Origin of the sequence: Amycolatopsis sp. CA-161197, from assembly GCF_050942255.1 — a bacterium.
Taxonomy (GTDB): Bacteria; Actinomycetota; Actinomycetes; order Mycobacteriales; family Pseudonocardiaceae; genus Amycolatopsis.
The window spans coordinates 8609395-8720319 of sequence record NZ_CP192059.1 but is presented as its reverse complement, the minus strand read 5'-3'; the positions used below and the strand labels follow the sequence as shown (position 1 = coordinate 8720319).

The window sequence follows — 110925 nt, the reverse complement described above, 5'->3', positions numbered from 1 at the left end:
ATTCCGACGACCGCCAGCGCGGCCAGCATCTCCAGCGCCCCGGCCAGCGCGCGCCCGATTTTGGCCAGGACCCACAGCAGCACGGCCAGGCCGCCGCCGACCACGAACACCATCGTCACGCCGTGTGCGTCCATCAGCGATCACCCCGAGCCGGGGCAGTCGACAGGTCCAGCGGCAACATGCCCTGGCACGAGGCGCACCGGTCTTCACCCGGCAGCAGACGGGCGAACTTCTTACAGGTTGTGCAGCGCATCCGGGTGACCCCGGTTGACTGCCGTTGGTTGTCATCATTTATTGTTCGCATTGTTCACTTACTCCAGTGGACAGGCGCAGAACCGGCGAAAAGGTTGGTAGCCAGGGAACCGGTTCTGCGCTCTACAGGGACAATTTCAGGCACGTGGGGACGCATTTACCAGAACACGCGTCCCCACGTGCTTTTTCTATATTCAATTCACGATCAGAACGGTAAAGATCAGATCCAGCACGTCACCGCCGCGTCGAACTCGCCGGACAGCTCAGCCAAGTCCGGCATAGGCACCGACGCACGGGCTTGCTGCAGAGCAGGGCGCACAAGGACACGCGGGCGACCAGCCAGCGGCGCGGGCAAGCAACCCTGTTCCCGTCGCAACTGGTCCCGCACAGCCGCCATGACCAGACCTCGGCAAGGCATGTCCAGCGCGCCCGCAACGTCGGTCACGACGCGAATCGACGGCGCCGAGGCACCCCGTTCCACCCTCGACAGCTCCGCAGCACTCACCCGCGTGCGCCCCACCAGGAACGCCAGCGTCACACCCCGGAACTTGCGCGCCGCATACATCTCGTCCCCGAACGTGCGAGGCATCGGCCCGATCGACACGGAGTAGGAGGGCCGCACATACGCACCACCCACGGCGGCGCGCACCTCCGCGTCCCGTGCCACTCCCGCCGTGAGCAATGCCAGCAGGAACGGCGAGACCCGCAACGCCGCCGCCATACCAACCACGTCCCGCATCGCGTGCAGCGGCCGGGCATCCCGTTCCAACGCGCTGACCCGCTCCCGCCGCATACCGCACCGGCTCCCCAGTGCCGTCATGGTCAGCCCTCGCTCCAACCGGCAACCCCGAATGAACTCGCCCGCTGAAAGGGAACTCACGCTGGTGACCTCATTCACCACCCTATTTAGCCCCGACACTCCGCATCACCTCCGCCGCCATCTCCTCCAGCTCGCCGATACGCCGCTCTTCAAACGAGGCGAACGCCATCAACTCGTGAAAGTGGCCACGGTCAATATCCGCGACCCGCTCATACATCCGCTTGTTCTCCCGCCGGAACCGAATCTTCTCTGTCAACAACGCGTCGTCGGGAGGGAACCGCGCATGCACCCACTCGTGCACCTCAGCCAAGGTTCGCGGCTCACCCGGCTTCTCCTGCTTACGTCCCACCACAATCACGCCCCTTCACTGGCAGAGCTGGGCAAACTCCGCCTCACCGGTGACGGCACACGCACGGCCGTCGCCGTCACCGGCCGCACATCGTCGAACAGCTCCCGCGCCTGATCCTCGAACTCCAGCGCAGCCAGCTCGACCGCCGCCGTAATCCACCACGGCAGCACCTGCGCACCCACCAACGCCCGCCACGCCTGCGAAACACGCTCGGCCGCATAACCCAGCTGCACCCGCACATCCGGCGTACTCGCCCGATGCTCCAGCGCGTACAGCTTCGAGTAGTCCTGATACGCGGCCGTCCACGCGTCAGCCAGCCACGCCGCCGACGGCCCCTGCTGCGCGTGCGTCATCGTCACGCCGCTTTCGTGTCTTCCGAAGCCGACGACGAAGCCGAACCACGCGACGACTTGCCCGCGCTAGCCGAGCCCGAGCCCGAACCAACAGCCTGGAACCCGGTAGCGCGGAACAGGTACGACTGATACTTGAACTCGCCGTTCCCGGCCACGCGCGGCTCTGCCGTCAACCCTTCCAGCTCGATCGGCCGCATGCCCGGAAGTACCTCACTCGTCGTCGGTACCGGCTGCACATCCGCCAGGAATGTGATCTCGAACGAAGCACGCTTCGCCTTGTCCTCGCCGGGATCCGTCACCATGCACTTCCACTGCCGCTTACCCGTAGCCTCGTCCACGCGCTGGCGGGTAGGCCGCCCCGCAGCCCGATCCTCCCGAGACTGATACTCCGTGTCCGCAGAAACCTCACCCACCATCACCAGACCCTGAGGGAACGCCTCAGCGAACGGAATCGAAAAACGGTAACCACGCTCAATAGCCATTATATTTGAACCCTTCTGTTATTGACTCTTGCTTGACTGATTTTCACTATCTACATCATCGGCTGTATCTATCAACATTCGACCAATTGTTTGCGCTTCATCTGCTGATAAAGTTAAGTCTCGTATTCCGGGAATAGAAAGGATTACATTGGTCCCGTCTCGAAAGGCCCACATGTACCTTTCTGCTCCCTCGTTGCTACCGCCCTTAGTCGCACGAGATCCGGTGCGCCGCCCGCGCTTCGCCATGTAACAGCCCTTTCACTTCCCGGCCTCCCTACGTGCTCGCCTTGTCGAACATCTACTACAATCGGCCAAAGCGGCCTGTTTTGAAACCGAGGACGGGCATATGAATGCGGCGTTGCGCACCGAATATTCCTGCGATGCATACGGCCAGGTCAGAGGCGTATCGCCGTGCTACACTGCATGCATACGGCGTCTTCAGGGGGTGACCAAATGAGCGACGATGTCACAGCAGTTGCGCCGGACCTTCCGGCTGACTTCTGGGAGCAATCGGACATCCGTTCTCCTCTGCTGAGCCAGCACTTCGGACGCTTCCTGCGCGCGTATCGATCCGCTCAGAGTCCGAAGGTCAAGCAGGCAGACCTAGCCGCGTGGCTCGGTATCACTCAAGGGCAGCTCAGCAAGCTCGAACGGTCGCCCGCTGCTATTCATGACCTGGTCAAGCTGCAGAAATGGGCCGAGGCTCTACGCGTACCAGCCGACCTCTTGTGGTTCAGCGGCCCGCAGGAAGGTCCTGCTCGCTTGACGGCTTCCGTTGGTCCTGCCGAGGGTGCCGCCCAAGAGTTAAGTGATGTGCCGCGTCGCGATTTGCTGAAGAGTGCTGGAGCTTTGGCTGTTTCGGCCGCAAGCGCTGGATTACTGGCGAATGCACCGTGGCAGCGCTTAATGGATTCAGTCGAAAAAGATCGACCCGTCGATATGGCTACTGTTCAGCTTATGCAAGACCGGACGGCGGACTTCCATGACAACGAGCACACCGCTCCAGCTCGTCAGCTACTTGAAGGCTTGTTGCGCCATCGCGCGGTTATATCTGCGTTGCTCGCCAATGCTCGGACGGATGCTGCGCGGAATGAACTCGTTCGCACTTTCGGCGAGACTGAGGCGCTCGTTGGATGGCTACATTTCGACCTTGGTAATTCGAGTGAAGCCGTGCAATCTTGGCGAAAGACGCTGAAGATCGCCAAGGACTCAGGTGATGGCCCTTTGGCTGCGTGTGCACTCTCCTATTGGAGTTACCTAGCTTCTTCTCGGAACGACACGATTCCGGCCATTCGTCTATTGCAGCAGGCTGAAAGCTACGTGCCCGGAAATACGGCGCCTGCTACCCGTTCTTGGGTTGCGGCCCGCGAGGCTGAGGAGTTGAGCCGGTTGGGCAATGAGACGGAGGCTATGCGCGCACTCGAACGAGCTTTCACGGCCTTCGATTTCGCGCATCCGCGCACGGAGCGTCATTGGACCACGTTCTTTACGGCAAACAGGCTCGGTAGCCTGACCGTCTCAACGTATATGGGGCTTCGGCATAAAGACGCACCCGCCATCGCTGATTCCTTGCTGGCGTCTCTGCCGCCGACTGTCCGAAAGCAGCGTGCTCTAGCGCTTGCAGACTTGACGACGCTTTGCGTGCGGGCGAACGACTACGAGCGAGCGCGCTCGCTGGTGGACGGTGCGATAGATTCCACCATCCGTACCGAGAGCAGCTTGTCACGCCAACGCCTGCTTACGCTCTCTTCCGAGCTTGCATCGGCAGACGTTGGCAGCCCCGGAAACTATATCCGCGAGAGTATTCGGTCGGGCTTGCGTCGGTAGCGATTAAGCCGGTCGAGTCTCAGTCGTCAGCCAGGCCAAGTATTCTTCACTTCCGGCTTCGATTGGCTGCGCCACGATATCAGGAACATCGTAGTGGTGATTTTCTTTGATATGTGCGAAAAGCAAGTCGAGTCGGTCAGCATCAGTTTTCACTAGACACTGCCACTCTTGCTCGTCGTGGATACTGCCTTCCCAGCGGTAGAAACTCCGAATCGGCCCTGAAACTTGAGCGCACGCGCCAAGACGTGCCTCCACGATGCCACGGGCCAATCGTGCGGCGTCCTCGGCGCTGTCAGTCATCGTCACCACTGTGTAGTAGCTGCGCGACAAGATGTGTCCTCCTTCGATCTGTTCAGCTCTGTCAGCCTACTGCCGAATTTGGCTCTATGGGATCAAGGCGCCGCCTGCGGCGGCGCGCATAGGGTCACCTCGCGTCCGGCGCGCGCCGCCCATGGCGGACCGGCCTCCCGCTCCGCTCCGGCCGGCCGCCGGGCGCGCCCGCCGACGGGTCGACAACTCGCGCGCGCCGCCGCACCTTCCCCGGAGACTGAACGGCAGCCCCAGCCAGCCTCCATCGGAGTTCGTCAGGCCGTGCAGCCGACGCAGTGAGCCCGTTCCCTCGCGCGGGATCGTTTAACACCGGAGCACCGGCATCAAGAGCGCCTGACGGCGTCGCTTCGCGATGAGCTGCGCTCACTCTTGACACCGGCACTCCGGTGCTAATGGCGGCAGGGGCGAGGAAGACGGGGGCGGAGAGCCCACCACGTGAAGTCAGTCCAAGGCGCAGCGCGAGGAGATACGACGATGCCGAGCCGTCAGCTCAGCCCCAACCAGACCGCCCTATTCAGCCTGTACCAGGTTGCGCGCTGGACCGAGCAGGGCCAGGCCGCCAGGCCGTCACCAGGCCGTGGAACGACCGGACCGAGTCGGACCCAACCGGACGCGACCAGCCCAAAACCGCAGGTCAAACGCCGCTCGCGCCGACGGGCCCCAGGTCGGTGCGTCACGGTTTCAGAAGTCGTACTTGAGGTAGTCGACGCCCCAGTCGGCGAAGGTCTGCGCGTCGACGTCCTCGTGGTCGAGCGCACCCGGCATGGTCTTCGCGCAGGTCTGCGTGCCGGCGCTGGTGTAGATGCCGAGCTTGAGGCCCTTGGCGTGCACGTAGTCGGCGAGCGCCTTGATGCCGCTCGGGAAGCGTTCGTGGTTGGGCTCGAACTTGCCCTCGGCGTTGCGGTTCTGCTCGGCCCAGCAGTCGTCGATGTTCACGTACTGGTAGCCGGCGTCGCGCAGGCCGCTGCTGACGATCGCGTCGGCGGTCTCGCGGATGAGCTCTTCGTTGATGTTGCAGCCGAACTTGTTCCAGCTGTTCCAGCCCATCGGCGGCAGCGCGCCGGTTTGCTGCTGGACGGCGTTCGGGGCGGCGGGGGCCGCTTCCGCGCTCGCGGTGGTGAGGGCGGTGGCCAGGCCGGTTGTCAGGCACGCAACCGCCAGCAGGCCCACAAGACGACGCATAAATAACCTCCCAGAGTGCGCAACCCAACTCATCAAAGCGGCACATACTCACCCAAAAATCAACAGGAGTGAACGGTTCACGTCAATGGGCCGTTGGTAGGTAATCCGTTGTCCGGGAGGTAGAAAGGAGGCGTAGGTCCGCGACGACGCCCGAGGAGCCGCCCATGCCCGAGGTCCGCCCGCTCGACGGTCTCAAGGTCGTCGACCTCTCCCGGATCCTGGCGGGGCCGTACTGCACGCAGTACCTCGGCGAGATGGGTGCCGACGTCGTCAAGGTCGAGCCGCCCGGCCACGGCGACGACACGCGCCTGTGGGGTCCGCCGTTCGTCGGCGACGAGGCCGTGTACTTCCTCGCGGCCAACCGCAACAAGCGCGGCATCGTGCTCGACCTCAAGTCCGAACGCGGCCGCGAAGCCGTGCGCCGGCTCGTGGCCGACGCGGACGTGCTCGTCGAGAACTTCCGCCCCGGCACGCTGGAGCGGTGGGGCCTGTCGTACGCCTCGCTGTCCGAGCTGAACCCGCGGCTGATCCACGTGTCGATCACGGGTTTCGGCCAGACCGGGCCGTACCGCGACCGGCCGGGCTACGACCTCGTCGCGCAGGCGCTCGGCGGCGTGATGGGGCTGACCGGCGAGCCCGACGGCGCGCCCGCCAAGGTGGGCCTGCCCGTGGCCGACCTCAACGCGGGCACGTGGGCGATCATCGGCGTGCTGATGGCTCTGCAGGCCCGGCACACAACCGGGCGCGGGCAGTACCTCGACGTCTCCCTGCTCGACGCGCAGCTCGCCTGGCACATCTACGCCGCGGGCGCACACTTCTATGACACCCCGCGCCCGCGCCGGATGGGCTCGGCGCACCCGAGCATCGTTCCGTACCAGGCGTACCACGTGTCCGACGGCTGGCTGATCATCGCGGTCGGCAGCGAGAAGCTGTGGCGCAACTTCTGCGGCGTGCTCGGCCTGGACATCGCGGAGGACCCGCGGTTCTCGACCAACGCCGCGCGGTCGGCCCACCGCGACGAGCTCAACGCGTTGCTGGAGGAAGTGCTGGTCACACGCACGGTCGACGAGTGGACGAAGGCGTTGGACGAGGCGAGCATCCCGGCCGCGCCGATCAACGACATCGACGACGTGTACGCCGACCCGTGGACCGCCGCGCGCGACCAGGTCGTGCGGCTGCCGCACCCGACCATCGGCACCTACCTCGGCACGGGTTTCCCGGTGAAGGCCTCGGACACGCAGCCGCGGCCGACGTCGGCGCCGCCGGTGCTGGGCCAGCACACGGCGGAGGTGCTCGCGGAAATCGGGTACTCGGAGTCGGAGATCGCCGAGTTCCTTTCGTTGTGACACAAGGAGGAGTACATGGAGAACCCGCTGTGGCACCCGTTCGCGGACATGGGCGCCGTCGACGGCGACCGCTTCGTGATCACGCGCGGCTCGGGCTCGTACGTGTGGGACGACGCCGGCCGCCGCTACTTCGACGCCACGGCTTCGCTCTGGTACGCGAACTTCGGCCACGGACGGCCCGAGATCACCCAGGCCGTGACGGCGCAGCTGGAGAAGCTGGATTCGTACAACCTGTTCGGGTACTACGCGAACGAGCCGGCGCTGGAGCTGGCGTCGCGGCTTTCTTCGCTCGCTCCGGTGCCGGGATCGAAGGTGTTCCTCGGCTCCGGCGGCGGTGATGTCGTCGACACGGCCGTGAAGATCGCGCGGGCGCACTTCGTCCACACTGGACGGCCGGAGAAGACCCACATCATCGGGCGGACGCAGGGGTACCACGGGACGCACGGGTTCGGCACGGCCGTGGGCGGGATTCCCGTCAACGCCGAGGGGTTCGGGCCGATGCCTTCGGGGTTTTCGCATGTGGCGTACGACAGCGTTGCGGCTTTGGAGGCCGAGATCCTGCGGGTGGGGGCGGATCGGGTCGCCGCGTTCTTCTGTGAGCCGGTGATCGGTGCGGGCGGGGTGTTGTTGCCGCCGGAGGGGTATCTCGAGGCCGCGGTGGAGGTTTGCCACCGGTACGGCGTGCTTTTCGTGGCGGACTGCGTGATCGCCGCGTTCGGGCGGTTGGGGACGTGGTTCGGGATCGACCGGTGGGCGGTTCGGCCGGACATGGTGACGACGGCCAAGGGCCTCACCGGGGGGACGATCCCGTTGGCCGCGTTGCTGGTTTCGCCGGAGGTGGCAGCGCCGTTCTTCACTGGTTCCGCCGGGGCGCCGGTTTTGCGGCATGGCGCCACTTACGCCGGGCATCCGGTGGTTGTGCCGCCGCGTTGGCGACCTTGGACATTTACGAGAAGGACGGGTTGATCCCGCGCGGGCGAGACCTGGAGAAGCCGCTGGCGGACGCGTTGGCTGAGGCGGCTTCGCATCCGCTGGTGGGCGAGGTTCGGGCTGGGCTCGGGTTCCTGGCCGCGGTGGAGCTGTCGGCGGAGGTGCTGGCGGCGGACCCCGGGGCGCCGGGGAAGCTGCAGCGGCTGGTGCGCGACGAGGGTGTTCTGGTGCGGCCGTTGGGGAAGGGGATCGCCATGTCGCCGCCGCTGGTGGCGGGGGACGAGGAGCTGGACCTGCTGGCGGCGGCGATTCCGGCGGCGCTTTCCCGGCTGCGGGGCTAGGTTTCCGTGCGTAGCGGGGCGTTTGTCGCCTGGTCACGAGTGCCCGCGGTCAGGTACAGGACGGCGCAGCAGGCGAGCCAGTGTTCGACCACGTAGTCGCTGCCGCTGACGTGGTCGAGCTCCGGGTCCGCGTGGGCTTCGGCGGCTCGGGTCAGCAGGGGTTTGCGCGGGTCGGCGGCGGGGAGGCGGTCGGCTACGCGCAGCCAGCACCAGGCGCGGCTGAGGTTGAGGCCGCGGAGGTGGGCGAGCTGGCCGTCGCTGTCGTCGGACACCGTGGCCGGGGTGAGGAGCGCGTCGGGGAGCTCGGGGAGGAACCGGTCGAACCAGGCGGTGAACTCGTCGGCCGGCAGGAGGCTCGCCTGCAGCTCCGCCTCGGTGAGGGCGGCCGACAGGAAATCGGCGCCGGAGGGTTCCCAGGCGGCGGGGTAGTCGGCGTCGGTGCCGAACCAGCGGGTGGCGGCGTCTTGGATGGCGGTGAGGAGGGCGGGGTCGTCGTGGCTCCTGGCATACGGCAGCGCCCGGGAGAGCCCGAAGGCGCTGTTGTTGTGCGCGCCGGTGGGGACGGGGTACGTCTGTTTGGGGAGCCAGCCGAGGAAGGCGTCGGTGACGGCCGCCGACAGGGGTGCGAGGTTCGCCGCCCAGGTCCGGGCGTCGGGGTCGTCCCAGGTGGCGATTTCGTGGTGGAGCATCAGCGCCCAGCCCCAGCCGTAGGGGCGGGCTCTCGATCCGTTGGTGCGGAACGTCTCGGCCTCACCTTGGAGGGCGTCGGCGGTGAGGTGCTCGTTGAGCACGGTCCGGATGTCGTCGGTCGGTGCTGCGCCCGGGGTAGCGCGGAGCAGCCGGACGAGCAACCAGTGCATCTCGACGCACGAATGCCAGTCGAAACAACCGTAGAACGCGGGATACAGCTCGCGCGGCCGATTCGGGAAGTCCCCGGCGAACCGCATCGTGCTGCGAATGTCGTTGGGGAACTCCTTCCTGACGTTGCGCACCGCGGCGGCACTGTACTCGGCGGCGCGGGCCAACAGCTGGTTCTCTCGCCGGGACGTCATGGGTGTGCTGCCTCCTGCCGTAGAACCTGGACCGGCCGCCCCCTGCTGCCGGCTCACGGACACCCCGCATCACCCCACATCGACTCGCCTGACCGCAAGATCCTCAGCCAGCCGATCCACAACTTGCCACACCCGGTGGCAAGACCCACCTCCACTCGGCAAGGCGGTGTGGGTTGGCAAGGCTCCATACGTGTGGCAAGGGTTGAGAGGAGTGGCAAGTTTCGTGCCGCATGCCCGCCATTGCCGCGGCAACGTGCGACATCCAATGGCAAGTTTCCGCGCTGATGGGCAAGACGCCGTGAACGCCGCCATGCATCGGGGTATGGCAAGTGCCGCCGCCACTCCACTGCCCCTGCCATGGCAAAGCGCGGCGCCCGCCGGCATGTCTCGCTCTGAGCGGCAAGGAGCTGGGTTAGGTGGCAAGGCGCCGCGAGGAATGGCAAGACGGGTGGCCGACGGCAACGTCTCGCAGGTGTAGCGCGGGCGCGAGGTGAGCCGTAGGTGCTGCTTGCCACTGCCACTGCCACTGCCGTGGCAAGACTAGGCGTGCGGCGGCGAGGTTCCGCACGGTTTGGCAAGGTGCCGCGTCGAGTGGCAAGAGGTCGTGCGGACGGCATGGTGCCGAGCCGGTGGCAAGAGCAGCGCGCTTGGCATGTGCCATTGCTGTGGCGATGTGCACCGTGAGGTGGCGAGATGCCGCGCTGATTGGCGAGACACCTGACGGTATGGCATGGGCCGCCGTGGAGTGGCAAGTTCCGCGCGGGTTGGCAAGGCGCCGTGCGGGCGGCATCGATCGGGGTGGCGTGGCAAGTTTCGCCAGGCGCGGCAAAGCGCCGTAGGGGGTGGCGTGGGGCGGAGGGACGGAGCGGCAAGTTTCGCCAGGAGTGGCAAGGCGCCGTACGGGATGGCGTGGGTTGCCGCCGAGTGGCAAGTTTCGCGCGGGTTGGCAAGGCGCCGTGCGGGGTGGCATCGACCGGAGTGCAGTGGCAAGTTCCGCCCGGCGTGGCAAGGGTGGTCCGAGTGGCAAGGCCGTGGTCACCACGAAGGCTCGGCTGCCCCCGCGTCAGCCGAGCCCGGTCGTGAGGTGGGTGGGGCCGAGGTGGTCGGAAGCGCGGAAAACGAAGCCCAACCCGTCAACCGATGCAGAATTCGTTGCCCTCCGGGTCCGCCAGGGTGATCCAGCGGTTGGGGCCCTGCGAGCCTCGGTGCAGGAACGTCGCGCCCCGGGCCTGGAGCTTGGCGAATTCCTCCTCCATGTTCTCCGGGCCGCCGACGCGGACGTCGAGGTGGAGGCGGTTCTTCACGGTCTTGCCTTCGGGCACGAGCTGGAACAGGACGCGGCGCGACGTCTCCGGGTGGGAGATCGCCGCGCCTTCGCGCCAGACCAGGGCGCCCCGGTGGATGGTGGTGTCGGAATCCATCGCGTAGCCCTTGGCGATCATCTCGCGGATGAAGGCCTCGTCGCTGGGTTCGACGGTCCAGCCGAGCGTCTCGGCCCACCAGTCGGCCTGGGTGTGCGGTTCCGCGGAGTCCACGGTCACCTGGAAGTCATACGCCATACCGGGACGTTAACGACCGACCCCGACATTTTCGGCAGCTCGGACTCGCCCGGCACGTCGGTGAACGCCCACTTGTCGACGCCGCCGCCCATGATTTCGGCGTAGCGGCGGGCGCCGTCGGCGTTGGCGAAGCGCACCTGCTGGCCGTTGGTGAGGTGGGTGATCTTGACTGCCACGCTGCCTCCAAACGCTGAAAACCGAGAGTGCCGGCCCGCGGAGCTTCCCCCTCCGGGGCCGGCTCGACCAGTAGAACACGTGTTCGAAGGCGCCCGCAAATCGGGTCCCCCTCGTGGGCGACGCATGTCCCCCGGAGGGGTAACACCGCTGGTCAGCGAATCATCGCGAGACGCGGCCAGCGGTCCAGTCCGAGCGCCGCCTCGTGCTCGCGGATGGCGCGCAGCGAAGGTCCCCATGAGGCCGAAGGCAGCTCCCGGAAGCCCAACCGCGCGTAGTACGGAGCGTTCCACGGCACGTCACGAAAGGTCGTCAACGTCAGCGCCGGTAGGCCCAGCGAACCGGCCCACGCCCCAGCCGTCTCGATCAGCTCCCGGCCCAGCCCCCGGCGCGCGAAAGACGGCAGCACCGACACCTGCTCGACGTGCCCGTTGCCGTCCACGACATCCGCCACCAGGTACGCCGCCACCACACCCGACGCATCCACCACCCAGCACCGCCCGCCGGCCTGGTAAGGCAGCAGCTCCGCCACGGAAAACGGTTCGTCATCCGCGACGGCCGCCATCCCCAGCCCGCGGAACGGCTCCCCGGCCGCGCGTTCGAGTTCGCCCAGCAACGGCAGGTCGGAAGCACGAGCGAGCCGGATCATCCCCCATTCCTACCCGCTACATCGAATACGACGAAACTGCTTTCTTGATGCGCTCGGCATACACCTGCAACGCGCTGATCGCCTCGGCCCGCGCGGCGTCACTGATGCGCGCGGCGGGCCCCACGAGCGAGAGCACACTCGGCCGCGTCCGCCCTGTTTCCACCGGCACCGAACACGCCCACACGCCGTCTTCGATCTCGCCCCAGCTTTGCGCGTAGCGGTTCGCCAAGGCGAGCTTCAGCTCCTCGCGCACCTCGATCCCGTGCTCGCGCGCGATCTCCGCGACGCGCTGCTCGCGTTCCCCGTCGGGCAGCAGGGCGAGCAGCATCTTGCCGGTCGCGCCGGCGCCGAGCGGGATCGAGTGCCCTGGCTGGAACGTGAACCGCATGGCACGGTCGCATTCGACTCGATCGGTGCACACGGCGAGGTCGCCGAAATGCTGGAACAGCAGGATCGTCTCGCCGAGCTCGCGCGACGCCTCCTCCATGGTCGGGCGCGCGATCCGGGCGACGTCGTTGGCCAGCCGCGCCGCGCGCGCGAGCGGCATCACCTGGCTGGTCACGTGGTAGCGGCCCGAGCGCGCCTCTTCGAGCAGCTGCAGTTCCTTCAGCAGCTGCACGTAGCGATAAGTCGTGGCCACCGGGCTGCCGATCACCTCGGCCAGCTCCGCGACGCTCGCCTCCCAGCGGTGCTCGGAGAACGCGAGCAGCACCTGGAGAACCTTGCGCGAACTGCTTGTGCCTGCCGTTCGGCGCGGCCGCTCGGGGCTTGCAGAGCTTGCAGCGATTTCTTCGGAAGGCGGCATTCGAAACCTCTTCGTGGTCTGCGACCAGACTCGCGCGCACGACAAGTGAATAAATTACCACATGCGGAGAACAATCGCGTGCAGTGAATTCACCGGAATGATCACGGCCGGTTATTCGGCCCGTTTCCCGGAGACCAGGAACGGCGTGAGCAATCCCGGCACCGTCGCGTCGGCCAGCGCGAGTCCGGCGCTTTCCCCGACGTCCACCACGTGGTAGCGGCCGCGCCCCGCCGCGATCGGCGCGACCACCGTGACGAGGCCGGCGCGCCGCTGGAACCACGAGCGTGCCACGACGATCCCGGTCAGCCCGTCGCGCCGCACCGCGACCGTCGTGCGCGCCAGCGAACCCGAGCGCGTGACGAGGTAGCCGCCGGCCAGCGCGTGGCCCAGCGTGCGGTAACGGTCCCAGCCCACCAGCACCGCGAACGGCACCAGCACCAGCGCGAGCTGCCACGGCCAGTCCGGCAACGCACCGGCCCACGCGAGGAGGAACAGCGCCGCCGCCGGCACCAGCACGCTCGTCAGCGCCCGCGTGATCCGCCGGTTCAACGCCTGCCGCGGGTGCCGCACGAGCGCCGCGCCCGCGACGTCCTCGCCCAGCACCTCACCCGCCACCTCCTGCGCGCGCCCGAGCGGCGCGGGCGGCAGCAGCAGCCCGCCGCCCTTGTCCGCGCCCTTGCCTTCGCGCAGGCCCGCGGCCACCGCCACGCACTTCGCACCGCCGACCATTCGCAGTGGCAACGGTTCTTTCAGCTCGACCCCGCGCAGCCGGTCTTCCTCGATCGACACCGACCGCGTGGTGATGAGGCCCCGCCGGATGTGCAGCGTGCCGCCCGGCTCGCGGGTGAGGCGGAAGTTCCAGAACGACAGCACGTAACCGCCCACCGAAAGCACCGACACGAGCAGCAGCAGGCCGATCGCCGCCGCGGCCACCGTGAGCCACACGGGTTCCTGCGTCACGCGGTCGGCGAGCTCGCGCAGCGGCCCGTAGCGCACCGGGTCGAGGTTCAGCTCGTGCGCGAAGTGGTAGACGGTGCCGAGCATCGCGCCCACCACCGCGATGCCGGAGAGCGTGAACGGCGCGTACCGCAGCCACTTCCGGTCCACGGCCGCCACCAGCTGCTCCGGCGGCGCCACGACGTCGGCCGGCATGGCTTTCCGGTGCAGCAGCAGGGTCCGCAGCCGTTGCGCTTCCTCGCGGGTGACGGCGTCGAGCACCAGCTCGTCCTTGCCCGGCCCCTTCCCGTGCGAGTGCCGTCCGGTGCCGATCCGCACCGCGGCCAGGGAGAACAACCGGTGTTTGGGCTCCGACACCACGTCGACGGTGCGGATCCGGTCTCGCGGGACGGCTCGCTGTTTGCGCAGCAACAGCCCCGTGCGCCATTCCACCTGCGTGTCCGTGATGCGGTAGCGCGAGGTGAGGCAGTGCGAGATACCGGTGGCGATCGTCAGCGCGGTGAAGGCGAGCCCGATCCACTGCCAGCTGTTGCCCGAGCCCAGCAGCAGCGCGCCGACGAGCACGGGTAGCGACCGCACGAGGTCGAGCACCGGCCGGATCAGCAGCATCCGCAGGTCGAGCCGGTGCCACGGGGCTTCCGCCGTGCCCTCGTACGCCTGCGTGGTCGCCGGCAGCGCCGCGCTCACGTGGCGTCCCCGCGCACGGCCTGCGTGGTGCGCGTCAGCTCGTCGGCCAGCGCGACGGCCCGGTCGTGGTCGAGCCCGGAGATCCGCAGCGGACCCGCGGCCGACGCCGTGGTCACCGTGATCCGCGCCAGCCCGAACATCTGCTCCAGCGGGCCGCGCTCGATGTCCACGGTCTGGATCCGCGAGATCGGCGCGATCCGCCACTCCTGCTTGAGCCAGCCCGACTGCGTGTACACAGCCTCCGCCGTGACCTCCCACCGGTGCACGCGGTAGCGCCACTGCGGCATCACGAGCAGGTGCAGCGGCCCGAGCACGCAGCAGAGCACGAGCGTCACCGACAGCCACGACGGCGGGTCGTCGCTGGTGGCCACCACCACCGCCTGCACCCCGATCACGACGAGCCAGCCGATCGCCGCCGACGCCGTCCAGTGGCCGATGGCCTTGCGGCTCACCCGGTGCTCGGGTGGTCGAAGGCTGAGGCTCAACGCGGCGGGTTCTTCTGCGGTCACCTGCTCAGCGTGCCTGAACTGTCGTGATCGTGGCCACGACAAGTGTCACTGTGCCCCGATCCGGGGCCCCGGTGAGTGCGTGGCGTTACTATTTCGGCCGCGGGCGGGATGGATTCGCGGTGGCGCCGCGTTACAACCACTTAAGCCTGTGCACGACAGCGATCAGCAGGAGGATTCCGGTGGGATTCGATCCCGAGGAACTGTACGAGGTGGACTCGGACGTCCCCGACCTGGACGGAGCCGTGCTCCTGCACTTCTTCGACGGTTTCATGGACGCGGGCTCCACCGGCAGGCTCGTCACCGACCACCTGACCAACGAGGTCGAGAACCGCGTGATCGCGCGCTTCGACGTCGACCGCCTCATCGACTACCGCTCCCGGCGCCCGCCGATGACCTACGCGGTGGACCACTGGGAGGACTACGAGGCCCCTGAGCTGGCCGTTCGCCTCCTCCACGACACCGACGGCGTGCCCTTCCTGCTGCTGTCCGGCCCCGAGCCCGACCACGAGTGGGAGCGCTTCGCCACGGCCGTGAAGCACCTGGTGGAGCGCTGGGGTGTGCGCCTGACCGTCGGTTTCCACGGCATCCCGATGGGTGCCCCGCACACGCGTCCGCTCGGCGTCACGGCCCACGCCACGCGTGAGAGCCTCATCGGCGGCGACCACCAGCCGCTGCCGAACCGCATGCAGGTGCCCGGGAGCGTGTCGGCGCTGCTGGAGTACCGCCTGGGCGAATGGGGTCACGACGCGATGGGCTTCGCCGCCCACGTGCCCCACTACCTCGCGCAGTCGGCCTACCCGTCGGCGGCGCTGTTGGTGCTGGAGTCCCTCGAGCGCGCCACCGGCCTGCACCTGCCCGACGGTGAGCTGCGCGTCGCCGCGCAGGTCGCCACCGCGGAGATTGACCGCCAGGTCGCCGAGTCCGACGAGGTCGCCGACGTCGTGCGCGCGCTGGAGCGCCAGTACGACACGTTCGTCGAAGCCTCCGGTCGCGACAGCCTGCTGGCCGAGTCGCAGGAGCACATGCCGACGGCCGAGGAGCTCGGTTCGCAGTTCGAGCGGTTCCTGGCCGAGCAGGGTGGGGACTCACCGGATCGCTGACGCGCCGGCGGGTGGTGTTGTGCTCAGTAGCGGGCCCGTCTGCGCCCGGTGCGATACGCGATCGCCGCCGAGCGGACCGTCTGCCAGGCCCACCACATTCGCTTCGTCATGGTCGCCACCATGCCATGATCGGCCCTGGGGGTTTCCGGCAAGCTGCCCGTAGGGGTGCGGCGGGTGACGTTCGGACCACGGGCAGCCACCCCTGCCACTGATCGGTACACAGTGGACGCTTGCCGTTACCCGCCGGTAAACCGGCCGCCTCGAAATGGTGCCCGGTTGTTGTATATCGTCCCGGAATGACCCAGCCGCACCAAGATCGTTTCACGGCAAGGACTTTGGGCGGGGCTCTGCGGCGGAAAGCCGGCCTGGTGCTGCACCGGGTGGCCACCCGTCTGCATGACCCGTACACCGATCAGCTGAACCGGATCCGCGACGAGCTCCGCGAGGAGATCGTCCGCCAGGGTGACCGGTTGCTCGACCGGGTGGTGGAGTTCGAGATCCGCAGCCGCCGCGACATCGTGTACGCCGGTGATCAGGACGCCGCGCTCGAGAGCAACGTGTTCGCCCGCGAGAACCTCGTCGGTGCCCGCCACTTCGGCAGCCCGCCCGAGACGCTGAGGTTCGCGTTGTCGCTGGCCCCGACCGGTGGCATGGCACTCGAGTTCGGCGTCGCGTCGGGCAACACGCTGCGCACCATCGCCGCCGCGCGCGGCGGGGTCGAGGTCTACGGCTTCGACTCCTTCGAAGGCTTGCCAGAGGCCTGGCTCAACGGCATGCCCGCCGGCGCTTTCGCCCGCGACGACCTGCCCGACGTCCCCGGCGCGGAACTCGTCGTCGGCCTCTTCAACGACAGCCTCCCGGGATTCCTGAAGAAGCACCCGGGCCACGTCGACTTCCTCCACGTGGACGGCGACCTCTACAGCTCCGCGAAAACCGTGCTCGACAACGTCGGCCCGCGCCTGCGCCCGGGCAGCATCGTGCACTTCGACGAGTTCTTCAACTTCCCCGGCTGGAAGCGCCACGAGTACCGCGCGTGGATGGAACACGTCGAGAAGACGGGTATCGAGTTCACGTACGAGGCCTATACGTACAACGACAACCAGGTGACGGTGCGGATCACGCACGTGCCGGGGTACGAGGCTCCCGCGCAGGAGGCGGCGGATTCCGCGAGCAGGAAGATCACGCCCTAACGCGGGTAGCAGCCCTGCTCGTTCAGCGGCCCGATCGACGGGAGGACCAGACCGCACAGGTAGCCGTCGACCCAGTGGCCGTTGCCCGCGAGATTGGTGCCCAGGCGCAGGAGCGGGGCAAGCGCTTTCACGCCGCGGGCAAGGGAATCCTGGTTGCGCTGCAACAAGGACGTGAGCTGGTCGAGGCCGACGAGCGTCGGGGCGAGGGTCTGGTCGTTGTCGGCGACGAGGCCCGACAGCTGGGTGGCGAGGCGCCGCGAGCTGTCGAGCAGGGTAGAGATGGCGGACTCGCGGCGCGCGACCTCGTCGAGCAGGAGGTTGCCGTCGGCGAGCAGGCGCTGCACTTCCGCGTCGCGGTCGACGAGCGTCGAGGACACCGCGCGGGTGTTGGCCAGCAGTGCGGTCAGCTGCGCGTCGCGGGAGGCGATGGTGTCCGACAGGCGGGAGAGGCCACCGAGCGCGGTCCGGACGTCGGCGGGAGTGCCGGCGAACGTCGTGGCGAGCGTGTCGAAGCTGTGCGCGAGCCGCGTGGTGTCGATGTGGTCGACGGTGGCCGAGAGATCGCGGTACGCGTCGAGCACGTCGTAGGGCACGGTGGTGCGCGAGCTCGGGATGGGCACTTCCGGGTCAAGTGAGCCGGCGCCCGCCGGATCGAGCGCGAGGTATTTCTGGCCCAGCACCGTTTTCAGCTTGATGGCGGCCGTGGTGCCGTCGCCGAGCCACGCGTCCTTGACCTTGAACGACACCCGCACGCGAGCACCGTCGAGGGTCACCGCGGACACGCGCCCGACCTCGACGCCGGCGATGCGCACGTCGTTGCCGTCGCGCAGCCCGGCGGCTTCGGTGAACTCGGCGGCGTACGTGGTGCCGTCGCCGATCACGGGCAGATTCCGGGCGTTGAGTGCGGTGACGATGCCGAGGGCGAGCACCGTGAGCCCCACCAGCGCGGTGCGGACGGGGTGGCGGGGACCTCGGGCGGACTGCACAGCGTGAACAGTGCCGCAGCCGCAGTGGTGATGCCAGTCACACAACACCTTCGGTGGACGCCGGTGGGTTCGGCGGAGATCGGCTGCGGGTACTTTTCGTCGAAAGGTTCCCCGGCGGAAGGTGGCGCGGCGTGGCACTCACGCGGGTCTACCGCGACGGCGTGCTGGTCGAAGAGAACTTCCCGGTCGAGCAGGTTTCCGATTACCTGCAGGACCCGGCCACCACCGTCTGGCTCGACTTCTGCGAGCCGACCGAAGACGACCTCGCCTCGATCCGGGAGGAGCTCGGCCTGCACGCGCTGGCCGTCGAGGACGCGGCCGAAGAACACCAGCGGCCCAAGTTCGACCGCTACGACACGCATTCCTTCCTCATCGCGTACTCGGCGCACTTCGACGCCGACACCGGCATGGTCACGAAATCGGAGCTCGCCGCGTTCGTCACGAAGCAGGCGCTCGTGACCGTGCGCAAGGACGACGGGTTCGACATCGACGCCGTGGCGCAGCGGTGGGACGCCTCGGCCGACCTCGCGAAGTCCGGCGTCGCGTTCCTGCTCCACGGCCTGCTCGACTACATCGTCGACGGGCACTTCGACAGCGTGCAGGCGCTCGACGACCAGATCGAGGCGCTGGAGGACCTGGTCTTCGACGAGCGGCCCGACCAGCGTGAGCTGCAACGGCGTTCGTTCCGGCTGCGCAAGAGCCTCACGGCGCTGCGCCGCGTGGTGCTGCCGATGCGCGAGGTCGTGAACACCGTGATGCGGCGCGACCAGCACCTGGTCGACAGCGTGATGATGCCGTACTTCCAGGACGTCTACGACCACGTGCTGCGCGCGTCGGAGTGGACGGAGTCGTTGCGCGACCTGGTGGCGACGGTGCGCGAGACGCAGCTGAACCTGCAGGGCAACCGGCTGAACACGATCATGAAGAAGGTCACCAGCTGGGCCGCGATCATCGCGGTGCCCACGGCGGTGACCGGGTTCTACGGGCAGAACGTGCCGTACCCGGGATTCCAGGCCACGTCCGGGTTCTGGGTGTCCACAGTGGCCATTGTGCTGCTGTCGGTGGGGCTGTACGCGTCGTTCAAGCGCCGCGACTGGCTCTGATCGCGTTTCACCCCGCGCGCACCCGGGTAGGTCCGGAGCGGAAGGGATTTCGCACTTCGGGGAGAACAGGCATGCGTGATTTCAGCGCCGGGCTGCACCCGGCCGCGGACCTGATGACCGAGGAAAACCTGGCGCACCAGGAGGAAGTGCGCCGGAAGGCGGCGCTCGCCGTGGCGGCGAACTCGCGCGGCGCCGACGACTGCGCGCTGCTGCTGGACATGCTGGGGCTGCACACGGCGGACAGCCGGCGCGGGGAAGTGGCCTGAGTTCAGCCGGCGGAAAGCTTTTCGGGCGCCTCCTGGCTCTCCCTCTCCCGGCAGAGCGTGCACACGAGCTTGCGGCCGATGCACTGGCCCTCGGGGGTCACGAGGTGAGCGACGTGCAACGTGGGGTAGCCGCACTTCTCGCACGGAATCGCGGTGCTCTCGTGGCTGATCAGCACACGGATCGACATCGGGCTCTCCTCTGCCGGGAGTCGGGTCGCGTTCGGCTAACCCGTTTCACCGCAGCTCAGACGCGGCCACGGTGAACGTCACCCGTTTGGGGGGTGTGCTTCACCCTGGGTAGAATGACAGCCCCGGCTGCGCACTTCTAGGCGCGGTAGACCTCGGCTCCGTCCACGTACGTACGCACCACCCGCGTCGCGCCGATCTCCTGGCGCGGGCCGTCGAACGGGTCACGGTCGAGAACCACCAGGTCGGCGGCCTTTCCGACGGTGAGTGAGCCGGTGGCGTCGCCGAGGTGGTTCACCGCGGCGCTGCCCGCGGTGTAGGCGCGCAGGGCGGTCGCGAGTGGTAACGCTTGTTCCGGGCCCAGCGGCGGAGCGGTCGCGCCCGGCAGCGCGCGGTTCACGGCGACGTGGATCGCGGCCAGCGGGTCGGGGCTGCTGACCGGCCAGTCGCTGCCCATGGCGAGCGCGGCGCCGGTGCGCAGGAGGTCGCCGAACGGGTATTGCCAGGCGGCGCGCGGAAAACCGAGGAAGGGCAGTGTGAGCTCGTCCATCTGCGGTTCGTGCGCGGCCCACAGTGCCTGCAGGTTGGCGGTGGCACCGAGGCGGTGGAAGCGCGGGACGTCGGCCGGGTGCACCACCTGCAGGTGGGCGAGGTGGTGGCGGCGTTCGGAGGTGCCGTTCTCGGCGATGGCCGCTTCGAGCGCGTCGAGGACGTCGCGGACCGCCCGGTCGCCGATGGCGTGGAAGTGCACCTGGAAGCCGGCGGCGTCGAGGGCGGTGGTGACGTCGCGGAGCAGGCCTGGGTCGAGAAAACCGAGGCCGCGGTCGCCGGTCGGGTGGCCGTGGCGATCGAGGTAGGGCTCGAGCATGGCGGCGGTGAACGTCTCGACCACGCCGTCCTGCATCACCTTCACCGACGGCGTGCGGTAATTGCGGCACTGCGCGGCCGTCGCCGCGCGGATCTCGGCGAGGCGCGCGACCTGGTCCGCGACGCCTTCGGGCGGGCACGACCGGTCCCACCACAACGCACCGGTGACCTTCGCGGTCAGGGTGCCGGCGGCGTCGGCGCGCCGGTAGGACTCGTGGACGTTCGACCCGTGGCCCGGCACGGCCACCCACGCGTCCTGCCAGTTCGTGACGCCGTGCGAGTGCAGGTAGCGCTGCGCTTCGGCGAGCGCGGCGTCGAGGTCTTCCTGTGTGTCGGCCGGGGCGACGCGGGCGACGAGATCCGCGGCGCCTTCGTGGAGGAGCCCGGTGGGTTCGCCGTCGGCGTCACGCTCGATGCGGCCGTCGGCGGGGTCGGGGGTGTTTCGGTCGATCCCGGCTCTGGCCAGGGCGGCGGTGCTGACCCAGCTGGAGTGGTGGTCGCGGTTGGGGAGCAGCACCGGGCGATCCCCGACGACGGCGTCGAGCGCGGCGCGGTGCGGGCGGCCGCCGGGGAACGCCTCCATGGCCCAGCCGCCGCCGAGGAGCCATTCCCGGTCGGGGTGGGCGCGGGCGTATTCGCCGATGATGCGGACGTAGGCATCCGCGGTTTCGGTGCCCGAAAGGTCGCAGCGGATCCGTTCGAGCCCGCCCATCACCGGGTGCACGTGGGCGTCGCCGAACCCGGGCAGCAGGAGCCCGCCGGCGAGGTCGACGACGTCGTCGGCTTCGCGCAGGAAGGGTTCCACCGTGCGGTCGCCGCCGACGGCGACGATCCGGCCGCCGGAGACCGCGACGGCCGAGCAGCTCGTGCCCGCGGCATCGGCGGTGAAAACGTGGCCGCCGCGGAACACCGTGGTCGTCATTACTGCACGGTAGCCGGGCGAGTCCACGGAGGACTCCGGGTCGGACGGGGAATTTTCGTTGCCCCTGCGAACCAACTGTGCGCTCCGAAGAGGACCGATCTTGCAACTGGCCAGCGAAATGACCACATCCGCGGAAGTGAACGTTTCGTCCGGGATCGTGCCCTCGCCCGCGTTGATCTTGCCCGAAGTTACCCCATCCGGTCGGCCGGAGGGGCCAAATCACCGACCCTTGAGCACACTTCGTGACTCCCCAACCTTCTAACGGAGGAAGGCGTTGGGGCATTCGATGTATCTGCCACTCCGCCGTAACATCTTGTGCAGAGGAGCAGTCGGGTGAAAGCTCGGCTGAGGGGAGGGGTTTCGATGATGAATGCCAACAGGGTGGATGTGGCGGACGACTACCTCACGCGCCAGCAGCGTGCGCTGGCCGAGGCGGTGGAGTCCGACGGGGGTTTCGGCGAGGGAGGCCGCAGCTTCCGGATCGCCGAGCACCTCGCGGCCGAAGGTGGTCTGCACCGTTCCGACGTGATGGCCGCGACGGCGCTTTTCCTGGCCTACACGGCTTTCCAGGAGGGCAACTTCGACGCGGCGCAGGGGTTCGCGCGCCGGTTGCGTGGTCTGGACCCGGACAGCGTGGAGCTCGTGTTCCACCTTATGCGGCTCGAGGTCGGGCGTGAGCAGGGCTGGCTGCCCCGCACGCAGTACGACGACCTGCTGGCCTACGCGTGGCGCGAGAACCGCTTCGACCTGGCGCAGCGCGCCGGCGACATCCAGGCGCGCGACGTCGACCCCGGCGCCGCGCCGGTCGGCTCGTGGGCCGAGCTCGAGCGGACCCTCTGCCCGCTGCTGGCGTGACGCGCGCCTAGCGCGGTGGTTCCGGCGCGTTGCGCGCCATGAACGTGCCGGCGTCGCCTTGTGACGGGTCCACGAAGACCACGTCGTCGGGGCGCCGCCTCGGCACGTCGACTGCCAGCACGACGAGCGGGTGCTCGTCGATCCGCGGGAAGCCGTGGACCTTGGTCTTCTCGAAGTGCAGCAGCAGACCCGGACGGGCCTCGAACTCTTCGCCGTCGAGGTGGAACGTGCCGCGGCCGCTGAGCACGTAGAGGTGCTCGTCGCATTCGGTGTGGTAGTGCAGCGGCAGCTCGCGGTAGATGCGGAAGATCCGCGCGCTCGCGGTGGGTTTGTCCACGAAGTACTCGTCGACCAGCATCGTGTCGGCCGTGTCGGGTAACCGGTCGAGGGCGGCGAGGACGTCGAACACGTTGTCGTTCTGCACGGTCAGCTCCAATCGATGCGGTCGAAGAGCTCTTTCAGCTTGGCACCTCGGTGCACGCTCGTCGCGGAGATCCAGGCGATGCGGCCGCGCAGGTGCGCCTGGAAATCGGGGTGGCCGGCGTGGTTCTGCGCTGCGGGACCGGTCGTGGCGCAGTTGTGGAGGGTGGCGCGGAGGTCGTCGTAGTGGGTGCGAGGGGCCGCGGGCTTGGTGTTGACGACGAGGCCGGCCACCTTCTGCCGCTGGTGCTTGGCGGCGATCGACGTCTTTTCCTCGCGCAGCCGGAAACCCTCGTCCGCGACGATGCTTCGGACGCCCGGGATCAGGCGGTGCAGGGGGAGGGTGGCTTCGCCGGAGAAGGCGAGGTCGTCGGCGTAGCGGGTGTAGTTCGCGCCGAGTTTCCTGGCCAGGCCCGAGAGCCTGCGGTCGAGGCGGTGGGTGACGGCGTTCGCGACGGCCGGGGATGAGGGTGCGCCCTGGGGCAGGTGCGGTTTGCCGAGCTGGTCGCGGACTTTCCGGGGCGCGTTCTTGAGCACGTCCGGTGGCGTGGTCGTGGTGACGATTCCGGCCACGGCTTGGGCGACGGCGGGTGGATAGCCGGCGAGTTCGAGCAGCGAGTGGATCCGGCGGGCGGAGACGGTGGGGAAGAAGTGCTCCAGGTCCGTGCGGACGACTTTTTCCTGGCCCGCGTGGGGTTCCGCGCACGTGAGGATGGACCGGCCGGGGTGGAAGCCGTGGGCGGCGTCGTGGACCGGGAGCGCGGCGAGGACGTGCCTTCGGACGCGCCGCTGGAGTTCGGCCAGGCGCGGCTTCGGGCGCTCGATCAGGCGGAGGCCGCCGGCGGCGGTGGGGATCCAGCGGTGGTGGTAGTGGCGGAGCGTGTGGTTGGCGCGGTCGTTCCAGTGGCGGGGGTCGGAGAACCAGGAGAGTTCCCCGGGGGTGAGGTCGAGGGCATGGGCGCAGTCTTCGAAGGTGGGCCATCGCGCGACTTGCCACCGCCAGACGGGCGGTAGGGGTTCGAGGGGTGCGAACTCCGAAGTGGCTGGTTCTTCCTGCGTGGTCATCTCGGCCGGGTTGGTACGTCGGGGTGGGTTGGCTCGGGTGGTGCGGTCGGCTCGGCCAGGTGGGTCTCGTTGCTCTGGTTGCTCTCGTTGAACTGGTTGGTCGGCGGCGCGGGGGTGACTCTTTCTCCGTTCATCCGCGCGGTCTTGTACGCGCAGCGTGCCGCGCTCGCGTGGGGCGCAGTGATTTGGTGATGTGGTGCGTTCCGGGGTTGCCCCGGAAGGGGTGGTTCTCCACCGGGCTCACCTCCCGCGTCGCCGGTGGTCGAGTTTAGGGGTGGCTCGGCGTGCTGCGCACACCATTGCGCCCGAGTGGTGGGTGGTGGGCACCCCGATTTTGATGGTGACGACGGTCTGGATCGGCCGGGGGAGGGGTGGCTGAGGGGGGAGTTGTGTTGCCGGGTGGGGGTTGAGGAGTGGCAAGGGCCGCGCCGGCCGGGTGGACGTGGAGGTGATGAGGCCATGGTCGAAGTTCGGGTCGCGGTGAGTGTCGCCGAGCTTGAGGGGGCCAGGGAGTGTTGGCGTGCGGCCAATGTTGCGCGCGGGAAGGCGCCTGGGGCGGGGCGGGTGGAGCGGGTGCGGGAGAAGCTGGCGGATCCCGAGGCGCTGGTGCTCGTCGCGGTGGAGGGTGGGGGTGTGGTTGGCATGGTGCTGGCCGAGGCGGGGCGGGCCGAGGATGGGCGCGGGCCGGTGGAGCCGGGGTTGTGGCACGTCTCCATGGTGTTCGTGCGGCCCGAGTGCTGGGGTGCCGGCGTGGGGGCGGCGTTGCTGGGGGCGCTGAAGGAACGCGTGGCGGGGCGGGTGCAGGTGTGGACGGGCGTGGGCAATGAGAGGGCGCTCGCGTTGTATCGGAGGGCGGGGTTCGGGGCCAGTGGGCGGCGGCGGGAGATCTTCGGGGTCGGGCAGGTCGTTCACCTGGTGTGGTCCGGTGAGGTGACGCGGGCCACCCGTCGACTGTCTTGACCTCAAGACCTTGCCTATAGCAAGTTTTGCCCTATGCAAGACGATCTCGACCGCCTGGAGCGGCTGACGCGGGTGCTCGTGGCGGTGGCGTGGGACAGTGCGCACGCCGCGCCGCGGGGGGTGACGTTTGCGCAGGTGCGGTTGTTGGTCGTGCTGGCGAGTCTGGGGCGGGTGCCGTGTTCGCGGTTGGCGGCGGCGATGGGCGTGAACGCGTCGTCGGTGACGCGGCTGGCGGACAAGCTCGAGGCGCACGGTTATGTGCGGCGAGGGGAGGACGAGCACCGGCGCACCGTGGTCACCGTCGAGGTCACGAAGGCGGGGCAGGCGGTGGTGGACGACGTCCTGGCGCGGAGGCATGAGGCGCTCGGGGAGCTGCTGGGGCAGCTGGCACCGGCCCAAAGAGAACGGGTGGCGGCGAGCGTCGAGGACTTGCTGGCGGCGGCGGAGAAGGCGCCGCTGGTTCCGTCGGCCGGGCCGGGGCGGCTGTGAGCGCGCCGGGGCGGGCGGCGCACCTGGGGGACTTCAGTGTGCGGCCGCGGATGTTGCTGATCACGGCGTTCGCGCTGTTCGTGGGGGCGGCGAGCGCGGTGGCGGCGTTCGCGTTGCTGAAGCTGATCGGGTTGATCACCAATCTCGTCTTCTACCAGCGCGTCGCGACGGATCTGGTGGCGCCGGGGGCGGTGCACCACCCGTGGTGGCTGGTGGTGCTCGCGCCGGTGGTCGGCGGGCTCGTGATCGGGGTGATGGCGCGGTACGGCTCCGAGAAGATCCGCGGCCACGGCATGCCCGAGGCGATCGAGGCCATCCTCACGGGCGAGAGCCGCGTGGCGCCGCGGGTGGCGGTGCTCAAGCCCGTGTCGGCGGCGGTGAGTATCGGCACCGGGGGACCGTTCGGGGCCGAGGGGCCCATCATCATGACCGGCGGCGCCGTCGGGTCGATCCTGGCGCAGCTGCTGAAACTCAGTGCGGACGAGCGCAAGACGTTGCTCGTCGCGGGGTCCGCGGGTGGCATGGCGGCGACGTTCAACGCGCCGCTCGCCTCGATCCTGCTGGCGGTGGAGCTGCTGCTGTTCGAGTGGCGCCCGCGCAGCTTCGTGCCGGTGACGGCGGCCGTCGCGGTGAGCACCGTGTTGAGGGGCTACCTGCTGGGCACCGGGCCCGTCTTCGGGGTGCAGGCACCGCAAACGGGTCCGCTCGCCGACGGGCTGGCGCTGATCCCCGGCGTCACCGGCGGCCTGCTGGCCATCGGCGCGACGGCGCTCGTCTACTTCGCCGAAGACCTGTTCGCGCGCGTGCCCGTGCACTGGATGTGGTGGCCGGCGATCGGTGGCCTGATCATCGGCGCGGGCGGGCTGATCGAACCGCACGCGCTGGGCGTGGGCTACGACGTGATCGACCAGCTGCTCACCGGCCAGGCCACCACACAGCTGATCGTCGGCATCCTCGTGGTCAAGACGCTGATCTGGGCCCTCTCGCTGGGCTCCGGCACGTCCGGTGGCGTGCTGGCGCCGGTGTTCATGATCGGCGCCGCGCTGGGGGCGGCCGAGGGGGCGGTGCTGCCGCACTTCGCGGCCGGGTTCTGGGCGACGTGCGGGCTGGCCGCCGTGGTCGGGGGCGTGATGCGCTCGCCGCTCACCGGCATCGTCTTCACGCTCGAGCTCACCCACGCGTGGAGCTACCTGCTGCCGCTCGTGGTCGCGTCCGTCTCGGCGTACGCGTTGTCCGTGTTGCTGCTGAAGCGTTCCGTGCTCACGGAGAAGATCGCGCGACGACGCTTGCACCTCACTCGCGAGTACACGACCGACCCGTTGGAGACGTTCTTCGTGCACGAGGTGATGACGCCGGGGCCGGCCGCGCCCGCGCGCGTCACCGCGTTCCCCGACGAGACGTTGCGCGAGGTCGCCAACAAGCTCGCGCTCGGCCACGTCACGCGTGCCCGCGTGGTGGACCGCGAAGAGCCCGAAAAGGTGCTCGGCGTCGTCACGCTCGCGCAGTTGCTGCACGCGCGCAGGCGTGACCTGCACGAGGAGCACCACCGGGAGCGCGTGCTGCCCGTGCGGGTCGTGGTCCCGGATTGACGGCCCCGCGAACGTGCCGATCTTGACAGTGTGAAAATGATCCACGTGGGTTCGCAATCGCGGCGGCGGTGGTCGCCCGGGTGGATCGTGTTCACCGTCGTGCTCGTGCTGATCGCCGTGCCGGCGAGCGTGGTCGGCTACAACACGCTCACGGCGGGCGCGCACGAGGAGGAGCACACCGTCTCGCCCGCTTACTTCGCCGACGTGTCGGCGCTTCCCGTCGCGCCGCCGGCGCCCGCGGTGCAGCCCGGCGGGTCGAGCGGCACCTGGCGCATCGACTGCGGCCGCGACGAGGAAGGCCGCCACAACTCCGACAACGTGGTGATCAGCCCCGGCGTGGCCGGCGGGGCGCACCACCTGCACGACTACGTCGGCAACGACTCCACCACCGCGTTCTCCACCGACACCTCCCTCGCCGCCGCCGGCACCACCTGCCAGGTCGGCGACAAGTCGACCTACTACTGGCCCGTGCTGCGCCTGCCCCGCGGCGACGCGCGCCAGACCGTGTTCGGGCGGATCCTCGTGCCGGACTCGGTGCTGATCGAGTACCAGGGCAGCCCGGTCACCAACGTCGTCCCCATGCCGCGCTTCCTGCGCGCCAACACCGGCAACCCGCACGGGTACACACAAGGCGGCGTCGGCACCGACCACGTGCAGTGGACATGCTCCGGCAGCCGCGACCACGTCGGGCGCCAGTACCCGCGCTGCCCGGCCGGCCAGCAGGTCGTGCGATTGTTCGACTTCCCGAGCTGCTGGAACGGTCGCACCACCGACAGCGCCAACCACAAGTCGCACCTGGTCTTCCCCGCCGCGAACGGCGCGTGCCAGGCCGGCACGTTCGCCGTCCCGCGCCTGCACCTGGAGATCTCCTACACCGTGCCGGCCGGTGCGGAGTACGCGATCGACTCGTTCCCGGAGGAGCTGAGCAACCCCGTCTCCGACCACGCCGACTTCATCGACGTGATGCCGGACGCGCTGATGGCGACCGTCGTCGACTGCGTGAACTCGGGTAAGCACTGCTCAGCGTGACGACTGTGGCTTTGGTCACGGTTCGGTATCCGCTGAACTGAACCCCGCTCGCCATCCGTGTGCCCCTCGTGGAGGTGAGGAGATCCCGCACCTTGCGGGACTCGGGAGGGTGGTAGCGGATGGCCGGGTTGAGGACCCGTCATCGCCAGCAGGTCGCCGACGAGGCTCTCGTGCGCTCGCTGTTCGAGGAGCACGGCAAGGCGATGCTGGCGTACGCCACAAGGCTGCTCGGTGATCGGGCAGCGGCGGAAGACGTCGTGCAGGAGGCATTGGTGCGCGCTTGGCGACACCCCGAAAGCCTGGTCAACGGCAAGGGCTCGGTGCGTGGCTGGCTGCTGACCGTGGTGCGGAACCTGGTCACGGACAAGATCCGGGCGCGGGCCGCGCGGCCCACGGAGGTGGCGGAGTCGCCGACCACCGTGCCGGTGGCGCGCGACCACTCCGACCAGGTCGTGGACTCGATGGTGGTGCTCGCGGCGCTGGACGACCTGAGCGCCGAGCACCGCGAAGTGCTGGAACACGTGTACCTGCACGGGCGGACGGTCGGCGAGACCGCCGAGAAACTGGGCATACCACCGGGCACCGTGAAATCGCGCTCGTACTACGGGTTGCGCGCTTTGCGTGAGCAGTTCCGGTCGCAGCGACTGGGAGTGGGGGCCGCGTGATGAACACTTCGCACAGCGACCGGTTCGACCTCGAGGCCTACGTGGCCGGCGAGGCGGGCACGACCGACCAGCAGGACGTCGAGCAGCACCTGACGACCTGCGCGGAGTGCCGGGAGGAGGTGGAGTCATTGCGTGAGATGCAGGAGTTCCTGGGCGCGTTGCCGCCCGAGGCGCTGCTCGACGGGCCGCCGGACGACGCGGACCTGCTGCTGCAACGCACCTTGCGGCAGATCAGGTCGGAGTCGGCGGGTGCCCGCGGCCGGGGCCGGATCCTGGCCGCGTCGGCGGCGGTCGTCGTCGCCGCGGCGGCGCTGGGCGCGGGCGTGCTCGTCGGAAAGTCGGGCGACAGCGGGGCAGGGACGGCCGTCGCCGCGCCGCCGGTGTCCGCGCCGGCCACGGTGGCACCGGGAACCCGCTTCGTGACGGGGGAATCCGCCTCGGGGGCGCGGCTCAACGTCGCCGTCACCCCGGCAGCCGGCTGGGTGCGGCTCAACGCGTCCGTCACCGGCATCCCGCAGGGGCAGAAGTGCCGGCTCGTGGTGGTCGGCAAGGACGGCAGCCGTGAGATCGCCGGCAACTGGCTGGTGTCGGACAAGGCCGCGAGCGACGGCGTGAACCTCGACGGCTCGGCGCTCGTCGACCCGGCGAACGTCGCGTCGGTGCTCGTGGAGAACACCGACGGGCACCAGTTCGTGTCGGCCTCGCTGTAGGTTCGTCGCAAGGCGCTGCCCGTTCGTCCAGTGTGGACTGGATGAACGGGCAGCGCCTTTTTGCTGTCCTGGCAAGGAGTTCCCGTTTCAGGCAGATGTGACCGCCGTCACGAAACTTCGGTGAACCCTCACGGGGACCACACCCGTGTACCGGTCATCGAAGGCTCGCCATCTCCGGCAGCCGGCTCTGACAGGGAGAAATCCGAAATGTTGCGTACTCGAGTTGCGATGCTCGCCGCCCTGGTGGCGACGGGTGTGGCGGCGCTGACGGCGTGCGGTTCCACCGCCGGCACGCCGAGTGCCGCTCCGGCCGGTGCCGGGGGCGCCGACCTGGCCTCGTCGGTCAACTTCCTGACCGGCACGGCCCAGGAGAACGGTGCACCGCAGAACACCGGCGACTTCGCCGACCCGGCCGACACCAACGCCGCCGAGCAGTGGGTGGAGCTCGACGCCGGTTCCGCGTCCGGCCTGAACCCGGTGGTGCTGAACGGAAAGGGCTTCCTGCTCTACCGCTTCGACAAGGACAGCCCGAAGCCGCCGACGTCCAACTGCAACGGTGACTGCGCCAAGACCTGGCCGCCGGTCACGGTGAAGGCGGGCGGCAAGGTGTTCCTCAACGGCATCGACAAGAACGACGTCGGCTTCGTCAAGCGCCAGGACGGCACGCTGCAGGTCACGATCGGCAACTGGCCGGTGTACAAGTTCAGCGGCGACTCGCAGCCGGGCCAGGCCAAGGGCCAGGGCGTGGGCGGCACGTGGTTCGGCGTCACGCCGGAGGGTGGCAAGGCCCAGACCTCGCAGGAGGGCACCGACCCGACGACCGGTGTCGACTACAAGACCGGTACCGCCAAGGAAAACGGCGCGGACATGACCCAGGGCGACGACTACAAGGGCCCGCGTACCGACGACGCCGCGATGAAGTGGGTCCAGCTGACCCGCGGTTCGGCCGGTGGCCTGAACCCGATCGTCCACGACGGTGCCGGCATGACGCTCTACCGCTTCGACAAGGACAGCCCGAAGCCCCCGACGTCCAACTGCAACGGTGACTGCGCCAAGACCTGGCCGCCAGTGCTCGTGAAGCCGGGTTCGCGCATCTTCGTCAACGGTGTTCCCGCCGCCAAGATCGGCATCCTGACCCGCGCCGACGGTTCCCGCCAGGTCACCATCGGCGGCTGGGCGCTCTACCGCTTCTCCGGCGACAAGAAGCCGGGCGACATCAACGGTGAAGGCGTCGGCGGCACCTGGTTCGCCATCTCGCCGAACGGTGGCAAGGTCCTGCCGAAGGGTGGCGCCCCCGCCTCCAGCGGCCAGGCGGCTCCGCCGGCGTCGTCTTCCTCGACCGCGACCCCGCCGTCCTCGAGCACCACGACTCCTCCCGGTGGCGTGACCCTCGGCAACGGCAGCGCGATCCTCGACAGCGGCATCAACTTCTCCGAGCCCAACGGTTCCTTCGGGGTCTCGGGCCCGGGTTGCGTCGCCAACCCGCAGCCGACGCAGGTCTCCTCGATCCAGCTCAGCGGCGGCCCGGTGAAGCTCTGGAAGGGCCCGAACTGCACCGGCCAGTCGATGGTCATCACGGCCAGCGTGCCCGACCTGAGCAAGATCGGTTTCGACAAGCAGGTCGCCTCGATCCGCTTCGGCGACAAGTGAAGTAACCACTAGCCGAAGAGCCGGGGTGTGCGCCGACGGGGGGTGCACACACCGGCTCTTCCTTTTACGCGATGTGGCGGGAATGGCCGGACCAGAACGGTTCGGCCAGTTTTCGTTTGTCCACTTTGCCCACCGGGGTGAGGGGGAGCTCGGCGGCGAAGTCCACGGTGGACGGTACGAAGTGGTCGCCGCCCAGTGCTTCGCGTACGTGGTGGCGCAGTTCTGCCTCTGTTGCTTTTGCGTGGGTGACGACGACGGCGTGCACCAGCTCCCCCTCGCCGTTCTGCCCGGGCACCGCGAAGACGGCCGCGGCTTTGACGGCGGGGTGCGTGAGCAGGGTGTGCTCTATGGCGGTCGAGGGGACCTTGGTGCCGTGCTCGCCGGTGATGATCACGTCGGCGATGCGGTCGTGGAGGTAGAGGTAACCCTCGTCGTCGAAGTGGCCCAGGTCGCCGGTGGGGAGCCAGCGGTCGGCGATCGGTGGTTCGCCGTGGTAGCCGTCCATCATGGACAGTCCGCGCACGAGGATCTCACCGTTTTCCGTGCGGGCTTCCATGCCCGGGACGATTCGTCCCACGGAGCCGAGTCGGTGGGCTTTCGTGAGTTCTTCCGCGGAGATGCTCGCGATCATCGGCGCTTCGGTCAGGCCGTATCCCTGGCCGACTATCGAGCCGAAGGCGTCGAGCGCCTGGGCGAGCCTGTTGGGCGGAAGCGGGGCGGCGCCGAGTGAGAGGGATTTCAGGCTGGAGACGTCGGTGCGCGCCAGCGCCGGGCTGTCGAGGACCTTGGCCAGCCTGGGCGGCGTGAGGGCGAGGCTGGTGACTCGGTGGGTCTCGATGTCGTTCAGGAGTTCTTCGGCGTCGAAGCTCGTGCGGAGGACCACTTTGTTGCCGCTGAGGAGCGCCCCGAGCGCCGCGGCGTTGCCGGTCATGTGCGTGAGCGGGGCGGTGACGAGGACGGTTTGGGTGCCGTCGGGGGAGAAGATGTGGGCCATGCCGTCGTAGATGCCGGTGTGGCGGATGAGCTTCGGCGCCCCGGTGGTGCCGCCGGTGGGGAAGATCGCGGTGACCCGGTCGGGAAGGGTGTCCGGAGTGGACGGTTCGTTGGTGGCAAGCTCGTCGAGGTCGAGCAGGGTCGCCCCGGTTTTCTCGAGGGCGGCCTGTCGGGCCGGCTTGCTCGCCGACGCCGCGACGAGCAGCACTTCCAGCCCCCGCAACTGCGCGGCGACCTGCGCGACGATCACTTCGGGCCGGTTGGGCGAGTCGATGGCCACGATGCCGGTCTTGGTGCTGAGGCCGGTGTGGATTCGGCGGAGCGTGTCGGCTGCGGCGCGGTAGGTGGTAACGCGCCCTTCGTGGTGGAAGAGCACGGTGTCGCCGCCCTGGTCGAGCATGGTGAGGACGCGGGTCAGGAAGAAGCTCACCTGCGGCACGGTAGCCCTATCCGCTCCGGCCCATGCGGTGCAGCAGCATCGCTTGTGGCGTCGGGCCGGGTGTTCCGTGCGGCGAGGTGAAGAAGCGGTTCTGCTCTCGGCCGAGGTGGGGGTTTCGGCGAGGCCGGCGTAGATGGTGTCGAGGTGAGTGGTGATCCGGGTGACGAGGACTTCGTCGGGCCGAGCTTCCCATGGTGCGGGGGTGGGGGCGACGGCACGTTGGAATCCGCGGGGTGGTCCTCTGAAAACTTCCTGGGTGGCAAGGTTTCTAACGAACGGTCGCCTACTGCCACTCGAACGTGTCCGAGTCGGGCAGGCGATCCGACGGAGTTGTCCACACCGAGGCCGAGTTGTGGATAACTCCGCCTCAGCCGGGCTTCTGAACGATTTTCGTCGGGGGTGGGCGATAGACTGGACGTGGGACGCCCCCCTGGGAGGGCGGGGGATTTCGGTGGGTCGATTCCGCCGATTCAGGGTTGCCGGAATGGTGTAGACGCGTTCACTGGCGGTGGGTTGGGCATTGGGAACTCGGCCAAGTCGCCGAGTCAACCGTGGTCGTGTGCGCGCGTATTCGCAGATTCCGGACATCACGCACCCTTCGGTCGGAAGGTTTTCGCCGGTCACTCCCAGGGGTTACCGTGGGCGCACTGGAGGGAGTGCCATGAAGCGAGTCGTGCAGGTGGTGGCCGCGGTGGCGGTGGCGGTCGTGACGGTGGGGGCCGTGCCCGGGGCCGCGGGGGCTCGGGAGCTGACGTCGAGGCAGTTGGCGGGGCAGCGGGTCATCTACTCGTACGCCGGGTTGACGCCGCCGGACCAACTGCTGCAGCGGATTCGTGCGGGCGAAGCGGGTGGGGTGATCTTCTTCGGCGAGAACATCTCGTCGAGCGGCCAGATCGCGGGCGTGGTGAAGCAGCTTCGCGACGCGGCGGCGCAGAGCCCGGTGCACGAGCCGTTGCTGTTGATGACCGACCAGGAAGGCGGGCAGGTCCGGCGGCTGCCGGGTGAGCCGACGCTGTCGGAGAAGCAGGTGGGGCAGTCGGCGAACCCGGAGGCGGCGGCGAAGGCGGCCGGGACGGGCGCCGGCAAGAACCTCGCGGGCGTGGGGATGAACGTCAACCTCTCGCCGGTGCTCGACGTCTACCGGCAGGCCGGGAATTTCATCGACGAGTACGGCCGCTCGTACTCGAGCGACGCCACCACGGCGGGCAAGCTGGGCCGCGACTTCGTCGCCGCGGAGCAGGCCACGGGCGTCGCGTCGACGGCGAAGCACTTTCCCGGGCTGGGGGCGGCGCCGGCGGGGAGCAACACGGACGTCGCGCCGTTGACGTTGAACGTGCCGCTTCCGGAGCTGCGTACGAAGGACGAAGCGCCGTACGCGGGGACGGCGGCGAAGCTCGTGATGCTGTCGTGGGCCGTGTATCCGGCGCTCGACGCAAGTCACCCGGCGGGCCTCTCGCCGACGGTGGTGCAGAACGAACTGCGCCAGCGCGACGGGTTCCGCGGCGTCACCATCACCGACGCCCTCGAGGCCGGCGCCCTCCAGGCCTACGGTGACACGGGCAACCGCGCGGTGCTGGCGGCGAAGGCGGGCGTCGACCTGATCCTCGCCTCCGGGCGTGACGTCAACCAAGGTGACGCGGCGGCCGACGCCCTGGCCAAGAACCTCGGCGGGATTCCGGACTTCACGGCGTCGGTGGAGCGGATTTCGGCTCTGCGCAAGGGATTGTCCTAGCGTACGGCGAACCGTCGCAGGCCCGGCGTCGTCACGGCGACGGCCGCGACCGCGGCCACGCACAGCAACCCGCCGCTGACGAGTGACGCCAACGCCGACGTCGGCGCCGCCACCAATCCGGCGCGCAGGTTGCCGAGATCCGGCCCCGCCTGTCCGACGATCTGCTCCGCGGCAGCGACGCGGCCGAGCAGCTCGTCGGGCGTGTGCAGCTGAACCACCGTGCTCCGCGAAACCACCGACACCGTGTCCGCCGCACCCGCCAGCGCCAGGAAACCCAGGCCCAGCACGGATTCGTGGTGAGCCCGAACAGCGTCAGCGCGAGCCCCCAAGCGGCCGACCCGGCCAGCATCACCACCCCCGGCCGCGGCAGGCGGGTGAAGACGCCGGAGAACACCGACGCCGCGACGCCGCCGACGGCGATCGCGGTCAGGAACAGACCGAGGGTGCGCGGGTTGCCGCCGAAGCGTTCGGCGTTGACGAGCGGGAAGAGGCTCATCGGCATGGACAGGACCATCGCGGCGAGGTCCGTGAGCAGCGCACCGCGGACGGCGGGCGTGCGGACGAGGAACGCGAGACCGTCGGAGATGCCGCGCAGGCCGGGGCGCGCGGAGTCGCCGGGTTGCATGGCGGGCAGGCCGAAGGCGCCGTAGAACGCGCAGCCGAACGTCACCGCGTCGACCGCGTAGCAGCCGGTCACGCCGGCCCAGCCGATGAGCACGCCGCCGATCGCCGGGCCCAGCAACATGCAGCCCTGGAAGGAGATCCGGTTGAGCGCGAGCCCGGCGGCGACCTGTTCGCGAGGTAGCAGCCGGGGGATGAACGTGCGCGACGCCGGCCCGGCGCCCGCGACGAAACACGACTGCACCGCGAGGATCCCCAGCACCCCGCCGACGGGGAACCCCGGCACGGCGCTCTGCGCGACCAGCAACACCGAGCACGCGGCCTGCGCCACCGTCGTCACCAGGTAGAACCGCCGCCGGTCGACGCGGTCCACGAGCGAGCCCGCGAACAACCCGAACACGACGATCGGGACCGCCCGCGCGAGCCCGACGGCGCCCGTCCACACCGTGCTGCCCGTGCGTTCCCAGACCTGGAACAGCACGGCCACGAGCGTCAGCTGCGCGCCGAGCACCGAGCACGTGCGCCCGATCCACAGGCGCCGGAACTGCGGCGACGTGCGCAACGGCGTCACGTCGAGCAGCTGCGCTCTCATTGCCAGGCCTCGTCGCCTTCGAGCTTCTCGGCGATGCGGTCGTGGAAGCTCTTGCGCGCCAACGCTTTCTCGACGTCCACGACCACCTTGCTCAGCGGGTACGGGATCTCGGCCTCGAGGTCGACCAGTGCCGCCTCGGTCGCGCGCCACTCCGCCGCGAGCCGGTCGACGATCGCCTCGGCCTTGGGGGTGAGCACCACCTTCTTGCTGCGCGCGTCGTCGCCCGTGGTGGTGGTGACCAGGCCGGCCTTGCGCATGGCGGCCACCTTCTGGCTCAACGCCGAGTGTGTCCGCTCGACCGACGCCGCCAGCTCGGTGATCGTCATCGGCCCGCGCGCGTGCAGGCGCAGGAGCTCCATGACGAAGCTCGGTTTGAGGCCCTCGATGCCGCGCTCGGTGTAGAGGCGGCCGATGTCGTCGTCCATGGCGTTCTGGAGCAGGCGCATGGGGCGCCAGAGGCTCTGCTCGGTGGGGTCGGTGAACTCGGGCATGAGGGGAGTGTAACAGAGCTTATATAAGCGCTGTTGCATCTGGGCCGTTCGAAGGAAAGTGTTCCGGTGACTGGGAAGTCGGCTGATCTGATGTGGCACAAGGGAAAACTCGTGCCGCGAGGCCGGTTCGGAAGTCGATCACGCGGGTAATTTCCCTTCGCCGGCAAAGGATTCCCCACCGTGGCCGGCCTGGAGGATGCATGCGTCTTGAGCCGAGGTTCACCCGTCGGGCGGTATTCACAGCGGCGTTCGCGGGGATGGCCGTGAGTGCGTGCGGGGCGGTGTCGCGGCGGGTGCCGGCGGGGGCGCCACCGCAGCCGTCTTCTTCGCCGCCGCCACCTCCGCCACCTCCGCCGAATGCGCTGGCCACGAGCTTGCTCGTCGGCTTCTGCGGCGCGCCGCACGCGAAAGCCCTCGGCGAGATGACCGGTGATCTCGCGGCGGCCGGGCGCGAGCTCGTCGGGCAGGCTGGCGCGTATCGGACGGCGGTGACGCCCGTCGTCGAGCTGATCGCGACGGCCGCCCACCGCACACCCGGGCCCGACGGCAGGTACCGCACCCGCGCGTCCGACAGCACGATCGCCGACTACCTCGCCGAAGCACGGGCGCTCAAGGGTGTGCTGCTGCTCGACATCCAGCCCGGCCGGGCGGATTTCCTGCCCGAGGTGCGGGCGTACGAGCGGTGGCTGGCCGAGCCGGACGTCGGCGTCGCGCTCGACCCGGAGTGGGCCGTCGAGCCGGGTGTGGTGCCGGGCGAGAGGTTCGGGCGGACGACGGGCGCCGAACTCGACGGCGTCGCGACCTACCTCGCGCAGCTCGCGCACGACCGTCGGCTGCCGGACAAGATCATGGCGTACCACCAGGTCGCGGCTTCGATCGTCCGCGACGAGGCGGCGCTGCGCCCGCACCCGGGCGTGTCGGTCGTGAAGGTCGTCGACGGCATCGGCAGCGCGGCCGCGAAGAAGGCGACCTGGCGCACGCTCATGGCGGCCAAACCGGAGCACGTGCTGGCCGGTTTCAAGCTGTTCTACGAGGAGGACACCCGCCACGGCGCCGCGCTGATGACCCCGTCCGAGGTACTCGCGCTCACGCCGAAACCCGCGTACGTCGTGTATGAGTAAGCGCCCCCGATCCGGGTGACACCCACGCGTGTGGTCCTCCGCTCGGCGCCGGGCGGAACGGGCACTCTTGCTGCGGACCCTCCACGACGGGAGCAGCTCGCATGCACGCCTGGTGGCCCCTCGCGACGGTCGCCGCGGTGTTCGCGGCGCTCGCCCTGGTGCACCTCCGCCGCTCGGCCCTGCCGCGCGGCACCGGGCAGCCGGCCGCGGCGCCTTCGCCCCGGCGGCTGCTGTCTCCTGAACCGCCTGTTGTCGCCGCCCAGCGCGGCCGCGCCCGCCACCGCCTGGAACCGGCCACCCGCTCTCGGCTCGAGGCCGACCCCCTGGCGCGCTACCCCGTGGCACGGCAGCGCCCGGTTCCCAACGCCGTCGCCCAGCGCCCCACCGGCCCGGCCTCGACGCCGACGCAACCCTTCGCGCTCCCGCAGCCCCGCACCCGCGAAACCGGCTCACGCAACTGGCCCGCGGCCGCACCCCCGCGCCCCACCCCGCCGACCCGCCGCCGCACCCGCCCCGGCAAGATCATCCCCGACCCGGCCTGGCCGGGGCCCCCGGTCTCCCGGCCCCGCCCGGCGGCTCCCGATCCGCCCGGACGGGACCGGGAACCGCGCACCCGGCCGAATCGCCGGGACCGCAACCGCCCTGCCGATTGACGTCGGTTTCCCGGCTGCGGCGAACCTGGCTTCGGAGCGGGGCCGTCGAGCTGTGTGCAGCTCCGGTGATCCGTGTTGGCGAGGGTGTCGGTGGGATCGTCACCGCTTCGACGATTGACCCGGCCGCGGCGGCCTGGCTTGGGAACGTCGACTGCCGCGAACCTGGCTTCGGAACAGGGCCGGGGAGCTGTCTGCCGTTTCCGTGATTGATGGCGAGTCTCCGGGCCAGCGCACCGAGATCCCGGCGGCGGGAACGGAAGCGCTCGCTGTTCAGCGGCCGGTCGGTGGCGTCGTGTTGACGGTCGACCGAGATCAAAACCGGTGCTCTCGGAGATCGCGGTCACCCGGACGGTTGACGGGAGCCGCGGCCGGGTACGTAAGAGGCAGCCCGCCGCTGTGGTCCCTCCCCCCACCTCTGCGGCGGCGGGCGCGGGCCGGGCCTCGACTGCGAGGCCCGGCCCTGCTCCTGTCCTACGTGGACGGAACTGCCGGCTCGCCCGGGCACGTGCCCGTGGCCGTCCGACCGGTGCTGAAGAACTCCACCGCCTTCGAGCCGCACGCCACGAGGTCGAGGGAGCCGTGCGCGCCGTTGTCGACGGTGAGGAGGGAGCCGCCGATCGTCCGGCGCATGTCCCGAGCCCAGGAGGCCGGGGTGGTCGTCTCGGTGCGGTGGCCCACCAGTTGGAGCGGGCTCGAGCCGCGGGTGAGGTGCCAGGGCTGTTGAGGCAGCGGCCATCCCGCGCACCAGTGCTGGTAGCCGGCCATGCCGTGGAACAGCGGTGACGACGCCTGCCGCTGCTGTTCCTCGCGCCACATCGCGGGTTCGCTCGGGTCGGCGCCCTGGTCGTTGCACAGCACGGAAACCTGCATGAGCAAGCCCGCGAAGTGGCTGTCCTCGAGGCCGAAGCCGGTGAACTCCGGTTCGTTCCCGACGAGCGGCGGGTTCGTGCCGTCGCGCAGGGCGGTGAGGGTGTCGGCCATGGCCGGCCAGTGGGATTGCTGGTACGTCAGCACGGTGCGGAGGTTGCCGCCGCCGAAGGTGAGCGGTTTGCCGTCGGCGGTGACCTGGCGCGGGTGGGCGTCGAGGCCGGCGGCGAGGGCGGTGACGTCCGCGCGGATCTTCGCGGCGTCGGTGCCCAGGTGGTACTGGCCGTCGCGCGCGGCGAGCCAGGCGGCGAATCGGGAGAAGTTGGCTTCGGCGGCGTCGACCTGGCCGTCGTTCATCGTGCGGAGGCTGAAGTCGGGCGGCATGACGGAGTCGAGCAGCATGCGGTCGACGTGCTGGTCGTAGCGGCTGCGGTACACGGCGCCGAGCGCGGTGCCCCACGAAACCCCGTAGAAGCTGATCTTCTGCTCGCCCAAGGCGATCCGGATCTGGTCGAGGTCGCGCGCGACGACGTCGGTGGAGAGGCTCGCGATGAACTCCGGGTCATACGCGGTGCAGCGAGCGTTCTGCTTGGCCGTCTGCTCGTAGCCCTGCCGGTACTGCTCGGCGGGCGGCGCGCTCGGGTCGGGGTTCGGGCCGTCTTCGGGCGCGATGTCGCATTCCTTGCCGTCGCTGAAGCCGACGCCGCGTGGGTCGAAGCCGACGATGTCGTGGTCCACACCCATGCCCGCCACGGTCGTGTGGCTCAGGGTGACCGGCGTGTCGAGTCCGGAGTTGCCCGGCCCGCCGGGGTTCACCACGATCACGCCCTGGCGCTTCTCCGGTGCCGTCGCTTTCAACCGGCTGACCATCAGGTCGAGGCGGCGGCCGTCGGGGTGGGCGTAGTCGAGCGGGACGGAGACCTTCGCGCACTCGGTGCGCGCGTCGGTCTGGTCCCACTCCTTGATCAGGGTGCGGCACGGGGTCCAGGCGAGTGCCGCGGGCGTGGCCGCGACGACCGCCGGCAGCGCGACGACGATCGCCAGCAAGGGGACGAGCTTCTTCATGATGATCATGATCGCGGTGCGCGCGGCGGCCTGCCTCGGGCGATCGGGTCACAAACCCGGCCGATCGGCTGATGTGCGGTCCGGAGGTAGCCTGGCGCGACGGTCGCCGGCGAAAGGATTTCGATGCTGCCCCTGTCCGAAGTCACGGTGGTTTCCCTCGAACAGGCCGTGGCGGCGCCGTTCGCGACGCGGCAGCTGGCCGACCTCGGCGCGCGCGTGATCAAGGTCGAGCGGCCGGGTTCGGGCGATTTCGCGCGGTCGTACGATGCCACCGTGCGCGGGCTGTCGAGCCATTTCGTGTGGCTCAACCGCAACAAGGAGTCGATCGCGCTGGATCTCAAGGAGCCGGGGCAACGGCGGGTCCTCGACGCGTTGCTGGAGCGCGCGGACGTGTTCGTGCAGAACCTCGCGCCGGGCGCGGCTTCGCGGCTCGGGCTCGGGCCGGAGGAGCTGCTGGCGCGGCACCCACGGCTGATCGTCTGCGGCATCTCCGGCTACGGCACCGACGGCCCGTACCGCGACAAGAAGGCCTACGACCTGTTGGTGCAGTGCGAAACCGGCGTCCCCGCGCTCACCGGATCGCCCGACGAACCGGCGAAGACAGGCATCCCGGTCGCGGATCTGGCCGGCGGGATGTACGCGTACAGCGGGATCCTTTCGGCGCTGTACGAGCGCGAACGGACCGGTCGCGGGCAGGCGTTCGAGGTGTCGCTGTTCGACGCGCTCACCGAGTGGGTCGGGTTTCCGCTGTACTACACGGTTTACGGCGGCACCCAACCGGCGCGAACGGGACTTTCGCACGCGGCCATCGCCCCGTATGGGCCGTACGTGTGCGGCGACGGCGAGACGATCTTCCTCGCCGTGCAGAACGACCGCGAGTGGCGGCGGCTGTGCGCCGACGTGCTGGGTCGGGCCGACGTCGCGGATTCCTTCGCCACCAACGACGAACGCTCGGCCCGGCGCGACGAGCTGCGGGTGGTGATCGAGGACGCCTTCGCGCCGCTGGACTCGGCGACGGTGCTCGCCCGCCTGGATGCGGCGTCGATCGCCAACGCACGGCTGCGGACGATCTCGCAGCTGGCCGAGCATCCGCAGCTGGCCGAGCGCGAGCGTTGGGGCACAGTGGATTCGCCGGTGGGGCCGTTGCGGGCATTGGTTCCGCCGGTGACGGTGGCGGGGCGGGAGCCGCGGTTCGACCCGATCCCGGACGTGGGGGAGCACACTTCGGCATTGCTGGCGGAGCTGGGTTTTTCCGGGGGTATGCCGGACTGACGGGTTTTGCCGGCGTTTTTTGTCGGGGGCGGGTGCGATGCTTCCGGCATGATCCCCGTGCTGATCTTGATCGACGTCCAGAACAACATGCTCCTCCCGCCCGAACCGGTGCCTTCCGCGGCCACCGTCGCCCCGGCGATCGAAACAGTGCTTTCCCGCGCGCGTGCCGCCGGCGCGCCGGTGGTGCACGTGCGCAACAACGGCACCGACGACGATCCCGACGTACCCGGAACGCCGGGCTGGGCCCTGGTCCACGACGTGCTCCCGGGCGAACACGTGGTGGACAAGACCACCGCCGACTCCTTCGCCGACACCCCTCTGTCCACGCTCGTGCCCACCGGCGCACCCCTCGTCGTCGCCGGCATGCAAAGCGACTTCTGCGTCCGCGCAACCACCCTGGAAGCCCTCCGGCGCGGCCACCCGGTCACCTTGGTCACCGACGCCCACGCCACCTACGACGGCTCCGTTCCCGCCGCCGAGGCCTCCGCCGCGGTCGCCGCCGAGCTGGCCGCCGCGGGCGCGTCGCTGACCTCGAGCGAGGTGGTCCACTTCGGCTGAAGGGGGATCGCGGCTGCCGGGTTGGGCATCGCGAGGTAGGGTAAGTCATCGGGTGATGACATCAACTGATGACTGAGGTGTGGCGCGATGTCCGACATGGGCGAGATGCGTGGAACACCCAGGCGGCTCGCTTCGTGCGCGCTGCCGGGGTGGGCCGGTGAGGTGATGCCGCGCGGGCTTTTGCCTGGTGGGCGGTGGTTTCCTGGGCGATCCGGATGCGGTCTCGGCGACTTGGCGGACGCGCGGGCAGCCTGTGTGTGCGCTGCGGGTTTGTCGTGAGCGGCCGGCAGAAGCCGCCCGTACGCGGCTCGGGCGAGGTGCCGGAGTGCGGTGTGCCCGCGGCCGATGACGCACCACGGCGCTCCGCGAGCGCCGCCGATTCGCAGGTGCGCGGCCCGGGCGCGGCGCCGGAGTTGGGCAGCTCGGCGCTCGGCCCGGACAGAAGGCGGGCCGAGCGCGAGGTGGCGGAACCTGCCGGGGCTGAGTGGCAAGTGCGCGGCCGGGGATGGGGCGGGCCGGCGTCTGGTGTGTCAGGTGGGCGGGCCCTGGGTGCCGAGGGAGAGGCCGCCGGGCGCAGCAGCGCTGAGGAATCGGCGCGGGGTCCGGAGCCGGCGTCGGAGTGGGGCAGCAGTGTTCGTGAGGTGCCCGGCGCGCGGGCCGGCCGCGCGGCGACCGACGTGGCCGAGAGCGGCGCGGCACAGCGAACCGCGCGGGGGTTGGTGCCCACGCTGGTGTTCCTCGGGCTCGTCGTGGCGGTGATCAGCAGTCTGGGGGCGCCGCTGATTCCGGCGGTGGCTGTGGTGCACCGGGTGTCGTTGGGGGATGCGCAGTGGTCGTTGACGGTGACGTTGGTGGTCGGGGCGATGGTGACGCCCGTGATGGGGCGGCTGGGGGACGGGCCCGCGCGGCGGCGCGTGATGCTGGCCGGGCTGGGGCTCGTGGTGGTGGGGTGTGTGCTGGCGGCGTTGCCCTTCGGGTTCGTGGCGTTGCTGGTGGGGCGGGGGTTGCAGGGAGCGGGGCTGGGGCTGACGCCGCTGACGATCGTGGTGGCGCGGGAAGCGTTGGTGCCCGCGAGGGCGAGGCCGACGATGGCGGTCCTGTCGATCACGACGGTCGCGGGGGTCGGGCTCGGGTATCCGGTGACCGGGCTGATCACGGAGCTGGGTGGGCTGCAGGCGGCGTACTGGTTCGGGGCCGTGGTGGCCGCGGTTGCGTTGGTGGCGGCGATCAGGGTCTTGCCCCACGCCGGGAACGCCCAGGCGAAGCGGCTGGACGTGCCGGGGGCGATTTTGCTGGGCGTGGGGCTTGGCGCGTTGCTGCTGTGGATCAGCAAGGGTGAGGAGTGGGGCTGGGGTTCGGCGGCGTCGATCGGTTCGGTGGTCGTCGCGGTGGGCGGGCTCGTCGCGTGGGTGTGGCATGAGGGACGCAGTGGCCACCCGCTCGTGGAGCTGCGGTTGCTGCGGCTGCCGGGGGTGCTGGCGGCGGACGTCGCGGCATTGCTGTCGGGCACGGGGATGTATCTGCTGACGTCGTTGATGGTGCAGTTCGTCCAGACGCCGCCGGCCGACGGCGGGCTCGGGGGGTCCGTGGTGGTGGCGGGGCTGGTGTTGCTGCCGTTCTCGATCGGGAGCCTGCTCGCCAGCCGGATCGCGGCGCCGGTGATCCGGCGGGGGTGGGGGCGCGTGCTGATTCCCGGAGCTGCGCTGGTCGGGCTCGTGAGCGTCGGCGCGTTCGGCTTCGTGCGGCACGACTACGTGGTGCTCACCGTCGTCATGGCGGCCACGGGGCTCGCCGTCGGCACGGTGTTCGCCGTGCTGCCCGGCATGATCACGCGTGGCGCGCCTCCGCACGAGACGGGCAGTGCGATGAGCTTCAACCAGGTGCTGCGCTACGTCGGCTACTCCACCGGCAGCGCCCTCAGCGCCGCGATCCTCGTCGCGCACACGCCGGACGGGCAGCACTTCCCGAACGCCGTCGGCTACACGGTCGCGGCCTTCGCCGGGGTGGCGGTGTGGGTCCTGGCCGCTGCGTTCGGCATGCTGCTGCCCGGAAAAACGACCGAAGGAGCGCGCCGATGACCGACCGACCCACCCCGCGGCGACGGGATGCCGGGAGAACGCGGGCCGCGCTGCTGGCGGCCGCGGCGGAGTTGTTCGCAGAGCGCGGGTACGCGCAGGCCACGATCCGCGACATCGGCGAGCGCGCGGGCGTCGATCCGGCCATGATCGCGCGGTACTTCGGGGGGAAAGCGCAGCTGTACGTCGCCGTGTTGCAGGAGGAGACCGGCGACGAGGAGCTGGCCGACCTCGGGGACGCCGAGCGGTTGCGCGGGCTGGTCGGGCGCGCAGTGCGGCAGGGGCCGGAGCCGTTGTACCAGGTTGCGCTCCACCCGCACGACGACGTGAAGGCCAACGAGTTCTCCCGGGAAGAGCTGCATCGGCGGATCGTGACACCGCTCGCGCGCCGGCTGGCCGCCGAAGGTGTCGAGCAGGCGCAGGCGCGCGCGGAGTTGCTGACGGCGGCGTTCGCCGGGGTGCTCATCGGGCGGACGTCGGGTGCGCTGCCGGAGCTCGCGGCGCTCGACGAGGAGAGCCTCGCGGCCTTGGTGACGCGGCTCGTGTCCTCTATGGAGTGAACCCACCGGAACCTGTTTCGGGGTCGGCCGTCCTGGGTAGTGAGGAGCCGTCCACGAAGGGGAGTGCACATGCGGGGTAAGACGATCGCCGCGGGGATCGCGGTGGTGTTCACACTGACGGCCTGTTCGAGCGCCACACCACCACCGCCGGCCCACACCGCGCCGGTGAACGCGGACAAACCCGCGGTCCAGCACCAAACCCAGCAGTCCTTCCACGCCGAGCTCACCATCCAGGACCAGGGCCTCGGCCTGCTCGCCCTCGAGAACACCGGCAAGGACCCCGTGACGATCCAGGGCTGGCCGGCGCTGCAGTTCCTCGCCGCCGACGACTCGCCGCTCAAGGTGCCCACGCAGAACGTCGACATCCCCGGTGCGGGCCCGTCCATCACGCTGCGCCCGGGCACCAACGCCTTCGCCGGCGTCAAGTGGGAGACGGGTGACACAGGCAGCCCTGACACGTTCGTCGCGACCACCCTCAAGCTCACCCCGCCCCACGGCACGAGCGCGACGGTCGTCGACGTGATCGGCACGGACGGCAAGAAGGTCGGCTACCCCGAGTTCGACGTCACCTCCGTCAAGGTCGGCACACTGCAGCCCAGCACCCAGGGTGTGCTCGTCTTCTGACCACACCTCACCGGACGCGCAGATCGTCCAAAGCGGACAGATTCCACCGCATCCCGTGACCCGGACGATCCGGCGGGGACACGCGTCCGTTGTGGACGGCCAAGGTCTCCTGCAGTACGTCGTCGATCAGCGGGAAGTGTTCCACGTACGGGCAGTTCGGCACGGCTGCCGCCAGATGGACGTGCAGTTCCGGCAGGAAGTGCGGGCTCAGCGTCGCGCCGAACGCCTCCGCGACGGCCGAGATCCGCAGCCATTCGGTCACGCCACCCGTCAGCGGCACGTCCGGCTGTAGCACCGAAGCGGCGCGCGCATGCAGGTACGCCGCGAACTCGAACCGCCCGTGCAGGTGCTCGCCGACGGCGACGGGCACCGGCACGGCGGCGGCCAGCGTCGCGTGGCCGGTGACGTCGTCGGACGAAAGTGGCTCCTCCAGCCAGTAAACGCCGAGGTCCGCCAGCCGGGCCGCGGTCCACAACGCGGTCGGCAGGTCGAGGCGTTCGTTGGCGTCGATCATGATCCGCGCGTCGTCGCCCACGGCCTCGCGCACCGCGCGCACGCGGGCCACGTCTTCTTCCGCCCGCCGAGCGCCGACACGCAGCTTCACGGCGTGGTAGCCCTCGTCGAGGTACGCGCGCGTGCCGTCCACCAGCTGCTCCACCGACATCGCGTGTGTGGCCCGGCCGCTGCCGTAGATCTCGACGTCGTCGTGGTGCGCGCCGAGGAAGCGGAACAACGGCAGGCCTGCGCGGCGGGCACGCAGGTCCCACACCGCGATGTCCACTGCGGACAGTGCGGGCAGCGCGAGCCCGCGGCCGAGCCGGTGCGTGTCGTCGCGCACGCGTTGCCACACCTGTGGCCAGTGGTCGAGATCGGCGCCGACGACGTGGTCGCGGACCGTGCCGGTGAGCAGTGCGTGCACTCCGTCGGCGCCGCCGGTGAGCGCGTAGGTGAACCCGGTGCCGGTCGCGCCCTCGTCGTCGGTGACGGTGACGAGCAGGAGGTCGACCTTGGTCGCGCCGGAACCGCCGCGGCCGGCGCCGAGCGGAATCCGCGACCACGCCGTGGTGACGTCGGTGATCGAGGGCATGTCAGTCCTTTCCGGACGGACGGGTCCCGGTGGGCGAAACCGTGCCGTCGGAACCGGCCACGGTCACGGTGAGCGTGCCGATGCCCGACAGCGTCACGGAAACCTCGTCGCCGGCGGTCAACGGCCCGACGCCCGAAGGCGTGCCGGTGGCGATCACGTCGCCGACCTCCAGCGTCATCACCGTCGAGATGTAGGAAACCAGCTTCGCGACGCCCCAGATCAGGTGGCGGGTGTTCGAAGACTGCCGGTGCACACCGGCGACCGTGCAGTCGAGGTCGATCGCGTCGGCCGCGTCCGCCTCGTCGGTGGTGACCAGCCACGGGCCGAGCGGGGTGAACGTGTCGAACGACTTGCGCGTCGACCGGTCCTCCCCGCCCCGCATGGTGATGTCCAGCAGGCCGGTGTACGCGACGACGTGGTCGAGCGCCTCGGCTTCGCTCACGTTCCGCGCCCGCTTGCCGATCACCGCCGCCAGTTCGCCTTCCTGGTCCACGCGCCGGTCGGCGTAGGGCAGCCGGACCACACCGCCGTGTGCGATGATCGACGACGGAGCCTTGAGGAACACCGCGAGGTCGCTGATGTCGACCTTCAGCTCCATTTCGGACTTGTGGTCGCGGTAGTTCACCGGCGCCGCGACGATTTTCGACGGGTCGGGCACCGGTGCGTCCAGTGAAACTTCCGCCAGCGCCACGCTGTTCGTCGCAGAGGGCGCGGGCAGTGAGTCACGGACCTCGGCCCACCGGGCGAGCAACCGGCGCATCGCGCCCGGCTCGCCGTACCCGCCGGCCAGATCGCCGAGATCGACCACCCGGTCGTCGGCGAGGTAGCCGACCCGCCCGCCGTCGTAGGTCACCAGTCGCATGCGTGTCCGTCCCGTGGCCGGGGGCGGCCCGAGAAGCCGCCCGCTGAAAATTCCATCTGTACACGGACGGTATGACCCGGCCAGGCAGGAGTCAAGCCATTGACAGGCACGGAAGCCGTCTGCGACATTCGTCAGCATGCTGACGAAAAGTTCCTCGCGACGCGGCGGGCTGCTGGTGCTGGGTGGTGGCATCGGGGGCTTGGCCGCCGCGCTCGCCCTGGCCCGCGACGGCCACGCGGTGCGGGTGCTGGAGCAGGCACCCGAGTTCGCCGAGATCGGCGCCGGCCTGCAGGTCGGCCCCAACGCGTCCCGTGTGCTCGACCGCCTGGGCGTGCTGGAAGCGGTGACGCGCGACGCGTTCTTCCCCCGCAGCCTGGTGCTGCGCGACGCGATGACCGGCGAACGCATCACCTCGCTCGAGACCGAAGCGTCGTTCGAAGGCCGTTTCCGGCACCGGTACTTCGTGACGCACCGCGCGGACCTGCACCGGGCTCTCCTGGACGCCTGCCTGGCCACCGGAAAAGTCGAGCTCCTGGCGGGCAAGCATGTCGTCACCGTGCGACCCGACGCCACCGTGGACTGCGCCGACGGCTCCCGCTACGAAGCCGAAGCGCTCGTCGGCGCCGACGGTCTGCACTCACCGACCCGCGCCCTGCTCATCGGCGACGGCGAACCGGAGGACTGCGGTTACGTCGCCCACCGCGGCACCGTGCCCGTCGAGGAGGTCACCGGCGGCCTCACCGAGCCCGACAGCATGGTGATCTGGGTCGGCCCCGGCCTGCACCTCGTGCAGTACCCCGTGCGCAGCGGCAAGCTGTGCAACCAGGTCGCCACCTTCGACGCCCGCCGATACCCCGCGCAGCACGGTGATCTGAGCCGCCAGCTCGACGACGCTTTCCGCGGCACCTGCCCCGAGGTCGCCCGCGGCATCGCGCTGATCGACCGCTCGCGGCGCTGGGCGATGCTCGACCGGCCACCCGCGACGGGCTGGAGCCAGGGCCGCGTGACGCTCGTCGGCGACGCCGCGCATCCGATGCTGCAGTACCTCGCGCAGGGCGCGTGCCAGGCGATCGAGGACTCCGTCGCGCTCGCCGACAGCCTCGCCGCGCACGACGACGTCGAGACGGCTTTCCTTGCCTACGAGCGCATCCGCGCCCCTCGAACCGCCCGCGTGCAGACCACCGCCCGCACCTGGGGTGACCTTCTGCACCTCGACGGCGTCGGCGCGTTGCTGCGCGCCCATGCGCTCAAACCCCGCGCCGCCGACGACTTCGAGATCGTCGACTGGCTCTACGGATTCGACCCCACCAGCACCCAGCCCGCCCTCGCGGCGGCTCGAAGGAGGACCTCATGACCGTGACCACCGGCGAGGCCTACGAGCAGCTGGCCGCGCAGAGCGTCGGCACGCTCTGGCGCCACCTCGGCGACCTGTTCCCGGCCGAACCGCCCAGGCGCGCGGTGCCGTTCCGCTGGGACTACCGCGGCCTGCGCCCATACATGCTGCACTTCGCCGACGCGCTGTCGATCGAGGAAGCCCAGCGACGCGTGCTGATGCTGATCAACCCGGGGCTGCGGCAGGAATCCGCGACGGTGACCGGTCTCTACGCCGGGATCCAGATCATCCTGCCCGGCGAGCAGGCGCAGGCGCACCGCCACTCCGCCAACGCGTTCCGCTTCATCATCGAGGGTTCCGGCGCTTACACGACCGTGTCCGGCGAACGCGTCCACATGCACCCTGGCGACCTGCTGCTGACGCCCGGCTGGCACTGGCACGACCACTACCACGAGGGCGAGGGCCCGATGATGTGGCTCGACGGCCTCGACTTCCCGCTCGTCAACTCGCTCGACACCCAGTTCTTCGAGCTCCACTCCGAGACCGCGCAGAAGGTTTCCGTGCCCGACGGGCTTTCCTCGGCGCAGTTCATCCACGGCCGCCTGAACCCCGCGTGGATCGCCGAGCGCAGTGCGAACTCGCCGATCGGCAACTACCCGTGGGTCGAGACCTCGCGCGCGTTCGAGGCGATCGCGGACAACGCCGACGGCAGCGACGTCGACGGCGTGGTGCTGGAGTACACGAATCCCTGGACCGGCGGTCCGGTGATGCCGACGGTGTCGTGCCGCATCCAGCGGCTCGTCCCCGGCTTCCGCGGCGAAGCCCGCCGCCACACGGCCGGCACGATCCTGCACGCCGTGCGCGGCGAGGGCACCACGATCGTCGACGGCCACGAGCTCACGTGGGGGGAGAAGGACATCTTCGTGGTGCCGTCGTGGGCGACCTACCAGCACGTGAACTCGTCGAAGTCGCAAGACGCGGTGCTGTTCTCGTACTCCAACGAGCCGGTGGTGCGGGCGCTCGGCCTGTATCGCGAAGAGCTGCTGTGAGCGCTCAGTCCTGGTAGTCCAGCAGGCCGCGGTGGTGTTCCAGCAGCGACTTAAGGCTGTCGACGAGCTGCTTGCGTTCGGTGGTGTCGAGGCCTTCGAGCATCCGGTCGTTGACCTCCACCGCGCGCTCGGTCGCCTCGGCGTACAGGGCGCGCCCGGCGCTCGTCAGCCGCACGACGCGGCGGCGGGCGTCTTCGGGGTCCTTCACCTGGCTGACCAGCCGCCGGGCGACGAGCCGGCGGATCACGTCCGCGGCCGTCGAGCGGTCGAGGCGGGCGCGGGAGCGCAGCGTCGTCTGGGTCAGCGGGCCCTCGTGGGCCAGCGCGTGCAGCACCGCGAACTGCGGCGAGGTGAGGCCGCCGGGGAACACGTCGGACCAGATGGCGACGTGCAGCTGCTGCGTGGTGCGCAGCAGGTGCCCGATCATCCCGTAGAGGTCGAACTCGACCGGATCGGACTTCGCCATCGCCGAACACCTCCGCCCGCGGACCGGTCGTCCGGATACGGACGAACTCGGGGTGAAGGATACAAGCCGCCTGCTCGGCCGGCGGACGCCGCGCTGAGGCCGGCCGTCGCGGATGAAGCCGCGGTGCGGCCGTGGACGCGGCACTTCGATGCGCTGGAGGTGCGGAACTCCGGAGTGTTGCGGGGAATCACGGGCTGGGTCGTCGCGACCGCCGGCCCCCGACGGGGATGCCCCGGCCCCGTGAGGTGCCCCATCGTCCCTTCGCGACGGTGACCTGCGTCGCAAGTCTGATTCGCGTTTCACGGGCCCGGTGAGGCTGGGGCCGTCGAGCGCGAGAGGCGAAGCGGATGAGCCCTTACGAGACGGCGGCGTCGGAGTCGCTGACCCCGGCCGAGGTCGCCGGGCTGTCGAGGCGGCTCACCGGTCCCGTCGTGCTGCCCGGCGACGCGGGGTTCGAGGCCGAGTGCGCGACCTTCAACCTGGCCACGCCGCTGCGGCCCGCCGTGGCCATCGGGGCGGTCACCGTGGCCGATGTGCGGGAGGCGGTGCGGTTCGCGGCCGACCGGGCGCTGCCGATCGCCGTGCTCACCACCGGGCACCAGGTCGTGAGCCGGGCGCGCGGCGCGGTGCTGGTCACACTGTCGCGAATGGACGCCGTGGAGGTAGACCCGGTGGCCGGGATCGCGCGGGTGCAGGGCGGCGCGCGCTGGAGCCAGGTCACCGAACGGGCCGGCGAGAGCGGGCTGGCGGGCGTGAGCGCCGCGTCACCCACGGTGGGGGTCGTCGGCTACCACCTCGGTGGCGGGCACAGCCCGATTCTGGGGCGGACGCACGGATACGCCGCCGACCACGTGCGCGCGTTTCGGCTCGTCACGGCCGACGGTGCCGTGCGCGAGGTGACCGCGGACGCCGAGCCCGAGCTGTTCTGGGGCCTGCGGGGTGGCAAGGGGAACTTCGGCGTGGTCACGTCGATGGAGTTCTCGCTGTTCCCCGTGCGGTCCTTCTACGGCGGCGGCTTGTTCTTCGCCGGAGAGCACGCCTTGACGGTCCTGCACGCCTGGCGGGAGTGGGTGACGGCGCTGCCGCGGGAGGTGTCGTCGTCGATCGCCTTCCGGCGCCGCTCGCCGGCGGCGGAGTTGGTGGTCCACGTGCGCTTCTCGTCCCTGCGCCCACCCGTTGAGGCCCAAGCCGCGCTGGCGCCGCTGCGGGCCGTCGCCCCGGCCGTGCGCGACACCGTCGCCGAGACCGCGTACCGCGACGGTCACCGCCTGCACCTGGACCCGTCGGCGCCCGTCGGGTGGCTGCAGCGCGCGGCGGCCCTGCGGTCGTTCCCGGCCGAGGCGGCCGACGCGCTCCTCGCCGTTGCGGGTCCGGATTCCGGCACCTCGCTGCGTTCCGTGGAGCTGCGGGCGCTGGGCGGGGCGCTGGCCGACGAGCCCGCCGTGCGGAACGCCGTCGCCGGTCGCGGTGCGCCGTGGGCCCTCGTCGGGGCCGGCGCGGCGGAGGTTCAGCTGGACGTCCTGGTCGAGACGCTCGCGCCGTGGACGCAGGACGAGCGGAACGCCAACCTGCTGTCCCAGGCCACAACCCCCGCCGAGGTTCGCGCCGCGTACGGCTCAACGCGCTACGAGCGGCTCGCGCGGCTCAAACGGCGCCACGACCCGCAGAACCTCTTCCGCGTCAACCACAACATCGCGCCGGCGGCCGGCCCGTCCGTGCCCTGGACAGCACGATGGCCCCGGATCGAGTGATCCGGGGCCATCGTGGTGGTGGGCGATACTGGGATCGAACCAGTGACCTCTTCGGTGTGAACGAAGCGCTCTCCCCCTGAGCTAATCGCCCTCCAGGTGAGTCCACATCGGACTACGTGCGCGATACTGGGATTGAACCAGTGACCTCTTCCGTGTCAGGGAAGCGCTCTCCCGCTGAGCTAATCGCGCGCTGCGGGAAACCAGCTTAGCGAACCTCCCACGCAGCCTTCCACCGGGGCCACCCTTCCGGCCGACGGTTACGAACGGAAGCGTGAACATCACTAACCGTGACAAACGAGCTCGTTGAGCTTCTCGGCGTGCCGGCGGGCGAGGTCGTGGGATTCGGCGAGGGACTCCTCGTGCAGGTGCAGCAGTGGGCGCAGTTGGTCGACGGTGGGGGCGAAGGTCAGCTCCGGCGTGATGAAGTGCACGTCGAGTCCGAAGAGGACGGTGTCGCTGAGGATGGTGTGCAGGGCGGGCACCAGGTGGTCCTTGCCGTGCTGGGGAGCGCCCGGGCCGTAGCCCCCGCCGCGGGCGGAGACGACGACCGCGGGGCGCCCGGCCGTGGGGGCGGCGCCCGGGCCGAGGCCGATCGTGCGGCCGGGGACCATGACCTGGTCCAGCCAGGCCTTGAACACCGACGGGATCGAGTAGTTGTACATCGGCACCGCGAACAGGTACGCGCTCGCGTCGAGGAACTCGCCGACGAGCTCGTCCTGCAGCGCCGCGGCGGTGGCCTGCTCGGCCGTGCGGTCGCCGGGCGCGACAGCGCGCGCCGTGATGCCGGCGGCGTCGAGGTGGGCGACCGGGCTGTGGGCGAGATCGCGGGTGACGACCTCACCGGTCCAGGTCTCGGTGAAGGTGTCGGCCACGCGCCGGGAGTACGACGTCTCCGGGGTGGCCGAAGCGTTGACGCGCAAGAGGTACGACATGGGTCTCTCCGGAAGTTGAGGGGTCAGGCGGAAGGGGAGGTGCAGCCGTCGGGTGTGCACACGTCACCCGCGCCGAGCGGGGCGGGCCGGCGGGCGTCCCAAGCCGTCCGCAGGGCCGACACGAGGTCGTCGGTGGAGACGGCGCCGGCGAGAGCGTGGGTGCCGCCGAGGACGAGGAACGGTGTGCCGCGCGCGCCGAGGCGCTGGGCCATGTCCTGGTCGGCCAGTACGCGGGCGCGGTAGCGGTGGCCGTCCAGCGCGTCCGCGGCGGCGTCGACGTCCAGGCCGGCCTCGGCGGCGAAGTCCAGGACTTCCGCGCGGGTCCACAGCTTGCGGGCGTGGCCGAAGTGGGCCTGGAACATCGCGGTCCAGATCTCGTCGCCGCGCCCCTGTTCGGTGGCGAACGCGAGCAGCTCGTGCGCCAGGTCCGTCGGCCCGAGCGTGCGGTCGAGGACGTGGTACGGCGTGAGGCCCTCGGCCTGCGCGAGGAGCTCCAACGGCCGCAGGACGTCGTGCTCGACCTGCGGAACGCCGTGCTCGACGAGCAGCTGCCGCTGGCTGACGCCTTCGCGCGGCAGATCCGGGTGCAGCTGGAACGAACGGTGCACCAGGCGCACCTCGGCGCCGTGCTCGAACCGCTCGAGTGCGAGGTGCAGCCGGTGGTTCATCAGCCCGCAGTACGGGCAGACGACGTCCGACCAGAATTCGGCGTCCACTGTGGTCCCTTCGAGATCCGCTTTCCACCGATGGTGCAACAGATCCGAGGGGCTTACAAAAGGCACATCGATGTGCGTGCCCGGGCCGGGCGAAGAGCTACTGTGGAGGGGTGAGAACCGTGGGAACCGACGTGCGGCTGAGGGTCGCGCAAGTGCCCGAGCCGTGTGCGCACTGGGCGAACCGCGACGCGGACTTCGTGCGCGAGGTGCTCGACCTCGTCGGGGACAAGTGGAGCGTGCTGCTGCTCGGCACGCTGGCGAGCGGCCCGTTGCGCTACTCGGACCTGATCGCCGCCGTGCCGGCGATTTCGCAGCGGATGCTGACCTTGACGCTGAAGCAGCTGCAGCGCGCCGGGTTCGTCGACCGGACCTCGCACCCGGAGGTGCCGCCGCGCGTGGAGTACACGCTCACGGAGCTGGGTTCGTCGCTGCTGTCGGCGGTGCTGGCGCTCGGCGCGTGGTCGACCGAGCACCAGGCGCAGGTCCGCGGGAACCAGGCGGCATTCGACGCGGGGGAGTCGCGGCCGCCCGAGTGACCCCGGACGGCGACGGGGTCACTCGGACTTCTCAGTGCTCGGCCGCGGCGGGAACCGGGGCGGCCGGAGCCGGCCGGCGGGTGTGGACGAACCGGGCCGACACGATCGACGCGACCAGGCCGAGTGCGAGGAAGATCAAGCCGAACGGACCGAGGTTGTACGCGCCGAACGCCGCGATCCCGGCCGCGCCCGTGAGGCCCGAAGCGGCCGTCGCGAGGTAGGTGGCGGAGGCGTTGAGGCCGATGCTCACCGGCGCGTGCTCGGGCGAGACCTCGATGAGCCGGTGCTGCAGCGGCACCAGCGTCGCCCAGCCGCAGACGCCCCAGACGAACAGCGCGACGGCCGCCGTGGCGAAGGTGCGGCTGCTGAAGGGAAGCAGCGCGAAGTCGATGCCCACGACCACGACCGCCACGGCGATGATGCGCTGGCCGGAGATGCGGTCGGTGAGGTGCCCGGCCGTGACGCTGCCGACGGTGGCGCCCGCGCCCCAGAGGAACAGCAGGATGGCGAGCGCGATGCCGTTGCCGCCGGTGGCGCGGTCGAACGATTCGCCGACGAACGTGTAGTCGGTGAACAGGCCGGTGAACACCAGCAACGTCGTGAGCAGCGTGAAGCCGATGCGCGCGTCCTTCATCGTCGCCAGCCGCTCGCGCAGCCCGGCGACGTGCGCGGCGGGGACGGCGGGCAGCAGCACGGTGACGCCCACGGCACCCAGCACGGCGAGCGCGGCGACGAACCACAACGTCGTCTGCCAGTTGGTCTGCGAACCGATCACGGTGCCGATCGGCGCGCCCAGCGCGGTCGCGGAGCTGAGGCCGGCCATGACGACGGCGAGCGCGCGCCCGCGTTGGTGGGGTTCCACCAGCGACGCCGCCGTCGCGCTGGCGGTGGGCGTGAACATCCCGGCGCCGAGGCCGGCGATCACGCGGCTGGCGAGCACCAGCCCGTAGAGGGGCAGGGTGGCGGTGAGGACGTTGCCGACCGCGAGGATCAGCAGCCCGGCGATCAGCAGCCGTTTGCGCGGCCAGTGTGCGGTGGTGGCGGCGATGATCGGCGACGACACCGCGTAGGTGAAGGCGAACATCGTCACCAGGAGGCCGGTCGCGGCGGCGTTCGTGTGCAACGAGCGCGAGATCTCGGGCAGGATGCCCGCGATCACGAAGCCGTCCGTTCCCACGGCGAACGTCCCCAGGGCGAGAACGAGCAGGCGTCGGTACACGGGGGATCCCTTCGAGGAAGGTTTGATGTACGTCAAACCATAAGAAGGTGAAACGGCTCTCGTCAAGGATGGTTTGATGAATCTGGTACCGTTGTGACTGAGGTCGCCGAGGAGGTGCTGTGGCTCGCTACCTGGAGGAACCGGCTGTCGCCGACATCCGGTTCGACGACGTGCTCAACGCGATCGCCGACGACGCGCGAATGCGTGTATTGGTCACGCTCGCCGACGGCGAGTTCCACCCGTGCGGGCCGGAAGGCCTGCTGGCCGCGCTGCACAAGTCGACGTTGTCGCACCACAAGAAGGTGCTGCGCGAGGCCGGGCTGACGCGGACGAAGCTCGAAGGCCGCAACTACTTCGTGTGCCTGCGCCGCGAAGACCTCGACGCGCGGTTCCCGGGGTTCCTCGACGCCGTGCTCGCCGGTCTGGCCGAGGTGTACTGATCCGTCCGCAGTGGACGGTCTACTTGAGCACGCGGGTGTCGTCGGCGTGGATCGGCGTGCCGTCGGGTGTCACGTAGGTGAGCCGCGGAATCGGCTCTTCCGTCTCGCGGTCCACCAGCAGCACGTGGTCCTCGCCGGGTTCGTACGCGTGGTCCTGGCCCCATTGCCGCAGGCTGACCACGAGGTCGAACAGGTCTTCGCCGCGCTTCGTCAGCACGTACTCGCGGTAGGCGCTGCCGTCCGAGGCCGGCTCGACGGACAGCACGCCGGCGTCGACGAGGCTGCGCAACCGGTCGGCGAGGATGTTCTTGGCCACCCCGAGGTTGCGCTGGAACTGCCCGAACCGGCGGATGCCGTCGAACGCGTCGCGGATGATCAGCAGCGACCACTTGTCCCCGACGAGGTCCACCGTCCGCGCGACGGGGCACCGCGGGCTCGTCCACGTGCGCTCGCTCACTGCGGCCACCTCCGGTTGCTGTTTGAAACCACCCTGGTTAGTCTGGTTGCAGTTTACTACCGGTTGGAGAGGTGGTGTCTTGGACGGGATCGCCGACCTCGGCGGCACCGAGGGCTGGGGCCCCGTGCCTCCGCCGCGGCGCGACGAGCCGGTGTTCCCCGAACGCTGGAACGCCCGGGCTTTCGCGCTGGGCGCGCTGGCCTGGCGCGCGGCCGGCGCCAACCTCGACGCCTTCCGCCACGGCCTCGAACGCCAGGACCGCGACGCCTACCTCGGCGAAGGCTACTGGGGCCGCTGGCTCAACGCCGGCGAGCTCGTGCTGCTCGACAGCGCGCTGCTCGCGCCCGGAGCCGTCGACGCCCGGGCTCGCAACCTGGCCGGTGACCACGTCGAAGAGCCCCCGCTTCCCGTGCCGCACAAGCCCGGCTACGCGCCGACGGCCGAGGGTTCCCTGCGGGTCCTCGATGTTCCGCCGGAGTTGGCGGCCGGTGACCGCGTCCGCACGAAAACGACGGCGCCGCCCGGGCACACGCGGCTGGCCGGGTACGTGCGCGGGCACGTCGGCGTCGTCGAGGTCGTGCAGCCGGCTTCGGTGCTGCCCGACACCAATGCCCACTTCGTCGCGGAGAACCCGCAGTACGTCTACACGGTGCGCTTCGCTTCGCGCGAGCTCTGGGGCGCGGACAGTGAGCCCTTCGACGTCACCGTGGACCTGTTCGCCTCGTACCTGGAGAAAATCGCGTGACTGCTGAAGAAACCGCCGGACGGCCGTCGGCCGCGCTGCGCACGGAGGCGCTCGAACAACTGCTCGTCGAACGCGGCCTGATCGACCCGGCTGTGGTCGACCGGCTCATCACGACGTACGAGACGAACATCGGTCCGCTCAACGGAGCCAAAGTCGTCGCGAAGGCGTGGACCGATCCGGCGTACCGCGAACGCCTCCTGGCCGACGGCACGGCCGCCACGAAGGAACTCGGGTTCGGCGGGCCGCAGGGCGAGCACATCGTGGTGGTCGAGAACTCCGCGAAGGACCACAACGTCGTCGTGTGCACGCTGTGCTCCTGCTACCCGTGGCCGCTGCTGGGCTTGCCGCCGAGCTGGTACAAGGACCCGGCCTACCGTGCGCGGGTGGTCCGCGAGCCGCGGAAGGTGTTGTCGGAGATGGGATTGGAACTCGACGCGGACGTGCGCATCACCGTCCGGGACTCCAGCAGTGAGGTGCGCTGGCTGGTGCTGCCGGAACGCCCGGCCGGCACGGAAAACCTGACCGAGGAAGAACTCGTCGAGCTCGTCACGCGCGACGCGATGGTCGGCGTGGCCAAAGTGGCGGCCCCGTGAGCGCGCCGTTGAGCGTCGACGGCGTCGCCGCGCCGCCGCGGGCCAACGGCGAGCTGCTCTTCGCGGCCCCGTGGGAGAGCCGCGCGTTCGGGCTGGCGGTGTCGCTGTACGAAGCCGGCGCGTTCGAGTGGCCGCGCTTCCAGGCGGCGCTCATCGCGCGCATCGGTGCGTGGGAAGCGGACCGGGCCGGCGACTGGAGCTACTACCACCACTGGCTCGCCGCGCTGGAAGACGTCCTCGTCGACACCGGTGCGGTGCCCGGCGGCGAGGTCGCCTCGCGCGCCGAGGCGCTCGCGCTGCGTCCGGCCGGCCACGACCACCCGCACTCCTGACCGGTGGTTTTTTCTGACGGTGTCGTGGATCACCAGCTCCGACGATAGACTGGCAAAGTATCGATATTTTGCTACTCTGCCGATGGGGTCGCTCGTGACCGGTGCGCACAGCCCCGCTGACTTTCTTGGCAGACAAGGAAAATCGCCATGCGCTACGGAAACATCAATGGCCGGGTCGCCCTGATCTCCGGCGACCTCGCCCTCGACGTCGAGAAGGCCAGCGACGGGTTGTTCGGCCCGGACCCCGACGGCGTCTACGAGAACTGGGACGGGTTCGCCGCGTGGGCGCGCGGGCAGTCCTTCGAGGACGCGGTGCCGTTCACCGACGCCGAGGTCGGCCCGCCGGTGCTGCGCCCGGCGCAGATCTTCGCCATCGGCCTGAACTACGCCGCGCACGCGTCCGAAGCGGGCATGCCGGCCTCGGCGACCGCGCCCCCGGTGTTCACGAAGTTCGTCACGAGCATCACCGGCCCGTACGACGCGGTGCGGCTGCCCAGCGCGTCGGTCGACTGGGAGGTGGAGCTCGTGGTGGTGATCGGCAAGCGAGCCGAGGGCGTCACCGAGGAGCAGGGCTGGGACCACGTCGCGGGCCTCACGATCGGGCAGGATCTGTCCGAACGCGACGTTCAGCTCGCCGGCGCGGTGCCGCAGTTCTCGCTCGGCAAGTCCTACCCCGGCTTCAGCCCCCTCGGTCCCGCGATCGTGACACCCGACGAGCCGGCCGACCGCGACGACCTCGCGCTGAGCTGCTCCGTCGGTGACGAGGTGCTGCAGGACGGCCGCACCGGCGACCTCATCTTCTCGGTGCCGGCGCTGGTTTCGTACCTGTCGTCGGTCCTGCCGCTGCTGCCGGGTGACGTGATCTTCACGGGTACGCCGGCCGGCGTCGGGATGGGCCGGGACCCCAAGCGCTACTTGGTCCCCGGTACCACGCTGGTCAGTGAGATCGAGGGCATCGGCCGGCTGCGCAACGACCTGGTCGCCGACTGACGCGGACTTCCGTTGTGGCCGTGGAATATCGATTCCGAACTGGACTGTCCGAGTGGTGACGAAACCTGCTGCGAGCCGGACCGGGGAAGTCTTCGAGACGCTGCGGGCCGACCTCCTCGGCGGCCGCTTCGAGCCGGCGCAGCGCATGAAGTCCCAGGAGCTGAGCACGCGCTTCGGCGTGAGCATGTCCGTGGTGCGCGAAGCGCTGACGCGGCTGGCGGAACAGGGACTGCTGGTTTCCACGCCGCAGCGCGGGTTCACCGTGCGCCCGCTGTCCGTCGGCGATCTGGCGGACCTCACGAAGGTCCGCGTGCAGATCGAGTCCCTGGCGCTGCGGCAGTCGTTCGAACTCGGCGACATCGGCTGGGAGACGTCGGTGCTCGGCACACACCACGCGCTCGACCGCACGCCGGTGACCCTCGAAGACGGTTCCTGCAACGAAAGCTGGACGCTGGCCCACCGCGACTTCCACCGCGCGTTGCTGGCCGGCAGCGGCAGCCCGCGGCTCGAGGCGATCGCCACGTCGTTGCGTGACAGCGCCGAGCTCTACCGCCGTTGGTACTGGGCGCTCACCGACGACCACCAGCGTGACGTCGCCGGCGAACACCGCCGCCTCAAGGACTTCGCGCTGAACCGCGACGCCGAGCCGGCCGTGGAGCTCCTGGCGGCCCACATCGAACGCGCGCCGCGGGCGTTGATCGCGTACGCGCAGGAGAACGGGTTGGACTCGACGTTCGCCTGACAACGCGCCGGCCGGGCTGACCCGGCCGGCGCGTTCTCGGATCGATTTCCCGAGTCAGTCGACGATCTTCACGACACCCGTCGGCGCGTCGAGCGCTTCGACCGTGAGCTCGGCCGCGCGGTCGAGGCTCACGCGAGGCTCGGCGGGCAGCGCGCCCTCGTTGTAGGTGCCGGGGCCGTAGAACTGGCCGTAGCTCAGCACCACACCGCCTTCGGCCAGCACCGACTGCTCGAGGTCCTTCACCGCGACGGCGTCGGGGCCGTCGGGCAGCTGCCACGCCACGCTCTGCGCGAGGATCTTCGGCGTGCCGGCCGCGCGCGCGGCCGCGATCAGGTTGCGGTTGCCCTCGGTGCGGATGCGGGCGTTGCGCTCGGTGTGGTCGGTGATCTTCGCGAAGTCGTCGGGCAAGTCGGTCAGCTCGTTGAGTACCACGTCCGGCTTGAAGTCGCGGACGGCCTGCACGAGCGCGTCGCGGTCGAACACGTCGCACAGGATCGCGACGGCGCCGAGGTCGATCAACGATTCCATCTTGGCGGCCGACCGCGTCATCGCGCCGACCTGGTGCCCGGCCTCGACCAGCCGCGGGATCAGCCGCTGTCCGAGCACACCGGAAGCGCCGGCGAGGAAAATCTTCATCATCTCTCCTGGTTCTGCGAATTGTCTGGCATCAACCACGCTACGTGTCATTTGGCACGGGCCCGTGGTCCATTTCTACCGTAGAACTGTGGGCCAATCGGGCACTTACGCCACTGCCGGAGCAAGGCGGGCCGCCGACAGCCGGTCGGCGCCCCACACCAGCAAGGCCACCAGGCTGAACCCGGCGCCGAGGACGCAGACCGCGGTCCAGCCCCACGCGCTGTACACCGTGGTCGCCGCGACGGCGCCGCCGCCGAAACCCACGGAGTAGTAGGCCATGTTGCTGCCGATGAGGCGGCTGCTCGCGTTCGGGTCGAGGCCCACGATGAGGTGCTGGTTGGTCACGTGGATGGCCTGGCCGGCGAAGTCGATCACGATGATCCCGACGACAAGGGGGATCAGCGACTTCGGCAGCCACGCGATCGGCAGCCAGGACACTGCGAACAGCACGAGCGTGATGCCGGTGACCCACTGTGCCCGGCCGCGGTCGGCCAGGGAGCCGGCGCGGGCGGCACCGAACGCGCCCGCGGCGCCGACGAGGCCGAACAGCCCGACCGCCGACGTCGACAAGTTCCACGGCTCGGCCGAAAGCGGCAGCGCCATCGAGCCCCACAGCGCACCGAAGCCGGCGAACATGAACAGCGTGATCAGGCTCCGCACGCGGAACACGCGCTCGCGCACGGTCAGCGTGACGATCGACGTGATCAGCTTGCGGTACGAGACCGACGGCCGGTCCGGCAGCTCCGGCGGCAGCCGCAGGCCGAGCACGACCGCGACGCCGAGCATCAGCACCGCCGACACGACGAACACCGAGCGCCAGCCGAACGCGTCGGCGAGCAGGCCGGCCACGGTCCGCGCGAGCAGGATGCCGATCACGACGCCGCTGGTCACGATGCCGAGCACACGGCCCCGCGATTCGGGGCTGGCCAGCACGGCGGAGTAGGCGATGATCACCTGCTGCACCACCGTCGCGAGGCCGACGACGCCGCTGGCGATGAAGAACACCACCGAGTTCGGAGCCACGGCCACGCCGAGCAGCGCCAGCGCCGCGATCACCGAACCGACGGGGATCAGCACGCGGCGGTTGAGCAGATCACCCAGTGGTACCAGCAGGATCAGCCCGGCGAAGTAACCGACCTGGGTCACGGTCGTCACGAAGCCGAGCCCGGCCGCGCCGACGCCGAGGTCGCGGCCGATGTCCTCCAGCAGTGGCTGGGCGTAGTAGATGTTCGCCACCGCGATGCCGCAGACGACGGCGAGCAGGACGGCGAACCCGGTGCTGATGCCGGGGCGTGGTGGTCCGGGGGTTTTCCGGACGTCGACGGAGGTCATGGCGTTCCTAAGGGGTTTCGGGCCATAGTGGTAGTAAATAGCAACCAGATTGGTGGCCCGCGCGCTGGGCTCAAAACCCACGCTAGGGTGCGATTGGGCCAGGTGTATGGTCCATTTCCATGGCGGGAACACGGGCCACTTCACCCGAGGGCAGGCGCTCCGCCGAAGGCCTCGGCGCCGATCTGCACCTCGACCACCTGGACCTTCGCGGCCGCCACGGCCTGCGGACGTCGCTGATGGACGCGTTGCGCGAAGCCGTGCGCTCGGGCCGGTTGCTGCCCGGTGCGCAGCTGCCTTCGTCACGCACACTGGCCGCCGACCTGTCGATCGCGCGCAACACCGTGGCCGACGCGTACGCCGAGCTCGTGGCCGAAGGCTGGCTCACCGCACGGCAGGGTTCCGGCACGCGTGTCGCCCGCCGGGCGGAGCCCCGCCGGACGCCGACGCCCGGCTCCGACCGCGTCGCGCTCCGTCGTCCGACGCCGATCCGCACGTCGGACACGCGGTTCAGCCTGCTGCCCGGCAACCCGGACCTGGCGAGTTTCCCGCGCGCGCAGTGGCTCGCGGCGTCCCGGCGCGCGATCATGGCCGCGCCCCACGAAGCCCTGGGCTACGGCGACCCGCGCGGCCGCGTCGAACTCCGCACGGCACTGGCCGACTATCTGGCGCGCGCCCGCGGCGTTTACGCGTCGCCCGAACGGATCGTGATCTGCGCGGGATTCGTGCACGGGCTGCGGCTGATCGGCAGCGTGCTGCGGGCGCGCGGGGTCGGCACGGTCGCCGTCGAGACCTACGGCGTGCCGCAGTACTACGACCTGCTCACCGAAACCGGCCTGGAAACCCCGGCGTTGCCGCTGGACGAGGACGGCACGTGCACCGAGGGGCTGCGTTCGCTCGACGCCGGCGCGGTCCTGCTCACCCCCGCGCACCAGTACCCGACCGGCGGCGCGCTGCGTCCGGACCGGCGCGCGGCCGCGGTCGACTGGGCTCGGTCGACGGGCGGGCTGGTGCTCGAAGACGACTACGACGGGGAGTTCCGGTACGACCGCCAGCCCGTCGGTGCGTTGCAGGGCCTCGATCCCGAGCGCGTCTGCTACTTCGGCACGGCGAGCAAGTCGCTGGCGCCGGGGCTGCGGCTCGGGTGGCTCGTGCTGCCGCGCTCGGTGACGCCCGAGGTGATCGCCGCGAAGGGCCACGTCGACTGGGCGCCGGGCTCGTTCGACCAGCTGACGCTCGCCGAGTTCCTCACCTCCGGCGACTACGATCGGCACGTCCGCGCGATGCGGCTGCGCTACCGCCGCCGGCGCGACCAGCTGGTGGCGGCCGTCGCCGAGCACGCGCCGGGAATCCGCGTTTCCGGGATCGCGGCGGGGTTGCACGCGGTGCTCGACCTTCCGCCGGGCACCGAGCGTTCGGTGATCACCGCGGGTGCGCGGGTGGGGCTGGCGCTCGACGGGCTGGGCGACTTCGCGCATCCGTCGGTGCAGGCCGACAGCGGGCGCGACGGGCTGGTCGTCGGGTACGCGACGCCGTCGGACAGCGCGTGGTCGGGGGCGTTGGCGGCGTTGTGCTCGGTGCTGCCGCGGTCATAGCGTGGCGAGCACCTGCGCGAGGCCGTCTTCGAGCACGGTGCCGGTGAGCTCGCCCGCGGCGGCGATCAGCTCGGCGGGGGACTGTCCCATCGCGACCCCGCGCCCGCGTTCGGCGGCCCACGCGAGGAGCTCGATGTCGTTGTGGCCGTCGCCGACGGCGAGCACGCGGTGCCGGGGCACGGCGAGCTCGGCGCGGACGCGTTCGGCCGCCGCGGCCTTGTTCACGCCCTCGGCGGCGAGGTCGAGCCACGGGGTGCAGGCGAGGGCAAAGCTCACGTTCCGCAACCGCATTTTCGAGACCAGGGCGAGAAAATCGGCCATGTCGTGCCCCGGCGCGAACGCGACGGCACGGGTTGCCTTCGTGGTCAGCAGCGCTTCGAACGGCACAGCGGCCTGCGCGTCGTCGAGGCCGGTCGTGCCGTCGGGGAACGGTTCGGTGCAGCGGTAGCGGCCCAGCTCGTCCTCGACGGCGAAGCGGGCGCTCGGCAGGTGCGTGCGGATGGCGAGCAGGGACTCGGCCGGGTCGAACGACTCCACGTGGTGGCGCCGGAAGCCGGATCCGGACTCGCGCAGGGTGACGGCGCCGTTGGAGCAGACCAGGAACCGCGGCGTGATGCCCAGGCGGTCGAGGACGGGGACGGTGCTCACGGCGGAGCGGCCGGTGGTGAGCACCACGTGGTGCCCGGCGGCATCGAGCCGGCGGACCTCGGTGACCACGGCGTCGCTGAGGGAACCGTCCTCGCGGATCAGGGTGCCGTCGATGTCCAGCGCGACGAGCCACGGTCCGGTGTCCTTCCAGGACGGTGCGGTCATGACGGGGATCCTCCACGGAGTCGGTTCTTCCCACTGTAGGGACGTTTCCAGGGCTGTCCACTGTGCACTGCGCCACCCGCGATTGGCCCACGATCGGCGGCCGGAATTGGACCACTTGCGCGCGGGCACCGGCGCTTAGCGTGGATCCCATGACGACTGAACGCCTGCCCGAGCACACCCCGCGCCTGGATTGGATGAAGCTCGCCCCCGACGTGTTCAAGGCGATGCTGCGCCTGGACACCGCGGCGAAGAAGCACCTCGACGAGAGCCTGGTGAACCTGGTCAAGATCCGCGCGTCGCAGCTGAACCACTGCGCGTTCTGCCTCGACATGCACAGCAAGGACGCGCTGGCGGCCGGCGAGTCGGCCGAACGCATTCTGCAGCTGGCCGCGTGGGCCGAGTCGAAGCACTTCTACACCGCGCGCGAGATCGCGGCGATCGAGCTGACCGAGGCCGTCACCGTGCTCACCGAAGGCTTCGTGCCCGACGAGGTCTACGCGAAGGCGGCGCAGCAGTTCGGCGAGACCGAGCTCGCCCACCTCATCGCGGCGATCACGACGATCAACGCGTTCAACCGCTTCGGCGTGTCGACCCGCATGGTGCCGGGTCACTACACGCCCGGCGCGTCCTGACCCGCCGGTCCGCTTCCCTCACCGTCCACACTGGACCTGTACCGCGAAGGACCCCATGACCACCATCACCACCCCGTTCGGCGCGCGAGCCACGGCCGCCGAGGTCCTCGCCGGAGTGGACCTCACCGGCCGTCGCGTGATCGTCACCGGAGGGGCTTCCGGACTCGGCGCCGAGACGGTCCGCGCGCTCGCCACGGCCGGCGCGCACGTCACCATCGCCACCCGCACGCCGGCTCACGCCAAGCAGCTCGTCGAGGAGTTCCCCCGCGTCGACGTCGCGGCGCTCGACCTCGCCGACCTCGGTTCGGTGCGGGCCTTCTGCGCGCAGTGGCAAGGGCCGGTCGACGCGCTGGTCGCCAACGCCGGCGTGATGGCGCTGCCCGAGCGCGAGGTCACCGCCGAGGGCTGGGAAATGCACCTGGGCATCAACTTCCTGGGCCACTTCGCGCTCGTCACCGGCCTGTGGGACGCGTTGCGCGCCGGCGGCGGGGCCCGCGTCGTCGTCCTCAGCTCGGGCGCGCACCTGCTGACGGACTTCTCCTTCGCCGACCCGCACTTCGAGCACCGGCCCTACGACCCGCTCGTCGCCTACGGCCAGTCGAAGACCGCGAGTGTGCTGCTCGCCGTCGGGATCAGCCGCCGCTGGGGCGGCGAAGGCATCTACGCCAACGCGTGCGCGCCGGGCGTCATCCGCACGAACCTCATGCGCCACCTCTCGCCGGACGCCCTGCGCCTGCTCGGCGCTCTCGACGACGACGGCAACGCCATCACCCCGGCGTACTTCAAGACCCCCGAGCAGGGCGCCGCCACGCCCACGCTGCTCGCCGCGTCGCCGCTGCTCAACGGCGTGGCCGGCCGCTACTTCGAGGACAACCAGGAAGCACCCGCCATCGACGGCGGCGCGCACCTCGCGGCCGCCGGCGTCGACTCGATGGCGGGCGTCGCGCGGTGGGCCCTGGACCCCGTCGCGGCGGACCGCCTGTGGGACTACGCCTCAGCTGCCCTGCGCTAGCGGGTCACGGGAGCAACGGCAGCTTCCCGACGATCTTGGCCACGCGGTTGCGCGGGCCGACGATGCTCACCGCGTAGTAGTCGAGCTCCTCGCCGGTGCTTTCCTTCACACCGGCGAGGTAATCCGCGTACAGCAGCGTGTGCTGCGCGACCGCCGGCATGTCCGCCACGAAGCACCCGGGCGACGCCGCGGCCTTGGCACGGATGGTGCGCAGCGTCGGCCCGTCGGCGGCCAGCACCGAGCACCCCGTCCACGGCAGCCCGGGATGGGCCTGCCCGTCGGCATCCACGGCGTCTTCGCCGAGCAGTCCCGTGATGTTCGGCGCGGTCGCCGCGGCCGCGCAGATCGCCGCGTTCACCGCGCGCCCCGGCGGCAGACTTCCGTCGACCACGACCACCCACTTCAGGCGAGCCGCCCGCGTCGACACGGTCGCGACCTCGTCCGGAGCGAACCCGATTGGCGAACTTTCCTCGGTCAAAGCCGGACCTCCCTGGCTGTTCGTACTGCTGTTTCTCCAGCAAGCTAGACGAACAACCAGCGGAATCGCCTACGATCCGTACAAGTATCGGACTAGGCCCCTTGGAGGCGGACGTGGACGAACTTGATAAGGCGATCCTGCGGGAACTGCAGTCAGACGTCCGGAAGACCAACCGCGACGTCGCCGCCGCCGTCGGCGTCTCGCCCACCACCGCCCTCGACCGCACCCGCGCGCTGCGCCAGCGCGGCATCATCCAGGGCGCGACCCTCGACGTGAACCTGCCCGCCATCGGCCGCTCGGTGCAGGCCCTCGTCGCGGTCCGCGTGCGCCCGCCGTCGCGCCGCGTCATCGAAGGCTTCCGCAACTGGGTCACCACGCTGCCCGACATCCTCGGCCTCTACGTCACCACCGGCACCGAGGACTTCATCCTCCACGTCGCGGTCCCCGACAACGCCAGCCTGTACGCCTTCGTCATCGACAAGCTCACCGCGCGCCCCGAAGTGGCCGACGTCCGCACGTCGATCGTCTACGAACACCTGCGCAACACCCGCATCACTCCGGTGGAACGCTGAAAACCTGTTCGCCCGTCGGTGATCCGCGCCTACTGGACGTCCTTCGTGGCCCGAGCCCGGAAGTCACGCACTTTGGCCCGGTTCCCGCACGTCGCCATGGAGCACCAGCGGCGGCGGTGGGCTTTGGTGCGGTCGTAGAACCACAGGGGGCACTCCGGGCCTTCGCAGTTGCGGACCAGGGAGCGATCGCCGTGGACGAAGAGGTCGGCGGCGGCTTCCGCGGCGGGCGCGAGGAGCGACTGCGGGGTGGTCCACGTCCACCGGTCCTCCAGGTCGAGGTCGGCGCCGGAGCCGACGACCTGGCGGTTGTGGCCGCTGGTGGCGAAGACGGCGTTCAACGCGGCCAGGAACGGCTCGTCGGGTGCCGCGGGGTCGCCGTCCGCCCAGGCCCGGACCACCGGGCGCAGCCGCTCGCGCAGGGCGACGGCTTCGAGGGCCGCGGCGTCGAGCTCGTCGGCGGAGAAGTGGTCGAGCACCGCGGCCCGGTCCTGTTCGTCGATCAGGCCGGTGAGTTCGAGCCACCGCACGAAACCCGCGCCGTCGGGGATCAGCTCGGCGCTTTCGGCGGTGGCGGCGGTGTTGAGGAACGCGAGGGCCGGATGGTCGCTCAACCCGAGCAGGGGCAATTCCGGCTCCATCGGCCCTCCTTTCCTGTCCGTCCGTTCCGCCTTCGTTGACAGGCTACCGGGCCCGCTGTAACTGTTGATCTGCTCTTTTACCGGTTACAGTCGTCGCCCCGGACCGGTGGGCAAACACATCAGGAAGGCTTGTCATGACAACCGTTCTGCACATCTCGGCCAGTCCGCGAGGTGCCGCGTCGGACTCGGGTGCGCTGGCCGCGGCGTTCCTGGAGTCGTACCAGGACGCCCACCCCGGCACGGTCGTGAAGACGCTGGACCTCTGGGACGGCTCGCTGCCGCAGTTCGGACCGGCCGGCGCGAGCGCCAAGCTCGCCGTGTTCGCCGGCGGGGCACCCGAAGGCGAGCAGGCGCAGGTGTGGGCGCAGGCGCAGGCGCTCGCGACGAGTTCACCTCGGCCGACGCCTACGTCTTCAGTATTCCCATGTGGAACTCGGGCGTGCCGTACGTCTTCAAGCAGTGGGTGGACATCATCACCCAGCCCGGCATGGTCTTCGGTTTCGATCCGGCCGCCGGTTACTCGGGTCTGGTCCACGGCAAGAAGGCCGCGACGATCTACACCAGCGGCGTCTACTCCGAAGGTGTCCCGATCCAGTTCGGCGCCGACTTCCACTCCACCTACGTGAAGGACTGGCTGCGTTTCATCGGCGTCACGGACGTCACCGAGGTCCGCTTCCAGCCGACCATCCTCACGGGCACCCCGGCCCAGGACCGCGACGCGGCCCTGATCGCCGCGCGTGACGCGGGCAAGGCCTTTTAGCGTGTTCCGGTAACCGGGACCCGGCGGTCCGTCGCCTTGCGGGGGCGGACCGCCGAGGTGCGTCGGGCATCATGTCAATCCTTGACTTGATGCGATCACAACCTTAACGTTTCCTTTCGCCGCCGGGTTTCCGCAACATTAATTCACATATCTGAATAAATGGCACAGAGGTCCCCACCGTGCGAAAGGAAACTGCGATGCGCATGCGCCCCGCGCTCGTCGTGCTGGCGATTCCCGCTTTCGTGGCTGCAACCGCGTTGTCCGCGGAGGCAGCGCCGGCCACCGTACAGTCCGTGCTGGGCAGCCCGTCCGTGGCTCCTGGCGGCAACTTCGACCTGTCGACCTGGCAGCTGCAGGAGCCGGTCGGCTCACCGGGCTCGCCGACCACCATCTCGTCGTCCCGGCTGCAAGGGCCGAACGGGTTCCAGGACAGCTATTTCTACACCGACACGCGCGACGGCGCGATGACGTTCTGGGCGCCGGAAAAGGGCGTCACCACCCCCAATTCGAACTACGCCCGATCCGAGCTTCGGGAGATGAACCGCGACGGTTCGGCTGCCAACTGGTCGCTGAGCGGCTCGCACAAGCTCAGCGCGACGCTGCGCGTGGTGTCGGTGACGTCGAACGTGTGCGTCGGCCAGGTCCACCTCGGCACCGGCGGCTCGTCGACGAAACCGTTGCTGGAGCTGTACTACCGCTCCAGCGGCGACATCGTGCTGGGCACGGAGAACTCGCCCGACGGCGGCCAGACCCTGCACACCGTCGGCCACGTCGCGGTGGGCAAGACCTGGACCTACACGATCGGGATCTCCGGCGGCAACACCATCGATCTCACGGTGAACGGCAGCACGACGCACTACAGCATTCCGTCGTCGTTCAAGGCGTACAAGCAGTACTTCAAGGCCGGCTCGTACAACCAGTCCTCGTCGAGCAGCACGACGAAGGGCGCTCGCGTCGCCTTCTACGGGCTGACGATCTCGCACAGCTGACCGACACGGAAAACGGCGCCGCCGGGGCGAACCCGGCGGCGCTGTTTTGCGTGTCGTGGTTTCCCTTGCTACGAACGAACCTCGGCTTCGTCCACTGCCGACGTCGAGATGCTCCGGATGAGCCGGTCCCGCGCGGAAGCCATGTGGTCGGCCAGGAACTCGCTGCACGCGGCGGAGTCGCCGCGGGCGATGAGGTCGACGATGGGCGCGTGGCGGTCGTAGGCCATGTTGGCGCGGGCCGAGTCCGGGCCCGCCGCGAGCATCGTGATGCGCGCCAGGCTGCTGATGCCCTCCCACGACTGCAGCAGCAGCTGGTTGCCGGACAGCCGGCACATGGTGCCGTGGAACTCCAGGTCGGCGTCGAGGTCCGCGGCGAGGGACTCCGGACGGCGGAGCCGCTCCAGGCGGTCGGTCAGCTCGGTGACGACCGACGACCGGTCGGGCCGCTCGCACAGCCGCCGCGCGGCGATCGTCTCCAGGCCGAGGCGGACTTCGAAGAGGTCTTCGACCTCCTGGGGCGACACCTCGCGAACGGACACCCGGCCGCGTGAGTCCTGCACGGCGAGCCCCTCCTGCTGGAGCTGCCGCAGCGCCTCGCGAAGCGTTGCCCGGCTCACCCCCAGCGAAGCGCTGAGGCTGACCTCGGCCAGGTGGGTTCCCGCGGGAATGTCCCCGCCGAAGATCGCCGTGCGCAGCAGGTCGACGGTCGACTCGCGCAGCGTGGTCCTGATCGGCTTGCTCGTGATGTTGATGGACACGCCACTCTCCCCGTTCGGACCGGCACCACGTGTGATCGCGGGCGGCCGGTAGCAGTCTAGCGGAAAACTGTTGCTTGACGGACTGTCGACATGCCGACAGGATGTACCGAGCTGGGCCACGAGCCCGGCCACCACGGCCGACGACGCAGCTGCCTCGCCGGCGGCGACGATCAGGAGACCGGGTTTGACCAGCGACAACGACACGAACCGGCCTCGGGTGCCCGCGCCCGGCCGCCGGTTCCCGTGGCCGCACGCCACCCGCACCCCGATTCGGGCCGCGTCCCACCGACCGGAGCACGGCGCCCCAACGCGGCACCCCTCGACCCCCTCGCGGCTGACCTCCGCCGCCGCCCGCCCCCACCCCGTCCCCACCCGGCGTTCCATCGCAAGGAAGCGAGAAACGACCCATGACAGAGACTGAGCCCGCCGACCCGGCTCTCAAGGCCGACGGCGCCGCCACCCCGCGGCTCTCCCGCCGGCAGCACCGCCGTGTGATCATCGCCAGCGTTTCGGGCACTGTGATCGAGTGGTACGACTTCACGCTCTACGCCGTCGCCTCGTCGCTGATCTTCGGCCCCGAGTTCTTCCCCGGCGCGGGTCCGATCGGCTCGGTACTGGCCTCGTTCGGCACGTTCGCCATCGGCCTGGCCGTGCGGCCACTGGGCGGTCTGCTGTTCGCGCACTACGGCGACCGCGTCGGCCGCAAGCCGATCATGCTGACCACCGTGCTGGTGATGGGCCTGTCGACCACGTTGATCGGCGTGTTGCCCACGGCCGCGCAAGCGGGAGCGCTGGGTGCCTGGCTCCTGGTCCTGATGCGAGTGCTTCAGGGGCTGGGTGTCGGGGCCGAGTTCGCCGGCGCCGTCACGATGCTCAACGAGAGCTCGCCGGAGTCCAAACGCGGGTTCTCCAGCGGGTTCGCCTCCGCCGCGAACTACGCGGGCACCACGATCGCGACGGTCACGTTCGCGTTGCTGGGCCTGCTGCCCGACGACGTCCTCCAGGGCTGGGCGTGGCGGATCCCGTTCCTGGCCACGATCGTCGTGGTGCTGGTCGCGGTGTACGTGCGGACGAAGGTCGAGGAGACCGCCGCGTTCCAGAGCGCCGTGCAGCGCAAGGTGATCAAGCGCCTGCCGCTGGGCAACGTGATCCGCGAGAAGCCGCGCGAACTGCTGTGCATGGCCGCGATCTACTGCTTCATCATCCCGTGGTCGTACACGATCCAGACCTTCGGCCTGACCTACCTGACCTCCACGGTGAAACTGCCCAAGGAGGTCGCGCTGACCTGCCTGGTGATCGGGTACGTCGTCCTGATGCCGGGCATGGTGTTCAGCGGAATACTGGTAGACCGGTTCGGGCCCAAGAAACTGATGCTGTGGGGCTGTGCCGGCGGTGCGGTGTTCGCGTTCCCCGTGTTCTTCGGCATGAACTCCGGCTCGCCGGTGCTGACGACGATCGTGGTGATCTGCGGCCTGATGGTGAGCCAGGGCCTGCCTTCGGCGGCGTCGAGCGTGATCGTCACGCGGGCACTGCGGACCGAGTACCGCTGGTCGGGCATCACCGTCTGCCGCGAGATCCCCGCCGCCGTCGTCGGTGGCACCGCGCCGCTGGTGTCGGTCGGGCTCCTCACCCTCGGCGACGGCCGGCCGTGGTACATCGCGACCTACCTGGTCGTGCTCACCGGGCTGGGCCTGCTGGGTGTGCTGGCCATGCCGAAGTCCGTCTACCAGCGCAAGACCACGGGCGAAGCAGCCCCGATCCTCTGAAAGGGAACCTGAAGATGTACAAGGTGTTCACGGGCGTCATCCCGGCGTCGCTCATGCCCTTCAGCGCCGGCCTCGAGATCGACGAGGTCAACTACCGCAGGCACCTGCGCGACCTGGCGGACACCGACGGGGTCACGGGCATCGCGATCAACGGCCACGCCGCCGAGGTCTCCAGCCTGACTCCGGCCGAACAGGAGGAAAGCCTGCGGATCGCGGTGGACGAGGTCGGTGACCGGGTCGACATCCTGTGCGGCGTCGCCGACGCGGACACCGCCCGGGCCGTCGACACGGCGCGGATGGCGCAGGAGGGTGGCGCCGACGGGCTGCTGGTGTTCCCGTCCAGCGTGTTCGGTCTCGGCATGCGCCACCGCCGCGAGGTCGCGGTGGCGCACTACGCGGCGATCGGCGCGGCCGTCGAGCTGCCGATGGTGCTCTTCATCGACGCCGCCGGCGCGTCGACCACTTTGGACGCCGCACTGATCACCGAGCTGTGCGAGCGGGTCCCGAACATCACGGGGATCAAGGACTGGAGCGTCGACATCCTGGCGTACGAGGCCAACCTGCGGGCCGTTCGCGCGTTGCCGCGGCGGGTGTCGATGCTGACCAGCTTCAGCCGCGCGCTGCTGCCCTCGCTCGCGCTGGGCGGCGACGGCATCCTCAGCGGGCACGGTTCGATGATCGCCGACCTGCAGGTGGAGCTGCTGCGCCACGTCGAGGCCGGTGACCTCAAGGCCGCGCGCGAGGTGGTGGAACGGATCCACCCGCTCACCGAGGTGTTCTACGCCGAGCCGGTGCTCGACCAGCACAACCGGATGAAGGTCGCGGTCGCGATGCTCGGCCGGATCGACGAGGCCCACGTGCGCCCGCCGCTGCTGCCGATCACCGCCGAGGAGCGCGCCGTGATCGCCGACGTGATCAAGGGCCTGCCCACCGGGGCCGCGAAGTGAGCGCCGGGTTCGCCGTCGTCACCGGCGGCGCCGGCGGGATCGGCCGGGCGGTCGCGGCCGTGCTCGCCGAGGGCGGGCAGCCGGTCGTGCTGGCCGACCTGGACGGGGCCGCCGCCGAAACCGCGGCCAAGGACCTGGCCGAACGCGGGCACCGGGCGCTCGGCGTGGCCACTGACGTGCGGGTGCGCGCCGACGTCGAGCGCGCCATCGAGGCCGGCCGCGCGGAGTTCTCCTTGCCGCTGACCACGTTCGTGAACAACGCCGGCTACACCGAGCTGTCCGACCCGCTGGAGATCACCGAACAGCAGTGGGACGCGATCATGACGGTGAACGCCCGGGGTGTCCTGTTCGGACTCCAGGCCGCGAGCGCGGCCATGGGGGAGGGCGGCGCGATCGTCAACGTCAGCTCGTCCACCGCTCGCGGGCCGTACGTGCCCTCGGCGCACTACGCGGCGTCCAAGGCGGCGGTGCTGAGCCTGACCATGACGTTCGCCGCGCGGCTGGCCTCGCGGCGCATCCGTGTCAACAGCGTGGCACCGGCCATTGTGGACACCGAGCTGTGGGACGGCTTCGACGCGCAGATCGCCGCCAAGGAGGGCCTGCCGCTCGGTGAGGCGAAGCGCACGCGGATCGAGCAGAACCCGATCGGGCGCGCGGGCACGCCCGAGGACGTGGCCCGGGCCGTCGCGTTCCTCGCCGATCCCGGCAACGGCTTCGTCACCGGCGAGTGCCTGCACCTGACCGGCGGCTCGTTCATGCAGTGACCGCCGCCGACAGCAAAGCCGTACCAGCAGAACCGAAGGGCAACGACGTGACCGACGACATCCCATTCGCACCCGGGCTCCGGATCGGCGACCGGGTGGAGTTCCGCAAGACGATCAGCGAGTCCGATGTGTACCTCTACGCCGGGATCACCGGCGACTTCGCCGCCAACCACGTGGACGAGCTGTTCATGCAGAGCACCCACTACGGGCGGCGCATCGCCCACGGCTCGCTGCTCGTCGGCTTCACCTCCACAGCGTCCACGCTGATGTCGAACCGCACGCCGGCGCCCTCGGTTTCGGCCGGCTACGACCGCATCCGCTTCACCGGCCCGGCGTTCTTCGGCGACACGCTGATCACCGACTACGTGCTCACCGCCGTCGACGAGAGTCGCAAGAGGACGTTCGCCGACAGCACCATCCGCAACCAGAACGGCGACGTGTGCGCGGTCGCCGTGCACATCCTGCAGTTCATCGACGCCCCGGGAGCCCAGCAGTGAAACCACCGTACGCCGGGGTGCGCATCCTCGACCTGACCCAGCTGGAGCAGGGCCCGTCGGGCACGCAGGTGCTCGCCGACTTCGGCGCCGACGTCATCAAGATCGAGCGGCCGGGCGCCGGCGAGATCGGGCGGCGGATGAAGCCGGCCGAAGCCGGTGGCTACAGCTCGTTCTGGGCGGCCAACAACCGCAACAAGCGCAGCCTCAGCCTCGACCTCAAATCGCCCGAGGGCCGGCGGGTGTTCACGGAGCTGGTGAAGACCGCCGACGTCGTGGCCGCCAACTTCCGGCCCGGCGTGATGGAACGGCTCGGCTTCGGTTACGAGCAGCTCGCCGCGATCAACCCGCGCATCATCCTCGCGCTGGCCTCGGGCTACGGCCAGGACGGCCCGTACCGCGACCGGCGCGGCCAGGACCTCGCCGCGCAGGCGCTCGGCGGGATCATGGCGCTCACCGGCGACGCCGACGGCCCGCCGCGGCCGGTCGGCACCTACGTGGTGGACTACATCGCGGCCATGCACTTCGCGCAAGCGATCATGGCGGCGCTGGCCGCCCGCGAGCAGAACGGCGTCGGCCAGGTGGTGGACGTCTGCCTGCTCAACGCGGCCGTCGCCATGCACCTGCAGGAGGGTTCGGCCTACCTCAACGACCCGGTGCCCGTGCCACGGCCGCGGCCGAACATCGCGCACTCGCGCAACACCGCGCTGTACGGCACGTACGAAACCTCGGACGGCCGGGCGATCGTGATCATCGCCGACATCTTCATCGACGAGCCGTGGCAGCGCGTCTGCCGCGCGCTCGAGATCGGCGACGAGATCGCGCAGGACCCGCGGTTCACCACGATCGCCGGCCTCGAGCAGCATCCGGACGAGGCCACGGCGGTGCTGCGCGAGGCGTTCGGCCGGTTCACCCGCTCGGACGCGGAAGCGCGGCTGCTCAAGGAAGACGTGCTGTGCGCGCCGGTGCAGGCGTACGACGAGGTGTTCACCGACCCGCAGGTGCTGTTCAACGGGATGGTGGTGGAGACCGAGATCGAGGGCGTCGGCAAGCGGCGCATCGTCGGCCAGCCCGTGCGGCTGCTCGGCACCCCGGCCGACCCCGCCCGGATCGCGCCGCCGCGCGTGGGCCAGCACAACGAGGAGATCCTCGCCGAGCTCGGCCTGTCCGCGGCGGAGATCGACGAGGTGCGCGCGGCCGGCGCGATCGGTGACGAGAACGAGCGCCGCGGCCGCGGGGAAGGGGACGCCTGGTGAGCTCGCGCCCCACCGAGGAACTCACCCTCCCGCCGGTCCGGCGGGTCCCCGCTTCGGCCGTCCGCCAGGCCCTGACCGGGGCACGGCAGGTCGCCGTGCTCGACGACGATCCCACCGGCACGCAGACCGTGCGCGACCTGCCGGTGCTGACCCGGTGGACGGTCGAGGACATCCGCTGGGCGCTGCGCCGGGGCCGGGCCGGGTTTTTCGTGCTCACCAACACCCGCAGCCTCGCGCCCGACGCCGCGGCCGCCCGCGACCGCGAGGTCGCCGAGGCCTGCCTTGCCGCGGCCGAGCTGGAAGGCGTGCGGCTCGCGTTCGCCAGCCGCAGCGATTCGACGCTGCGGGGCCACTTTCCGCTCGAGACGGACGTGCTCACGGAAGTCGCCGCCCAGCACGGCCAAACGGTCGACGGCGTGCTCCTCGCACCGGCCTATGTGGACGCCGGACGCGTCACGATCGGCGGGGTGCACTGGCTGCGCACCGCCGAGGGCCTGACGCCGGCGGCCGACAGCGAGTTCGCGCGGGACGCCACCTTCGGCTACCGCTCGTCCCGGCTGGCCGAGTGGGTCGAGGAGAAGAGCGGCGGCCGGATCACCCGCGGGGACGTGGCCGAGCTGACGCTCGACGTAATCCGCCCCGGTACGGACGAAACGGTGGCCGCCCGGCTGACGGACACGCGCGACGGCCGCGTGGTCGTGCTCGACGCCGACGAGGACGACGATCTGCGGGCCACCGTGCTCGGGATCCTGGCGGCCGAAGCCGGCGGAAAGTCGTTCCTGTACCGCGTCGGCCCGTCGTTCGTGCGGGCCCGCGTGGGGCAGGACGCGCAGCCGCCGATCGACGACGACACGCTCGCGCGGCTCGTCGGGCCGGGCCACGGGCTCGTGGTCGTGGGCTCGCACGTCGGCCTCACGACCCGGCAGCTCGACCACCTCGCGCGCCAGCGCCGGTTCACCACCGTGGAGCTCGACGTGCCGACGCTGCTCGACGAAACCCGCGCTGAGCAGCACCTGCGCGACGCCGTCACCACCGCGACGGAGGCCCTCGCCGAAACCCTCGTGGTGCTCAGCACTTCGCGCACGCTGGTGACCGGCGACGACGAGGCCCACAGCCTGGAGATCGCCCGCCGGGTCAGTGCGGCGCTCACGCGGGCGGCGGGGGAGATCGTCGCTGCGCGCCGACCGTCCTATGTGGTCGGCAAGGGCGGCATCACCTCGTCCGACGTGGCCACCGGGGCACTCGGCATCGACCGGGCCTGGATCCGCGGCTCGCTGCTGCCGGGCATCGTCTCGCTGTGGGAACCGGCTTCCGGGCCGGCGCAGGGGCTGCCGTACGTGGTCTTCGCGGGCAACGTCGGCGGCGAGACGTCACTCACCGAGGTCATCGAACGTCTGGAGACGGCATGAGCACCCGCATCGTCATCACCGGCGGCGCCGGGTTCCTCGGCGCCGTCCTCGCCCGCCGGCTGCTCGCGGCCCCGATCGCCCTCGGCGGCGCGGCCCCCGAAGAACTCGGGGAGCTGGTCCTCGTCGACCTGTTCGAGCCACCGGCCGACCTCGTCGCCGACTCCCGCGTGCGCGTGCTGACCGGCGACCTCAGCGCAGCGTTGCCCGGGCTCGGGCCGGTCGACGCGATCTTCCACCTGGCGGGGGTGGTCAGCGGCGCGGCCGAGGCCGACTTCGACCTCGGCATGCGCACCAACCTCGACGGCACGCGGGCGTTGCTCGACTACGCGCGTGGTCTCGACACGCCGCCGGTGCTGGTGTTCTCCAGCTCGCTGGCCGTGTTCGGCAGCGACCCGGCGATCGGGCCGATCGGCGACGTCGACGACGACACACTCCCGCGCCCGCAGGCCAGCTACGGCGTGCAGAAGTTCATCGGCGAGCAGCTCGTGGCCGACTACACGCGCAAGGGGTTCGTGCGCGGCCGATCCGTGCGGCTGATGACGGTGTCGGTGCGGCCGGGCAAGCCGAACGCGGCCGCGTCGAGCTTCATGTCCGGCATCATCCGCGAACCGCTGGCCGGGCAACGCGCCGCCTGCCCGGTACCGCCGGACACGCCGATCGCACTGTCGTCGCCCCGCAAAACCCTCGACGGGCTGCTGCTCGCCGCGCAGGCCGACGACACCACCTGGGGCAGCCGCACCGCGATGAACCTGCCCGCGCTCACCACCACGCCGAAGGACATGGCCGCGGCACTCGACCGCGTGGCCGGCACCGGCACCAGCGACCTCATCGACTGGACCGACGACCCGGCCGTAGGCGCCATCGTGCGCAGCTGGCCCGCCCGGTTCCACACGCCGCGCGCCGAAAAGCTCGGCCTGGAACCGGAGCTCTCCTTCGACGACATCGTCCAGGCCTACCTCGACGACCTCGGACGCTGACCCGGCCGGGACCGTCCTTCGTGGACGGTCCCGGCCCCTCTCACCCGGAAGTGGAGCTTTCGACCGATGCGAGCGGCACTCGACGCCCTGGTCACCCGCAGACTCGCCGGCCAGGCGGCCATTCCCGCGTTCACCTGCTACGGGGCGGACACCGCGCTGGCGGTGGTGAGCGCCGCGGAGGAGCAGGGCCTGCCCGTGATCCTGCTGGTGGCGCCCTCGGCCGCCGAGCCGCGCCTCATCCGGACGCTGCGCGCGATCGCCGACGCGTCGGCCGTGCCGGTGTGCGTGCAGCTCGACCACGCGAAGGACGACGCGTTGATCCGCTCGTCGATCGACGCCGGCGTCGATGCCGTGCTCGCCGACGGCTCCCATCTGCCGCCCGAGGAGAACGCGGCGTTCGTCCGCGCGGTCCTGGCTTTCGCCGCGCCGCGCGGCGTCGTCGTGGAGGCGGAGCTCGGCAGCGTGCCCGGCGACGAAGACCGCGCGGAAGCCGTCGAGGTGGCCGGCAAAACCGACCCCGCGCAGGTCGGGCCGTTCCTCGCGGCCTCGGGGGCCCAGCTGCTCGCGTGCGGCGTCGGCAACGTCCACGGCCGCTACCGCGGCGCGCCCGCCCTCGACTGGCCGCGGCTGGCCCGCATCCGCGCCGAGGCCGGCACCGTCCCGCTCGTCCTGCACGGCGCGTCCGGCCTGCCGCCCGCCGACCTGCGCCGCTGCGGTACCGCCGGCGTCGGCAAGGTGAACGTCAACACCGAACTCCGCACCGCGATGCTAGCCACCCTCGAAGCGGGCGTCGGCCCGGCCCGCGCGTCCGGCGAGGACATGCTGACGCTCACCCGCTCGGTCCTCACCACGGCGACCGGCGTCGCCCGCACCGTGCTCGAAACCCTCGGCGGTTAGCACGGTCAGCCCGGCCCGGAGACGAACGCCGTGCCGCCCAGGCAGGCCTCCGCGCACAAGTTATCCGTCATTCACTGAATTCGACGGCCGGTGAACACCTCGGACCTTCACCGAAGTGAACGGCCAGCTGGTCAAGTACCCTTCGACGTCCTCGCTTGCCAAAGCGTCCGTAGTGAACCACTATGCACTAGGGCGCAGCTCGCCGGTACGGACGGACGAAGGAGTCGGTGTGGACTTTCAGGAGGCCTCGGAACACAGGGATCTCCGGGATACGGTGCGGGCGATCGCCGCGAAGTTCGGGCCGGAGTACTACGTCCCGCGGGCCGAGGCCGGCGAGCCCACCTCCGAGCTGTGGGCCGAGCTGGGGCGCAACGGGTTCCTGGGGATCAACCTGCCGGAGGAGTACGGCGGCGGTGGCGCCGGGCTGGCCGAGCTGGCGATGGTGTGCGAGGAGACCGCGGCCGCGGGCTGCCCGTTGCTCCTGCTCATGGTGTCCGCCGCCATCTCGGGCGAGATGATCGCCGACTACGGCACCGCGGAACAGAAGCAGCATTGGCTGCCGCGCATGGCTTCCGGTGAGGCGAAGGTCGTTTTCGGCATCACCGAGCCCGACGCCGGGTCCAACACCCACCGGCTGTCGACCGTCGCGGTGCGGGACGGCGACGACTTCGTCGTCAACGGCACCAAGCACTACATCTCCGGCGTCGACGAGGCTGAGGCCGTCCTCCTCGTCACGCGCACCGGCCGGGACGAGACCACCGGCCGCGCCCGGCTGTCGCTGTTCCTCGTGCCCACCGACACCCCCGGGTTCGTCGCGACGCGGCTGCCGGTGTCCGCGAAGCTGCCGGAGAAGCAGTTCGTGCTGCACTTCGACGACCTGCGCCTGCCCGCGAGCGCGCTGGTCGGCGAAGAGGGCAACGGCTTCCACCAGGTCTTCCACGGGCTGAACCCGGAGCGCATCACCGGTGCGGCCGTGTGCGTCGGCATCGCCCGCCACGTGCTGGCCCAGGCCGCGGACTACGCGTCGACCCGGGCGGTCTGGGACGCGCCCATCGGCGCGCACCAGGGCATCGCGCACCCGCTGGCCAAGGCCAGGATCGAGACCGATCTGGCCGCGTTGATGACGGCGAAGGCGGCCTGGCAGCACGACCACGACGAACCCGCGGGCGAAGCCGCGAACATGGCCAAGTACGCGGCGGCCGAGGCGGCGGGAGCCGCTGTGGAAGCGGCGATCCAGACGCACGGCGGCAACGGCTTCGCCACCGAATACGGCCTGCTGCCGTACTGGGGAATCGCGCGCCTGCTGCAGGTCGCGCCGGTGAGCCGGGAGATGGTCCTGAACTACGTCTCCCAGCACAGCCTCGGGCTGCCCCGGTCGTACTGAGCCCGAGACAAGCGAGCCGAGAGAAACGGACCACCGCGAGATGACCACCGTGTTGCGGTCCGCGTTGAACACCGCGGACGAGACCTTCCAGACCAACCTGAAGCACCAGAAACAGGTGCTGGCCGAGCTCGACGAGCAGATCCAGGCGGCCATCGCCGGCGGCGGGCCCCGCTACCAGCAGCGCCACCGCGACCGCGGCCGGCTGCTCGTGCGCGAACGCATCGAGCTGCTGCTGGATCGGGACGCGTCGTTCCTCGAACTGTCGTCGCTGGCGGCGTGGGGCACGCAGTTCCCGGTCGGGGCCTCGGTGGTGACGGGAATCGGGGTCGTGTCCGGCGTCGAGTGCGTGCTGATCGCGCACGACCCGACCGTGCGCGGCGGGGCGATGAACCCGTACTCGCTCAAGAAGACGTTGCGAGCGCTGGAGATCGCCCGGATCAACCGCCTGCCGGTGATCAACCTGGTCGAGTCCGGTGGCGCCGACCTGCCCACGCAGTCGGAGCTGTTCGTGCACGCGGGCAAGATCTTCCACGACCTCACCGAGCTGTCGTCCCTGGCGATCCCGACGGTCGCGCTGGTGTTCGGCAACTCGACCGCCGGCGGCGCCTACGTGCCCGGCATGTGCGACTACGCGGTGATGGTCGACGGCCAGGCCAAGGTGTTCCTCGGCGGCCCGCCGCTGGTGAAGATGGCCACGGGCGAAGACGCCGACGACGAGGAGCTCGGCGGCGCCGCCATGCACGCCAAGGTTTCCGGGCTGTGCGACTACTTCGCGGCCGACGAGCGCGACTGCATCCGGATCGGACGCCAGATCGTCGCCGAGTTCGGCTGGCGCAAGCTCGGCCCCGGGCCGACGCTGCCGGCCGACGAGCCGCTCTACGACCCGGAAGAACTGCTGGGCATCGCGCCGTCGGACATCAAGGTGCCGTTCGACCCGCGCGAAGTGATCGCGCGGGTGGTCGACGGGTCCCGCTTCGGCGAGTACAAACCCTTGTGGGGCACCAGTCTCGTCACCGGCTGGGCGTCCGTGCACGGCTACCCGGTGGGCATCCTGGCCAACGCGCGCGGGGTGCTGTTCAGCGAGGAAGCCAAGAAAGCCAGCGAGTTCATCCAGCTCGCGAACCAGACCGACACGCCGTTGCTGTTCCTGCAGAACACCACGGGCTACATGGTGGGCAAGAACTACGAGCAGGGCGGGATCATCAAGGACGGCTCCAAGATGATCAACTCGGTCGCCAACAGCAAGGTCCCGCACATCACAGTGAACCTGGCCGCGTCCTTCGGCGCCGGCAACTACGGCATGTCCGGCCGGGCGTACGACCCGCGGCTGATGTTCGCCTGGGCCGGGTCCCGATTGGCGGTGATGGGCGCCGCACAGCTGGCCGGCGTCATGTCCATCGTCGCGAAGCAGTCGGCGGCGTCCGCCGGGCGCGAGTTCGACCTCCAGGCCGACGAGCGCAACCGCGCGGCGATCGAGGCGCAGATCGAAAAGGAGTCGCACGCCTTCTTCGTCACCGCGCGGCTCTACGACGACGGCCTCATCGATCCCCGCGACACCCGCACCGTGCTCGGCATCGCGCTGTCCGCCGCGCACTCCAACACCGTCGCCGGCCAGCGTGGCTACGGCGTCTTCCGGATGTGAGGACCACCTTGATGACCAGCCGGACCACGCCGGGTACCCGTCCGATCCGGAAGCTGCTCGTGGCCAACCGTGGTGAGATCGCGGAACGGGTGATCCGCTCCGCGCGAGCCCTGGACATCGCCACGGTCGCGGTTCACTCCGACCCCGACGCCGACGCGCTGTTCGTCGAGGCCGCCGACGAAGCCGTGCTCCTGCCCGGCGCCGCTTCGGCCGAGACGTACTTGCGCGCCGACCGCATCGTCGAAGCCGCACTGGCCACCGGCGCCGATGCCGTCCACCCCGGTTACGGGTTCCTGTCCGAGAACGCCGAGTTCGCCCGGCGCTGCGCCGACGCGGGATTGGTCTTCGTCGGGCCGCCGGTCGCGGCGATCGAGGCGATGGGGTCGAAGATCGCGGCCAAGGAGCTGATGGCCGCGGCCGGTGTCCCCGTTCTGCCCGGCGCGACGATCGACGACGACGCCGAGGTGGACGCCGCGACGGTGACGGAGATGGCCGAGGACATCGGCTTCCCGCTGCTGGTCAAGGCCGCGTTCGGCGGCGGCGGGCGCGGAATGCGGATCGTGCGCGGGCCCGCGGAGGTCGTCGAAGCCGTGACGAGCGCGCGGCGGGAGGCGGCGTCGGCGTTCGGCAACGGGACGGTGTTCCTGGAGCGGTTCGTGGAGAATCCGCGCCACGTCGAGGTCCAGATCTTCGGCGACGCGCACGGCACCGTCGTGCACCTCTTCGAGCGCGAGTGCTCGATCCAGCGCAGGTACCAGAAGATCATCGAGGAAGCGCCGTCGCCGGCCGTCGACGAGGCGCTGCGCAAGCAGCTCGGCGACGCGGCCGTCGCCGCGGGTGCCGCGATCGGGTACACCGGCGCCGGCACCGTCGAGTTCGTGATGGCGCCGAACGGGGAGTTCTTCTTCCTCGAGGTGAACACACGCCTGCAGGTGGAGCACCCGGTCACCGAGGAGATCACGGGCCTGGACCTGGTGGCCTTGCAGCTGCTGGTCGCCGAAGGCGAGCCGCTGCCGGTGGAAGCGACGGAAGCCGGCATCACCGGGCACGCCGTCGAGGCGCGCCTCTACGCCGAGGACCCGGCGGCCGATTACCTGCCGGGCAGCGGAACGCTGCACCGGTTCCGGATCCCGGCCCTGCCCGGGGTGCGCGTGGACACCGGGGTCCGCGACGGCTCGGTGGTCGGGACGCACTACGACCCCATGCTCGCCAAAGTCATCGCGCACGGGCGCACTCGTGCCGAAGCGGTGCGCAAACTCGCCCGAGCGCTGGCGGAGGCGCAGATCCACGGCCTGGTCACCAACCGCGACTTGCTCGTGGCCGTCCTGCGCGAACCCGGGTTCGCCGCGGGCGCGACCGACACCGGGTACCTCACGCGCCACGATCCCGCCACGTTGATCGGCGAGCCCGGCAAGGAGACGGTGACCGTGCACGCGCTGGCCGCGGCCGTGGCGGGTCAGGCCGACCGCCGCGCCCAGGCCGAGGTGCAGCGGGTCGTCCCCACCGGGTGGCGCAACGTCGCGAGCGCCCCGCAGCGCGCCGAGTACCGCCTCGGAGACGCCGACGTCGACGTCACCTATCGCTTCACCCGCCAAGGCCTGGACGCGCAGGTGGACGGATCCACTGTGGACGGTCTCACGATTCTCGAGGCCCGGCCGGACCGGGTGGACCTGCGCGTGGCCGGGGTCCGGCGCACGGTCCAGGTACACCAGGTCGGCGACACCGTGTACTGCGACAGCGTGCTGGGCGCCACCACATTCACCGAGCGGCCCCGGCTGCCCGAACCCGGCACCGACGCCGCCCCCGGGTCGTTGCTGGCGCCGATGCCCGGCACGGTCGTCCGGGTCGTCGCGGAGCAAGGGCAGCACGTGGCGGCCGGCGGGGTGATCGTGGTGTTCGAGGCGATGAAGATGGAGCACTCCGTGCGCGCGCCGGTCGCCGGGATCGTGGCCGAGCTGTCCGTCCAGTTGGGACAGACCGTCGAATCGGGCGAGATCGTCGCCGTCATCACCGAAGAGGAGGCCGGATGACCCCCGTGCGCTACGAGGTGACCAACGGCGTCGCCTGGCTCACCATCGACCGCCCCGAAGCGCGCAACGCGCTGAGCGAAGCCGTCCGAAAAGGACTGTTCGACGGCGTGCACCGGTTCAACGCCGACGAGGACGCGAAGGTCCTCGTCCTGACCGGGGCCGGCGACAAGGCCTTCTGCGCCGGCGGTGACCTCAAGGAGATGAACGCGACCGCGCTGACCGTGCCGCCCCCGGACTTCCTTCCCCAGTTCGGGCGCAACGTCGAAGTGCCGAAGCCGACGATCGCCGCGGTCAACGGGATCGCCTACGGGGGCGGGTTCCTGCTCGCCCAGCAGTGCGATCTCGTGGTGGCCGCCGAGCACGCGCGCTTCGCCGTGTCCGAGGTCAAGATCGGCCGCGGCTCGCCGTGGGCGGCGCCGTTGTCGTGGCTCGTGCCGCCGCGCATCGCGCTGGAGATCCTCCTGACCGGCGACCCGGTCAGCGCCGCCAAGGCGCAGCAGTACGGGCTGGTCAACGACGTCGTTCCGGCGGCCGACCTGCGCGAACGCACGCAGCAGCTGGCCGAGCGGATCGCGGCCAACGCCCCGCTCTCGGTGCTCGCCGCCAAACGCACCGCGTACCTGTCGGCCGCCCACCACCGGGCCGAGGCCTACGAGCTCGCCGAGCAGATCTGGGAACCCGTGTATCTGTCGGAAGACGCGCAGGAGGGGCCGCTGGCCTTCAAAGAGAAGCGCACGCCGGTCTGGCAGGGCCGCTGACATGGGCGTTTCGATCGAGCAGGTGCTCGACGACCTCGTCGCCGAAACCCGGGTGCTGCTGGATCTGGTGGCGGATCTCGACGACGCCGGGATCGCCACGCCGACCCCGGCCGTCGGCTGGACCGTCCGCGACCAGCTCACCCACCTCGCCTACTTCGACGAGACCGCGACCCAGGCCGCGGTCGACCCGGCCGCGTTCCGCGTGGCCGCGGATGCCCTGGTGGCCGGAGGCATGGATTTCCCCGACCGGGTCGCCGCCGAGCACGCGACGCTGCCCGCGGCCGACGTCCGGGCCTGGCTGGCGCGCACGCGCCGCGAGTTCGTCACCGTCTTCCGCGGCCTCGACGCGAAAGCGCGGCTTCCGTGGTACGGCCCGGACATGAGCGCGTTGTCCTCGGTCACCGCGCGGCTCATGGAGACCTGGGCGCACGGGCAGGACGTCGCCGACGCGCTGGGCCGCGACCGTGAGCCGACCGACCGCCTGCGCCACATCGCGCACCTCGGGGTGCAGACCACGGCGTTTTCGTTCACGCTCAACGGAAAGCCCGTGCCGGCCGAGCCGATCCGGGTCGAGCTGACCTCGGCGTCCGGCGCCGAGTGGACATGGGGCCCGCCCGAGGCGGCGGACCGCGTCGCCGGGGCCGCGCTCGACTTCTGCCTCGTCGTCACCCAGCGCCGGCACCGCGACGACACCGCTCTCGCCGTCACCGGTCCGGTCGCGACCGAGTGGCTGTCCGTCGCCCAGACCTTCGCCGGGAGCCCCGGGACCGGGCGGGCACCCACGAGCCACGCAGGAGGACCATCGTGACCACGACCGGCGGCCGCGCCGTGCGCATCGGCAACTGCTCCGGCTTCTACGGCGACCGGCTGCAGGCCGCCCGCGAGATGGTCGAGGGCGGGCCGATCGACGTGCTCACCGGCGACTACCTCGCCGAGCTGACCATGCTGATCCTGTGGAAGGCCAAGCAGAAGGACCCGGCGACGGGCTACGCGAAGACCTTCCTCACCCAGGTCGAGCACGTGCTGGGCACCTGCCTCGACCGCGGTGTCCGGATCGTGTCGAACGCCGGCGGCCTCAACCCCGCCGGGCTCGCTTCGGAGCTCGGCGCGCTGGCCGAACGGCTGGGCCTGCACCCGCGCATCGCTTACGTCGACGGCGACGACCTCGTGCCCCGGCTCGACGAGCTGCAAGCGGCCGGCCACGCCTTCGCGCACCTCGACACCGGCCGGAAACTGGCCGACGCCGGAGTGCGCCCCGTGTCGGCGAACGCCTACCTGGGCGCCTGGGGGATCACCGAGGCACTGCGGGCGGATGCGGACCTCGTCGTGACCGGGAGGGTCACCGACGCGTCGGTGGTGGTCGGCCCGGCGGCGTGGTGGCACGGCTGGACCCGCGACGACGCCGACATCCACGACAAGATCGCCGGCGCGATGGCCGCCGGTCACGTGATCGAATGCGGACCCCAGGCCACGGGAGGGAACTACGCGTTCTTCGAGGAGGTCACCGACCGCCGGTACCCGGGGTTCCCCATCGCCGAGATCGAGGCGGACGGCTCCAGTGTGATCACCAAGCACGCCGGCACGGGTGGGCTGGTGTCCGTGGGCACCGTGACCGCGCAGCTGCTGTACGAGATCGCCGAGCCGGCGTACCTCGGGCCGGACGCGGTGGCCCACTTCGACACGCTCGAGCTCGTGTCCGACGGCGAGCACCGCGTGCGGATCCGGGGTGTGCGCGGCAGCGCGCCGACCGACCGGCTCAAGGTGGCGCTCAACTACGAGGGCGGGTTCCGCAACTCGATGACGCTCGTGCTGACCGGCACGCGCATCGAGGAGAAGGCGGCCTGGGCCGAACAGCAACTGGTCGAGCTGCTGGGCCGACGCGAGCGGTTCGCCGAGTTCGACGTGCAGCTCCTGCGGTTCGACCACCCCGACGCCGCGACCAACGCCGAGGCCACCGCACACCTGCGGGTGACGGTGAAGGATCCCGACCGGCGCAAGGTCGGGCGGGCGTTCTCCAACACCACCATGGAACTCGCGCTCGGCGGTTACCCCGGCTTCCACACGACGACGCCGCCGTCCGCGGAGAGCGCGTACGGCGTCTACTGGCCGACGTTGATTCCTGCGGCCGAGGTGGCGCACCGCGTGACCCTGCCCGACGGCACCGTGCGGACCGTTCCGCACAGCCCGGTCACGGCGGCCGCCCCGGAGCCCCCGGAACCGTCGCCCGCTGAGCTTCCGGCCGGTCCCACCCGACGGCTGCCGCTCGGGACGATCGTCGGAGCCCGATCCGGGGACAAGGGCGGCAACGCCAACATCGGGGTGTGGGCCCGCACCGACGAGGAGTACGCGTGGCTGCGCGGCTACCTCACCGTCGCGCGGGTGCGGGAGCTGATCCCCGAGGCCGCCGATCTGGAGATCCGCCGGTACGAGCTCGCAAACCTGCGCGCGGTCAACCTGGTGATCGTCGGCATCCTGGGTGCGGGGGTCGCCTCGGCGACGCGGCCCGACCCGCAGGCGAAGGGGCTCGGCGAGTACCTGCGCAGCCGCCTAGCGGACCTTCCGGAACACCTGCTGCGGAGTTAGGTCCACAGTGGACGAGACGCGCACACCGCGACGGGACCCGGACCGCAAGGCCCGGATCCTGGCCGTCTCGGCCGAGCTGATCTCACGCCATGGCTACCACGCGGTCGGCCTGGCCGAGATCGGCGCGGCGGCGGGCATCGTGAGCACGGGGGTCTACCGGCACTTCCCGAGCAAGGCGGCGATCCTGACCGCGCTCCTGTACCGCGTGATGGAGCTGCTCGACTCCGCGGCGGCCGAGATCCTGGCCACGGCACCGGACGAGCGCACCGCCGTGACCGAGCTGGTGCGCCACCACGTCCGCGTCGCCGTGGAGGAGCGGCGCATCATGCAGGTCTACCACTGGGAGGCGCGCAACCTCCCGGCCGAAGACCTGCGCCGGTTGCGCCGGGCCCAGCGGGTCTACCTGGAGGGCTGGTCGGCCGCACTGCTGCCGCTGCGCCCGCACCTCACGAACGGCGAGGCGCGCGCCCTGGTGCACTCGGCGATCGGCTGCGTGCAGTCGGTGCTGTTCCACCACTCGGGCTTGCCCGCCGACCGCCTCACCGACCTCCTCCGCGGCGCGGCGCACGCCTGCCTCGGAGTCCCGCCGGTCGAACCGGAGCCGAGCGCGTGAGCCGGGGCCGCGGTTCGCGACGCGGGGCGCCGGGGCGGTCAGCCGAGGACGGCTCGGGCCACGGCGGCGAGGTCGTCCGGCAGTCCTTGCACCGCGAGCGAATCGACCACTGTGGACTCCCACCGGCCGAGGTCCTCGCGGATCTTCCCGGCCGGCCCGACGAGGGCGACTTCCTCGACGAGCGCCGTCGGGATCGCGGCCGCGGCGGCCTTCTTCTCGCCGCGCAGGTAAAGGTCCTGCACGCGCGCCGCGACGTCGGCGTAGCCGGAACGGGCGAAAACGTCGTGGTGGAAGTTCGCGCCCCGCGCACCCATGCCGCCCATGTACAACGCGAGTTCCGGACGGACGCGGTCGGCCGCGCGTTCGACGTCGTCGTCCACCACGACCGGCACCGTGGCGATCACCTCGAAGTGCCCCGGGCGCCCGCCGGGCCGGCGGGAGAAGCCGGCTTCGAGCGCGGCGCGGTAGAACGCGTCGGCCGAGGGGGAGAAGAACATCGCGTGCCACCCGTCGGCGATTTCGGCCGCGAGCGCGACGTTGCGCGGGCCTTCGGCGCCCAGCTGGATCGGCAGGTCCGGCCGCAGGTGGTGCAGTGTCGAGCGCAGCGGCTTGCCGAGCCCCGTGCCGGACGGCAGGGGAAGCCGGTGGAACTCCCCGTCGTAGGCGAGCGGGTCTTCGCGGCTCAGGACCTGGCGGACGACGTCGACGTACTCCCGGGTGCGCGCCAGCGGCCGCGGAAAGGCGACACCGTGCCAGCCCTCCGACACCTGCGGGCCGGAGGCGCCGAGGCCGAGCACCACGCGTCCGCCGGAAAGGTGGTCGAGGGTCGCGGCCGCCATCGCCGTGGCCGCGGGGGAGCGCGCCGGGATCTGCGCGACGGCCGTGCCGAGGCGCACGCGGGTCGTGCGAGCGGCACACCACGCGAGCGGGGTGAACACGTCCGAGCCGTAGGCCTCGGCGAACCAGATCCCGTCGAAACCGAGGTCCTCGATCTCCCGGACACGCTCGTCCCACCGCGGCGGCACTCCGCGGAAGAACTGTCCGACGTTGACGCCCACGGGAATCGGCATTCCGGCGACCTCCTAGTCACTTCCTTGGTGAGTGCATCGTTGTTCACTAGAAGCTTCCAGGCAAGCTGCACTGATCGGGTAACGATGTGAATGGCTAGTGACTTTGGTCTTGCCAGTGCGCGCGGCAAGTTGGATGCTGTGCGGCGTCAGGCATGCGGCAAGGAGGCTGGTGTGGACCTGAACGGGAAGATCGACGTCACGACGTTGCGAGGCCGCCGCGCGGTCAACCGCTGGGAACGGACATCCGTCGGGGACGTGTTCGAACGCCTGACGTGGAGCTACCCCGACCAGGTCGCGATCACCGGACGGCCGGGCGCGTACGGCGAGGAGCGGTTCGCCTCCGCCACCTACCGCCAGGCCGACGAGATCGCCAACCAGCTCGCCCACGCACTGGCCGCGCGCGGCCTCGAACCGGGCGCCCGGGTCGCGCTCTTCTGCGAGAACTCCGTCGAGGCGTACCTGGCCAAGATCGGCATCGCAAAGGCCGGCATGGTCGCCATGCCGATCAACCCCGCACTGGCCACCGACGTTCTCGAGTACCTGATCGGCCAGGCCGAGCCGGCGGCGGCGATCGTCGACGCCGAGCTGTGGCCGCGTGCGCAGCCGGCGTTCGAGGCCGCCGGCCTGCCGGTCGCCGCGACGATCACCATCGGTGGCGGCCCGGTGGCGGGCAGCCCGACGTTCGCCGAGTTCCTCGCGGGCCGGCCGGCGACCGAGCCGGACGTCGAGATCCACGGGGACGACATCTGGCAGCTGCTCTACACCTCGGGTACCACGGCGATGCCGAAGGGCGCGATGATCTCGCACTCGGCCAGCCACCTCGCGGCGCTGAACTTCTCCGTCTCGCTGACGCGCGGGCTCCGCGTGGAGACCGAGGTGAAGGTGATGACCTACCTGCCGATGATCTACCACGTCGGGGACCAGGTGTTCACCTTCTCGGCGTTCCTCGCCGGCGGGTCGCTCGTCCTCGGCCGCCGGCCGGTGCCCGATCAGGTCGCCGTGGCCATCGAGCAGGAACGGCCGACCGCGCTGTGGGCCGGTTCGCCGCAGTTCGTCGCCGCGCTCACCGCCGAGGCCGAGAAATCCGGGCGCGACCTGTCCAGCCTCACCGTGCTGGTCTACGGCTGGGGCGCGCTCGAGCCGGCCGTTTACGAGACGCTGCAACGGAAAGCGCCCGGGCTGGTAGTGCTCGGCATCTTCGGGCAGACCGAGGCGATCGCGTGCCACCGGTTCTGGCCGGTGAAGTGGCCGGAGGTCTACGAGCGCTCGGCGCCCGCGTTGAACTACGTCGGTGTGCCCAGCCCGCTGCTCGCCTCCGACGTCGTCGACGAGACCGGCGCGTCGCTGCGCGACCAGCCGCAGGTTCCCGGTGAGGCGGTGTACCGCAGCCCGACCGTCACCGCCGGGTACTACCTGAACGAGGACGCGACGCGCGAAGCGTTCCGCGGCGGCTGGTTCCACTCCGGCGACAGCGCCGTGGTGGACGAGGACGGTCTGCGCGTGATGGTCGACCGGTTCAAGGACATCGTGAAGTCCGGCGGCGAAAACGTGTCCAGCCTGCGGGTGGAAGCGGTGCTGCACCGGCACCCGGCGGTCGAGAAGGCCGCCGTGATCGGCCTGCCGCACGAACACTGGGGTGAGGCGGTCACGGCCGTTGTCGTGCTGCGCTCCGGTGCGGACGCCGACGAAGCGTCGCTCATCGCGCACTGCCGCGCCGCGCTCGGCGGTTACGAGACGCCGAAGGCGGTCGTGTTCGAGGACTCCCTGCCCGAGACCGTCGGCGGCAAGATCCTCAAGTACAAGCTCCGCCACCGCCACGCCGGCCACTACCAGAGCTGACCCGACGTCGAGGGGGAGCTGATTCCTTGTCCGACCACGAAGCTCGCGCGGGTTCGCGCGGCTGTGTCCCTTGTGGAGAGTGGCGATGACCCTGGTCGACCTGTCCTTCCGCGACTCGATCGCGATCGTGCGGCTCGACCGGCCGGACCGGCTCAACGCCCTCTCCGACGAGCTGCTGGCCGACTTCGAGACCGCACTCGACCGCATCGACACCGAATCCTCGTGCCGCGCGATCGTGGTCACCGGCAGCGGGCGCGCGTTCTGCGTCGGCGCGGACCTGCCCGAGGTGCTCAACCGGCTCGACGGCGACCCGGAGACGATCCTCGCTTTCGTGCGGCGGGCCGGAAACGCCTTCAGCCGCTTGGAAAACTCGCCCCGGCCGGTCGTCGCCGCCGTCAACGGTCACGCGGTCGCCGGCGGCTTCGAACTGGTCCTCGCCGCCGACGTCGTCGTCGCGGCCGAGGGCGCCCTCCTCGGCGACGGCCACGTCCGCTACGGCATGCTCCCCGGCGGTGGCGGCGCCGTCCGGATCGAACGCAAGCTCCCACCGAATGCCGCCCGCCGCCTGCTGCTCACCGGTGACCTCGAACCGGCCGAACGCTTCCGCGACTGGGGCCTGATCGAGGAAGTCGTCCCGGCGCCCCACCTGCTCGACGCGGCCCTCGCCCTCGCCCGCCGCTTCACCGCCCACAGCGCCCTCGCCCTGGCGGAGGTCAAACGCGTCGCCAACGCAGCCCGCGATCTCCCCACCGCCGACGCGCTCGCCCTCGAGTTCAAGACCTTCGCGGCCTACCTCGAATCCCCCGACCTTCGCGAGGGCCTGACCGCTTTCCGCGAACGCAAACGCCCGGCCGAGGACTGAGGGTTTCCGGCGCCCGAAACGGGCGGGCCGACCGGACTCACGCGCCTTGCTCGTCCGGCCATTCCTCGCCGGCCTCGACGACGACCGCGGGCGAAGCCGCGTCGAGGCCGAGACAAGCGTGAGCCGCTCCGACGAGCAGCGCCGCCAATTGCGGCACCGGCAGGCCCGAGTTGAAGAACAAGATGGACTGGATGCTGCCGATCGCCGCGTGGACCAGGACGCGGATCTCGCCGTCGGCCAGGTCGGTGCGCAGGGGCGCGACCGCGCCGACCCATTCCTCGATGTAGTGGCGCTGGGCGCGGCGCAGGCGGCGGAGGTCGTTCTCCGGCAGGTTACGCGCTTCGCGGTGGTACACCTGGAGGATCCGGCGGTCGTGGATGGCGATGCGCACGTGGTTGCCGATGAGCTCGCTCACCGCGCGCCGGTCGTCGCCCGCTTCGTCCACGATGGACGAAGCGGCGGTGGACAGCTGGTCCATGACCTGTTCCAGCAGCTCGGCGAGGATCGCCGACTTGCTGTCGAAGTGCCGGTAGATGCCGGATCCCACGATCCCGGCGGCCTGGCCGATCTCGGCCATGCCCACGGTGTGGTAACCGTTGCGCGAGATCAGCTCCGCGGCCGCGGTCAGGATCCGGGCTTTGCGCGCGGGGTCGCGCCGAGGCCGTTGCGCCTCTTTCACCGGTACCTCCCTCCACAGCCGACGCTCCGATGGTACCTCGCAGGCGTGCGCCCCAGGCCGCCGCAGGGCGCGCATCACCCCTGCCGCACCGGGCGAAACAACCCGATCACGTGAATTGCGCCGCGTCGCGAGCGTGGTACTGTCCGCTAGCTAGTGAATCACAGTTCACTAGCTAGCGGTATCACTCGCTCACTGCCACTCTCCCGTCCATCAATGGGTTTCTGCCCGAACTGTCCTTGGTTCAGGATGACAATGAGGTCAACCATGACGGTCTTGAAGAACAACCATTCACTACGGCGATCGCGCGTGGCGACCGTGCTGGCGGCTCTCCTCATGGCCACCGCGAGCACCGTGGCGCCTGTCTCGGCCGCGGAAAGCCCCGCCACAGACTGCAAGAACGTCACGGTTCCGGTGACCGCGGCGGGCCAGCCGGCCACCATCGCCGGCACGCTGTGCGTCCCGCCCGGCGCCACCACGGTGCAAATCCTCGTTCACGGCTGGTCCTACGCGCGGTACTACTGGGACCTGCCCTACGAGCCGGACACCTACTCCTACGTGCGGGCGGCCAACCGGCGCGGCTACGCGACGATGAACATCGACCGCCTCGGCGACGGCCAGTCCACCCACCCGCTGAGCGCGTTCGACACCTTCTACGCCGACGTCAGCACGGTCCACCAGGTCATCACCGCGCTGCGCGACGGCCGGCTCGGCACCCGGTTCGGCAAGGTGATCGAGGTCGGGCACAGCCTGGGCGGCATCCTCACGATGACCGAAGCGGGCCTGTACAAGGACGTCGACGCCATCATGCCGACCGGCATCGCCCACTCGCTCAACTACACCAACGTCGTCACCAAGATCATCGCCGACGACTACCCGTCCTCACTCGACCCGAAGTTCTCCGCGGCGGGCCTCGATCCCGCCTACCTCACCAGCTACCCGGACACCCGGCGCGGGTTCTACCTCGGCACCGCGACCTCGACCGACCAAGGCGTGATCGCGAAGGACGAGCAGCTCAAGGAAACCGGCAACCTGGTCGAACTGGCGACCCTGGCCGGCTACAACGTCCTGAACGTCGACCGCACGCTGAACATCCCGGTCTACACCGTCGTCGGCCAGCACGACCCGTTCATCTGCGGGCTGCTGGGCCCGAGCTGCTCGGATTCCCAGGCCCTGGCCGACTTCGAGCGTCCCTTCTACGGTCCTGGCGCGACAGTGCTGGCCGACGTCGTCCCGAACACCGCCCACGACCTGCAGCTGGAGAAGAGCGCGCCGGACAGCAACGCGCACATGCTCGACTTCGCGGACAAGTACGTCGGCGCCGGCAACGCCGTGCGCGACAGCGCCCCCGGCGCGGCAGCCGCCGTCCCCACGCCGCCGAACCCCACCCCGAGTCTCGCGGCGAGGGCGGTCAACGCCACGGTCGTGCAAGCGGCCGTCCCGGCCATCGCCCTGCTTCAGCAGAGCAGCAACGTCGTCCCCGGCCTCGGTGACAACCAGGACCCGATCCCCGGCATGTCCCAGGCCCTCTCCACGCTCGGCAACCTCACCGACACCCTCGTCGGCACCTTCCCGGAAGAGCTGATCGGCGGCATCTGACCGGTCCGCGAAAACGAAATCGGCGGTTCTCACTCGCGAGTGAGAACCGCCGATTCGTGTCTGAAGAATGTGCCCTTGGCAGGATTCGAACCTGCGACACCTGCCTCCGGAGGGCTAGACGGGTTGCTGGCTCGAAATGGCCTTTGACCTGCGTCAACGGGCGATTCGAGTCGAGCCGACCGGCGCCGCTGGGAAGGTATTGGGAACGGCTCACTGAGTGTGAGCGCCCGAGCGCATCCGAGACCGCTACGCCGGCCGACGGCGCCTATCGATGATCAATACGGTGCCGACGACGAACACGAGACCCCCGCCCACTGCCAAGGCGATGCCAGCAGCCTCGAATCCGATGACGCCGGCGAGTGCTGCGCCAGCAGCCGACAGTGTGATCTTGATAGCGCCCATGGCAACGAAGACCTGAGCGCGCCCTCTGGCCGGGGAGTACGTGGTTCGAGCGGCCAGCGTGGCCACGAAGAAGGGGCCGCTCAAGAACCCAGCAATCGTGAACGCGACGAGTGCGATCCCGAAGTCTGGTGCCACGCCGGCAAGAACGAACGCGACGCCGGTCGCCACCGTGTAGTGGATCGTGGACCGGTCCGGTTCTCCTTTGAGCGGCACGATGCTGGTGAAGATCGCGCCCGCCAGACTGCCCGCGCCGTAGAGTGCGGCGAGCAGTGCTCCGCTGGCGGTGTCACCCCGCAACTGGATTCCACGTCCAACGGCGAGGATCGCCAGTGAACCCGCGATGAAGGAGATCACCATCATGGCCACCATCGCCCGACGCAAGCCGCCAGCACGGGCGACATGGCCGACAATCTGCCCCATTCTGAGCGGCTCCGCAGTCTCCGAGCTGTCGTGTGCCACGACCGCTGGCAACGTCATCATGAGACCTCCAGCGACGACAGCGGTGCCGGAGACGGCCAGTACGGCGGTCAACGGCGTGGCGGCGGTCGCGATGCCGGCGACGATGGCTGGACCGACGCTTCCGGCAACCCCATAGGTGAGGGCGTCAAGTCCTTGGGCTCGGCGTTGAATGGCCGTCTCTTGCGGCACCATCAGAGTGAGCTGACTGCTCAACCCTGCCGTGAGGACGGGACCGCAGGTGCCCGACACCCCAACGAGCCCAAGCGAGAGTGCGAGCGGCGTACGGCCGATGGACAGTGCCGCAGCGGCCAGCGCTACGCCGTACACCACGCAACAGATCGCAATGAATGGTCGTCCGTCGCCGACGCGATCGAGACGGCGCGCGAGAAGCGGGCCCAAAAGATGCGGCAAGGTGAGGCAGACGGTGAACAGGCCGGCGTCGATGCCGCCACCACCCGGTTCGGCGACCAGCAATACCAGGCCAACGGTCGCACCAGCGTCGGGGATACGCGCGGACGCCGCGGCTTCGACGTAGTGCAGGAGTCGCCTTGCGGTCCCCGGTGAATGAGACAGGTCACACCGTCCAAATCGCAGGTCGCATGTCACATCAGGTGTCGGAGTCCGAAGTGGGTCAACCACCCTCCGCAAATCGAGTTACTCAGAACACTGAGCTTATCGATTGGACCAACGACATGGAAACACCCGGCAAGCACGCAACATCCTTGTCGCCGTCTCACCGAGAACCTGGAGAAACCAACCCCCGCAAGATTGATATGTCCGCTTCGTCTGTATGCTAGCCCGAACCTGTCGCCAAGCACCGCCCGTCCTCGCAGTAACCTATTCCGCATGTTCCGACATCTGCGGTTACCGGTATCGCTGGATCTCGGGCAATTCGTTGAGGAAGTCGCCGGTTGCGGCGTCGTTTGAGTATCGGACCCTGACTGGGTTGTGCCTGGTCAGAGGCCGATTTGTGCTGGTGGGCCGTGGTGCCCCCGGCGAGATTCGAACTCACACTAGACAGGTTTTGAATCCGTAGCATCACCCTTGTCCTGATCTGAGGCTTCCTCGCGTCGCTGCAGGTCACCTCTGCATCCGGGACCGCTTCGTCGTCGGCTGCTGCCGACATCGAGTGCTGTAGACCGCAAATAGACCGCAGCGGGTGCATTACACCGGTTGCCGACGAGCGTCCCTATTGGCCGCCGGCCCCGGGACAGCCGCCAAGACGGGAGAGCGTCGCGGCGGGCCATTTGGAGGCGACATATACGTCAATCGCCGATTGCGGTCGCAGCCTTGCTGCTTTCGTCACTATCTGTTTGGGGCGGGTCTGGGCGAACGGGGACGGGTATGGGATCCCACCAGAGGGCTTCATTGGTTTCGGTAGTGTCAATCGCAAATTTCTCAATCGCCCACTGGTCTACTTGCTGCACTGCCCAATGTGTTGCTATCACGATTTCCACGACTTCACTGCCGTCTAATCGATATGTCTTGCCAATTTCTAAGTCCTGATCCTTGAGCACCTTTGCGAAACGCTCGTCTACTACACCTCTTCGGTGTACTAGAATGTTCCTGATTGCGACTGCGCGAGACAGTGTCCGCCACAGGGGTGCGGAAAAGTCGGCTGGAAATGCAAAAGATTTCCTGAAGTAGCTTATGAGCTCCTGGAAACCCTTGAAAGAAAGATCTGAAATCCGCTTCTCGGTAGCCCATTTTACAAAGTCTTCGAGAGAGCCGTGCCGCAGGACTTCTTCAAAGCTCACCTGTTCGCCGCTTCGCAACGTCTCCGGTCGCTTGACGTGAATCAATGACGCCACATCTGCTAAGTATGAGAGAAGGTTATCGACCTCTCTGGTAACGATCATTTGCTGCTGAACCCCTGCCAAGCTGGTCGATATCTTCTTATAGTATGCAACTCGCTCAAGGGCCTTTCTCTCGGTTTCCCCAAAAAATTCATTATTCTCTTCAGTCTTGCCCTCGAATTTATCGTCCCGGTCCACGATTTCTTGAATCTTGTCGAGCGTCTTCGCTAGCGCTAAAACGTCCTGGTTTTGAAACTCTCCGTATAGAATCTGCTTCAAAGTTGAAATTTGCGATTTGTAGAATAGGCAGGCTACCGGTGAGGCAATAGCGGGAGGGCGGGCGTCCGCCAAAGCCTGGTCTAGATCTCCTTTTGGGAGTCCCAGCGCTTCTCTAAAAGTCATTTGGATCACCTTTGCGAAGATCTTTCCCCGACGTGCTTCTTTGGCGGTCTGCTTATTTAAGAGCGGGCGGATCGTCGCCGGTTGGACAGTGACAACTCCGGTGATCCGCTCCACGAACGCAAGTTCTCTGCGTCGTCGACGAGCTTCCGTAGGTCGGCGATCGCCTGCTTGGCAGACTGCCCAGGTCGTAGTCTCATGCTTCGATATCTCGGCTGGTATGCCGATCGTTAGCGGTTCGCCACGATTGGACGGCCGGGTGGCGGGTTGCTGCGATCGTTCATGGTGGTGGCGTGACCGCCTTGGTGTGGACCGCGAATGAACCGCACGTGGCCGGTTTTGTCGGTCGCCGTCACGCGCTACCGGTTGACACAAGATCGGCCCCTGACCGGGTTGCGCCTGGTCAGGGGCCGTTTTGCGCTGGTGAGCAGTGGTGCCCCCGGAGAGATTCGAACTCTCACTGGACGGGTTTGAATCCAGCCCAGAATTGCACTCTGACCTGCGTATGAGCTGGTGAAGACGGCGATTTGGGGCGCATCGGGGGTGGCCCACCCGGGCGAGGTGCCCTGTCGGCCGCCGTCGGGAGACACTTCACACGGCGAGGCGGCGTAAGCGTCCGCTTGAGCGTCGCCGGGTGACCCTCCCGCGAGGCTCCGATAGGGGGCGCTACGGCGATCTGAGGGCTTGTCCGGAGTGACAGAGCGACGACGGCCAGCTCTTGCGACCACTCCAGCAGGGTGCACTCAGGTCCGGCGGGAGTGAGGGCGAGGCCAGTAGCATCGTCGCATGGCAGACGAGGGCATCACGTGGCGCGCAACTCGCCTAAAAAGGCAGATGGCCGGGCCGAGCGAAGCGTGCTTGCGGCCGGCGCGGGCTTGTCGAGGCTCCGTCACCGTGAACACCTCGCGTGGCCAGATCGTCGAACCTCCTGGTCGTGGCGGCCGGGAGTAAACCTGGCCGCGCCTATACCGGCGGCCCGCGTTCATGATCTACGAAGGGCAGCAGATTGGGCCAAGTAGTGGCATTGACTGAGGAAAGTGCGCACGAAGCCCTCGGCGCGGCGTGCGAGAAGGTAGGGCTCGACTCGTCAGGGGCCGAGCTGATTCGGCTGGGCTCCAACGCGGTGTTCCGTCTTGTGACTCCCGTCATTGTGCGGATCACCCGCGATGCGGCAGCTGTGGACGAGGTGGCTACACAGGTCGCGGTCGCGCGCTGGCTGGCGAGTAAGGACTATCCGGCAAACCGTGCGCTAGACGTTGACCAGCCGGTGAACGTTAGCGGGCACGTTGCGACGTTCTGGGAATCAGTCGCGGAAGATGAGCGTTACGCCCCGATCGCAGATGTAGCCAGGCTCATTCGTGACCTGCATAAACTCGACGCCCCCGCAGAACTGCACCTGCCGGATAAGAGTCCGTTTGATGAGCTGCGGGAGCGGATGTCCACGCTAGATAACCTAGATCGTGCGGACGCGGATTTCCTGCGAAGTCGTATTGGTGACCTTCGTTCACGGTATGAGTCGCTTGAATTCGCCCTGGAGCCGGGCGTCATTCACGGAGACGCCAACGTCGGAAATGTAATCCTGGATCGCGGGGGGAACCCGGTACTCATAGACCTGGATAGTTTCAGTGTCGGCCCGCGCGAGTGGGATCTCGTGCAGACGGCACTCTTCTACGAGCGCTTCGGATGGCATACCGAGGATGAGTACCGCAAATTTGTCGACGTCTACGGATTCGACGTCATGTCTTGGGCTGGTTATCCCGTGCTCGCCGACTACCGTGAGGTGTCGATGACCCTCTGGCTGTGCGGAAAGGCTGGCCAAGATGCCAGGGCTGCCGACGAGGTGCGGAAACGTGTAGAGGCTATCAGAAATGGCGGGAACCGTCGTGACTGGGCGCCTTTTTAGAGTCTTGGGGTGTCCAGAGTCGAGTCGCTGAGGCTTGCTCGATAAAGTCAACGGTTGTGGCCGATCGGCCAACTCGGGTGAGGCGTGTGCGGAATTCATCGACGTACGCGCCGCACCGAGCCGATTTTAGAGATTCGCCAATGTGCAAGGCTTGCAATGCGACTTCGCAAGCCTTTTCCGCTTCACCCTGGTCGAGGTAAGAGTCTGCTAGGACCATGGTTGCAAAGAAGTCACTTCGCACGTACCCGCTTGCAGTCGGGCCGAGGGACTGAGCTGCATACGTCGTGGCGTCGACCGGGCGCCCGAGATCGCGGTTGCAATGCCCAAGTTCGGCCGCTAGCTCGGACTCATTGAAGTATCCGAACCAATCGGCAGGGTCGTTCGCTGGGTCGCGCCGTTCAAATTCGCGAACGGCCGCACTCATGGCACGGTCGCACTCGGCGGCATCGCCAAGCCGGGCCAAGGCGCGAGCTTCCATGGCGTAGAAATGAGCCGCGGCGCTGGCCGACCCTGCGTTTGCTGTGCCCATTCGTGCCGAGCGGGCGAGATTGGCGGCTTCTCGATACCGCCCGAGGAACGTTGCTTGATGGCTCATAGCGTCGAGGATGCTGGCGCCGAGAAGTCGATCGCCCGTCGACTCAGCGATGCGCAGGGCCTGGATGAAGTAGCGCTGGGCCATCCCGTGGATGCCGGCGTCGTAAGACATCCACGCACCAAGCAGCGTCGCTTGCGCCCCGGCCTTGAACAGGTCCCGTTGGACAGCTTCATCCCGAGCGGTCCCACCGAGGAGGCCGGCCAAATCTGTTCGAAGAAACTCGATGAGCGCCCGGCGGGCATGTCCTCCACCGTGCTCGCCGTCGAGTTGGTCGAACATCTCGGTCGTGCTGCGGATGCCGTCAACGTCTGCCTGGTTGACCTTGCGTTTCCCTGTGTCACTGAAAACGTCTTGGCGCGTGCTGACCAGCCAAGACAACGCGGCTTCGTTCCACGCTGCCGCGTTCGCTGGGGCGTTCAGCAGGGCGGACACGCTGTCGAGGTCGCCCTGCCAGAGGCGGGCGACCGTCTTGACGTTGTCAGCCGATTCATTGGGGTAGGTGAGACCCAGGTCGGGACTGACCTTCAGCGCCGCTCCGAAGCCGACTTCGTCCACGGCGATTGACCTGCCAAGACGGCTTCCCAGCGCGCGCACGATCGCCTGGCGGGTGGCGGCATCGCGGGGGACCATGCCATCCAGCCAGCGCCTGACGTAGGTGTGCGTGAACGTCCGGTTGGCGTGTTGGCCGACCGCGCGTGCGAAGACTTTTAGGCCGACTGACCCGTCGTCCTTCAGGAAGCCGGCCTCGCGCATCAGTGCTGCGAGCTGCGCATTGCCGTCCACGTCACCTCCCGACTGTGCCTGAGTGTGCGAGTGTGCCCCCGAGTGTGCCCTGTTAGTGCAGGTCAGCGGCCTGTTTCATAGAGGCATGAACACGAACCGATTCCCGCAAGGGCAGGCGCTACGGCCGGCGCTCGAGTTCCTCGACCCGGCGCTGGAGCTCCTCCTGCGCTGCGCGCAAGTCGGCGAGTTGGCGCTGGACCTCCACCAAGGAGATCGGCGGCGTGTCCTGCGGCAGAGTGGCTGCTACGAACACCCCGATCGTCGGACGCGAGATCAACCAGCCCTCATCTTGCAGGCGGCCGACGGCCTTCTGGAGGGTATTGAGCGATACGCCGTGATCTTTGGCCAGGTCACGGTTGCTCGGAAGCTTCTGTCCGGGTTTCCAATCTCCAACTCGGATTGCTCGACGGACTGACTCTGCGACGCGTTCGTACGGCGCCAGACCTGCCGCTTCGACATCCATTCGATCAGCATACCCAGCCTGACTGAGGCTGACCTAGAACACTCGAATGGGCTAACGACAAGATGACTCAGGCTGACTTAGGCTAAGGCACGTCATCACGACGAGGAACGAGGAAAACCACTGATGAGGAACGCACACCCCACCCGCCGCGAGCTGGAGCTTCGGTTTGACGGGCTGGACGAGGACCTGGACCTGACCGAGCTGCTGGCGGGTCACCGCGACGGTGCCGCGCTGCTGGTCGAGACCGGCCCGGAGTGCGAGGAACTGGCCGAGGTCGCGGATCTGCTGGCGGAGTTCGATGCGGGGCTGGCGGCTCGTGAGACGGCCGAGGTTCCCGCCGACGTGGTTGCACTGGCGGACTGGGTGGTGGCCGGTGTTGCGGGCCAGGGCAAGAACGCCGGGTTGCTGCACGCGGTGATCGACATGGCGGCCATCGAGGCGGAAGGCGAGGTGGCGTGATGTACGCGCTGAGCGAGCTGGGGGAGCTGCAGTTCAGCCGCCCCGCGGTAGATGCGCCTGAGGCGGTCGTCGCCGCCTGGCACGAGCGTCGCGCGGTGGTGCTGGAGCACCTGTCGGCCGAGAACGCGGGCAGCGCGTTCGCGGCCGGGGCGGCGGAGTCCGCGCACCGCTACGCAGCACAGCTGATCGAGAACGGCACCACCACTATCGCGGCCTGACCGCCCCGCGCAATTTCCGCTTCCCTTTCCCACATTTCCCGCATTCGCCTCCGGGGACAGCCATGCCTGCTCCCGGCTCGGCCCGCACGAGAGGACCGCACATGTCTGACGCGTTGAGCACCGTTGTCGCGGCTCGGTTCCGCGACCTGGCCGACACCCTGACCCGCAACGCCGGGTTCCTCAGCACCGCCGGCCTGCCGGAGATCGTGGCCGGGGTCCGGGCGCGGGTTTACGGCGACGTCGCGGCGCAGCTGCGGTTGCTGGCCGAGGCTGAGGTTGCGGCCGCCGAGGGCAACCCGCTGGTGGTTGTGGCGGGCGAGAGTGAGATCGCGGCGGCGGTGGCTCGCCGGTTCGGGCACGTGGCCGGGTTGTTGGCCGCCAACGCCCGGCTCCTGACCCGTCGTACGGCCGAGGCGGGGTTGGCGCGCCGGGCTGCGGTCTACCGCGACGTCGCTTCCCAGATCCGGATGCTGGCCGACTCCGAAATGGAGCGCGCGGTGCTGCGTCCGCAGCAGGCGACCCGGGCGCCGCTGTCCAACACCGCGCCGGTGAGCCCGGTCGTGGCGAAGGCGGCGACGCGGGTGCCCCGGGTGCGGCCGGAGTTCCTGGAGTCGCTGGTGGAGGCGATCGCCCGCCGGCGCCGTCAGGGCTGGTCGGTTGCGCGGCTGGCGCTGTGGCTGCGTACCGCCTTGCGGGACCCGCAGATCGAGCAGGTGCACCCGTGTGCGCAGCGCTCGTTCGTCGCCTACGTGACCGACCTGCTGGCCGGGTCGGAGGTGAGCCCGCGCCGGGCTCGCTCGCTGGCCGCCTGACCTGTTGACCGTCCACGGCTCACTGAAGGGAGCCCCATGTTCACGAGCTTTGACGAGCTCTACCCGTCCGAGGACTGGGTGGAGATCGAGACGACCGCACGCCTCAACGACATCATCCCGGTACCGGCCCGGCTGCTGTATGAGCAGGGCGACCCGTGGGCCGTGACGCTGGTGCTGGACTGCGGCGCCGGCGGCGAGCGGGAATGGCTGTTGGGCCGCGATCTGCTGGCCGAGGGCATGATGCTGGCAGTCGGCGAGGGCGACGTACGAGTCACTCCCGAAGACGACCGGGTCTGGATCGAGCTGCGCTCACCGACCGGCCGCGCCGAGCTGGCGTTCTCCCGCGCCTCGCTGGAAAAGGCACTGGAGGCGACCGAGGACCTGGTGCCGCCGGGCGCCGAGGCCGAGTACTTCGACTGGGACCGCGAGTGGGACTTGCTCACCGGGGAGGTGGCGTGATGAGTGGCCGCTTCCGCCGCCAGGAGGTGGCGGTGCGGGTAACCCGCGCCTTCCACGCGGACCCGGCGACCACCTGGCGCGACACCTACGAGCAGATGACCGCCTGGCTGTACGCCTGGGGCCCCGCTAACGGCGTCCACCTCGCCTGACCGCACACGGCCGATATCCGTTGACCTGAAAGGGAAACGCTGTCATGAACCTCATCGATCCTCGGCTGGAGCCGATCGACTCCGCCCTGAACACCGCCTACGACCGTCTCCGCGAGCTCGACAAGAACCGGCCGCCCGAAGGCGGGCGGCTGCTCCCGACCGACACCGAGGCCGCCGACCGCTACGGCCACGCCGCGGCCCTGGCCGAAGCGCTGGGCGCCGACCTGCGCCTCACCGAGGACGCGTTCCGCCCCGGCCCGGGTGCCCTGAATCGTCGCCGGGGCGGTGGGTCATGAGCGTGTTCGACATCGCCGAGCGGCACGGTCCGTGGCGGCTGGCCGCGTTCGCGGTCTCGGTGCTGCTGTTCCTGGCGCTCGGGCTGCTGCGGTCGCCGTTCGTGGCGATCGCCTGGATCCTGCGCGGCTTGCAGGCCGGTCTGGACCGCCGGATCACGACCTGTTTCGCCGGTCCGCTGGCCCCGAATCCCGTTACCTGAAAGGAGTTCAGCGTGGGTGAGATCGAAACCCGCAGCGACACCCGGGTCGCGCGGATCCCCGAGGGCAGCCGTGGCGAGCGGGCGATCGGCGCCCTGGGCTGGTGGCTGCCCGAGATCATCGCGGCCGGCCTGCTGTCCGGGCTGAGCGTGTGGGCGGGGGTGCCGTTCCTGGTCTACGTGATCGCCGCCGCGCTGGTGGCGCGGATCGCGTGGGAGTGGCCGCCCGTGCGGCGCAGCGCCCGCGCCGTCACGGCCCTGACCGGGCGGATCACCGCCCCTGCCCGGCGCCGCACCGACGACCCGGCCCCGCACGACGACGCGGCCGGGCAGCACGACGAGGTCGCCTCATGAGGGCGCCTCGCCCGCTCACCCGAGGGGAGGAGGTGAGCGCCCACGCCCGATAGCCCGGGCCAGGCGCGCCGCTTCCGGCAAGAACCTGCGCGCCTGACCGGGGTTTTCCAGTCCCTGCCTGAGGAACGGAGTGTCCATTGTCCCTGCTCAGCAAAACCTGCACGGCCGCGGTGCTGTTCGCAGCGGCCTCGATCGCCGTGGGCTACCTGAAAGGCGCCGGCGCGCAGGCCAGCGGCCCGGGGATCGCGGACATCCCGGCCGGCTACCTGGCCCAGTACCGGGCCGCGGGCGACACCTGCCCGAACCTGGACTGGGCCTTGCTGGCCGGTATCGGCAAGGTCGAAACCAACCACGGCCGCCTGCGCGCGGCCGGGGTGAGATCCGGGGCGAACTCGGCGGGCGCAAAGGGGCCGATGCAGTTCCTGACGCCCACGTTCAACGCCGTGCGCGCCCGGCACCGGGGGATCGGGTCGGACATCTACGACCCGGACGACGCGATCCCCGCGGCGGCGCACTACCTGTGTGATTCCGGCCTGGCGGCTGGGAACGAGTGGCAGGCGATCTACGCCTACAACCACGCCGGCTGGTACGTCGCGAAAGTCCAGGCTCAGGCCGCCGCCTACCGACGCAGCGCCTGACCCGCGATCACCGAAACACCGCAACAGCGCGGCGGCCATCGCCGCGCGGTCTCGTCACGCCCAACCCATCCCTTTTTGCTGACACCACTGGAGAAAACCACCATGAAGAAGATCATCGCTCTCGCTGTGTTCGCCGTGTCCGCGTGGCTGGCCTGGGGCGCGGGCAGCCTCCACCAGAAGGACCCGATCCACCACGGCGCCACCCCGATGCTGATCCTCGGCGCGATCGCGCTGGTCAGCCTGGTGGTGCTGTTCTTCGGCAAGGCCGCCACCTCGGCGAAGTCCAAGGCTCGCAGCTGAACCCCTGCACCGCACGCCCGGGCCGCGCACCCCGCGCGGCCCGGGTGGCGGTGCACCTCCGTTGCCGCGCGACCGAAAGGGCTTGCCGCCTATGCGCTTCGTCCTGGGCCTGATCACGTTCGTCGTGCTCTGGGCCGCGTTCCTGTTCGTCCTCGGCTGGCGAGTCAGCACCCCACACGTGGTGCCGCCACCCGAGATCATCACCTGCCCGCCGGTCACCACCGTGCCCGGCCCGAGCCCGTTGAGGACCACGACCACGGTCACCGCGACTCGAGCGGTGTGGCTACGACGCGGCGACCCGTGCCCTGGCGTCGTGGTGCCCACCCCCTGACCCCGACAACCGGCCCGGCTCACCAGATCCCGGTGGGCCGGGCCGGTGCCCATCACCCCCGACCGGAAGGACACCACCATGTTCGGATTCGGCAAGAAGAAGACCAAGCCCGCCAAGAAGTCCACCGCGCGCAAGGCCGCGCCGAAACGCGCTACCGCCCGGAAGGACACTGGCGCGAGAAAGGCCGCCCCGGCCCGCAAGACGCGGGCGATGTGCGTGGTGTGCGGAGAACGGAAGCAAACCAACACGACGCTGCGGATCTGTGGCCGCAAGCGCTGCGCCGCCGAGCTGCGGCAGCGATCCCAGCACACGCCCGCACCCGCCAAGCCCGCTGCGCCGCGGCCTGCCCCGGCAACCCGCCGCCCGAAGGCACCGCGCACCCGAACCACACCAGCCACTCAGACGCGACCGCAGACCACACCCGCCGCCACCGCGCCGACGATGACCGGCAGCGAGCTGGCCGGCTGGTGGAAGCAGGCCCAATCCAGCGCCCAGCAAGCCCAGATCAAGGACTGGAACCACCACCACCGCCAGCACCGCGACGAGATCGTCCACAACGCCGCCGCGCTCAACCAGGCCGCGGCCCTGCTGTCCGGGCCCGACCGCGCAACCCTCAACGACATCGCCCGCACCGCGGCGGCCATCACCGACGACCGCATCAGCCGCGCCGCTGAAGCCGACACCCGCGCCAAGCGGCCGAGCATCATCGCCGCCCAGCTCGTGACCCTCGGCGACCGGCTCACCACGCTCACCGGCAAGTACGAGCGAGCCGGAGTCATCCGCGTCAACCGCTCTTAGCTGCTCCGCAAACCCACGAGAACCAGTGACCACTGTGGACATTCCCGCCCTGGCCGCTGGGTGTTCCTCGGCGACGAAAGAGAGGTTGACCATGAGTTGGCAGGAAGAGCAGCGGGCGAACCGCGCGGCCAAGGCCGAGCAAGCTCGCCTGGATCAGGCCGCCCGCACGGGCGACCAGATCGCCCTGATGCGCGCGTCCGGCGAGCAAGCCCGCGCCGACCGCGAAGCAGCAGCCACGCTGGAGGCGGAGAAGGCCGACAAGCGGCGCGAAGCCTGGGATCGGCGCAAGGAGTCCCTGCGGGCGCTGGCGGGCGCTGTGTGGGCGTTCACGGCCGCGCACGTGGTCGATGTGCTGATCTACGCGATCGCGGCGGTGTCGTTCGCGATGGCCGCCCCGTCGATGAGCGACTACGGGGCGGCGGTGTACGCCTCGCCGCGGGGCGGGTTGCTGCCGCTGATCACCGAGCTGGGCATGTGGGCGTTCGCGGTCGCGGTGCTGGTCTCACGGCGGCGGACCCCGACGCGGCCGGTGTTCGGCCTGCAAGCGGGGGTGTGGGTGTTCGGGGCGCTCGCGTTCGGCGCGAACGCCCTGCACGGCCTCGACCGCGGCTTCGGTCCGGCGTCGATCATGGGCGTGGTGTCGGTGGCCGGCGTGGTCGCGCACCAGCTGGCGATCGCCACCCCGCCGCGCTCGCGGATCGAACGCCGCGCCACGCGAATCGAGCGGCTGGCGGCGGGGAAGGCGGCCGCCGCAACACGGGCCGCGGTCCGCGCGGCGACGGCGCAGATCGATGCCGACGGCCACGCCCGCCTCACCTACGCGGCCGGGACCTACCGGCTGAACTGGCGGCGCCAACTGGTCCCGGCCGTGCCCGACCTGGACGTGCCCGGCCCGCCGGACGCGCTCGATGCCGAGATCGCCGCACTGCTGCGGAACCCGGCCCGCCCCGAGTCCGACCCCAGGCCGGAACTCGAGTCCGGCGGCGGTGTCGCCACCGCCTCGGACCCGTCCCCGGAGAGCCGACCGGGCCCGACCCGCGACGGTGGCGGCGTCACGTCGGGCGAGGCCGAGCCGGACCCGTCGACACCCCGCCGGACCGCCCGCACCAAGCGGGATGCCCGGTCCCGGCCGGCCGTCACGACGGGCCGGGACGCCCGCTGGGAGCGGCTGCGCAACCGGCTGGCCGAGGCAGTGGTGGCCGGGGACATCGACCCCGAGACCGCCTCGATCTACGCCATCGCCAAGACGCTGCGGTGCGGCAAACCGGCCGCGAAACGGCTGCGCGAGGAACTGCACAACACCGACCAGGACTGACCCCGGCCCGGTCCGGCCCGGCCCGCACCGGGTCCAGACAGCACGGCCCGACGCGGGTTCGAGAAGGGAACAACCGACATGGCGCAGGACGACACGACACCCCCCGGGACCGGGGACAACAGCACCACCGGACCGGAACTGAGCGGTCCGGACCAGACCGGTTCGGGATGGACTACGGTGGTCCAGTTCCGCCGTCGCGAACCGGCCAAGACGATCGAGGGCCAGGTGATCGAGACCGGCGCCGACGTCACCGTCAGCGAGGCCCGGGCGACGTGGGGCACCCGGGTCCTGCACGGCACCGGCCGCGCGCTGTCCGGGCCGTCGGACGAGACCCGCGCCCGGCTGGCGGAGCGCACCATCGACCTGTCCTACCGCACCGGGGACGGCATGCGGACCGGTGCGCGGACCCTGCGCCGGGGCGGCCGGTTCGCCAACCGGCATTGCCGGATCATCGGCAAGGGCATCGAGGCCGCCCGGCAGCGTCGCCGTGCGGACCGCGAGTACACCGACCTCAAGACCGCGCGGGCACAGGCCAACGAGAAGGGCGACACCGCCGCTGTGGAGGCCCTGACCCGGCTGCACCACGAGGGCCGCCACGTCGGGGTGGAAACGGCGCAGAAAAAGGCCGAACTGGTCTGGTCGCTCACCTGGCGCGGCGCCGCCGCGCTCGGTGTGCTGTTCGTGGTGTCGGTGCTGGTCGGCGCGATCAACGGGTTCGGCCACTGGCTGGGGGTGTTCAACGCCGACGACGTCCTCGCCGTCTGGCGCGACGCCCTGACCGTCCTCTACACCGCCGGGGTCATCGTGGTGACCTGGTGGTGGGCGTTTCCCGCCGCGTGGGTGCTGCTGAAGCTCTCGCGCTGGTGGCGGGACGGAAACCGTCTCGGAGACCAGGTTCTGCCGGTTCACCTGCGCAAACAGGCCACCCAGAGTGGGCGGGGCGAGCTGACCGAGTCCGCACTGGTGCAGGCGCTGGCCAACATCGGCAACGCCAAGCTGAACGCGGTGATCAAGGAGGGGTGGCCGCACCGCGACACCGACAACGCCTGGGTGCAGTTCCCGATGGTCGACGGCAACGGGTGGGTGACCAAGATCCGGCTCCCGCAGGGGGCGCCGGTGGCTGCGGTCAACAAGGCCAAGGACACCCTGGCCCACAACCTCGGGTGCCGGCCGATCGAGCTGTTCATGCGGGCCGACGCCGAGGACCCCACGGTGCTGGACCTGTTCCGGCTCAACCCCGGGGCGCTGCGCGCCCCGGTCGCCCCGTATCCGCTGCTGCACGAAGGGAGCACCGACTACTGGCGGGGCTTCCCGGCCGGGGTGAACCTGCGCGGCGAGCCGATCATCGCCGACATCCCGGAACGCAACTTCGTGCTGGCCGGCGCGCCCGGCTCCGGCAAGTCGACGCTGATGATGACGCTGGCCGCTGGCGCGGTGCTGGACCCGCTGGTGGACGTGGACGTGTTCGTCTTCGCCGAGAACAACGACTACAAACCCCTGGCCCCGGTGCTCAACACCTACTCCGCCGGACCGGAAGACTCCAATGTGGAGGCCGCGCTGGATCACCTGCAACATCTCTACGACGACCTGACCGTCCGAGGTCAGTTGCTGATCAAGCACAACGTCACCAGCGTGCTGGAAGCCGGGCGCGACATCGTGGCCAAGGAGCCGGGGTTGCGGCCCCGGATCGTGGTGCTGGAGGAGTGCCAGCGGCTGTTCCGCCAGGACGACCCCCAGGAACGGAAACGGATCGTGAACCTGGTGATCAACCTGTTTATGGCGTCCCGCAAATACGCCGTCCACCTGGCGTTTCTGACCCCCAGCCCCTCGGATCAGTCCCTGCCGCGTGACATCGTCGCGGTCACCACGAACAAGGCGTGCGGGGCGATCGGGGACAAGACCCGCAACAACGTGGTCCTCGGGGAAAAGGCCTACGAGCACGGGATCTCCGCCTTGGGCCTCAAGCCCAAGACCAAAACCGCGCTCAACGACGTCGGCACGCTGATCACGGTCGGGTTCATGGACGAGCCCGGCGCACTGCGCTCCTACCGGCTCTCGCCCGAGGAACTGGAACGGGTCGCGGCGCGGGCCCTGGACACAAGGGGCGGCGCCCCCAGCACTCAGGACGTCGTGGTGACGCGCGACCCGCTGGCCGACATGCTCACCGTGCTGGCCGAGATCACCCCGCGCGAGGGCGAGCAGCACCCGCGCGCGGCCGCCGTCGCCTCAGCCCTGGCGGCCCGCTGGAACCACTACAGCGGGTGGCAGATCAAGCAGGTCACCGACCTGCTGGCTAAGCACGGCTACAAGGTACCGACTACGGACCGTGTGTTCCCGGTCGACCCGGCGCGGGTGGCTAACGCGCTGGCCGCCCGGGACTCCGCCGACGCGGAATGAGCCCCAGCCCCGGCCCGCTCACACCCCGAAACCGGGGGTGTGAGCGGGCCCGGCGGGGCCGACTCATCCGGCTCATTCGACGCATTCCAGCGCATTTCCGCTGCTCGCACCGCTGACCAGGCAACTCATCCGCCGAATGAGCCAGCTCATTCGCTTTCGCAAAACTCATCCGCCGACTCATCCCCACTCATTCGCCGCGCGCCCCGCCCGTCGGGGGCCGCCGCACCCCCCAGCCCGCCCGATCGCTACCGAACGTAGCGATCGGGCGGGCTTCGTTCTACCCCCGAGGAGAAACTCTCTGTGACCGTCACTCATACCGCCGCTGCCCTCGACCTGGCCGCCACCGACCTCAACGTGTGCACCGGGCTGGACGGCCCGCACGCGTTCTACGACGAACTCGCCGCCGTCTGGCACGCCGTCGGGGTCGCCGACCCCGCCGCCGCGCTCGCGCTGATCCAGGCCGCCGCCGAGTCCGAGGGCGGCCCGTACCCGACGAGCGCGGACCTGCCTGCGTTCCGGCTGCGCTGGTTCGCCTACGCCCACCCCGCCACCGAGGACGAACCCCGGGCGTCCGTCGTCGACGCGACCGCGCCCGGTGCGTTCCCGGACCAGATCTGGCGCCCGCACGAGGACACCGCGCCCGCCAGCCGCGCGATCGCCGACACCCGCGGCAGCTTCCAGCACTGACCTCGCCCCACCCCGCATGCGCCGCCGGGCCGGTGGCCGGGAGAGACCCCGCCGGCCCGGCGACACCCACAGGAAGAGATCCCCGCATGACGACCCGCATCACCCTGCCCGCACCCGCCCACGCGCACACCGGCCACGCGCCGCACCGGCGGTGGGGCTGCCGTTCCTGCGGTGCCCGCAACCGGATGCGGCAGCGCTGCTGCCACACCTGCCGCCAGATCCGCCCCCGCCGCTGACCTCTGTTGCCGCATCGAGAGGGAGAAACCGTTGGACCACACCGAGAAGACCGCACGTGATCCCCACCTGGCGTGGGCGCTGTACCTGGCCCGGCGCGGGTGGCCGGTGTTCCCGCTGCACCCGGGCACGAAGAACCAGCCCGCGGTCAAGGACTGGGAACACCGCGCCACCACCGACCCGGCCCGGCTGCACCGATGCTGGCAGGGAGGGGAGTGGAACGTCGCCGTTGCGACCGGCCCGGCCGGGCTCGTCGTCGTCGACTGCGATCTCCCCAAACCCGGACAGGACGGGCCCGCCGGTGCCGACGCGCTGGCCGAGGTCGCCGCCGGGCGTGGTGGGCCGCTCCCTGCGACGTGGACGGTGACCACCCCCTCGGGTGGGACGCACCGCTACTACCTCGCCCCGGCCGGGGTCCGGCTGCGCAACTCGGCCGGCCGGATCGCCCCCCGCGTGGACATCCGCGCCGGTGGCGGCTACGTCGCCGCGCCCGGCTCATCCACCGACCGTGGTGTCTACCGGGTCACCGACGACACCGACCCGGTCGAGCTGCCCGCCTGGCTGGTGCAGGTCTGCACCGAACGCACCACCGTCACCCCGACCCACACCACCCGGCCCACCGGGGCACCGGGCAAGCCGGGCGGGGCGACGTCGGCCTACGTCGCCGCCGCCGTCGCCGCCGAGACCGCCGCCATCCGCGCCGCCGCCGCCGGCACCCGCAACGACACCCTGTCCCGCTCCGCGTATGCCCTCGGCCAACTCGTCGGCGCCCACGCCCTGCCCGAACCCGACGCGCTCGCCGCACTCGAAGACGCCTGGGCCGCGTGGGGCGACGAGTCCTCGGCCGCCAAAGACCTCGGCCCGCGCGGCGTGATCGCCACCGCGCTCGCCGCCGGAAAAGCCAACCCCCGCCGCAACCTCGGACGGAGCGCCGCCTAGTGAGTGCCACCACGATCGAATGGACCGACGCGACCTGGAGTGAGGCCAGCTGGCTCAATGTCGATCACGACCATTTTGTCTTGCCGGTAGGAGTCCAGGTCGGGGAGATTCCAGTACTCGCCGGCGCGGATCTGATGGAACCTGAACGTCGCGTTGGTTTCGTTCGCGCCGATGATGCAACGCACCGGACTGGGCGGTTCGAGGGCGTAGACGGCGCGGCTCATCTCTCGGGCCAACGCGACTCCATGCATGAGAAGGAGTCGCTGGTCGTCTTCGCTGATAAACGGCTGGTCGTCGACCGTTGCGACGTCCACCTGGACGAAGTCCTCCAGATGGAACGAACTGTCGCTGCATTCCCAGAAGGTGAGGTCGGGGAAAAACGAAGGCGCGTTGTCAGCGTCCGCAGTGGAGTCGGCCCACGTCAGTACCTTTCCTCGGCGGCGGAGGCCACGAGCCACACGCTCACGAAGATCGTGCGCCAGGCCACCCGGTGGCTCGATGCGTCCGAACCCGGACAACACGTCCATGGCCTTGGCTGCCGCATCGTTCATCTTCAAGGTCAACACGTCGGCAAGCATTCCAGGCCGCTCTTCGCCAATTGCGGCATGTGTACGGCCTCGAGCCCGACGGCTGCCCGATGGCAAGGGCAAGCACACCCGCTGGTCGCACCCCTCGACGGCCGCATTCACGACGACTACCCGGCCAGCAACGGGGAGGAGCGCTGATGTCTCACGCTGATCGGCCGCCGGTGGTGTGCCTGTGCGGCTCGGCCCGCTTCATGGACGCCATCGCCGACGTCGCACGGACCGAGACCCTCGCCGGGCGGATCGTGGTACGTCCCGAGGTCGTCTCCTCAACCCGCTCGCCCGAAGGGGTCGTACTCGACGAGGCGGCGAAGACGGCGCTGGACCGGTTGCACCGGGCCAAGATCCGCCTCGCCGACGAGGTCGTGTTCGTCACCCCCGGCGGCTACATGGGCTCCTCGACCCGGGCCGAACTCGCCTACGCCCTCGACGTCGGCAAGCCGATCCGGTTGGTGCCCGGCAACAAGGAGGACCGCTGATGTTCACGTTGTACGACGAGTTCGCCGGGTGGGGCGGGTCCAGCCAGGGCGCCACAGCGGTGCCGGGGGTGGAGATGCTGCTGGCGGCCAACCACGACCCGCTCAGCGTGGAAGTCCACGGGATGAACTTCC

118 protein-coding genes, 2 tRNA genes and 3 pseudogenes (2 of these 123 cut by a window edge) are annotated in these 110925 nt (G+C 69.9%); 78 read left to right on the top strand and 45 right to left on the bottom strand.

Features of this window, described 5'->3' with window-relative positions; genetic code table 11:
* From ACQPXB_RS41290 to ACQPXB_RS41270, 5 genes are all read right to left on the bottom strand, one after another.
* Positions 1-134, bottom strand: partial view of an FtsK/SpoIIIE domain-containing protein gene (locus ACQPXB_RS41290; RefSeq protein WP_432847252.1) — the beginning only. The gene continues 1456 nt to the left of window position 1, outside the view; 134 of the gene's 1590 nt are visible here — the first part of the coding sequence; the start codon lies at positions 132-134; the stop codon falls past the left edge of the window.
* A 338-nt stretch (positions 135-472) separates the two neighbouring features.
* Positions 473-1150: a helix-turn-helix transcriptional regulator gene (locus tag ACQPXB_RS41285; protein WP_432847250.1), complete on the bottom strand. Its 678-nt coding sequence runs from the start codon at positions 1148-1150 to the stop codon at positions 473-475.
* Between the two features lie 4 nt (positions 1151-1154).
* Positions 1155-1430, bottom strand: coding sequence for an AMED_5909 family protein (locus ACQPXB_RS41280; RefSeq protein ID WP_432847248.1), 276 nt, complete (start codon positions 1428-1430; stop codon positions 1155-1157).
* A complete protein-coding gene (locus ACQPXB_RS41275) occupies positions 1427-1780 on the bottom strand; it encodes a hypothetical protein (RefSeq protein ID WP_432847246.1) in 354 nt (117 codons plus the stop codon). Before ACQPXB_RS41275 ends, ACQPXB_RS41280 begins: the two co-directional genes overlap by 4 nt.
* Positions 1777-2256, bottom strand: a complete 480-nt coding sequence (locus ACQPXB_RS41270; protein WP_432847244.1) for a hypothetical protein — start codon at positions 2254-2256, stop codon at positions 1777-1779. Before ACQPXB_RS41270 ends, ACQPXB_RS41275 begins: the two co-directional genes overlap by 4 nt.
* Positions 2257-2709: 453 nt before the next feature.
* On the opposite strand from ACQPXB_RS41270, the gene ACQPXB_RS41265 reads away from it, so the two are divergent.
* Positions 2710-4083: a helix-turn-helix domain-containing protein gene (locus ACQPXB_RS41265; RefSeq protein WP_432847242.1), complete on the top strand. Its 1374-nt coding sequence runs from the start codon at positions 2710-2712 to the stop codon at positions 4081-4083.
* A gap of 3 nt (positions 4084-4086) precedes the next feature.
* Here ACQPXB_RS41265 and cutA read toward each other — a convergent pair whose 3' ends face one another.
* Positions 4087-4413 (bottom strand): divalent-cation tolerance protein CutA, encoded by a 327-nt coding sequence (gene cutA / locus ACQPXB_RS41260; RefSeq protein ID WP_432847240.1) that lies wholly within the window; start codon positions 4411-4413, stop codon positions 4087-4089.
* A gap of 687 nt (positions 4414-5100) precedes the next feature.
* Positions 5101-5595 (bottom strand): annotated as a pseudogene (locus ACQPXB_RS41255) (glycoside hydrolase family 27 protein); the annotation flags it as partial.
* Positions 5596-5759: 164 nt separating this feature from the next.
* Here ACQPXB_RS41255 and ACQPXB_RS41250 point away from each other — a divergent pair.
* Together ACQPXB_RS41250 and ACQPXB_RS41245 are read left to right on the top strand one after the other, a co-directional pair.
* The gene (locus ACQPXB_RS41250; protein ID WP_386954962.1) at positions 5760-6941 is read left to right on the top strand and encodes a CaiB/BaiF CoA transferase family protein; all 1182 of its coding nucleotides are present in this window, start codon (positions 5760-5762) and stop codon (positions 6939-6941) included.
* 15 nt (positions 6942-6956) lie between these two features.
* A pseudogene (locus ACQPXB_RS41245) lies at positions 6957-8212 on the top strand (aspartate aminotransferase family protein).
* Here the strand turns inward: ACQPXB_RS41245 and ACQPXB_RS41240 are convergent.
* From ACQPXB_RS41240 to ACQPXB_RS41210, 7 genes are all read right to left on the bottom strand, one after another.
* The gene (locus ACQPXB_RS41240; RefSeq protein WP_432847238.1) at positions 8209-9264 is read right to left on the bottom strand and encodes a DUF2891 domain-containing protein; all 1056 of its coding nucleotides are present in this window, start codon (positions 9262-9264) and stop codon (positions 8209-8211) included. The pseudogene ACQPXB_RS41245 and the gene ACQPXB_RS41240 sit on opposite strands and share 4 nt — an antisense overlap.
* A gap of 1133 nt (positions 9265-10397) precedes the next feature.
* Complete coding sequence (locus tag ACQPXB_RS41235) at positions 10398-10823, bottom strand: VOC family protein (RefSeq protein ID WP_432847236.1); 426 nt, start codon at positions 10821-10823, stop codon at positions 10398-10400.
* A complete protein-coding gene (locus tag ACQPXB_RS41230) occupies positions 10802-10999 on the bottom strand; it encodes a hypothetical protein (RefSeq protein WP_220243923.1) in 198 nt (65 codons plus the stop codon). The genes ACQPXB_RS41235 and ACQPXB_RS41230 overlap by 22 nt, the downstream gene beginning before the upstream one ends.
* A gap of 152 nt (positions 11000-11151) precedes the next feature.
* Positions 11152-11646, bottom strand: a complete 495-nt coding sequence (locus ACQPXB_RS41225) for a GNAT family N-acetyltransferase (RefSeq protein WP_432847234.1) — start codon at positions 11644-11646, stop codon at positions 11152-11154.
* Between the two features lie 16 nt (positions 11647-11662).
* Entirely contained in the window at positions 11663-12358 is a 696-nt protein-coding gene (locus tag ACQPXB_RS41220; RefSeq protein WP_386954975.1) for an IclR family transcriptional regulator, read from the bottom strand.
* A 204-nt stretch (positions 12359-12562) separates the two neighbouring features.
* Positions 12563-14017, bottom strand: a complete 1455-nt coding sequence (locus ACQPXB_RS41215) for a PH domain-containing protein (protein WP_432856992.1) — start codon at positions 14015-14017, stop codon at positions 12563-12565.
* Positions 14018-14091: 74 nt separating this feature from the next.
* Entirely contained in the window at positions 14092-14604 is a 513-nt protein-coding gene (locus tag ACQPXB_RS41210; protein ID WP_432847232.1) for a PH domain-containing protein, read from the bottom strand.
* Between the two features lie 179 nt (positions 14605-14783).
* On the opposite strand from ACQPXB_RS41210, the gene ACQPXB_RS41205 reads away from it, so the two are divergent.
* The gene (locus ACQPXB_RS41205) at positions 14784-15704 is read left to right on the top strand and encodes a proteasome assembly chaperone family protein (RefSeq protein ID WP_366579505.1); all 921 of its coding nucleotides are present in this window, start codon (positions 14784-14786) and stop codon (positions 15702-15704) included.
* Between the two features lie 296 nt (positions 15705-16000).
* Positions 16001-16894 (top strand): class I SAM-dependent methyltransferase, encoded by an 894-nt coding sequence (locus ACQPXB_RS41200; protein WP_386954981.1) that lies wholly within the window; start codon positions 16001-16003, stop codon positions 16892-16894.
* Here the strand turns inward: ACQPXB_RS41200 and ACQPXB_RS41195 are convergent.
* Positions 16891-17880: an MCE family protein gene (locus ACQPXB_RS41195; RefSeq protein WP_432847231.1), complete on the bottom strand. Its 990-nt coding sequence runs from the start codon at positions 17878-17880 to the stop codon at positions 16891-16893. The two genes, ACQPXB_RS41200 and ACQPXB_RS41195, sit on opposite strands and share 4 nt — an antisense overlap.
* 131 nt (positions 17881-18011) lie before the next feature.
* On the opposite strand from ACQPXB_RS41195, the gene ACQPXB_RS41190 reads away from it, so the two are divergent.
* Both ACQPXB_RS41190 and ACQPXB_RS41185 read left to right on the top strand, forming a co-directional pair.
* Positions 18012-18983: a magnesium transporter CorA family protein gene (locus tag ACQPXB_RS41190; RefSeq protein WP_386954987.1), complete on the top strand. Its 972-nt coding sequence runs from the start codon at positions 18012-18014 to the stop codon at positions 18981-18983.
* Between the two features lie 71 nt (positions 18984-19054).
* The gene (locus ACQPXB_RS41185; protein WP_386954989.1) at positions 19055-19249 is read left to right on the top strand and encodes a hypothetical protein; all 195 of its coding nucleotides are present in this window, start codon (positions 19055-19057) and stop codon (positions 19247-19249) included.
* 2 nt (positions 19250-19251) lie between these two features.
* On the opposite strand, the gene ACQPXB_RS41180 is transcribed toward ACQPXB_RS41185, so the two are convergent.
* Together ACQPXB_RS41180 and ACQPXB_RS41175 are read right to left on the bottom strand one after the other, a co-directional pair.
* On the bottom strand, positions 19252-19437 hold the full coding sequence (locus tag ACQPXB_RS41180) for a hypothetical protein (protein WP_386954991.1): 186 nt from the start codon (positions 19435-19437) through the stop codon (positions 19252-19254).
* 137 nt (positions 19438-19574) lie between these two features.
* Positions 19575-21224, bottom strand: coding sequence for an amidohydrolase (locus tag ACQPXB_RS41175; RefSeq protein ID WP_432847230.1), 1650 nt, complete (start codon positions 21222-21224; stop codon positions 19575-19577).
* 366 nt (positions 21225-21590) lie between these two features.
* Between ACQPXB_RS41175 and ACQPXB_RS41170 the strand changes: the two genes are divergently transcribed.
* The gene (locus ACQPXB_RS41170) at positions 21591-22079 is read left to right on the top strand and encodes a hypothetical protein (RefSeq protein ID WP_366579495.1); all 489 of its coding nucleotides are present in this window, start codon (positions 21591-21593) and stop codon (positions 22077-22079) included.
* 7 nt (positions 22080-22086) lie between these two features.
* Here ACQPXB_RS41170 and ACQPXB_RS41165 read toward each other — a convergent pair whose 3' ends face one another.
* The gene (locus ACQPXB_RS41165; protein WP_432847228.1) at positions 22087-22503 is read right to left on the bottom strand and encodes a cupin domain-containing protein; all 417 of its coding nucleotides are present in this window, start codon (positions 22501-22503) and stop codon (positions 22087-22089) included.
* A gap of 2 nt (positions 22504-22505) precedes the next feature.
* Positions 22506-23564: a reverse transcriptase family protein gene (locus ACQPXB_RS41160; protein WP_432847226.1), complete on the bottom strand. Its 1059-nt coding sequence runs from the start codon at positions 23562-23564 to the stop codon at positions 22506-22508.
* 573 nt (positions 23565-24137) lie between these two features.
* Between ACQPXB_RS41160 and ACQPXB_RS41155 the strand changes: the two genes are divergently transcribed.
* The 7 genes from ACQPXB_RS41155 to ACQPXB_RS41125 all read left to right on the top strand — a co-directional run bounded on the left by ACQPXB_RS41155 (position 24138) and on the right by ACQPXB_RS41125 (position 30656).
* Positions 24138-24524, top strand: a complete 387-nt coding sequence (locus ACQPXB_RS41155; RefSeq protein ID WP_432847224.1) for a GNAT family N-acetyltransferase — start codon at positions 24138-24140, stop codon at positions 24522-24524.
* A gap of 33 nt (positions 24525-24557) precedes the next feature.
* Positions 24558-25013: a MarR family winged helix-turn-helix transcriptional regulator gene (locus ACQPXB_RS41150; RefSeq protein ID WP_366579488.1), complete on the top strand. Its 456-nt coding sequence runs from the start codon at positions 24558-24560 to the stop codon at positions 25011-25013.
* A 50-nt stretch (positions 25014-25063) separates the two neighbouring features.
* Entirely contained in the window at positions 25064-26602 is a 1539-nt protein-coding gene (locus ACQPXB_RS41145) for a chloride channel protein (protein ID WP_386955005.1), read from the top strand.
* Positions 26603-26647: 45 nt separating this feature from the next.
* Positions 26648-27631, top strand: coding sequence for a DUF1996 domain-containing protein (locus tag ACQPXB_RS41140; protein ID WP_432847221.1), 984 nt, complete (start codon positions 26648-26650; stop codon positions 27629-27631).
* A gap of 119 nt (positions 27632-27750) precedes the next feature.
* Positions 27751-28296 (top strand): sigma-70 family RNA polymerase sigma factor, encoded by a 546-nt coding sequence (locus ACQPXB_RS41135; protein WP_366579482.1) that lies wholly within the window; start codon positions 27751-27753, stop codon positions 28294-28296.
* Positions 28296-29006, top strand: coding sequence for an anti-sigma factor family protein (locus ACQPXB_RS41130; RefSeq protein ID WP_432847219.1), 711 nt, complete (start codon positions 28296-28298; stop codon positions 29004-29006). The genes ACQPXB_RS41135 and ACQPXB_RS41130 overlap by 1 nt, the downstream gene beginning before the upstream one ends.
* Positions 29007-29213: 207 nt before the next feature.
* Positions 29214-30656 carry a hypothetical protein gene (locus ACQPXB_RS41125; protein WP_366579478.1) on the top strand — a complete coding sequence of 481 codons (1443 nt, stop codon included), beginning with the start codon at positions 29214-29216 and terminating at the stop codon, positions 30654-30656.
* Between the two features lie 64 nt (positions 30657-30720).
* On the opposite strand, the gene ACQPXB_RS41120 is transcribed toward ACQPXB_RS41125, so the two are convergent.
* Positions 30721-32079, bottom strand: coding sequence for a class I adenylate-forming enzyme family protein (locus ACQPXB_RS41120; RefSeq protein ID WP_432847217.1), 1359 nt, complete (start codon positions 32077-32079; stop codon positions 30721-30723).
* Positions 32080-32749: 670 nt separating this feature from the next.
* On the opposite strand from ACQPXB_RS41120, the gene ACQPXB_RS41115 reads away from it, so the two are divergent.
* Complete coding sequence (locus tag ACQPXB_RS41115) at positions 32750-33820, top strand: glycoside hydrolase family 3 N-terminal domain-containing protein (protein WP_432847215.1); 1071 nt, start codon at positions 32750-32752, stop codon at positions 33818-33820.
* Between the two features lie 31 nt (positions 33821-33851).
* Here the strand turns inward: ACQPXB_RS41115 and ACQPXB_RS41110 are convergent, their stop codons facing one another.
* Positions 33852-35033, bottom strand: coding sequence for an MFS transporter (locus tag ACQPXB_RS41110; protein WP_432847213.1), 1182 nt, complete (start codon positions 35031-35033; stop codon positions 33852-33854).
* Positions 35030-35524 (bottom strand): MarR family winged helix-turn-helix transcriptional regulator, encoded by a 495-nt coding sequence (locus ACQPXB_RS41105; RefSeq protein WP_386955018.1) that lies wholly within the window; start codon positions 35522-35524, stop codon positions 35030-35032. The genes ACQPXB_RS41110 and ACQPXB_RS41105 overlap by 4 nt, the downstream gene beginning before the upstream one ends.
* A gap of 257 nt (positions 35525-35781) precedes the next feature.
* Here ACQPXB_RS41105 and ACQPXB_RS41100 point away from each other — a divergent pair, with 257 nt between their 5' ends.
* Both ACQPXB_RS41100 and ACQPXB_RS41095 read left to right on the top strand, forming a co-directional pair.
* Positions 35782-36645, top strand: coding sequence for a hypothetical protein (locus ACQPXB_RS41100; RefSeq protein ID WP_386955021.1), 864 nt, complete (start codon positions 35782-35784; stop codon positions 36643-36645).
* A gap of 101 nt (positions 36646-36746) precedes the next feature.
* A complete protein-coding gene (locus ACQPXB_RS41095) occupies positions 36747-37298 on the top strand; it encodes a hypothetical protein (RefSeq protein ID WP_432847211.1) in 552 nt (183 codons plus the stop codon).
* A 471-nt stretch (positions 37299-37769) separates the two neighbouring features.
* On the opposite strand, the gene ACQPXB_RS41090 is transcribed toward ACQPXB_RS41095, so the two are convergent.
* Positions 37770-39230, bottom strand: coding sequence for an alpha/beta fold hydrolase (locus tag ACQPXB_RS41090; RefSeq protein WP_432847209.1), 1461 nt, complete (start codon positions 39228-39230; stop codon positions 37770-37772).
* 123 nt (positions 39231-39353) lie between these two features.
* Between ACQPXB_RS41090 and ACQPXB_RS41085 the strand changes: the two genes are divergently transcribed.
* The 5 genes from ACQPXB_RS41085 to ACQPXB_RS41065 all read left to right on the top strand — a co-directional run bounded on the left by ACQPXB_RS41085 (position 39354) and on the right by ACQPXB_RS41065 (position 44319).
* Complete coding sequence (locus ACQPXB_RS41085; RefSeq protein ID WP_432847207.1) at positions 39354-40502, top strand: CaiB/BaiF CoA transferase family protein; 1149 nt, start codon at positions 39354-39356, stop codon at positions 40500-40502.
* A gap of 48 nt (positions 40503-40550) precedes the next feature.
* Positions 40551-41060 carry an isochorismatase family protein gene (locus tag ACQPXB_RS41080; RefSeq protein WP_432847205.1) on the top strand — a complete coding sequence of 170 codons (510 nt, stop codon included), beginning with the start codon at positions 40551-40553 and terminating at the stop codon, positions 41058-41060.
* Positions 41061-41701: 641 nt separating this feature from the next.
* Entirely contained in the window at positions 41702-43138 is a 1437-nt protein-coding gene (locus ACQPXB_RS41075; protein ID WP_432847203.1) for an MFS transporter, read from the top strand.
* Positions 43135-43695, top strand: coding sequence for a TetR family transcriptional regulator (locus ACQPXB_RS41070; RefSeq protein ID WP_432847201.1), 561 nt, complete (start codon positions 43135-43137; stop codon positions 43693-43695). The genes ACQPXB_RS41075 and ACQPXB_RS41070 overlap by 4 nt, the downstream gene beginning before the upstream one ends.
* Positions 43696-43764: 69 nt before the next feature.
* Positions 43765-44319, top strand: coding sequence for a DUF4232 domain-containing protein (locus ACQPXB_RS41065; protein ID WP_432847199.1), 555 nt, complete (start codon positions 43765-43767; stop codon positions 44317-44319).
* Between the two features lie 7 nt (positions 44320-44326).
* Here the strand turns inward: ACQPXB_RS41065 and ACQPXB_RS41060 are convergent, their stop codons facing one another.
* A complete protein-coding gene (locus ACQPXB_RS41060; protein ID WP_432847197.1) occupies positions 44327-45406 on the bottom strand; it encodes a mandelate racemase/muconate lactonizing enzyme family protein in 1080 nt (359 codons plus the stop codon).
* Between the two features lies 1 nt (position 45407).
* Positions 45408-46268, bottom strand: coding sequence for a fumarylacetoacetate hydrolase family protein (locus ACQPXB_RS41055; protein WP_432847195.1), 861 nt, complete (start codon positions 46266-46268; stop codon positions 45408-45410).
* A gap of 136 nt (positions 46269-46404) precedes the next feature.
* Between ACQPXB_RS41055 and ACQPXB_RS41050 the strand changes: the two genes are divergently transcribed.
* Positions 46405-47622, top strand: coding sequence for an FAD-dependent monooxygenase (locus tag ACQPXB_RS41050; RefSeq protein WP_432847193.1), 1218 nt, complete (start codon positions 46405-46407; stop codon positions 47620-47622).
* Positions 47619-48650, top strand: a complete 1032-nt coding sequence (locus tag ACQPXB_RS41045) for a cupin domain-containing protein (protein ID WP_432847191.1) — start codon at positions 47619-47621, stop codon at positions 48648-48650. Before ACQPXB_RS41050 ends, ACQPXB_RS41045 begins: the two co-directional genes overlap by 4 nt.
* Before the next feature lie 4 nt (positions 48651-48654).
* Here the strand turns inward: ACQPXB_RS41045 and ACQPXB_RS41040 are convergent, their stop codons facing one another.
* The gene (locus ACQPXB_RS41040; RefSeq protein ID WP_386955057.1) at positions 48655-49116 is read right to left on the bottom strand and encodes a MarR family winged helix-turn-helix transcriptional regulator; all 462 of its coding nucleotides are present in this window, start codon (positions 49114-49116) and stop codon (positions 48655-48657) included.
* A gap of 347 nt (positions 49117-49463) precedes the next feature.
* On the opposite strand from ACQPXB_RS41040, the gene ACQPXB_RS41035 reads away from it, so the two are divergent.
* Positions 49464-50867: an FAD-binding oxidoreductase gene (locus ACQPXB_RS41035; RefSeq protein ID WP_366579444.1), complete on the top strand. Its 1404-nt coding sequence runs from the start codon at positions 49464-49466 to the stop codon at positions 50865-50867.
* A gap of 16 nt (positions 50868-50883) precedes the next feature.
* Here ACQPXB_RS41035 and ACQPXB_RS41030 read toward each other — a convergent pair.
* The 4 genes from ACQPXB_RS41030 to ACQPXB_RS41015 all read right to left on the bottom strand — a co-directional run bounded on the left by ACQPXB_RS41030 (position 50884) and on the right by ACQPXB_RS41015 (position 52515).
* Positions 50884-50958, bottom strand: a tRNA-Val gene (locus ACQPXB_RS41030).
* 26 nt (positions 50959-50984) lie between these two features.
* Positions 50985-51056: transfer RNA gene (locus tag ACQPXB_RS41025), tRNA-Val, on the bottom strand.
* 92 nt (positions 51057-51148) lie between these two features.
* Positions 51149-51799, bottom strand: a complete 651-nt coding sequence (locus ACQPXB_RS41020; protein WP_432847189.1) for an FMN-dependent NADH-azoreductase — start codon at positions 51797-51799, stop codon at positions 51149-51151.
* Positions 51800-51822: 23 nt separating this feature from the next.
* Entirely contained in the window at positions 51823-52515 is a 693-nt protein-coding gene (locus ACQPXB_RS41015; protein ID WP_432847187.1) for a DsbA family oxidoreductase, read from the bottom strand.
* A gap of 110 nt (positions 52516-52625) precedes the next feature.
* On the opposite strand from ACQPXB_RS41015, the gene ACQPXB_RS41010 reads away from it, so the two are divergent.
* Positions 52626-53051 (top strand): winged helix-turn-helix transcriptional regulator, encoded by a 426-nt coding sequence (locus tag ACQPXB_RS41010; protein ID WP_366579439.1) that lies wholly within the window; start codon positions 52626-52628, stop codon positions 53049-53051.
* Between the two features lie 31 nt (positions 53052-53082).
* Here ACQPXB_RS41010 and ACQPXB_RS41005 read toward each other — a convergent pair whose 3' ends face one another.
* Positions 53083-54270: an MFS transporter gene (locus tag ACQPXB_RS41005; RefSeq protein ID WP_366579438.1), complete on the bottom strand. Its 1188-nt coding sequence runs from the start codon at positions 54268-54270 to the stop codon at positions 53083-53085.
* A 119-nt stretch (positions 54271-54389) separates the two neighbouring features.
* Here ACQPXB_RS41005 and ACQPXB_RS41000 point away from each other — a divergent pair, with 119 nt between their 5' ends.
* Positions 54390-54710: an ArsR/SmtB family transcription factor gene (locus tag ACQPXB_RS41000; RefSeq protein ID WP_255638418.1), complete on the top strand. Its 321-nt coding sequence runs from the start codon at positions 54390-54392 to the stop codon at positions 54708-54710.
* 19 nt (positions 54711-54729) lie between these two features.
* On the opposite strand, the gene ACQPXB_RS40995 is transcribed toward ACQPXB_RS41000, so the two are convergent.
* A complete protein-coding gene (locus ACQPXB_RS40995) occupies positions 54730-55167 on the bottom strand; it encodes a winged helix-turn-helix transcriptional regulator (RefSeq protein WP_432847183.1) in 438 nt (145 codons plus the stop codon).
* 79 nt (positions 55168-55246) lie between these two features.
* Here ACQPXB_RS40995 and nthB point away from each other — a divergent pair, with 79 nt between their 5' ends.
* From nthB to ACQPXB_RS40970, 5 genes are all read left to right on the top strand, one after another.
* Positions 55247-55912 carry a nitrile hydratase subunit beta gene (gene nthB, locus ACQPXB_RS40990; RefSeq protein ID WP_432847181.1) on the top strand — a complete coding sequence of 222 codons (666 nt, stop codon included), beginning with the start codon at positions 55247-55249 and terminating at the stop codon, positions 55910-55912.
* The gene (nthA, locus tag ACQPXB_RS40985; protein WP_386955078.1) at positions 55909-56505 is read left to right on the top strand and encodes a nitrile hydratase subunit alpha; all 597 of its coding nucleotides are present in this window, start codon (positions 55909-55911) and stop codon (positions 56503-56505) included. The genes nthB and nthA overlap by 4 nt, the downstream gene beginning before the upstream one ends.
* Positions 56502-56837: a nitrile hydratase accessory protein gene (locus tag ACQPXB_RS40980; RefSeq protein WP_432847179.1), complete on the top strand. Its 336-nt coding sequence runs from the start codon at positions 56502-56504 to the stop codon at positions 56835-56837. Before nthA ends, ACQPXB_RS40980 begins: the two co-directional genes overlap by 4 nt.
* A gap of 147 nt (positions 56838-56984) precedes the next feature.
* Entirely contained in the window at positions 56985-57827 is an 843-nt protein-coding gene (locus ACQPXB_RS40975; protein WP_366579428.1) for a fumarylacetoacetate hydrolase family protein, read from the top strand.
* 55 nt (positions 57828-57882) lie between these two features.
* Positions 57883-58569, top strand: coding sequence for a GntR family transcriptional regulator (locus tag ACQPXB_RS40970; RefSeq protein ID WP_432847177.1), 687 nt, complete (start codon positions 57883-57885; stop codon positions 58567-58569).
* A gap of 54 nt (positions 58570-58623) precedes the next feature.
* Here ACQPXB_RS40970 and ACQPXB_RS40965 read toward each other — a convergent pair whose 3' ends face one another.
* Both ACQPXB_RS40965 and ACQPXB_RS40960 read right to left on the bottom strand, forming a co-directional pair.
* The gene (locus ACQPXB_RS40965) at positions 58624-59205 is read right to left on the bottom strand and encodes an SDR family oxidoreductase (RefSeq protein ID WP_432847176.1); all 582 of its coding nucleotides are present in this window, start codon (positions 59203-59205) and stop codon (positions 58624-58626) included.
* Between the two features lie 105 nt (positions 59206-59310).
* The gene (locus ACQPXB_RS40960) at positions 59311-60537 is read right to left on the bottom strand and encodes an MFS transporter (protein ID WP_432847175.1); all 1227 of its coding nucleotides are present in this window, start codon (positions 60535-60537) and stop codon (positions 59311-59313) included.
* Between the two features lie 119 nt (positions 60538-60656).
* Here ACQPXB_RS40960 and ACQPXB_RS40955 point away from each other — a divergent pair, with 119 nt between their 5' ends.
* A complete protein-coding gene (locus tag ACQPXB_RS40955; RefSeq protein ID WP_386955092.1) occupies positions 60657-62129 on the top strand; it encodes a PLP-dependent aminotransferase family protein in 1473 nt (490 codons plus the stop codon).
* Here the strand turns inward: ACQPXB_RS40955 and ACQPXB_RS40950 are convergent.
* Positions 62124-62942, bottom strand: coding sequence for an HAD family hydrolase (locus ACQPXB_RS40950; RefSeq protein ID WP_386955095.1), 819 nt, complete (start codon positions 62940-62942; stop codon positions 62124-62126). The genes ACQPXB_RS40955 and ACQPXB_RS40950 overlap by 6 nt on opposite strands.
* Before the next feature lie 149 nt (positions 62943-63091).
* Here ACQPXB_RS40950 and ACQPXB_RS40945 point away from each other — a divergent pair, with 149 nt between their 5' ends.
* Together ACQPXB_RS40945 and ACQPXB_RS40940 are read left to right on the top strand one after the other, a co-directional pair.
* Positions 63092-63574, top strand: a complete 483-nt coding sequence (locus ACQPXB_RS40945; protein ID WP_432847172.1) for a carboxymuconolactone decarboxylase family protein — start codon at positions 63092-63094, stop codon at positions 63572-63574.
* Positions 63575-63629: 55 nt separating this feature from the next.
* Entirely contained in the window at positions 63630-64586 is a 957-nt protein-coding gene (locus tag ACQPXB_RS40940) for an SDR family NAD(P)-dependent oxidoreductase (protein WP_432847170.1), read from the top strand.
* Positions 64587-64590: 4 nt separating this feature from the next.
* Here the strand turns inward: ACQPXB_RS40940 and ACQPXB_RS40935 are convergent, their stop codons facing one another.
* On the bottom strand, positions 64591-65064 hold the full coding sequence (locus ACQPXB_RS40935) for a DUF2000 domain-containing protein (protein ID WP_432847168.1): 474 nt from the start codon (positions 65062-65064) through the stop codon (positions 64591-64593).
* A 113-nt stretch (positions 65065-65177) separates the two neighbouring features.
* Between ACQPXB_RS40935 and ACQPXB_RS40930 the strand changes: the two genes are divergently transcribed.
* On the top strand, positions 65178-65636 hold the full coding sequence (locus ACQPXB_RS40930; protein ID WP_255638415.1) for an Lrp/AsnC family transcriptional regulator: 459 nt from the start codon (positions 65178-65180) through the stop codon (positions 65634-65636).
* Positions 65637-65665: 29 nt separating this feature from the next.
* Here ACQPXB_RS40930 and ACQPXB_RS40925 read toward each other — a convergent pair whose 3' ends face one another.
* Positions 65666-66274 carry a CGNR zinc finger domain-containing protein gene (locus ACQPXB_RS40925; protein ID WP_432847166.1) on the bottom strand — a complete coding sequence of 203 codons (609 nt, stop codon included), beginning with the start codon at positions 66272-66274 and terminating at the stop codon, positions 65666-65668.
* Between the two features lie 134 nt (positions 66275-66408).
* Here ACQPXB_RS40925 and ACQPXB_RS40920 point away from each other — a divergent pair.
* From ACQPXB_RS40920 to ACQPXB_RS40910, 3 genes and pseudogenes are all read left to right on the top strand, one after another.
* Positions 66409-66576: pseudogene (locus ACQPXB_RS40920) on the top strand (NAD(P)H-dependent oxidoreductase); the annotation flags it as partial.
* A gap of 56 nt (positions 66577-66632) precedes the next feature.
* Positions 66633-67034 (top strand): FMN-dependent NADH-azoreductase, encoded by a 402-nt coding sequence (locus ACQPXB_RS40915; RefSeq protein ID WP_432847164.1) that lies wholly within the window; start codon positions 66633-66635, stop codon positions 67032-67034.
* Between the two features lie 197 nt (positions 67035-67231).
* Positions 67232-68023 carry a polysaccharide lyase family 7 protein gene (locus tag ACQPXB_RS40910; protein ID WP_432847162.1) on the top strand — a complete coding sequence of 264 codons (792 nt, stop codon included), beginning with the start codon at positions 67232-67234 and terminating at the stop codon, positions 68021-68023.
* A 68-nt stretch (positions 68024-68091) separates the two neighbouring features.
* Here ACQPXB_RS40910 and ACQPXB_RS40905 read toward each other — a convergent pair whose 3' ends face one another.
* On the bottom strand, positions 68092-68781 hold the full coding sequence (locus ACQPXB_RS40905; protein ID WP_366579406.1) for a GntR family transcriptional regulator: 690 nt from the start codon (positions 68779-68781) through the stop codon (positions 68092-68094).
* A 407-nt stretch (positions 68782-69188) separates the two neighbouring features.
* Between ACQPXB_RS40905 and ACQPXB_RS40900 the strand changes: the two genes are divergently transcribed.
* From ACQPXB_RS40900 to ACQPXB_RS40830, 15 genes are all read left to right on the top strand, one after another.
* Positions 69189-70547 carry an MFS transporter gene (locus tag ACQPXB_RS40900; RefSeq protein ID WP_366579405.1) on the top strand — a complete coding sequence of 453 codons (1359 nt, stop codon included), beginning with the start codon at positions 69189-69191 and terminating at the stop codon, positions 70545-70547.
* Positions 70548-70561: 14 nt separating this feature from the next.
* Positions 70562-71494, top strand: coding sequence for a dihydrodipicolinate synthase family protein (locus ACQPXB_RS40895; protein ID WP_432847160.1), 933 nt, complete (start codon positions 70562-70564; stop codon positions 71492-71494).
* Positions 71491-72258: an SDR family NAD(P)-dependent oxidoreductase gene (locus ACQPXB_RS40890; protein ID WP_432847159.1), complete on the top strand. Its 768-nt coding sequence runs from the start codon at positions 71491-71493 to the stop codon at positions 72256-72258. The genes ACQPXB_RS40895 and ACQPXB_RS40890 overlap by 4 nt, the downstream gene beginning before the upstream one ends.
* A gap of 47 nt (positions 72259-72305) precedes the next feature.
* Positions 72306-72755, top strand: coding sequence for a MaoC family dehydratase (locus tag ACQPXB_RS40885; protein ID WP_366579399.1), 450 nt, complete (start codon positions 72306-72308; stop codon positions 72753-72755).
* The gene (locus ACQPXB_RS40880) at positions 72752-74008 is read left to right on the top strand and encodes a CaiB/BaiF CoA transferase family protein (protein WP_432847158.1); all 1257 of its coding nucleotides are present in this window, start codon (positions 72752-72754) and stop codon (positions 74006-74008) included. Before ACQPXB_RS40885 ends, ACQPXB_RS40880 begins: the two co-directional genes overlap by 4 nt.
* The gene (locus tag ACQPXB_RS40875) at positions 74005-75417 is read left to right on the top strand and encodes a four-carbon acid sugar kinase family protein (protein WP_432847156.1); all 1413 of its coding nucleotides are present in this window, start codon (positions 74005-74007) and stop codon (positions 75415-75417) included. Before ACQPXB_RS40880 ends, ACQPXB_RS40875 begins: the two co-directional genes overlap by 4 nt.
* A complete protein-coding gene (gene denD / locus ACQPXB_RS40870) occupies positions 75414-76394 on the top strand; it encodes a D-erythronate dehydrogenase (RefSeq protein ID WP_366579394.1) in 981 nt (326 codons plus the stop codon). The genes ACQPXB_RS40875 and denD overlap by 4 nt, the downstream gene beginning before the upstream one ends.
* 66 nt (positions 76395-76460) lie before the next feature.
* Positions 76461-77291: a class II fructose-bisphosphate aldolase gene (locus ACQPXB_RS40865; RefSeq protein ID WP_432847155.1), complete on the top strand. Its 831-nt coding sequence runs from the start codon at positions 76461-76463 to the stop codon at positions 77289-77291.
* Positions 77292-77520: 229 nt separating this feature from the next.
* A complete protein-coding gene (locus ACQPXB_RS40860; RefSeq protein ID WP_432847153.1) occupies positions 77521-78675 on the top strand; it encodes an acyl-CoA dehydrogenase family protein in 1155 nt (384 codons plus the stop codon).
* A 40-nt stretch (positions 78676-78715) separates the two neighbouring features.
* A complete protein-coding gene (locus ACQPXB_RS40855; protein ID WP_386955133.1) occupies positions 78716-80317 on the top strand; it encodes an acyl-CoA carboxylase subunit beta in 1602 nt (533 codons plus the stop codon).
* Positions 80318-80328: 11 nt separating this feature from the next.
* A complete protein-coding gene (locus ACQPXB_RS40850) occupies positions 80329-82347 on the top strand; it encodes a biotin carboxylase N-terminal domain-containing protein (RefSeq protein ID WP_432847151.1) in 2019 nt (672 codons plus the stop codon).
* Complete coding sequence (locus ACQPXB_RS40845; RefSeq protein WP_432847149.1) at positions 82344-83105, top strand: enoyl-CoA hydratase/isomerase family protein; 762 nt, start codon at positions 82344-82346, stop codon at positions 83103-83105. The genes ACQPXB_RS40850 and ACQPXB_RS40845 overlap by 4 nt, the downstream gene beginning before the upstream one ends.
* A 1-nt stretch (position 83106) precedes the next feature.
* Positions 83107-83913 (top strand): TIGR03084 family metal-binding protein, encoded by an 807-nt coding sequence (locus ACQPXB_RS40840; RefSeq protein WP_432847147.1) that lies wholly within the window; start codon positions 83107-83109, stop codon positions 83911-83913.
* A gap of 77 nt (positions 83914-83990) precedes the next feature.
* Positions 83991-85688, top strand: a complete 1698-nt coding sequence (locus tag ACQPXB_RS40835; RefSeq protein WP_432856989.1) for an acyclic terpene utilization AtuA family protein — start codon at positions 83991-83993, stop codon at positions 85686-85688.
* Between the two features lie 7 nt (positions 85689-85695).
* The gene (locus ACQPXB_RS40830) at positions 85696-86301 is read left to right on the top strand and encodes a TetR/AcrR family transcriptional regulator (protein WP_432847145.1); all 606 of its coding nucleotides are present in this window, start codon (positions 85696-85698) and stop codon (positions 86299-86301) included.
* 38 nt (positions 86302-86339) lie between these two features.
* On the opposite strand, the gene ACQPXB_RS40825 is transcribed toward ACQPXB_RS40830, so the two are convergent.
* Entirely contained in the window at positions 86340-87365 is a 1026-nt protein-coding gene (locus tag ACQPXB_RS40825) for an LLM class F420-dependent oxidoreductase (RefSeq protein ID WP_432856986.1), read from the bottom strand.
* A 177-nt stretch (positions 87366-87542) separates the two neighbouring features.
* Here ACQPXB_RS40825 and ACQPXB_RS40820 point away from each other — a divergent pair, with 177 nt between their 5' ends.
* Positions 87543-89210, top strand: a complete 1668-nt coding sequence (locus ACQPXB_RS40820) for an AMP-binding protein (RefSeq protein WP_432847143.1) — start codon at positions 87543-87545, stop codon at positions 89208-89210.
* A gap of 85 nt (positions 89211-89295) precedes the next feature.
* Entirely contained in the window at positions 89296-90072 is a 777-nt protein-coding gene (locus tag ACQPXB_RS40815; protein WP_432847142.1) for an enoyl-CoA hydratase/isomerase family protein, read from the top strand.
* A gap of 37 nt (positions 90073-90109) precedes the next feature.
* Here the strand turns inward: ACQPXB_RS40815 and ACQPXB_RS40810 are convergent, their stop codons facing one another.
* Entirely contained in the window at positions 90110-90751 is a 642-nt protein-coding gene (locus ACQPXB_RS40810; RefSeq protein WP_366579374.1) for a TetR/AcrR family transcriptional regulator, read from the bottom strand.
* 264 nt (positions 90752-91015) lie between these two features.
* Between ACQPXB_RS40810 and ACQPXB_RS40805 the strand changes: the two genes are divergently transcribed.
* A complete protein-coding gene (locus ACQPXB_RS40805) occupies positions 91016-92347 on the top strand; it encodes an alpha/beta hydrolase (protein WP_432847140.1) in 1332 nt (443 codons plus the stop codon).
* 246 nt (positions 92348-92593) lie between these two features.
* Here ACQPXB_RS40805 and ACQPXB_RS40800 read toward each other — a convergent pair whose 3' ends face one another.
* Positions 92594-93682 (bottom strand): MFS transporter, encoded by a 1089-nt coding sequence (locus ACQPXB_RS40800; RefSeq protein ID WP_432847139.1) that lies wholly within the window; start codon positions 93680-93682, stop codon positions 92594-92596.
* Between the two features lie 791 nt (positions 93683-94473).
* The gene (locus tag ACQPXB_RS40795) at positions 94474-95520 is read right to left on the bottom strand and encodes a hypothetical protein (protein WP_432847137.1); all 1047 of its coding nucleotides are present in this window, start codon (positions 95518-95520) and stop codon (positions 94474-94476) included.
* A 901-nt stretch (positions 95521-96421) separates the two neighbouring features.
* Here ACQPXB_RS40795 and ACQPXB_RS40790 point away from each other — a divergent pair.
* Positions 96422-97306 carry a phosphotransferase gene (locus ACQPXB_RS40790; RefSeq protein ID WP_432847135.1) on the top strand — a complete coding sequence of 295 codons (885 nt, stop codon included), beginning with the start codon at positions 96422-96424 and terminating at the stop codon, positions 97304-97306.
* Here the strand turns inward: ACQPXB_RS40790 and ACQPXB_RS40785 are convergent.
* Together ACQPXB_RS40785 and ACQPXB_RS40780 are read right to left on the bottom strand one after the other, a co-directional pair.
* Positions 97266-98684, bottom strand: coding sequence for an XRE family transcriptional regulator (locus ACQPXB_RS40785; protein WP_432847134.1), 1419 nt, complete (start codon positions 98682-98684; stop codon positions 97266-97268). The two genes, ACQPXB_RS40790 and ACQPXB_RS40785, sit on opposite strands and share 41 nt — an antisense overlap.
* 118 nt (positions 98685-98802) lie before the next feature.
* A complete protein-coding gene (locus ACQPXB_RS40780) occupies positions 98803-99147 on the bottom strand; it encodes a GntR family transcriptional regulator (protein WP_364060327.1) in 345 nt (114 codons plus the stop codon).
* 123 nt (positions 99148-99270) lie between these two features.
* Between ACQPXB_RS40780 and ACQPXB_RS40775 the strand changes: the two genes are divergently transcribed.
* The 17 genes from ACQPXB_RS40775 to ACQPXB_RS40695 all read left to right on the top strand — a co-directional run bounded on the left by ACQPXB_RS40775 (position 99271) and on the right by ACQPXB_RS40695 (position 109730).
* Positions 99271-99606, top strand: coding sequence for a hypothetical protein (locus tag ACQPXB_RS40775; RefSeq protein WP_432847132.1), 336 nt, complete (start codon positions 99271-99273; stop codon positions 99604-99606).
* A complete protein-coding gene (locus ACQPXB_RS40770) occupies positions 99606-99824 on the top strand; it encodes a hypothetical protein (RefSeq protein WP_432847131.1) in 219 nt (72 codons plus the stop codon). Before ACQPXB_RS40775 ends, ACQPXB_RS40770 begins: the two co-directional genes overlap by 1 nt.
* A 101-nt stretch (positions 99825-99925) precedes the next feature.
* Entirely contained in the window at positions 99926-100636 is a 711-nt protein-coding gene (locus ACQPXB_RS40765) for a hypothetical protein (protein WP_432847129.1), read from the top strand.
* Positions 100637-100672: 36 nt separating this feature from the next.
* Positions 100673-101095: an SsgA family sporulation/cell division regulator gene (locus tag ACQPXB_RS40760; RefSeq protein ID WP_432847128.1), complete on the top strand. Its 423-nt coding sequence runs from the start codon at positions 100673-100675 to the stop codon at positions 101093-101095.
* Entirely contained in the window at positions 101095-101244 is a 150-nt protein-coding gene (locus tag ACQPXB_RS40755) for a hypothetical protein (protein WP_432847127.1), read from the top strand. The genes ACQPXB_RS40760 and ACQPXB_RS40755 overlap by 1 nt, the downstream gene beginning before the upstream one ends.
* A 44-nt stretch (positions 101245-101288) precedes the next feature.
* Positions 101289-101540 (top strand): hypothetical protein, encoded by a 252-nt coding sequence (locus ACQPXB_RS40750; protein ID WP_432847125.1) that lies wholly within the window; start codon positions 101289-101291, stop codon positions 101538-101540.
* On the top strand, positions 101537-101740 hold the full coding sequence (locus ACQPXB_RS40745) for a hypothetical protein (RefSeq protein WP_432847123.1): 204 nt from the start codon (positions 101537-101539) through the stop codon (positions 101738-101740). Before ACQPXB_RS40750 ends, ACQPXB_RS40745 begins: the two co-directional genes overlap by 4 nt.
* Positions 101741-101752: 12 nt before the next feature.
* The gene (locus tag ACQPXB_RS40740; RefSeq protein WP_432847121.1) at positions 101753-102091 is read left to right on the top strand and encodes a hypothetical protein; all 339 of its coding nucleotides are present in this window, start codon (positions 101753-101755) and stop codon (positions 102089-102091) included.
* A gap of 137 nt (positions 102092-102228) precedes the next feature.
* Positions 102229-102729: a transglycosylase SLT domain-containing protein gene (locus ACQPXB_RS40735; protein ID WP_432847120.1), complete on the top strand. Its 501-nt coding sequence runs from the start codon at positions 102229-102231 to the stop codon at positions 102727-102729.
* Between the two features lie 102 nt (positions 102730-102831).
* Positions 102832-103029: a hypothetical protein gene (locus tag ACQPXB_RS40730; protein WP_364060360.1), complete on the top strand. Its 198-nt coding sequence runs from the start codon at positions 102832-102834 to the stop codon at positions 103027-103029.
* Positions 103030-103120: 91 nt separating this feature from the next.
* On the top strand, positions 103121-103360 hold the full coding sequence (locus ACQPXB_RS40725) for a hypothetical protein (RefSeq protein ID WP_432847118.1): 240 nt from the start codon (positions 103121-103123) through the stop codon (positions 103358-103360).
* 78 nt (positions 103361-103438) lie between these two features.
* Entirely contained in the window at positions 103439-104158 is a 720-nt protein-coding gene (locus ACQPXB_RS40720) for a hypothetical protein (protein ID WP_432847116.1), read from the top strand.
* Positions 104159-104249: 91 nt separating this feature from the next.
* Complete coding sequence (locus tag ACQPXB_RS40715) at positions 104250-105473, top strand: hypothetical protein (RefSeq protein ID WP_432847115.1); 1224 nt, start codon at positions 104250-104252, stop codon at positions 105471-105473.
* Between the two features lie 78 nt (positions 105474-105551).
* The gene (locus ACQPXB_RS40710; RefSeq protein ID WP_432847114.1) at positions 105552-107870 is read left to right on the top strand and encodes an FtsK/SpoIIIE domain-containing protein; all 2319 of its coding nucleotides are present in this window, start codon (positions 105552-105554) and stop codon (positions 107868-107870) included.
* A 300-nt stretch (positions 107871-108170) separates the two neighbouring features.
* The gene (locus ACQPXB_RS40705; protein WP_432847113.1) at positions 108171-108557 is read left to right on the top strand and encodes a hypothetical protein; all 387 of its coding nucleotides are present in this window, start codon (positions 108171-108173) and stop codon (positions 108555-108557) included.
* Between the two features lie 86 nt (positions 108558-108643).
* Positions 108644-108793 (top strand): hypothetical protein, encoded by a 150-nt coding sequence (locus ACQPXB_RS40700; RefSeq protein WP_432847112.1) that lies wholly within the window; start codon positions 108644-108646, stop codon positions 108791-108793.
* A 31-nt stretch (positions 108794-108824) separates the two neighbouring features.
* The gene (locus tag ACQPXB_RS40695; protein ID WP_432847110.1) at positions 108825-109730 is read left to right on the top strand and encodes a bifunctional DNA primase/polymerase; all 906 of its coding nucleotides are present in this window, start codon (positions 108825-108827) and stop codon (positions 109728-109730) included.
* On the opposite strand, the gene ACQPXB_RS40690 is transcribed toward ACQPXB_RS40695, so the two are convergent.
* A complete protein-coding gene (locus ACQPXB_RS40690) occupies positions 109727-110308 on the bottom strand; it encodes a hypothetical protein (protein WP_432847108.1) in 582 nt (193 codons plus the stop codon). The genes ACQPXB_RS40695 and ACQPXB_RS40690 overlap by 4 nt on opposite strands.
* A 146-nt stretch (positions 110309-110454) precedes the next feature.
* On the opposite strand from ACQPXB_RS40690, the gene ACQPXB_RS40685 reads away from it, so the two are divergent.
* Complete coding sequence (locus tag ACQPXB_RS40685; protein ID WP_432847106.1) at positions 110455-110793, top strand: hypothetical protein; 339 nt, start codon at positions 110455-110457, stop codon at positions 110791-110793.
* Positions 110793-110925: the 5' end (the start) of a DNA cytosine methyltransferase gene (locus tag ACQPXB_RS40680; RefSeq protein ID WP_432847104.1), read on the top strand. It continues 1448 nt past the right edge of the window; the window shows 133 of its 1581 coding nt (coding positions 1-133); its start codon is at positions 110793-110795; its stop codon lies beyond the right edge, outside the window. The genes ACQPXB_RS40685 and ACQPXB_RS40680 overlap by 1 nt, the downstream gene beginning before the upstream one ends.

Excerpts from the sequence above, each read along its gene's own strand:
- ACQPXB_RS41040 (WP_386955057.1), bottom strand. The coding sequence starts at position 49,116 with ATGGCGAAGTCCGATCCGGTCGAGTTCGACCTCTACGGGATGATCGGG.
- ACQPXB_RS41265 (WP_432847242.1), top strand. The coding sequence starts at position 2,710 with ATGAGCGACGATGTCACAGCAGTTGCGCCGGACCTTCCGGCTGACTTC.
- ACQPXB_RS41080 (WP_432847205.1), top strand. The coding sequence starts at position 40,551 with ATGATCCCCGTGCTGATCTTGATCGACGTCCAGAACAACATGCTCCTC.
- ACQPXB_RS40780 (WP_364060327.1), bottom strand. The coding sequence starts at position 99,147 with ATGGATGTCGAAGCGGCAGGTCTGGCGCCGTACGAACGCGTCGCAGAG.
- ACQPXB_RS40685 (WP_432847106.1), top strand. The coding sequence starts at position 110,455 with ATGTCTCACGCTGATCGGCCGCCGGTGGTGTGCCTGTGCGGCTCGGCC.
- ACQPXB_RS40910 (WP_432847162.1), top strand. The coding sequence starts at position 67,232 with ATGCGCATGCGCCCCGCGCTCGTCGTGCTGGCGATTCCCGCTTTCGTG.
- ACQPXB_RS41215 (WP_432856992.1), bottom strand. The coding sequence starts at position 14,017 with ATGCTGCTGATCCGGCCGGTGCTCGACCTCGTGCGGTCGCTACCCGTG.
- ACQPXB_RS41115 (WP_432847215.1), top strand. The coding sequence starts at position 32,750 with ATGAAGCGAGTCGTGCAGGTGGTGGCCGCGGTGGCGGTGGCGGTCGTG.
- ACQPXB_RS40700 (WP_432847112.1), top strand. The coding sequence starts at position 108,644 with ATGACGACCCGCATCACCCTGCCCGCACCCGCCCACGCGCACACCGGC.
- ACQPXB_RS41235 (WP_432847236.1), bottom strand. The coding sequence starts at position 10,823 with ATGGCGTATGACTTCCAGGTGACCGTGGACTCCGCGGAACCGCACACC.
- ACQPXB_RS40955 (WP_386955092.1), top strand. The coding sequence starts at position 60,657 with ATGGCGGGAACACGGGCCACTTCACCCGAGGGCAGGCGCTCCGCCGAA.
- ACQPXB_RS40960 (WP_432847175.1), bottom strand. The coding sequence starts at position 60,537 with ATGACCTCCGTCGACGTCCGGAAAACCCCCGGACCACCACGCCCCGGC.
- ACQPXB_RS41225 (WP_432847234.1), bottom strand. The coding sequence starts at position 11,646 with ATGATCCGGCTCGCTCGTGCTTCCGACCTGCCGTTGCTGGGCGAACTC.
- denD (WP_366579394.1), top strand. The coding sequence starts at position 75,414 with ATGAGCACCCGCATCGTCATCACCGGCGGCGCCGGGTTCCTCGGCGCC.
- ACQPXB_RS40850 (WP_432847151.1), top strand. The coding sequence starts at position 80,329 with ATGACCAGCCGGACCACGCCGGGTACCCGTCCGATCCGGAAGCTGCTC.
- ACQPXB_RS40730 (WP_364060360.1), top strand. The coding sequence starts at position 102,832 with ATGAAGAAGATCATCGCTCTCGCTGTGTTCGCCGTGTCCGCGTGGCTG.
- ACQPXB_RS41200 (WP_386954981.1), top strand. The coding sequence starts at position 16,001 with ATGACCCAGCCGCACCAAGATCGTTTCACGGCAAGGACTTTGGGCGGG.
- ACQPXB_RS41180 (WP_386954991.1), bottom strand. The coding sequence starts at position 19,437 with ATGTCGATCCGTGTGCTGATCAGCCACGAGAGCACCGCGATTCCGTGC.
- ACQPXB_RS41240 (WP_432847238.1), bottom strand. The coding sequence starts at position 9,264 with ATGACGTCCCGGCGAGAGAACCAGCTGTTGGCCCGCGCCGCCGAGTAC.
- ACQPXB_RS40805 (WP_432847140.1), top strand. The coding sequence starts at position 91,016 with ATGACGGTCTTGAAGAACAACCATTCACTACGGCGATCGCGCGTGGCG.
- ACQPXB_RS41100 (WP_386955021.1), top strand. The coding sequence starts at position 35,782 with ATGGCCGTGAGTGCGTGCGGGGCGGTGTCGCGGCGGGTGCCGGCGGGG.
- ACQPXB_RS41045 (WP_432847191.1), top strand. The coding sequence starts at position 47,619 with ATGACCGTGACCACCGGCGAGGCCTACGAGCAGCTGGCCGCGCAGAGC.
- ACQPXB_RS41050 (WP_432847193.1), top strand. The coding sequence starts at position 46,405 with ATGCTGACGAAAAGTTCCTCGCGACGCGGCGGGCTGCTGGTGCTGGGT.
- ACQPXB_RS41175 (WP_432847230.1), bottom strand. The coding sequence starts at position 21,224 with ATGACGACCACGGTGTTCCGCGGCGGCCACGTTTTCACCGCCGATGCC.
- ACQPXB_RS41170 (WP_366579495.1), top strand. The coding sequence starts at position 21,591 with ATGAATGCCAACAGGGTGGATGTGGCGGACGACTACCTCACGCGCCAG.
- ACQPXB_RS40845 (WP_432847149.1), top strand. The coding sequence starts at position 82,344 with ATGACCCCCGTGCGCTACGAGGTGACCAACGGCGTCGCCTGGCTCACC.
- ACQPXB_RS40720 (WP_432847116.1), top strand. The coding sequence starts at position 103,439 with ATGTTCGGATTCGGCAAGAAGAAGACCAAGCCCGCCAAGAAGTCCACC.
- ACQPXB_RS41085 (WP_432847207.1), top strand. The coding sequence starts at position 39,354 with ATGCTGCCCCTGTCCGAAGTCACGGTGGTTTCCCTCGAACAGGCCGTG.
- ACQPXB_RS41250 (WP_386954962.1), top strand. The coding sequence starts at position 5,760 with ATGCCCGAGGTCCGCCCGCTCGACGGTCTCAAGGTCGTCGACCTCTCC.
- ACQPXB_RS41060 (WP_432847197.1), bottom strand. The coding sequence starts at position 45,406 with ATGCCCTCGATCACCGACGTCACCACGGCGTGGTCGCGGATTCCGCTC.
- ACQPXB_RS40815 (WP_432847142.1), top strand. The coding sequence starts at position 89,296 with ATGACCCTGGTCGACCTGTCCTTCCGCGACTCGATCGCGATCGTGCGG.
- ACQPXB_RS40840 (WP_432847147.1), top strand. The coding sequence starts at position 83,107 with ATGGGCGTTTCGATCGAGCAGGTGCTCGACGACCTCGTCGCCGAAACC.
- ACQPXB_RS41270 (WP_432847244.1), bottom strand. The coding sequence starts at position 2,256 with ATGGCTATTGAGCGTGGTTACCGTTTTTCGATTCCGTTCGCTGAGGCG.
- ACQPXB_RS40745 (WP_432847123.1), top strand. The coding sequence starts at position 101,537 with ATGAGCGTGTTCGACATCGCCGAGCGGCACGGTCCGTGGCGGCTGGCC.
- ACQPXB_RS40895 (WP_432847160.1), top strand. The coding sequence starts at position 70,562 with ATGTACAAGGTGTTCACGGGCGTCATCCCGGCGTCGCTCATGCCCTTC.
- ACQPXB_RS41185 (WP_386954989.1), top strand. The coding sequence starts at position 19,055 with ATGCGTGATTTCAGCGCCGGGCTGCACCCGGCCGCGGACCTGATGACC.
- ACQPXB_RS40865 (WP_432847155.1), top strand. The coding sequence starts at position 76,461 with ATGCGAGCGGCACTCGACGCCCTGGTCACCCGCAGACTCGCCGGCCAG.
- ACQPXB_RS40945 (WP_432847172.1), top strand. The coding sequence starts at position 63,092 with ATGACGACTGAACGCCTGCCCGAGCACACCCCGCGCCTGGATTGGATG.
- ACQPXB_RS41145 (WP_386955005.1), top strand. The coding sequence starts at position 25,064 with ATGTTGCTGATCACGGCGTTCGCGCTGTTCGTGGGGGCGGCGAGCGCG.
- ACQPXB_RS40950 (WP_386955095.1), bottom strand. The coding sequence starts at position 62,942 with ATGACCGCACCGTCCTGGAAGGACACCGGACCGTGGCTCGTCGCGCTG.
- ACQPXB_RS40770 (WP_432847131.1), top strand. The coding sequence starts at position 99,606 with ATGTACGCGCTGAGCGAGCTGGGGGAGCTGCAGTTCAGCCGCCCCGCG.
- ACQPXB_RS40975 (WP_366579428.1), top strand. The coding sequence starts at position 56,985 with ATGCGCTACGGAAACATCAATGGCCGGGTCGCCCTGATCTCCGGCGAC.
- ACQPXB_RS40755 (WP_432847127.1), top strand. The coding sequence starts at position 101,095 with ATGAGTGGCCGCTTCCGCCGCCAGGAGGTGGCGGTGCGGGTAACCCGC.
- ACQPXB_RS40965 (WP_432847176.1), bottom strand. The coding sequence starts at position 59,205 with ATGAAGATTTTCCTCGCCGGCGCTTCCGGTGTGCTCGGACAGCGGCTG.
- ACQPXB_RS41065 (WP_432847199.1), top strand. The coding sequence starts at position 43,765 with ATGCGGGGTAAGACGATCGCCGCGGGGATCGCGGTGGTGTTCACACTG.
- ACQPXB_RS41055 (WP_432847195.1), bottom strand. The coding sequence starts at position 46,268 with ATGCGACTGGTGACCTACGACGGCGGGCGGGTCGGCTACCTCGCCGAC.
- ACQPXB_RS40690 (WP_432847108.1), bottom strand. The coding sequence starts at position 110,308 with ATGCTTGCCGACGTGTTGACCTTGAAGATGAACGATGCGGCAGCCAAG.
- ACQPXB_RS40855 (WP_386955133.1), top strand. The coding sequence starts at position 78,716 with ATGACCACCGTGTTGCGGTCCGCGTTGAACACCGCGGACGAGACCTTC.
- ACQPXB_RS40760 (WP_432847128.1), top strand. The coding sequence starts at position 100,673 with ATGTTCACGAGCTTTGACGAGCTCTACCCGTCCGAGGACTGGGTGGAG.
- ACQPXB_RS40765 (WP_432847129.1), top strand. The coding sequence starts at position 99,926 with ATGTCTGACGCGTTGAGCACCGTTGTCGCGGCTCGGTTCCGCGACCTG.
- ACQPXB_RS41110 (WP_432847213.1), bottom strand. The coding sequence starts at position 35,033 with ATGAGAGCGCAGCTGCTCGACGTGACGCCGTTGCGCACGTCGCCGCAG.
- ACQPXB_RS40725 (WP_432847118.1), top strand. The coding sequence starts at position 103,121 with ATGCGCTTCGTCCTGGGCCTGATCACGTTCGTCGTGCTCTGGGCCGCG.
- ACQPXB_RS40925 (WP_432847166.1), bottom strand. The coding sequence starts at position 66,274 with ATGGAGCCGGAATTGCCCCTGCTCGGGTTGAGCGACCATCCGGCCCTC.
- ACQPXB_RS41135 (WP_366579482.1), top strand. The coding sequence starts at position 27,751 with ATGGCCGGGTTGAGGACCCGTCATCGCCAGCAGGTCGCCGACGAGGCT.
- ACQPXB_RS41105 (WP_386955018.1), bottom strand. The coding sequence starts at position 35,524 with ATGCCCGAGTTCACCGACCCCACCGAGCAGAGCCTCTGGCGCCCCATG.
- ACQPXB_RS40710 (WP_432847114.1), top strand. The coding sequence starts at position 105,552 with ATGGCGCAGGACGACACGACACCCCCCGGGACCGGGGACAACAGCACC.
- ACQPXB_RS40940 (WP_432847170.1), top strand. The coding sequence starts at position 63,630 with ATGACCACCATCACCACCCCGTTCGGCGCGCGAGCCACGGCCGCCGAG.
- ACQPXB_RS40775 (WP_432847132.1), top strand. The coding sequence starts at position 99,271 with ATGAGGAACGCACACCCCACCCGCCGCGAGCTGGAGCTTCGGTTTGAC.
- ACQPXB_RS41125 (WP_366579478.1), top strand. The coding sequence starts at position 29,214 with ATGTTGCGTACTCGAGTTGCGATGCTCGCCGCCCTGGTGGCGACGGGT.
- ACQPXB_RS41020 (WP_432847189.1), bottom strand. The coding sequence starts at position 51,799 with ATGTCGTACCTCTTGCGCGTCAACGCTTCGGCCACCCCGGAGACGTCG.
- ACQPXB_RS41130 (WP_432847219.1), top strand. The coding sequence starts at position 28,296 with ATGAACACTTCGCACAGCGACCGGTTCGACCTCGAGGCCTACGTGGCC.
- ACQPXB_RS41095 (WP_432847211.1), top strand. The coding sequence starts at position 36,747 with ATGCACGCCTGGTGGCCCCTCGCGACGGTCGCCGCGGTGTTCGCGGCG.
- ACQPXB_RS40715 (WP_432847115.1), top strand. The coding sequence starts at position 104,250 with ATGAGTTGGCAGGAAGAGCAGCGGGCGAACCGCGCGGCCAAGGCCGAG.
- ACQPXB_RS40900 (WP_366579405.1), top strand. The coding sequence starts at position 69,189 with ATGACAGAGACTGAGCCCGCCGACCCGGCTCTCAAGGCCGACGGCGCC.
- ACQPXB_RS41150 (WP_366579488.1), top strand. The coding sequence starts at position 24,558 with ATGCAAGACGATCTCGACCGCCTGGAGCGGCTGACGCGGGTGCTCGTG.
- ACQPXB_RS41160 (WP_432847226.1), bottom strand. The coding sequence starts at position 23,564 with ATGACCACGCAGGAAGAACCAGCCACTTCGGAGTTCGCACCCCTCGAA.
- ACQPXB_RS41070 (WP_432847201.1), top strand. The coding sequence starts at position 43,135 with ATGACCGACCGACCCACCCCGCGGCGACGGGATGCCGGGAGAACGCGG.
- ACQPXB_RS41035 (WP_366579444.1), top strand. The coding sequence starts at position 49,464 with ATGAGCCCTTACGAGACGGCGGCGTCGGAGTCGCTGACCCCGGCCGAG.
- ACQPXB_RS40835 (WP_432856989.1), top strand. The coding sequence starts at position 83,991 with ATGGTCGAGGGCGGGCCGATCGACGTGCTCACCGGCGACTACCTCGCC.
- ACQPXB_RS40750 (WP_432847125.1), top strand. The coding sequence starts at position 101,289 with ATGAACCTCATCGATCCTCGGCTGGAGCCGATCGACTCCGCCCTGAAC.
- ACQPXB_RS41090 (WP_432847209.1), bottom strand. The coding sequence starts at position 39,230 with ATGAAGAAGCTCGTCCCCTTGCTGGCGATCGTCGTCGCGCTGCCGGCG.